Origin of the sequence: Arthrobacter sp. NPDC058130, assembly GCF_042884475.1 — a bacterium.
Taxonomy (GTDB): Bacteria; Actinomycetota; Actinomycetes; order Actinomycetales; family Micrococcaceae; genus Arthrobacter.
Window position 1 is genome coordinate 55609 of the sequence record NZ_JBHVTV010000007.1, and the last position, 115343, is coordinate 170951.

Annotated in this window: 90 protein-coding genes, 2 tRNA genes and 1 pseudogene (2 of these 93 only partly in view); 36 read left to right on the top strand and 57 right to left on the bottom strand. The window is 67.6% G+C overall.

Annotated features, from left to right (window positions below; all coding sequences use genetic code 11):
* Positions 1-1155: the 3' portion of a DUF2142 domain-containing protein gene (locus tag ACFVTM_RS13395; protein WP_390203961.1), read on the top strand. The gene continues 438 nt to the left of window position 1, outside the view; 1155 of the gene's 1593 nt are visible here — the last part of the coding sequence; its start codon lies off the left edge, out of view; it ends in the stop codon at positions 1153-1155.
* On the opposite strand, the gene ACFVTM_RS13400 is transcribed toward ACFVTM_RS13395, so the two are convergent.
* Complete coding sequence (locus ACFVTM_RS13400; RefSeq protein ID WP_390203962.1) at positions 1152-1628, bottom strand: GtrA family protein; 477 nt, start codon at positions 1626-1628, stop codon at positions 1152-1154. The two genes, ACFVTM_RS13395 and ACFVTM_RS13400, sit on opposite strands and share 4 nt — an antisense overlap.
* A gap of 265 nt (positions 1629-1893) precedes the next feature.
* On the opposite strand from ACFVTM_RS13400, the gene ACFVTM_RS13405 reads away from it, so the two are divergent.
* Complete coding sequence (locus ACFVTM_RS13405; RefSeq protein WP_390203963.1) at positions 1894-2898, top strand: substrate-binding domain-containing protein; 1005 nt, start codon at positions 1894-1896, stop codon at positions 2896-2898.
* Positions 2895-4568 (top strand): DUF2142 domain-containing protein, encoded by a 1674-nt coding sequence (locus ACFVTM_RS13410; protein WP_390203964.1) that lies wholly within the window; start codon positions 2895-2897, stop codon positions 4566-4568. Before ACFVTM_RS13405 ends, ACFVTM_RS13410 begins: the two co-directional genes overlap by 4 nt.
* Positions 4569-4671: 103 nt before the next feature.
* On the opposite strand, the gene ACFVTM_RS13415 is transcribed toward ACFVTM_RS13410, so the two are convergent.
* Together ACFVTM_RS13415 and rfbB are read right to left on the bottom strand one after the other, a co-directional pair.
* The gene (locus tag ACFVTM_RS13415) at positions 4672-6096 is read right to left on the bottom strand and encodes a sugar nucleotide-binding protein (RefSeq protein ID WP_390203965.1); all 1425 of its coding nucleotides are present in this window, start codon (positions 6094-6096) and stop codon (positions 4672-4674) included.
* Between the two features lie 3 nt (positions 6097-6099).
* Positions 6100-7098: a dTDP-glucose 4,6-dehydratase gene (gene rfbB / locus ACFVTM_RS13420; protein WP_390203966.1), complete on the bottom strand. Its 999-nt coding sequence runs from the start codon at positions 7096-7098 to the stop codon at positions 6100-6102.
* Between the two features lie 151 nt (positions 7099-7249).
* Between rfbB and ACFVTM_RS13425 the strand changes: the two genes are divergently transcribed.
* The gene (locus ACFVTM_RS13425; protein WP_390203967.1) at positions 7250-9055 is read left to right on the top strand and encodes a GH25 family lysozyme; all 1806 of its coding nucleotides are present in this window, start codon (positions 7250-7252) and stop codon (positions 9053-9055) included.
* Between the two features lie 9 nt (positions 9056-9064).
* Here ACFVTM_RS13425 and ACFVTM_RS13430 read toward each other — a convergent pair whose 3' ends face one another.
* Positions 9065-9817: a glycosyltransferase gene (locus tag ACFVTM_RS13430; RefSeq protein WP_390203968.1), complete on the bottom strand. Its 753-nt coding sequence runs from the start codon at positions 9815-9817 to the stop codon at positions 9065-9067.
* 87 nt (positions 9818-9904) lie between these two features.
* Between ACFVTM_RS13430 and ACFVTM_RS13435 the strand changes: the two genes are divergently transcribed.
* From ACFVTM_RS13435 to ACFVTM_RS13465, 7 genes are all read left to right on the top strand, one after another.
* Positions 9905-11140 carry a polysaccharide biosynthesis protein gene (locus ACFVTM_RS13435; protein WP_390203969.1) on the top strand — a complete coding sequence of 412 codons (1236 nt, stop codon included), beginning with the start codon at positions 9905-9907 and terminating at the stop codon, positions 11138-11140.
* Entirely contained in the window at positions 11127-12068 is a 942-nt protein-coding gene (locus ACFVTM_RS13440; protein WP_390203970.1) for a glycosyltransferase, read from the top strand. The genes ACFVTM_RS13435 and ACFVTM_RS13440 overlap by 14 nt, the downstream gene beginning before the upstream one ends.
* A gap of 78 nt (positions 12069-12146) precedes the next feature.
* Positions 12147-12896: a glycosyltransferase family 2 protein gene (locus ACFVTM_RS13445; protein WP_390203971.1), complete on the top strand. Its 750-nt coding sequence runs from the start codon at positions 12147-12149 to the stop codon at positions 12894-12896.
* A gap of 2 nt (positions 12897-12898) precedes the next feature.
* The gene (locus tag ACFVTM_RS13450; protein ID WP_390203972.1) at positions 12899-13390 is read left to right on the top strand and encodes a DUF2304 domain-containing protein; all 492 of its coding nucleotides are present in this window, start codon (positions 12899-12901) and stop codon (positions 13388-13390) included.
* Between the two features lies 1 nt (position 13391).
* Positions 13392-14279 carry a glycosyltransferase family 2 protein gene (locus ACFVTM_RS13455; protein WP_390203973.1) on the top strand — a complete coding sequence of 296 codons (888 nt, stop codon included), beginning with the start codon at positions 13392-13394 and terminating at the stop codon, positions 14277-14279.
* 24 nt (positions 14280-14303) lie between these two features.
* Entirely contained in the window at positions 14304-15398 is a 1095-nt protein-coding gene (locus ACFVTM_RS13460) for an NAD-dependent epimerase/dehydratase family protein (protein WP_390203974.1), read from the top strand.
* Between the two features lie 17 nt (positions 15399-15415).
* Positions 15416-16309 (top strand): glycosyltransferase, encoded by an 894-nt coding sequence (locus ACFVTM_RS13465; protein WP_390203975.1) that lies wholly within the window; start codon positions 15416-15418, stop codon positions 16307-16309.
* Between the two features lie 74 nt (positions 16310-16383).
* Here ACFVTM_RS13465 and ACFVTM_RS13470 read toward each other — a convergent pair whose 3' ends face one another.
* Complete coding sequence (locus ACFVTM_RS13470) at positions 16384-17388, bottom strand: acyltransferase family protein (RefSeq protein ID WP_390203976.1); 1005 nt, start codon at positions 17386-17388, stop codon at positions 16384-16386.
* A 249-nt stretch (positions 17389-17637) separates the two neighbouring features.
* Here ACFVTM_RS13470 and rfbA point away from each other — a divergent pair, with 249 nt between their 5' ends.
* A complete protein-coding gene (gene rfbA / locus ACFVTM_RS13475) occupies positions 17638-18507 on the top strand; it encodes a glucose-1-phosphate thymidylyltransferase RfbA (RefSeq protein WP_390203977.1) in 870 nt (289 codons plus the stop codon).
* Between the two features lie 78 nt (positions 18508-18585).
* Complete coding sequence (locus tag ACFVTM_RS13480) at positions 18586-20625, top strand: DUF6541 family protein (protein ID WP_390203978.1); 2040 nt, start codon at positions 18586-18588, stop codon at positions 20623-20625.
* On the opposite strand, the gene ACFVTM_RS13485 is transcribed toward ACFVTM_RS13480, so the two are convergent.
* The 6 genes from ACFVTM_RS13485 to glf form a co-directional block, all read right to left on the bottom strand.
* A complete protein-coding gene (locus ACFVTM_RS13485) occupies positions 20622-21347 on the bottom strand; it encodes a hypothetical protein (protein WP_390203979.1) in 726 nt (241 codons plus the stop codon). The two genes, ACFVTM_RS13480 and ACFVTM_RS13485, sit on opposite strands and share 4 nt — an antisense overlap.
* Positions 21331-23145 (bottom strand): L,D-transpeptidase family protein, encoded by a 1815-nt coding sequence (locus ACFVTM_RS13490; RefSeq protein WP_390203980.1) that lies wholly within the window; start codon positions 23143-23145, stop codon positions 21331-21333. Before ACFVTM_RS13490 ends, ACFVTM_RS13485 begins: the two co-directional genes overlap by 17 nt.
* A 227-nt stretch (positions 23146-23372) precedes the next feature.
* The gene (locus ACFVTM_RS13495) at positions 23373-24125 is read right to left on the bottom strand and encodes an ABC transporter ATP-binding protein (protein ID WP_390203981.1); all 753 of its coding nucleotides are present in this window, start codon (positions 24123-24125) and stop codon (positions 23373-23375) included.
* Between the two features lies 1 nt (position 24126).
* Positions 24127-24996, bottom strand: a complete 870-nt coding sequence (locus ACFVTM_RS13500) for an ABC transporter permease (RefSeq protein ID WP_390203982.1) — start codon at positions 24994-24996, stop codon at positions 24127-24129.
* A complete protein-coding gene (locus ACFVTM_RS13505; protein WP_390203983.1) occupies positions 24997-26988 on the bottom strand; it encodes a glycosyltransferase in 1992 nt (663 codons plus the stop codon).
* Positions 26985-28172: a UDP-galactopyranose mutase gene (glf, locus tag ACFVTM_RS13510; protein ID WP_390203984.1), complete on the bottom strand. Its 1188-nt coding sequence runs from the start codon at positions 28170-28172 to the stop codon at positions 26985-26987. Before glf ends, ACFVTM_RS13505 begins: the two co-directional genes overlap by 4 nt.
* Before the next feature lie 202 nt (positions 28173-28374).
* Between glf and ACFVTM_RS13515 the strand changes: the two genes are divergently transcribed.
* Positions 28375-32505: an FtsK/SpoIIIE domain-containing protein gene (locus ACFVTM_RS13515; RefSeq protein ID WP_390203985.1), complete on the top strand. Its 4131-nt coding sequence runs from the start codon at positions 28375-28377 to the stop codon at positions 32503-32505.
* Here the strand turns inward: ACFVTM_RS13515 and ACFVTM_RS13520 are convergent.
* Positions 32459-33031: a hypothetical protein gene (locus ACFVTM_RS13520; protein WP_390203986.1), complete on the bottom strand. Its 573-nt coding sequence runs from the start codon at positions 33029-33031 to the stop codon at positions 32459-32461. The genes ACFVTM_RS13515 and ACFVTM_RS13520 overlap by 47 nt on opposite strands.
* A 239-nt stretch (positions 33032-33270) precedes the next feature.
* Between ACFVTM_RS13520 and ACFVTM_RS13525 the strand changes: the two genes are divergently transcribed.
* Entirely contained in the window at positions 33271-33519 is a 249-nt protein-coding gene (locus ACFVTM_RS13525; RefSeq protein WP_003804966.1) for a WhiB family transcriptional regulator, read from the top strand.
* A 200-nt stretch (positions 33520-33719) separates the two neighbouring features.
* Here the strand turns inward: ACFVTM_RS13525 and ACFVTM_RS13530 are convergent, their stop codons facing one another.
* From ACFVTM_RS13530 to ACFVTM_RS13545, 4 genes are read right to left on the bottom strand one after another with little or no spacing between them, the layout of a single operon-like run.
* Positions 33720-35189, bottom strand: a complete 1470-nt coding sequence (locus ACFVTM_RS13530) for a sensor histidine kinase (RefSeq protein WP_390203987.1) — start codon at positions 35187-35189, stop codon at positions 33720-33722.
* A 35-nt stretch (positions 35190-35224) separates the two neighbouring features.
* Positions 35225-40099, bottom strand: a complete 4875-nt coding sequence (locus ACFVTM_RS13535) for an NAD-glutamate dehydrogenase (protein ID WP_390203988.1) — start codon at positions 40097-40099, stop codon at positions 35225-35227.
* A gap of 57 nt (positions 40100-40156) precedes the next feature.
* Positions 40157-41494 (bottom strand): CpaE family protein, encoded by a 1338-nt coding sequence (locus tag ACFVTM_RS13540; protein WP_390203989.1) that lies wholly within the window; start codon positions 41492-41494, stop codon positions 40157-40159.
* Positions 41491-42135, bottom strand: a complete 645-nt coding sequence (locus tag ACFVTM_RS13545; RefSeq protein WP_390203990.1) for a hypothetical protein — start codon at positions 42133-42135, stop codon at positions 41491-41493. Before ACFVTM_RS13545 ends, ACFVTM_RS13540 begins: the two co-directional genes overlap by 4 nt.
* Positions 42136-42287: 152 nt before the next feature.
* Between ACFVTM_RS13545 and ACFVTM_RS13550 the strand changes: the two genes are divergently transcribed.
* Positions 42288-42509 (top strand): helix-turn-helix domain-containing protein, encoded by a 222-nt coding sequence (locus ACFVTM_RS13550; RefSeq protein WP_018775212.1) that lies wholly within the window; start codon positions 42288-42290, stop codon positions 42507-42509.
* 60 nt (positions 42510-42569) lie between these two features.
* On the opposite strand, the gene ACFVTM_RS13555 is transcribed toward ACFVTM_RS13550, so the two are convergent.
* Positions 42570-43139, bottom strand: a complete 570-nt coding sequence (locus ACFVTM_RS13555) for a hypothetical protein (protein WP_390203991.1) — start codon at positions 43137-43139, stop codon at positions 42570-42572.
* Between the two features lie 232 nt (positions 43140-43371).
* Between ACFVTM_RS13555 and ACFVTM_RS13560 the strand changes: the two genes are divergently transcribed.
* Entirely contained in the window at positions 43372-44196 is an 825-nt protein-coding gene (locus ACFVTM_RS13560) for a LysM peptidoglycan-binding domain-containing protein (protein ID WP_390203992.1), read from the top strand.
* Here the strand turns inward: ACFVTM_RS13560 and ACFVTM_RS13565 are convergent.
* A complete protein-coding gene (locus ACFVTM_RS13565) occupies positions 44193-44354 on the bottom strand; it encodes a hypothetical protein (RefSeq protein ID WP_390203993.1) in 162 nt (53 codons plus the stop codon). The two genes, ACFVTM_RS13560 and ACFVTM_RS13565, sit on opposite strands and share 4 nt — an antisense overlap.
* 51 nt (positions 44355-44405) lie before the next feature.
* Between ACFVTM_RS13565 and ACFVTM_RS13570 the strand changes: the two genes are divergently transcribed.
* Positions 44406-44888: an Rv3235 family protein gene (locus ACFVTM_RS13570; RefSeq protein ID WP_390203994.1), complete on the top strand. Its 483-nt coding sequence runs from the start codon at positions 44406-44408 to the stop codon at positions 44886-44888.
* A gap of 183 nt (positions 44889-45071) precedes the next feature.
* On the opposite strand, the gene secA is transcribed toward ACFVTM_RS13570, so the two are convergent.
* The 7 genes from secA to mtrA all read right to left on the bottom strand — a co-directional run bounded on the left by secA (position 45072) and on the right by mtrA (position 55553).
* Complete coding sequence (gene secA, locus ACFVTM_RS13575; RefSeq protein WP_390203995.1) at positions 45072-47810, bottom strand: preprotein translocase subunit SecA; 2739 nt, start codon at positions 47808-47810, stop codon at positions 45072-45074.
* Positions 47811-47894: 84 nt separating this feature from the next.
* Entirely contained in the window at positions 47895-49127 is a 1233-nt protein-coding gene (locus ACFVTM_RS13580; protein WP_390203996.1) for a winged helix-turn-helix domain-containing protein, read from the bottom strand.
* 32 nt (positions 49128-49159) lie between these two features.
* A complete protein-coding gene (gene hpf / locus ACFVTM_RS13585) occupies positions 49160-49885 on the bottom strand; it encodes a ribosome hibernation-promoting factor, HPF/YfiA family (RefSeq protein ID WP_390203997.1) in 726 nt (241 codons plus the stop codon).
* A gap of 170 nt (positions 49886-50055) precedes the next feature.
* Positions 50056-51078, bottom strand: a complete 1023-nt coding sequence (locus ACFVTM_RS13590; RefSeq protein ID WP_390203998.1) for a ComF family protein — start codon at positions 51076-51078, stop codon at positions 50056-50058.
* Positions 51079-51152: 74 nt separating this feature from the next.
* On the bottom strand, positions 51153-52871 hold the full coding sequence (locus ACFVTM_RS13595; RefSeq protein ID WP_390203999.1) for an LpqB family beta-propeller domain-containing protein: 1719 nt from the start codon (positions 52869-52871) through the stop codon (positions 51153-51155).
* On the bottom strand, positions 52868-54826 hold the full coding sequence (gene mtrB / locus ACFVTM_RS13600) for an MtrAB system histidine kinase MtrB (protein WP_390204000.1): 1959 nt from the start codon (positions 54824-54826) through the stop codon (positions 52868-52870). The genes ACFVTM_RS13595 and mtrB overlap by 4 nt, the downstream gene beginning before the upstream one ends.
* Before the next feature lie 52 nt (positions 54827-54878).
* The gene (gene mtrA, locus ACFVTM_RS13605) at positions 54879-55553 is read right to left on the bottom strand and encodes an MtrAB system response regulator MtrA (protein WP_026538469.1); all 675 of its coding nucleotides are present in this window, start codon (positions 55551-55553) and stop codon (positions 54879-54881) included.
* Between the two features lie 181 nt (positions 55554-55734).
* On the opposite strand from mtrA, the gene ACFVTM_RS13610 reads away from it, so the two are divergent.
* Positions 55735-56442 (top strand): DUF4166 domain-containing protein, encoded by a 708-nt coding sequence (locus ACFVTM_RS13610; protein ID WP_390204001.1) that lies wholly within the window; start codon positions 55735-55737, stop codon positions 56440-56442.
* A 55-nt stretch (positions 56443-56497) separates the two neighbouring features.
* Here ACFVTM_RS13610 and ACFVTM_RS13615 read toward each other — a convergent pair whose 3' ends face one another.
* From ACFVTM_RS13615 to mnmA, 7 genes are all read right to left on the bottom strand, one after another.
* Complete coding sequence (locus ACFVTM_RS13615) at positions 56498-57541, bottom strand: hypothetical protein (RefSeq protein WP_390204002.1); 1044 nt, start codon at positions 57539-57541, stop codon at positions 56498-56500.
* 2 nt (positions 57542-57543) lie between these two features.
* The gene (locus tag ACFVTM_RS13620) at positions 57544-57960 is read right to left on the bottom strand and encodes a chorismate mutase (protein WP_390204003.1); all 417 of its coding nucleotides are present in this window, start codon (positions 57958-57960) and stop codon (positions 57544-57546) included.
* A gap of 140 nt (positions 57961-58100) precedes the next feature.
* Positions 58101-59801 (bottom strand): ABC transporter ATP-binding protein, encoded by a 1701-nt coding sequence (locus tag ACFVTM_RS13625; protein ID WP_390204004.1) that lies wholly within the window; start codon positions 59799-59801, stop codon positions 58101-58103.
* On the bottom strand, positions 59798-60811 hold the full coding sequence (locus ACFVTM_RS13630; RefSeq protein WP_390204005.1) for an ABC transporter permease: 1014 nt from the start codon (positions 60809-60811) through the stop codon (positions 59798-59800). The genes ACFVTM_RS13625 and ACFVTM_RS13630 overlap by 4 nt, the downstream gene beginning before the upstream one ends.
* Before the next feature lie 2 nt (positions 60812-60813).
* A complete protein-coding gene (locus ACFVTM_RS13635) occupies positions 60814-61905 on the bottom strand; it encodes an ABC transporter permease (RefSeq protein ID WP_390204006.1) in 1092 nt (363 codons plus the stop codon).
* Between the two features lie 133 nt (positions 61906-62038).
* The gene (locus ACFVTM_RS13640) at positions 62039-63667 is read right to left on the bottom strand and encodes an ABC transporter substrate-binding protein (protein WP_390204007.1); all 1629 of its coding nucleotides are present in this window, start codon (positions 63665-63667) and stop codon (positions 62039-62041) included.
* 274 nt (positions 63668-63941) lie between these two features.
* Positions 63942-65054: a tRNA 2-thiouridine(34) synthase MnmA gene (mnmA, locus tag ACFVTM_RS13645; protein WP_390204008.1), complete on the bottom strand. Its 1113-nt coding sequence runs from the start codon at positions 65052-65054 to the stop codon at positions 63942-63944.
* Positions 65055-65336: 282 nt separating this feature from the next.
* On the opposite strand from mnmA, the gene ACFVTM_RS13650 reads away from it, so the two are divergent.
* Positions 65337-66599 (top strand): NAD(P)/FAD-dependent oxidoreductase, encoded by a 1263-nt coding sequence (locus ACFVTM_RS13650; RefSeq protein ID WP_390204009.1) that lies wholly within the window; start codon positions 65337-65339, stop codon positions 66597-66599.
* Positions 66600-66607: 8 nt separating this feature from the next.
* Here ACFVTM_RS13650 and ACFVTM_RS13655 read toward each other — a convergent pair whose 3' ends face one another.
* Positions 66608-67849, bottom strand: a complete 1242-nt coding sequence (locus ACFVTM_RS13655; RefSeq protein WP_390204010.1) for a cysteine desulfurase family protein — start codon at positions 67847-67849, stop codon at positions 66608-66610.
* Positions 67850-67979: 130 nt separating this feature from the next.
* Between ACFVTM_RS13655 and ACFVTM_RS13660 the strand changes: the two genes are divergently transcribed.
* Positions 67980-68900 carry a DMT family transporter gene (locus ACFVTM_RS13660; protein ID WP_390204011.1) on the top strand — a complete coding sequence of 307 codons (921 nt, stop codon included), beginning with the start codon at positions 67980-67982 and terminating at the stop codon, positions 68898-68900.
* Here ACFVTM_RS13660 and ACFVTM_RS13665 read toward each other — a convergent pair.
* On the bottom strand, positions 68842-69624 hold the full coding sequence (locus ACFVTM_RS13665) for a helix-turn-helix transcriptional regulator (RefSeq protein ID WP_390204012.1): 783 nt from the start codon (positions 69622-69624) through the stop codon (positions 68842-68844). The genes ACFVTM_RS13660 and ACFVTM_RS13665 overlap by 59 nt on opposite strands.
* Before the next feature lie 91 nt (positions 69625-69715).
* On the opposite strand from ACFVTM_RS13665, the gene ACFVTM_RS13670 reads away from it, so the two are divergent.
* The gene (locus ACFVTM_RS13670) at positions 69716-70129 is read left to right on the top strand and encodes a hypothetical protein (RefSeq protein WP_390204013.1); all 414 of its coding nucleotides are present in this window, start codon (positions 69716-69718) and stop codon (positions 70127-70129) included.
* Positions 70130-70172: 43 nt separating this feature from the next.
* On the opposite strand, the gene ACFVTM_RS13675 is transcribed toward ACFVTM_RS13670, so the two are convergent.
* Positions 70173-70556 (bottom strand): hypothetical protein, encoded by a 384-nt coding sequence (locus ACFVTM_RS13675; protein WP_390204085.1) that lies wholly within the window; start codon positions 70554-70556, stop codon positions 70173-70175.
* On the opposite strand from ACFVTM_RS13675, the gene ACFVTM_RS13680 reads away from it, so the two are divergent.
* Complete coding sequence (locus tag ACFVTM_RS13680) at positions 70555-70695, top strand: hypothetical protein (protein ID WP_390204099.1); 141 nt, start codon at positions 70555-70557, stop codon at positions 70693-70695. The genes ACFVTM_RS13675 and ACFVTM_RS13680 overlap by 2 nt on opposite strands.
* On the opposite strand, the pseudogene ACFVTM_RS13685 reads toward ACFVTM_RS13680, so the two are convergent.
* Positions 70630-70821, bottom strand: a pseudogene (locus ACFVTM_RS13685) (diacylglycerol kinase); the annotation flags it as partial. The gene ACFVTM_RS13680 and the pseudogene ACFVTM_RS13685 overlap by 66 nt on opposite strands.
* A gap of 141 nt (positions 70822-70962) precedes the next feature.
* On the opposite strand from ACFVTM_RS13685, the gene ACFVTM_RS13690 reads away from it, so the two are divergent.
* From ACFVTM_RS13690 to ACFVTM_RS13705, 4 genes are all read left to right on the top strand, one after another.
* On the top strand, positions 70963-71937 hold the full coding sequence (locus ACFVTM_RS13690) for a J domain-containing protein (protein WP_390204086.1): 975 nt from the start codon (positions 70963-70965) through the stop codon (positions 71935-71937).
* A 24-nt stretch (positions 71938-71961) separates the two neighbouring features.
* Entirely contained in the window at positions 71962-72429 is a 468-nt protein-coding gene (locus ACFVTM_RS13695) for a tRNA (cytidine(34)-2'-O)-methyltransferase (protein ID WP_390204014.1), read from the top strand.
* Positions 72430-72772: 343 nt separating this feature from the next.
* Positions 72773-73378 (top strand): ECF RNA polymerase sigma factor SigK, encoded by a 606-nt coding sequence (gene sigK / locus ACFVTM_RS13700; RefSeq protein ID WP_390204015.1) that lies wholly within the window; start codon positions 72773-72775, stop codon positions 73376-73378.
* 10 nt (positions 73379-73388) lie between these two features.
* The gene (locus tag ACFVTM_RS13705) at positions 73389-74273 is read left to right on the top strand and encodes an anti-sigma factor domain-containing protein (RefSeq protein ID WP_390204016.1); all 885 of its coding nucleotides are present in this window, start codon (positions 73389-73391) and stop codon (positions 74271-74273) included.
* 201 nt (positions 74274-74474) lie between these two features.
* Here the strand turns inward: ACFVTM_RS13705 and ACFVTM_RS13710 are convergent, their stop codons facing one another.
* From ACFVTM_RS13710 to ACFVTM_RS13735, 6 genes are all read right to left on the bottom strand, one after another.
* A complete protein-coding gene (locus ACFVTM_RS13710; RefSeq protein ID WP_390204087.1) occupies positions 74475-75878 on the bottom strand; it encodes a gluconate:H+ symporter in 1404 nt (467 codons plus the stop codon).
* A 44-nt stretch (positions 75879-75922) separates the two neighbouring features.
* Complete coding sequence (locus ACFVTM_RS13715; protein ID WP_390204017.1) at positions 75923-76453, bottom strand: gluconokinase; 531 nt, start codon at positions 76451-76453, stop codon at positions 75923-75925.
* Positions 76454-76528: 75 nt separating this feature from the next.
* Positions 76529-77308: a PIG-L deacetylase family protein gene (locus ACFVTM_RS13720; protein ID WP_390204018.1), complete on the bottom strand. Its 780-nt coding sequence runs from the start codon at positions 77306-77308 to the stop codon at positions 76529-76531.
* 4 nt (positions 77309-77312) lie between these two features.
* A complete protein-coding gene (locus tag ACFVTM_RS13725) occupies positions 77313-78266 on the bottom strand; it encodes an electron transfer flavoprotein subunit alpha/FixB family protein (RefSeq protein WP_390204019.1) in 954 nt (317 codons plus the stop codon).
* A 15-nt stretch (positions 78267-78281) separates the two neighbouring features.
* Positions 78282-79082, bottom strand: a complete 801-nt coding sequence (locus tag ACFVTM_RS13730; protein WP_390204020.1) for an electron transfer flavoprotein subunit beta/FixA family protein — start codon at positions 79080-79082, stop codon at positions 78282-78284.
* 315 nt (positions 79083-79397) lie between these two features.
* A complete protein-coding gene (locus tag ACFVTM_RS13735; RefSeq protein ID WP_390204021.1) occupies positions 79398-81200 on the bottom strand; it encodes a trypsin-like peptidase domain-containing protein in 1803 nt (600 codons plus the stop codon).
* A gap of 296 nt (positions 81201-81496) precedes the next feature.
* Here ACFVTM_RS13735 and ACFVTM_RS13740 point away from each other — a divergent pair, with 296 nt between their 5' ends.
* From ACFVTM_RS13740 to ACFVTM_RS13750, 3 genes are all read left to right on the top strand, one after another.
* Complete coding sequence (locus tag ACFVTM_RS13740; RefSeq protein WP_390204022.1) at positions 81497-83545, top strand: TPM domain-containing protein; 2049 nt, start codon at positions 81497-81499, stop codon at positions 83543-83545.
* A gap of 168 nt (positions 83546-83713) precedes the next feature.
* On the top strand, positions 83714-84502 hold the full coding sequence (locus tag ACFVTM_RS13745; RefSeq protein ID WP_390204023.1) for a PspA/IM30 family protein: 789 nt from the start codon (positions 83714-83716) through the stop codon (positions 84500-84502).
* Positions 84503-84691: 189 nt separating this feature from the next.
* Positions 84692-86116: a cryptochrome/photolyase family protein gene (locus ACFVTM_RS13750; protein WP_390204024.1), complete on the top strand. Its 1425-nt coding sequence runs from the start codon at positions 84692-84694 to the stop codon at positions 86114-86116.
* 170 nt (positions 86117-86286) lie between these two features.
* Here ACFVTM_RS13750 and ACFVTM_RS13755 read toward each other — a convergent pair.
* From ACFVTM_RS13755 to ACFVTM_RS13770, 4 genes are all read right to left on the bottom strand, one after another.
* A tRNA-Met gene (locus ACFVTM_RS13755) sits at positions 86287-86363 on the bottom strand.
* A gap of 371 nt (positions 86364-86734) precedes the next feature.
* Positions 86735-86808 (bottom strand) — tRNA-Met (locus ACFVTM_RS13760).
* Positions 86809-87044: 236 nt separating this feature from the next.
* The gene (locus tag ACFVTM_RS13765; RefSeq protein ID WP_390204025.1) at positions 87045-90044 is read right to left on the bottom strand and encodes a UPF0182 family protein; all 3000 of its coding nucleotides are present in this window, start codon (positions 90042-90044) and stop codon (positions 87045-87047) included.
* Positions 90045-90257: 213 nt separating this feature from the next.
* A complete protein-coding gene (locus ACFVTM_RS13770) occupies positions 90258-91286 on the bottom strand; it encodes a PDZ domain-containing protein (protein ID WP_390204088.1) in 1029 nt (342 codons plus the stop codon).
* Between the two features lie 423 nt (positions 91287-91709).
* Here ACFVTM_RS13770 and ACFVTM_RS13775 point away from each other — a divergent pair, with 423 nt between their 5' ends.
* Positions 91710-93170, top strand: a complete 1461-nt coding sequence (locus ACFVTM_RS13775) for a zinc-dependent metalloprotease (RefSeq protein WP_390204026.1) — start codon at positions 91710-91712, stop codon at positions 93168-93170.
* A gap of 21 nt (positions 93171-93191) precedes the next feature.
* Here ACFVTM_RS13775 and ACFVTM_RS13780 read toward each other — a convergent pair whose 3' ends face one another.
* The 3 genes from ACFVTM_RS13780 to nudC form a co-directional block, all read right to left on the bottom strand.
* Positions 93192-93857, bottom strand: a complete 666-nt coding sequence (locus ACFVTM_RS13780) for a M48 family metallopeptidase (RefSeq protein WP_390204089.1) — start codon at positions 93855-93857, stop codon at positions 93192-93194.
* Positions 93858-93886: 29 nt separating this feature from the next.
* Positions 93887-95989, bottom strand: coding sequence for an ATP-dependent DNA helicase UvrD2 (locus ACFVTM_RS13785; protein ID WP_390204090.1), 2103 nt, complete (start codon positions 95987-95989; stop codon positions 93887-93889).
* 168 nt (positions 95990-96157) lie between these two features.
* The gene (gene nudC / locus ACFVTM_RS13790; protein WP_390204027.1) at positions 96158-97258 is read right to left on the bottom strand and encodes an NAD(+) diphosphatase; all 1101 of its coding nucleotides are present in this window, start codon (positions 97256-97258) and stop codon (positions 96158-96160) included.
* A gap of 186 nt (positions 97259-97444) precedes the next feature.
* Here nudC and ACFVTM_RS13795 point away from each other — a divergent pair, with 186 nt between their 5' ends.
* Positions 97445-98980 (top strand): phosphotransferase, encoded by a 1536-nt coding sequence (locus ACFVTM_RS13795; protein ID WP_390204028.1) that lies wholly within the window; start codon positions 97445-97447, stop codon positions 98978-98980.
* Here the strand turns inward: ACFVTM_RS13795 and ACFVTM_RS13800 are convergent.
* From ACFVTM_RS13800 to ACFVTM_RS13810, 3 genes are all read right to left on the bottom strand, one after another.
* Positions 98977-102465 (bottom strand): ATP-dependent helicase, encoded by a 3489-nt coding sequence (locus ACFVTM_RS13800; protein ID WP_390204091.1) that lies wholly within the window; start codon positions 102463-102465, stop codon positions 98977-98979. The genes ACFVTM_RS13795 and ACFVTM_RS13800 overlap by 4 nt on opposite strands.
* Positions 102466-102599: 134 nt before the next feature.
* Positions 102600-105962, bottom strand: a complete 3363-nt coding sequence (locus ACFVTM_RS13805) for an ATP-dependent helicase (protein ID WP_390204092.1) — start codon at positions 105960-105962, stop codon at positions 102600-102602.
* Positions 105963-106000: 38 nt separating this feature from the next.
* Positions 106001-106417, bottom strand: coding sequence for an MGMT family protein (locus ACFVTM_RS13810; protein WP_390204029.1), 417 nt, complete (start codon positions 106415-106417; stop codon positions 106001-106003).
* 96 nt (positions 106418-106513) lie between these two features.
* Between ACFVTM_RS13810 and ACFVTM_RS13815 the strand changes: the two genes are divergently transcribed.
* The 4 genes from ACFVTM_RS13815 to ACFVTM_RS13830 all read left to right on the top strand — a co-directional run bounded on the left by ACFVTM_RS13815 (position 106514) and on the right by ACFVTM_RS13830 (position 110106).
* Positions 106514-107224, top strand: coding sequence for a 3'-5' exonuclease (locus tag ACFVTM_RS13815; protein WP_390204030.1), 711 nt, complete (start codon positions 106514-106516; stop codon positions 107222-107224).
* A 444-nt stretch (positions 107225-107668) separates the two neighbouring features.
* A complete protein-coding gene (locus ACFVTM_RS13820; RefSeq protein WP_390204093.1) occupies positions 107669-108604 on the top strand; it encodes an ABC transporter substrate-binding protein in 936 nt (311 codons plus the stop codon).
* 3 nt (positions 108605-108607) lie between these two features.
* Positions 108608-109372, top strand: a complete 765-nt coding sequence (locus ACFVTM_RS13825; protein WP_390204031.1) for an amino acid ABC transporter permease — start codon at positions 108608-108610, stop codon at positions 109370-109372.
* Complete coding sequence (locus tag ACFVTM_RS13830) at positions 109369-110106, top strand: amino acid ABC transporter ATP-binding protein (RefSeq protein ID WP_390204032.1); 738 nt, start codon at positions 109369-109371, stop codon at positions 110104-110106. Before ACFVTM_RS13825 ends, ACFVTM_RS13830 begins: the two co-directional genes overlap by 4 nt.
* A 141-nt stretch (positions 110107-110247) precedes the next feature.
* Here ACFVTM_RS13830 and hemL read toward each other — a convergent pair whose 3' ends face one another.
* The 5 genes from hemL to hemC all read right to left on the bottom strand — a co-directional run.
* Entirely contained in the window at positions 110248-111579 is a 1332-nt protein-coding gene (hemL, locus tag ACFVTM_RS13835; RefSeq protein WP_390204033.1) for a glutamate-1-semialdehyde 2,1-aminomutase, read from the bottom strand.
* A 46-nt stretch (positions 111580-111625) separates the two neighbouring features.
* The gene (locus tag ACFVTM_RS13840; RefSeq protein WP_390204034.1) at positions 111626-112747 is read right to left on the bottom strand and encodes an LLM class flavin-dependent oxidoreductase; all 1122 of its coding nucleotides are present in this window, start codon (positions 112745-112747) and stop codon (positions 111626-111628) included.
* A complete protein-coding gene (gene hemB / locus ACFVTM_RS13845) occupies positions 112744-113727 on the bottom strand; it encodes a porphobilinogen synthase (protein ID WP_390204035.1) in 984 nt (327 codons plus the stop codon). The genes ACFVTM_RS13840 and hemB overlap by 4 nt, the downstream gene beginning before the upstream one ends.
* Positions 113724-114620 carry a uroporphyrinogen-III synthase gene (locus tag ACFVTM_RS13850; protein ID WP_390204036.1) on the bottom strand — a complete coding sequence of 299 codons (897 nt, stop codon included), beginning with the start codon at positions 114618-114620 and terminating at the stop codon, positions 113724-113726. Before ACFVTM_RS13850 ends, hemB begins: the two co-directional genes overlap by 4 nt.
* Positions 114621-114684: 64 nt before the next feature.
* A protein-coding gene (gene hemC, locus ACFVTM_RS13855) for a hydroxymethylbilane synthase (RefSeq protein WP_390204037.1) crosses the window boundary here: on the bottom strand, positions 114685-115343 show its 3' portion. The gene runs 340 nt beyond the window's last position; only the last 659 of its 999 coding nucleotides appear in the window; the start codon falls outside the window, past its right edge — the gene reads right to left on this strand; it ends in the stop codon at positions 114685-114687.

Sequence of the window (115343 nt, forward strand, 5' to 3'; positions counted from 1 at the left end):
TCCAGGATCCTGAGCGGCGAGCCGGCCATCTATGCCATGCGGATCCTCAGCGGCCTGCTGTGCTCCCTGTTCCTGGCCGCCATGCTCTTCGCAACCACGCAGTTCGCCAACCGGCGCTGGCCCGTCGTGGCGGCCGGGATCGCCGTCACCCCCATGGTTCTCTACCTCTGCGGGTCGATAAACCCGAACGCCCTGGAGATCGTCACCACCTCGGCGGTGTTCGTCAACCTGTGCCTGGTCCTTGAAAATGTGCGGGACTTGTCCCGGGTCCGGTTCAATATCGTTGTGGTGGGGGTCTCCGCCGCCGTCCTCGCCAACACGCGGGCCTTGTCACTGCTGTGGCTCGCGCTGGCGGTCATCGCCGCCCTGCTCACGGTCCCGGCACGGGATCTGCTGCTGCTGGTGAAGGACAAGCTCGTCCTGGCCATGACGGCCCTGATCGCCGTCGCAGCAGCCTGCGGCCTGCTGTGGCTCAAGTCATCCAACACCCTCGCCAGCCTGTTGGGCACACCGAGCGCCGTCACCCCCGAGCAGGCCTTCGGCACCATGCTCGAGAGGACGTTCGACATCGCGGCCTCCTACGTGGCCCAGCTGGGATGGCTGGACACCAACGGGCCTACCGGAGTGTTCTATTGGTGGGCCTGCCTCACCGGTGCACTCATGGTCACAGCAGTGTCCGTCAAAGCATGGCGGCCCCGGCTGGGATTCATCGTGCTGTTCGCCGCCACGATCCTGATCCCGCCGATCCTCCAGGCGCAGGTCGTCTCGGAGCTTGGCTACATCTGGCAGGGCCGGTACCTACTGCCCGTGGTGGTCCCGATGCTGCTGGCCGCGGGACTGGCCCTGCGCTCCCACCCGTTCCCGGACACGGTCTTCGCAAAACGGATCGCGGCCTGGACGATCGGGCTCACCGCCGCCGCGCATACGGCGGTGTTCGCCAACGCCCTGCGCAGGTACGGTGTCGGAACGTTCAGCGAGGCCAACTGGGGCGACATGTTCGGGGCAACCAAGTGGGAGCCCCCGCTGGGCTGGCTCCCACTGACTATTGTCTATCTGGGCGTGACCGCGCTGGCGGGATTCCTGCTCTACCGCCAACTGTCCGCTAGCCAGGCCCGGATCGAGGAACCGTTGAAAGCCGAAGCAAGCCTGCGCTAGTGGCGGTTGTGGGCGCCGCCGGCGGGAGTCGCCGAGGCGTCCAGGTCCACCGTGTCGCCATCGTTCGCCGGGGCTGCCTTGAAGATCCAGTGCTTGTAGAGCAGGAAGTTCCACGCCGTGGTGGCGACGGTCGCGATCACCTTGCCGAGCGCATAGGACTGGCCGGAAACCGCGATGAGGTTGACGATCACGTCGGTGGCCACGACGTTGAACACCACGAGGGCGCCGTACTTGAGGAAGCTGACGTGTGCCCGGGCCCCGGACTGGAAGGTGAAATTCTTCTGTACGAAGAAATTGAAGACCAGGCTGGTGAGGAAGGCGATCGGGGTGGCGATCCACAGGTCGACGCCGCCCACCTCGTGGAGGAGGGCAAGGAGTCCGAGGTCGATGGCGAAGGAAAGGCCACCCACCACCAGGAACTTAACCAGGAAGCCGTCGCGCACAAATGTCCTGATGCGGTGAGCAATGCTCACAGTTCTTTCCCCATTGTTCGAACATACCGCCTGTAATCGCTAACGTGTCCGGGCATCGTATTTAGCGGGGACATCCGGCAAGTCTAGTCCAGCACCGCCGCCCTGTGGACTGCCCGGCCGCGTGATCTGATAACCCTCGACACAGCGGGACCGGTTAGGGTAAGAGGGAAGGGTTCCGGAGGCATTCCGGGACAGGAAGGGAAATTCTTTGCGCAATCGGTCCACTGGCGGAGCTCTCGCCTGCATTCTGCTGTTGGGAATCGGAGTGACCAGTTGCTCCAGCGGCGCGCCCGTCAGCGAAGTCCGGGGATCCCTCACTGCGATCGGCACACCCGTGCAGAAGGACCCGATCGGTGCCTGGAGCAACGCCTGGAGCAAGGAACTCACCGCCACGTCGCTGAACTATTCGCCGGACGGATCCAACGTGGGGCTGACCGCCCTGGCAACGCGCCAGGCCTACTTCGCGGCCCTTGACGGCCCCCTCACCCCCGAGCAGCAGAACCAGACGAAGGACGTCTGCGGCCCGGAGGGCGCCTTTTCCGTCCCAGTTTCCGTGACCTCGATCGGCGTCGCCCTCAACAACCCCAGCCTGCGGAACGTCAGGCTTTCCCGCGAAGTCCTGGCCGGGATCTTCTCCGGCTCCATCAAGCGCTGGGACGCACCCGAAATCGCGGACATCAATCCGGGGACGTCCCTCCCGTCCGATGACATCGTGCCCATCACGGCCACGGAACCGAGCGTCGAAACCGAGGCGGCCACTAGATACCTCAGCGCCGACGCCGCATGGACCTCGGGAGTTTCCGCCACCTGGCCCAAGGCCGAGAACGCCGTCACGGTCAAGAAGCACTCCGACCTCGCAGACAAGGTCGACAAGACTGCCGGCGGCATTGCCTTCATGGACCTCGGCGCGATCGGCAGCCGCTTTGAAACCGCGCTGCTCTCCTTCGGCGGCGGCTACGTCCGCATGTCCAAGGACTCGGCCACTGTGGCCGCCCAGGAAGGCAGCACCCGGAAACTGCCCACCGGGGTGGAATTCACGCTGCCCGAGACCAGCGACCAGGGCTACGCCCTCGGCGTCGTCAGCTACCAGGCGTTCTGCACTGAGTATTCAAACCACCAGCTGAGCACCCTCGTGAAGTCCTGGGGGGACTATGTCCTCAGCCCCGACGGCCAGGTCACCTCAACATACTTCGCCAACGTGACCTCCCCCAGCGAAGAGGCCGTGCGGGAATCCAAGAGACTGATTGACACGATCGGGGACGCACAGTGATCCACGCAACCGAGGCGGAACGTCCCTCCCCGACAGGCTCCGCCGCGGACACCCAGCCTGGCCGAAGGGCGCGGCGGTTCGCGCTCTCCCAGACCACCCGCGGCGGCATGGGCTTCTTCCTCCCCGTCTTCGGCCTGCTCTCGATCCTCATCACCCTCTGGATCCTGGCCACCCCGCTCATGGCCTACCCGGACGAACCCTCGCACACCATCAAGGCGGCCGCAGTGGCCCGGGGCCAGTTCTTCCCCGGTCCCGGCGAATCCTATGGCCACGGCGTCCACGTGCAGGTTCCGTCCTACATCGCCAACGTGCAGTCGCAGATGTGCTTCCCCTTCCAGGTGACGAAACCGGCAGGCTGCGCCCCGGCCATCCCCATGGATGACAACGACCTCACGATTGGCGTGACATCGGCCGGGCTCTACAACCCCTTCTACTACTGGCTTGTCGGGCTGCCCAGCCTCTTCATGTCCGGCGCACCGGCGATCTTCGCCATGCGGATCGTCAGCGGCCTGCTGTCCGCGGCCTTCTACGCCGCCGGCTTCACCGCGCTGTCGCGCATGCGGCACCCGAAGTGGCCGCTGATCGCCGCCACGATTGCGACGACGCCGATGGTCCTGTTCCTTGCCAGCGGCATCAATCCCAATTCCCTGGAAATCGCGGCCTCCATGGCCGCCTTCTGCGGGCTGGTGTCCGTGCTGGAGAATTCCCGGCACCTTGAGCGGGCCCGCCCGGGCATCCTGACCGTCGGCATCGCGGCCGCGACGCTCGCCAACACCCGCAATGTGTCCCTGCTGTGGCTGCTCTGCGGCGCAATCGTTGCCTGCCTCTTCTTCCGCCGCGCGGACCTCGCCGCCATCTTCAAGAACCGGGTGGTGCTGGCCGTGACGGCGCTGACCACCGTGGGAATCGTCCTGGGCATAGCGTGGAACTTTCTGATGTTCAGGGCGCCGGCCTCCGCCGGCGAGGCCCCGGCCGGTATCTCGAACGTCAACGGCGAGGTGCGGCCCTACAACGCGTTCCTGACCATGATGGACAAGTCCTTTGACTTTGCCGGCCAGTACATCGGCGTCGCGGGGTGGCTGGATGCGCCGGTTCCGCAGGCCGTCCACATGTTCTGGAACATGCTGTTGTTCGGCCTCATCCTCACGGTCTTGCTGGTCCGGCCCTACCGGCTGCAGGCGGCGTTCTGGGTCGCGGTCGGGTTGCTGGCGGTGGTCCCTGCCGTGGTGCAGGCTGCCCTCATCAACACCGCCGGCTTCATCTGGCAGGGCCGGTACAGCCTGCCGCTGTTCACCATCGCGATCATCTCGGCCGGCCTCGCCATGCGGTTCCGCCCGTTCGGACGGCGCCCGCAAAGCCGGACCATCGCCCGGATCCTGCTGCTGGCCGGCTGCATCGCGCACACCTACGCCTTCGTGAACGTGCTCCGCCGGTACGTCGTGGGGCTGCAGGAGACGGCCAACTGGCAGACGATGTTCACCGTGCCCGGCTGGCAGCCGCCGCTGACCTGGGAGGTCCTCACCCTGGCTTTCGCGGCCGCAGTACTGTTCTGCGCGTCCAAACTCTTCAGCTATCTTTTCCCCGGCCATGCGTTGCTGCCCAAACGGGCATTGCGGTTCAGGACGAAGCGTTCAGCCAAGCGTCCCGTGGCCGCAACGGAAGCCGGCTGAGCCGCGCCACCTGAGCAAAGCCGGCCGGCCGGAACTCCCGGAGCACCAAAAAGACCCGTTCACGCGAAGTGAACGGGTCTTTTTCTCAATCCTGGGTGCTTCCTCAGTGCTGGGAAACCGTGGCCCCCATGTACTGCTTCAGCCGTTCGGAGGACAGCGGCGGAACGAACCCGGTGGCCTTGATCTTCTCCAGCTCGAGGGCGCTGTTCAACGGGCGCGGCGAGACGGCCTTGCCCTTGAAGTACTCCTCCGTGCTGACACCGGTCACGGCGTCCCGCGACTTGCCGGCGAGCTCGTAGACGTCCGCGGCGATGTCCGCCCAGGACTGCTGCCCGCCGTCGTTGCTGAGGTTGTAGACGCCGTACGCGGCGCCCGACTCCAGCAGGTGCGCGATGCCGGCAGCGATGTCTTCGGTGAAGCTCAGCCGCCCGATCTGGTCGTCCACCACCGAGGGTTCAATGCCGCGCTCCGCCAGCGAGGCCATGGTGCGGACAAAGTTGTTTCCCTCGCCGATCACCCAGCTGGTGCGCACGATGTAGTGCCGGGGCACCACGCTGACGACGGCGTCGCCCGCGGCTTTGGTCTGGCCGTAGACGCCCAGCGGCGCGACGGGCTCCGATTCGTCGTGCGTGGCGCGCGTGCCGTCGAAGACATAGTCCGAGGACACATGCACCAGCGTGAGGTCGTGCTCGACGGCGGTGCGGGCCAGCCGGGACACGGCGGTGACGTTGACCGCCCAGGCGGCGGCGCGGCCTTCGGCGGACTCGGCGGCATCCACGGCGGTGTAGGCCGCGGCGTTGATGATGGCGGAGTAGTTCTTCCATTTCCGCCCGGCGAAGGCGTCCTCGCTGCCGAGGTCAAACTCGTCCCGGCCGGCAAACTCAACGGACGCGTCGCCGTCGTACTGCTTGCGCAGGGCTTTGCCGAGCTGGCCGTTGGCACCGACCACCAGGACCTTCTTCGGCGGCATCGGGGTGACATCCGCCAGGCGCGGGTGGGCCTTGTCCTTGTCCGAGAGCTCGGCTTCCTCCAGCGGCACCGGCCAGCTGATGGCCGCGGTCTCGTCGGCGAGGTTCAGGAACGTGTACTGGCCCTGGGCGTCGGCGGACCAGTGGTCGTTGACGAGGTAGGTGTAGGCGGTGTTGTCCTCCAGCGTCTGGAAGGCGTTCCCCACCCCGCGGGGAATGAAGATGGCCTGGCTGGGATCCATCTCGGCGGTGAACACGGCGCCGAACGTCGGGCCCTCGCGCAGATCCACCCAGGCGCCGAAAATCCGGCCGGTGGCCACAGAAATGAACTTGTCCCACGGCTCGGCGTGGATGCCGCGGGTGGTGCCGGCCGACTCGTTGAACGAGATGTTGTTCTGCACAGGACGGAAGTCCGGCAGGCCCAGGGCCACCATCTTTTCGCGCTGCCAGTTCTCCTTGAACCAGCCCCGGTTGTCACCGTGGACCGGAAGATCGTAGAGGACGACGCCGGGAATCGGGGTTTCGTGTGCTGTGAGCTTCTTCGAGAACTCGATCGACATTATCTACTGGCCCTGTTCCTTGTACTTGGCTTCCGTCGCGGCCTTCTGCGGCCGCCACCAGTCCTCGTTGTTCCGGTACCAGGCGATGGTGTCCTCGATGCCGGCCTCGAAGTTGGAGAACTGCGGCTCCCAGCCGAGTTCGTCGCGGAGCTTGGCGGAGTCGATCGCGTACCGCATGTCGTGGCCGGGACGGTCCACCACGTGGTCGTACGCGTCCGGGGCCTGGCCCATGTGCTTGAGGATCAGTTCGACGACGTCCTTGTTGTTCTTCTCGCCGTCGGCGCCGATCAGGTAGGTCTCCCCGATCCGGCCCTTGGCGATGATCGCCAGGACAGCGGACGAGTGGTCGTTGGCGTGGATCCAGTCGCGGACGTTCTCGCCCTTGCCGTACAGCTTGGGACGGATGCCGTCGATCACGTTGGTGATCTGGCGCGGGATGAACTTCTCCACGTGCTGGTACGGGCCGTAGTTGTTCGAGCAGTTGCTGATGGTCGCCTGCAGGCCGAAGGACCGCACCCAGGCGCGGACCAGCAGATCCGAGCCCGCCTTGGTGGAGGAGTACGGGCTGGAGGGGTTGTACGGCGTGCTCTCGGTGAACCGCTCCGGGTCGTCGAGCTCGAGGTCGCCGTAGACCTCATCGGTGGAGATGTGGTGGAAGCGCTTGTTGTGCTTCCGCGCGGCCTCGATCAGCGTGTACGTTCCGATGATGTTGGTGTCCAGGAACGGGCGGGGATCGTGCAGGGAGTTGTCGTTGTGGGATTCGGCCGCGTAGTGCACCACGACATCGGTCGCGGCAACCAGGCTCTCAACCACGGCGGCGTCGCAGATATCGCCTTGCACCAGCGTAAAGCGGTCTGCAGGGAGGCCCGCCAGTGATTCCACATTGCCCGCGTAGGTGAGCTTGTCGAGGACCGTGACGTGATGGTCTGTGGTCTCCAGTACGTAGTGGACAAAATTGGAACCGATGAATCCGGCGCCGCCGGTGACGAGGAGTTTCTGCATTAGGCCAGCTTACCGGCTGCCAAAATTCGGCCCTCGCCGGGACTGACACACCAATCGCAACATTGGCCACAGTGGTATCACTGGAGGCAATTGGTTACTCTTTACGCACATGCGGGGGTGATCTTGGCCTCTGTCCAGACCCTCCGGAGTAATGGTGAAGACAATCAAAATCCACAAACTACGGACCGCGGCGGCACTCTGCCTTCCCTTCGCGCTGGCGCTGGCCTGGGCTAATCCTGCTGCTGCGGCACCGGCGCCCAGCCCCTCGCCCGCGGCCAGCACAACGGCGCCTGCGCCCGCCGGAACGGCCCCCACCGCCGCCAAACCGACCGCGACGGCGACCGCCAGCGCCGCGGCAACGGCACCGGCCAGCACCCCTGCCCGCGCCTCTGCCCCTGTCACGGCCCCGGCCAGCTCCTCTGCCCCGGCGTCCCCGACTGCCAGGGTGCAGGCGGCGCCCACGGCGGAGTCGGCGCCGGAACAGGGCCAGGCCCGCATGGGCCGTGCAGGCCTCAACCCGGCGTCGGCCTCGGCCGCCATGGCCAGGACGCAGCAGGTCCCCGTCACCCAGGCCACGGAGCCCTGGGTGGGCGAGCAGCCCTCCTTCACCCGCGGGCAGCCGCTGGGCCTGGACGTCAGCTCCTGGCAGGGCAGCGTCAACTGGTCTTCCGTCAAGGGCAACGGCGCCCGCTTCGCCTACGTCAAGGCCACGGAGGGAACCACCTACCGCAACAGCGAGTTCGGGAATCAGTACACCGGAGCAAGCTCTGTCGGCCTGCTCCGCGGCGCCTACCACTTCGGCCGGCCGGATGTTTCCGACGGCGCCGCCCAGGCCCGGTTCTTCGTCAACAACGGTGGCGGCTGGTCCGCCGACGGCATCACGATGCCCCCGGTCCTGGACATCGAGGACAACCCCTACGCCGGCCTCAACCGCTGCTACGGGGCCTCGCCGGGGCAGCTGGCCACCTGGGTCCGGGACTTCACCCAGACCGTGTACCGCATGACCAACAAGCAGGCCATGATCTACACCAGCTACTACTTCTGGCGCGACTGCCTCGGCAACACCAGCGAATTCAGCCAGGTGAACCCGCTGTGGCTGGCCTCCTACTACACCAACGCGCCGGCCGTTCCCGGCGGATGGCCCACGTACACGGCCTGGCAGTATGCCAACGCCTACGCGGACGCGTCCCAGACCACCAGGGCCACGTTCCCCGGCGACCAGAACGTCTTCAACGGCTCGATGGACCAGCTGCGGAAATTCGCCTCCACGCCTGACACGTACCCGATCGGCCTCATCCCGGGCGCCACCTTGCTGAGCGGCAAATGGGCAGGCGACGGCAAGTCCTACACCGGCTGGTTCAAGGACGGATTCTGGTGCCTGCAGATGCCCTCGGCGCCGCGGCGCTGCTTCAGCTACGGCAGCCCCGGCGACAAACCCGTCGTCGGCGACTGGAACGGGGACGGCCGGGCCGGGATCGGGGTCTTCCGCAACGGCATGTGGTGGCTCGTGGACGACATCAACACCCGGGCCATCACGAAGGTCGTCGGCTTCGGCGTCGGATCAGACACGCCCATCGTGGGCGACTGGAGCGGCTCCGGCCGGGACGGGATCGGCATCTGGCGCAACTCCAGCTTCCAGGTCAGCTACAACGTCAACAACCCGGTGGTCAACGAGTACACCGGCTTCGGCATTCCCTCGGATACGCCGATCATCGGCGACTGGAACGGGGACGGAAAAACCAGCATCGGGGTGTGGCGCAACGGTGAGTGGTGGCTCAGCAACCGCATCAAGTCCCCGGTGGTGTCCAACTTCATCGCCTTCGGGGTCGGCTCCGACCGTCCCATCACCGGCGACTGGAACGGGGACAAGCTGACCACGGTAGGCATTGTGCGTGGCAACAGCTGGCAGCTGACCAACAGCCTGACCAAGCGGACAGTGGACATCTCCTACTTCTAGGAACGCTTGCTAGGCCCGCCGGAGCCTCCGGCGGGCCTCGACCATGAGGCGCAGGAGTACCACCCGGGCGGCCAGAATCACGCTCAGGGAACGCCAGCCGCGCGGAGTGGCGTTGCTCTCATGCAGCCTCCGCAGCAAAGTCGAGGCGTCAAGGTGGCGGATCGAGCCGGCGGTGTTGCCCAGGATCGCCAGCCACAGGTCGTGGGACTCGTGCAGGTAGGCAGGCACGGGGACGAAGCTGCCGATCACTTCGCGGCGGAAGGCCATCCCGCAGCCGTAGTAGGCGCGGTAGCCCACCAGGATGCCCCAGAGATTGGCGCGGTGGCGGCCGCTGTCGGCGGCGCGGAGCCGCGGAATCCGGGGACGTTCACCGCCGCCGAGCACATCGAAGTTACTGGCGACGACGGCGTGGTTCCCCAGCGCGTCCAGCATGGCGTCCAGCCGCCCGTCGATCCAGATGTCGTCTTGGTCCGCCAGGAAAATTGCGGCTCCGCGGCTGGCCCGCACGGCCTGCTCGAAGGAACGGACGTACCCCTGGTTGGTGGCGGCCTCGATCAGGCGGATCCGGGGATCGGTGGCCTCCCGGATCGTCGCCACGGTGTCATCCTTGGAGGCGTCGTCGACGATCACGATCTCGTCGTCGGGGCCCAACTGGGCCAGGATCGAGGCGAGCTGCTCCGCTACGAACTCCGCGCCATTGTACGTGGCCATGCAGATGCTGGCGCGGAGCGGAACGTCGGGCAACCGGTTCTGATCGTTCATCTGCACCATCCTAGGGGACCGCGGGCAGCGCCCCGGCATCCCGTAGGATCGAAGGACGATGTCTCAGAAACAAGGATCCCGGCTCGAATGAGAACCATACTGTTGCGACTTTCAGGGTTCACCGTTCTGCCCCTGCTGTCCTTGATAACCCCGCTGCTGCTGATCCCGGTCATCTCCGGGTTCGTCGGCGGCGAAGGAATCTCCAGTGTCATCTCCGGACAGGCGATCGGCACGTTCGCCGCCACGGTGCTGATGTGGGGCTGGAACGTGGACGGACCAGTCGCCGTCGCCAGGGCATCCACCAATGCCGAGCGGGCCAGCGTTTACCTGCGCAGCATCCGGACCCGGCTGTTGCTCCTCGTCCTCACACTGCCAGCAGCCGCCGTCGTCGCCGCGTTCGTGGCCGTACCCGCATTCCGCTGGGAAGCCGTGGCGATGGCCTGGGCGGTCGCCATCGCGGGGATGTCGCCGTCGTGGTTCTGCATCGGCCTGGGCCAGCCACGGCTGCTGGCCGTCTACGACACCGTCCCGCGCTTCGTCGCCACCGCCCTGGCCGTTCCGGTCCTGCTGATCACCCACCAGCTGTGGTACTACACGGCCCTGATCGCAGCCACTGCCCTGGCCTCGCTCATCGTCTTTCACCGGACCTACTCCCCCGGAGGCAACTGGTGGCCGCGCGATCTCCGCGGCGCCGTCCGCGAACTGGGAGGGCAGGGCCGCACGGCGGGCATCAGCCTCGCGGGCAATGCCTACGCCTCCACGCCCACCCCGATTGCGACCGCCACCACCGCACCGGCGGCATCGGGCGCCCTGGCAACGGCAGACACGCTGTACCGCTTCGGCCTGTTCACGGTGGTGGCCCTCGGCAATGCCTTCCAGGGCTGGACCCTGGAGCGCGAAGCGTCCGGGCGCAAGCGGCGCCACCTGGCAGCCATCTGGTCCCATATCGGGCTGGGCGTGATCGGCGCGGCGGTCCTGACGGCCGCCGGACCGTTTGTCAGCAGCCTCCTTTTCGCCGGGCAGGCCCAGGCAACTACCGAGTTGTGCCTCTACTATGGGCTCGCCTTCCTCTTCCTGAGCGCCAGCACGCCGTTCATCCGCAACCTGCTCATCCCGGCCGGCCACCAGAGCCTGGTGCTGCGCTGGACGCTGATTTCGGCCGTGTTCGGGGTAGCGGTCATGATCTTTGCCGGGTCAAGGGGGAACGCCCCGGGCATCGCGCTGGGCATGGCCCTCAGCGAAGCCATCCTGTTCGTGACCCTGCTGATCCCGGGGTCGAAAGTGCTCGCCAAAGAAAGTATGGACGCCGTTGCCGCCAAATAATCCGACGCCGAATGATCCAGCCCCAACCGTCGTCGCCGTCGTCGCCGCCTACCGGCCCGATCCATCGCTGACCGACACGGTGCGTGCCCTCCAGCAGCAGGTGCAGCACGTCGTCGTGGTTGATGACGGATCCCCCGCCGGCTCCGAATCCGTGCTGGCCGGCCTCGCGGAGGCCGGCGCACTGGTGGTCCGGCAGCCGAAGAATTCCGGGATCGCTGCCGCGCTTAACGCCGGAGTGGCCCAGGCCCGGGACCGCTGGAACCCGGACTTCTTCCTCACCCTGGACCAGGACTCCCGTCCCACCGGCGAATACGTCCGGCGGGGCCTCGCCACGTACGTGCAAGCCACCGCGGCGGGCGTCGGCGTCGGGTTCGTGACGGCCGCGTCGTACAGCGGACACCCCATCCCCGTGCTGCACGCCGACGGCCCGTTCGTTCACGCCTTCGATCCGATGCAGTCCGGATTCCTCATCCCGCGCTCCACCGTGGACCGGCTCGGCCCCTTTGAGGAGGACCTGTTCATCGACGGCGTGGACTCCGAATTCACCATGCGCACACGCGCCGCAGGGCTCGCCGTGCTCGTGGGCGAGGGCTGTGACATCGCCCATGACCTCGGACAGCGCGAACCCGGCCGGCTCTTCGGCCGCCCGCTGAAGGTCCTGGGCCGGGAAATTTCCTACAATTACCACTCCCCGAGCCGGGTCTACTACATCTGCCGGAACGGAACCCTGCTAACCCTGCGCTACCTGCGCAAATATCCGGGCTGGGTGCTGCGGCGCCTCGTGGAGGAGCTGAAGGCGCACGTCCTGCGCTTTGCCTTCAGCCCCGGCCGCAGCAAGCTCCTGCGCGCCGCCGCCGCCGGGTTCGCGGACGCGGTCCGGGGCTCGACCGGGCGCATTCCGGCCGAGCTGGAGCGGCGCCTGAGCTGACCTGCGGGGGCGCCCGACGCCGCCCGGGCGGCCCACGCCAGCAAGGAACCTGAACGCAATTGATATAGTTTGGACGATATGGAAGCCCTACCCTCCCCGCGCGTCTTGGTGATCATGCCTGCCTGGAATGAAGGCGACGTAGTCGGCAGCACCGTGCGGGAAGTCCTCCACACGAATGCCCGCTACGACGTCCTGGTCGTCAATGACGGCTCCACGGACTCGACGGCGGACGCGGCAGCAGCAGCCGGCGCAACCGTCCTGAACCTGCCGTTCAACCTCGGCGTCGGCGGCGCCATGCGGGCCGGCTTCAAGTACGCCCAGCGCCTCGGCTACGCCCAGGTCATCCAGGTGGACTCGGACGGCCAGCATGACCCCCGGAACATCGACGAGGTCCTCGCGGGCCTCCAGCACGCGGACATCTCGATCGGCGCCCGCTTCGCCGACCGCGGCGAATACAAGGTCACCGGTCCCCGGAAATGGGCCATGCAGCTGCTGGCGAAGGTCATTTCCGGCCTCGCCAAGACGCGCCTGACGGACGTCACCAGCGGCTTCCGGGCCGCCAACGAGCGCGCCGTCGCCCAGTACCTCGACCACTACCCCGCCGAATACCTGGGCGACACGATCGACTCCCTCGTCGTGGCCATCCGCTCGGGCTGCACGGTCACGCAGGTGCCCGTGGAGATGCGGGCACGCCAGGGCGGCAAGCCAAGCCACAACCCGGTCAAGGCCGCCATCTACCTCGGAAGGTCCGTGTTCGCCCTGCTCTTCGCCCTCACCCGGAAACCCACACGACTGGCCGTCCGGGCCGCTGAACCCGCAGGAGCCTAGGAATGGGAAATATCGCCGCCTTTTTGCTGGCGCTTGCCATCGTTGCCCTGGTCATCGAGATGCTCCGGCGCAAGAAGCTCCGGGAAAAGTACGCCGTCCTTTGGCTGATCGTCGGCGTCGCCACCCTGGTCCTCGCCGCCTTCCCCCGGCTGTTGAACATCGTCGCCGAATACGTCGGCGTCCAGATCCCTTCCAACCTGCTGTTCGCCATGAGCATCCTCATGCTGCTGGGCGTTTGCCTGCACCTGTCATGGGAAATCTCCGTCGTGGAGGACGAAACCAGGACCCTGGCTGAGGAAGTCGCCATCCTGCGCACCCAGCTCGAGTCCCTCGAACAGCACCGCCACCTGACGAGCCTGGACTCGGCCCGCCCTGAACCGCACGCGACTCCCCGGCCTGATCCCCTCCCGAATCCCCATGCGGGAGCGGCCGCGCCGGCCGCCCCAGCCGGCACGCACACCACCGACCGTCCCGCCGAAAGCTCGGAAGCCTAAAATGCCCCTCGATATTTTCATTCCCTACTGGGGCGACCCCGATTTCATGAAGGAAACCGTCCGCAGTGTCCTGTCCCAGGACAACGGCGACTGGCTCCTGACCGTGGTTGACGACGCCTACCCCGGCACGGAGATCGCCGAGTACATGGCCGGAATCCAGGACGAGCGGGTCCGCTACATCCGCAAGGACGTCAACGCCGGCATCACGGAGAACTACCGCACCTGCGTGGGGATGGCCAGCCAGGAAATCATGGTCATCCTCGGCTGCGACGACGTCCTGTTGCCGAACTACGTCGACGTCATCCTGGCCGCCCACCAGCGGTTCCCCGACGCGGCAATCATCCAGCCGGGCGTGCAGGTCATCGACGAACAAAGCCAGGTGGTGGCCACGCTCGCGGACTCCGTCAAGCAGAAGCTGGTCCGGCCCCGGGGCCGCGGCAAGCAGCTGATCGCCGGCGAGGCCATCGCCAGCAACCTCATGCACGGCGACTGGCTCTACTGGCCCTCGCTGGCGTTCCGGACCGACAAGATCCGCGAAGTGGACTTCCGCGACGGGTTCCCCATCATCCAGGACCTCGCCCTCATCATGGACATGATCTACAAGGGCGACCAGCTCCTGATCGAGCCCACGGTGTGCTTCCAGTACCGCCGGCACTCCAACAGCGCCTCCTCGACCAAGCTCGTGGACGGCTCACGGTTCGCCGGCGAACGCGAGTACTTCGCCCTCTCCGCGGAACAGGCCGACGCGCTGGGCTGGAACCGGGCCAGGCGCGCCGCCCAGCTCAGGCTCACGTCCCGCGCCCACGCGCTCTCCCTGCTTCCGCAGGCCGTCCTGGACCGTAACTCCACAGCCGTCAGCGCCCTCGTGCGCCACTCCTTCGGCAAGTAAACGCCCCGCTACGAAAGGTCCGCTGTGACTTCTTCCGAAACCTCCGCACGCCCCGGCGGAACCGTCCTTGTCACCGGCGGCGCCGGTTTCATCGGCTGCGCCATTTCCGCCTCCCTCGCGGACGCCTTCGATTCGCTGGTGGTCGTGGACAGCCTCCACCCGCAGATCCATGCCACGGGCGAACGTCCGGCAGAGCTCGACGCGCGGGCCGAACTGATCGTGGCCGACGTCGCCGAAGCCGGGACCTGGGACAAGGTTCTGGCCGTGCACACCCCCGATGTCGTCATCCACCTGGCCGCCGAGACCGGCACGGGCCAGTCGCTGGAAGAATCCACCCGGCACACGCACGTCAACGTGGTGGGCACATCCCAGCTCCTGGACGGGCTCAACCGCCACGGCAAGCTCCCGCGCAGGATCGTCCTGTCCTCCAGCCGCGCCGTCTACGGCGAGGGCGCCTGGAGCGACGCCGACGGCAAGGCTTTCTACCCGGGCCAGCGCACCAGCACCACCCTGGACCAGGCCCAGTGGGACTTCCCCGGCGCCACGCCGCTGCCCATGAAGGCCTCCGAGACGTTCCCGGCCCCCGTGAGCGTCTATGGTGCCACGAAGCTGGCCCAGGAACACGTCCTGCAGGCCTGGGCCAAGTCCTACGGCGTCGAAACCGTCATCCTGCGGCTGCAGAACGTCTACGGTCCCGGCCAGTCGCTGATCAACCCGTACACCGGCATCATGAGCCTGTTCTGCCGCATGGCGATGGGCGGCAAGTCCATCCCGCTGTACGAGGACGGCGAAGTGCGCCGCGACTTCATCCTGATCGACGACGTCGCCTCCGCGATTGTCGCCGGCGCGCTCTCCCCCACGGTCCAGGGCGAGCCCATGGACATCGGATCCGGCGAATTCCAGACCATCGGCACCGCGGCGCAGCTCATCGCAAAGCACTACAACGCCCCCGAACCGCACGTCACCGGCCAGTACCGGCAGGGCGACGTCCGGCACGCATGGGCGGACATCACGGCGGCCAAGGACGTGCTCGGGTGGACCCCGCAGTACAACCTGGCCCAGGGCATCGACCGGCTCGCCAACTGGATCGACGCCCAGCCCGACGTCCAGCCTGCCTGACCCGGACGGACACCCCAGTGCCCCAGACCGCCGCCGTCGTCTCGCTGTTTAACCCCGACGACGCCGTGCTGGCCAACGCCGCCGCGCTGCTCGCCCAGGTGGACGCCGTGGTGGTGGTCGACGACGGCAGCCCAGAGGACCCCGCGCGGATCCTGGCCGGGCTGGAGTCCATGGGCTGCACACCGGTGCGGCTCACGGAGAACTCCGGCATCGCCGCCGCACTCAACGCCGGAATCACCGCTGCCCTCGCGGCGGACACGAAGCCCGACTACATCCTGACCATGGACCAGGATTCGCTCCTGGACGCCGGGTACGTCGACGCGCTTCTCGCCGCCGCGGCGGCCGCCGGGAAAGCCGGCGTCCCCGTCGGCATGGTCGCGCCGGCGTCGGTCCGGGGCCTGCCGGTGCGCCGCGGCCCGGTCCTCAACGGCATCCAGCTTGGCGGCGAGCCCATCCAGTCAGGACTGCTGGTGCCCGTACCGGTGCTGGAACGGCTGGGCCTTTTCCAGGGCACGCTGTTCATCGACGGTGTGGACAGCGAGTTCTTCCTCCGTTGCGAGGCCGACGGACTGCGCACCGTGCTGGCGCCGAACGCCGCGCTCAACCACGCCCTGGGCAGCCCGGCCGCGGCCAACGTCTTTGGCCGGGACGTGTCCGTCGCGGGCCGGCCGGTTAAGGTCAGGACGGCCGCCGACTGGCGCTACTACTACCTCTTCAGGAACCGGATCCTGCTCGCCCGCCAGTACGGCCGGCGCTTTCCGATGTGGACGCTCAAGGGCCTGCTGGCCGACTACCGCCACCTGGCGATCGTCACGCTGCTGGCCCCCGGCCGCGGCATCCGGTTGGCAAACGCCCTCCGCGGAGTTGCCGACGGCGTGCGCGGCGTCTCGGGACCGCGCGCCCGCCGCTAGCGCTGGGGGATTTCGGGCAGGCATTTGGGGCAGGCGCCGAGTGCCGGTCAGCCGAGGCGGGCGCCGAGTGCCGGTCAGCCGGCGTTCTTGGCCCGCCGCATTACCGGGCGCTCAATAAGGAACCAGCTTGCCGCCGCCAGCGGGATCGTGCACAGCGTGGCCGCCACGGTGAACCACAACACGCCCCAGTGGTACGCCCCGAACACGGCCAGCATCTGCTGGACGGGGAACGCGTAGATGTAGGCGCCGTAGGAAATGTCGTGGCGGGCCACAATGGCAGGCTGGGGAAGCCAGGTGGAGATCCAGAGCAAGCCGTAGGCGATGAACGGGGCGGCGAGCTGGCCGCCGAAGCCGTCCACGAAGAAAATCGACAGGCCGGCCAGCACGATCGAGGCCGGCCCGGCCACCCTGTGGATGCCGATCTTGCTGCTGAGCACCTGCACCACGGCGCCGCCGAGGAAGTACGGGACCAGGCGTGCTGCAAGTTCAAAGTCCAGATTCGACTGGAAGTAGGGCTTCAGGACGCCGATGTTGGCCCAGAGGACCACGCTGGCGATGAACGCGGCGATGATGGGCCACGGGGTCTTGCGGACCAACGGGATGAACCCCATCATGGCGACCAGCAGGTAGCACATGAACTCGAAATAGAGGGTCCACAGTGAACCATTCCATGCTCCCGGATAGGGCACACCGGCCGGGGTGCCGGCAATGTCATAGCTGACAATCCGCAGGGACAGGTTCGCGAAGATGGAATTCAACGGTGTGGTGGCCGTCTGCAGGAAGCCGTGCAGCGAGCCGTGCTGGATCACATAGGCGATCGGGGCGAAGACGAACGCCATGAAGACCAGGCAGACGATGAAGGCCGGGAAGATGCGCGCGACGCGGTGGACCAGGTACCGGCCGATCCCGCTGCCAAACCGGCTGGCGGTGATGAGGTAGCCGCTGATGCCAAAGAATCCGGCCACAGCCCAGCCACCGAGGTTTTCACCGCGGAACCCCCAGCCGTTGCCGGCGCCGACGACGTGCCAGCTATGCGCCAGCAGGACCGAAAACGCCAGAATCAGCCTGATGAGGTTCAAGCTGTTCTTCCTCGGGTCCAGCCGGCTCCCCACTGCCGGAGCCGGCTTTGCGTTGGGTGTCAGTACAGCTGCGCTCAAATCCCGGTATCCTTCGTCACGTAGTCCAGACCGTTACGTAGTCCAGACCCGTAATTCTACCTTGCGCGGTCCCCCGCGCCCCCGGCCGCGGCCGCCCGGCGCCCCCGCCGGGCGCACCTGAACCGGCGCCGGGTTTGCTGTGACCGGCTAAGGTACGGGAGGATTGGGCCCATGCGTGGAATAATCCTGGCCGGCGGTACCGGCTCCCGGCTGCACCCGATCACCCTTGGCATCAGCAAGCAGTTGGTCCCGGTCTATGACAAGCCGATGATCTACTACCCCTTGTCCACGCTGATCCTTGCCGGCATCCGGGACATCCTCATCATCACCACGCCCCACGACGCAGAGCAGTTCCAGCGGCTCCTGGGCGACGGGTCCAAGTTCGGCGTCAACCTGACCTACGTCCAGCAGCCCTCGCCGGACGGCCTGGCCCAGGCGTTCGTGCTCGGTGCCGAGCACATCGGGAACGAGACCGTGGCTCTGGTCCTCGGTGACAACATCTTCTACGGCCAGGGCATGGGCACGCAGCTGCGGCGGCACGCCGACATCGACGGCGGTGCCGTGTTCGGCTACTGGGTCCGGGACCCCAAGGCGTACGGCGTCGTGGAATTCGACGACGACGGCAAGGCCCTCTCGCTGGAAGAAAAGCCCGCGAAGCCGCGCAGCCACTACGCGGTGCCGGGCCTGTACTTCTATGACAACGACGTCATCGACATCGCCAAGAACCTCAAGCCCTCGGCCCGCGGCGAGCTGGAGATTACCGACGTCAACCGGACTTACCTGGAACGCGGCAAGCTGCAGGTGGAGATCCTCCCCCGCGGTACTGCCTGGCTGGACACCGGAACCTTCGATGACCTCAGTGACGCCTCAAACTTCATCCGCACGGTCGAAAACCGCCAGGGCCTGAAAATCGGCGCCCCGGAGGAAATTTCCTGGCGGCTGGGCTTCCTGACCGACGACGAACTTCGCCAGCGTGCGGAACCCCTGGTCAAGAGCGGCTACGGAGCCTATCTGCTGGGACTGCTGGACCAGACCATCTGACGTGCCCGCCTGTCCTGACGTGCCCGCCTGCGGCGGGCCGCTACTTCCCGGTGCCCGCATCACTCCCGGACTGAACCGTTGAACTGGTTCCAGACGCTGCCGTACGTGCTCGAGGCGATTCTGTTCCTCCTGCTGCCTGGTGGCCTGGTGACGGCCAGCCTCGGCCTGAGGGGACTCTCCGCGGCTGCCCTGGCCGGCCCGGTCACGATTTCCATTGCGGCAGTCCTGGCGGTGTTCCTGCCGTTCGCATCCATCCCGTGGACCGCCGCTGCCGTCCTGGCCGGCGGAATCCTGCTCTCGGCGGTGATCGCCGGTATCCGGCTCCCCGGAATCCGGCGCGCGGGCTGCAGCCTGCGGCAGGCCTTCATCCCGTGGCGCACCGAGGCCTCCCTGCCGCCGGCGAGCCGCACCCGGAACGGGGCCTGGGTCGCGGCGGCGTTCGCCGCGGGGGCGGCGATGATCCTGGTGGAACTCGCATTGGCCTTTGGTTCCCCGGAGAACTTCTCCCAGACCTTCGACAACGTGTTCCACCTCAACGGTGTGCGGTACGTCCTGGATACGGGCAGCGCCTCCTCGCTGACGATGTCCAAGATGACCAGCGGCGATGCGGCACCCTACTTCTACCCGGCCGCCTGGCACGGGCTGGCGGCGGCCCTCATCCAGCTGACGGGCCTGCCCCTTACGGTGGCCGTGAACGTCCTGAACATGGCCGTGGCGGCGGTGGTGTGGCCGCTGGGCTGCATGATGCTGACACGCACTGTGGCGGGCAGCCGGCCCGTTGCCGTGGGCGCCGCAGCGGTCCTGGCCGCACTGTTCGCACCGTTCCCGATCCTGCTGCTGGACTTCGGCGTGCTGTATCCGAATTTCCTGGCCATCAGCATGCTGCCGGCCGTCCTTGCCAGCATTGCCCTGCTGTTCCGGGTGGCGCGCCAGCTGGAATGGCCGCCGGCGCCCCGGTTCACGCTGCCGCTGCTGATCCTCCCGGGACTGGCTTTGGCCCACCCGAACGGTTTCATGTCGCTCATGGCCCTCTCGGTTCCGATCATCCTGCAGGCCTACGCACGGCTTGCCGGCAACCGGGAATACCGGTCCCGGCACCGGACCCTGTGGATCCTTGCCACCCTCGGCATCGGCGTCGGGGCCGTGGCCCTGTATGCGCTGTGGACCATGATCCGGCCGCCGGAAGATGCTGCGTTCTGGGAGCCGCTGCAGACGCCCCGCGGTGCCGTCTGGGATGTCCTGGTGAACGGCGCCATTGACCGCCCCGCCGCGATCGGCGTCAGCGTGCTCATGCTGATCGGCCTTTTCCTGTGCTGGCGGCGCGGCGGCAGGACGTGGATGATCGCAGGCTTTGTCATCATCGCCGTGCTGTATGTCATTGTTTCCGGCACCATGAAGGGCGATCTGCGCAGCGCCCTGACGGGGATCTGGTACAACGACAGCAACAGGCTCGCGGCTCTCCTGCCGCTGACCGCCTTGCCGTTTGCCGCCGTCGGCGTCGATTCCGTTGCCTTCTGGCTCCGCCGCCGGCTTGACCGTCGGGCACAGTCCCGATCAGCCGGGACGGCGCTGACCCCCAAGGATAAAGCCAGCGCCGGCCGCCGCAGCAGGGTTGCCTACGCGGTCATCTGCAGCGTTCTTGCCCTGGTGGTCGCCGCGTCCCAGATCCCCTCGATGAGGACCGCGATCGGCTCGGCGCGGAAGAACTACCTTGAGACAGAGCATTCGCTGCTCATCACAACGGACGAACAGAAGATCATCGACAAGCTGGACGAGATTGTTCCCGCGGACGCCGCCATCGCGGTGAACCCGTGGACGGGCGGGGCCCTGGCCTATGCCATCGCCCACCGGGAGACCACGGCCAAGCACATCCTGACGGCCAACACGGCCGACGTCGAGACCCTCAACCGGGACCTCCGCAACGCCGACAGTGATCCGGCCGTCTGCGCCGCGCTGAAAGCGACCGGTGTCCGTTACGTCCTGGACTTTGGACCCAACGAAGTCCACTTCGGCGACCACCCCTTCCCGGGACTGGAGGACCTGAACAATTCGCTGGCCGTCCGGCTGGTGCTGGCCGAGGGCGGCGCCCGGCTGTACGAAGTGACGGCCTGCCGCTAGCTGAGCCCTGCCACCTCGGCCAGCTTGCCTTTCAGGGCCTCCGGCTCGGCCGCGTCCGCCGGGAGGGCAAGCGTCACCCGGACCACGGACAAACCGTCCACCATCTCCAGGACGTATTCCGTGGCCCCGGTCAGGCGGTTGACCGAATACCACGCCTTGGCGCCGACGCCCGGGACCGGCTCCGGCGTCATCATCAGCCGGGGCAGTTTGAGGCTGTCCAGCCCCGCCTGGTCCGGGACTGTGGTCCTGGAAACGATAAGGGCATTCCCCAAGTCGGCGGCCTGCCCGGCACCGACCGGGGCCAGGGCGAACGTGCACACGAGTTCCTCCACGCCGTCCTTCGTGGAGGCCTGAACATCGGCCGGCTGAACGCTGGCGGCCACCGCTCCCAGTACCCGGCGGATGTCCGCCGGTGCCGGCTTCGCGCAGTCGGCGCCCGGCGCCGGCACCACGGTCCGGCCGTCGTGCGTCAACGGTTCGTTGCCGGGGGCGACGCCGGAGGTCGCGGTTGGGGTGGGGGCCGACGGCTCCGGCGTCGTAACCGCAGCTGACGGCGCAGGACCGGGTGCAGGGGCGGCGGTGCAGGCGCCCAGGGCCAGGCTTGCCGCGAGGGCGAGCAGGCCGGTGTACCGCGCCGGGCGCCGGCGGCCCGGGGCGACGCCCGGCCGGGAGGAAGCTGTCCTGGCTGGACTCATGCTGGCTGGACTAGTTGAAGATGTCATTCGCAACCCCCATGACAAACCGGTCGCCGGGATGGGCCGTCCGCAGGTACTGCAGGAGGTCGCCGTCGTTGAGCGAAATGCATCCCCAGGTGGGGAGATTGTTGCCGTGGAGGAAAATCGCGAATCCCGCATTCATGGTGATGGGCGCATCTGGTGGCCGGTTGTAGTTGATGACGACGCCCTGGCGGTAGTCGTGGGACGGCCGCGTTGCGAAGTACCACATGTTCTCGTCCGGGAAGACGTCCGAGCTCGACTCGAAGTATTTATTGTAGTTCCCGTTGAGCCGGCCGCCCCAGCGCGAATAGGGATTGAGGGTCCGGTACGGCAGCGCTGTCCCGGGGTTGCCCAGGCCGAAGGCTTGGGTGACGGTGAAGGATCCGGTCGGGGAGAACATCTGCCAGGTGGGTCCCGTGGCGACGCCGGGCGCGGCGAAGCCGGACTCGCCGGCGTGGCCCAGCGCGCCCCACTCCTTGGCATAGCTTCCGTCCTGCTGGCGCACGCAGGTGATGAAGGTGATGCGGGTGGACCCGTAGTCGTCGGCGATCGCGAAGGACACGCGGGAGGCGCCGGCGGTTCGGTACTTCACGGCCCCGGAATTGATGGCCGGGCAGTACGCGGCCGAGGTCAGCCGGTAGCGGACTCCGGCTCCCGGGATCCATTGGAGCCGGCCGTACTGGAAGGACTGGCTGCAGTACCCGCTCCGGTCGCAGGCCTCGGCCGTGACGGGATACCCGAGGGCACCGTCCTGGGCCCTGCGGGCCGTGTAGAACTGTCCGAGCCCGCCCCAGACCGCCTGGGTGCCGGCGCCGGCCGCGTAGTAGATGCGTCCGCGTTGGAAGGTCTGGGAGCAGCCTCCGCCGCGCAGCCCGCATTTTTCCTTGCCCGTGGGGTAGCCCAGGTAGCCGCGGCCGCCGCCGAGGGCAAGATAGCGGGCATTGATGGCGCCCCACACCGGGAAGGTGCCGGCGCCGGGGGCGAAGTACACGGTGCCGCGCTGGAAGCGCTGCGTGCAGGCCCCGCCGGCCAGCCCGCACGTCTCGCCCCCTAGCGGGTAGCCGAGGTATCCCTTGAGGCCGCCGAGGGATTCGTAGGTGGCGTTGATGGCGCCCCAGACAGGGTACGTTCCCTTCCCTGAGACGCTGTACAGGCTGCCGTGTTGGAACGCCTGCTGGCACACCTTAGGTGTTCCCCCGCACGCCGCGTCGCCGAGCGGGTAGGCCAGCTGGCCTGTGGCGCCGCCGGCGTTGAGCCAGGCATTTTCGATGCCCGCGGACAGCAGGTGGGCGCCGGTGGCTTTGCTCCAGACAATGGTTCCGTGGGCGAAGGCCTGCTGGCAGCCGCCGCCCGCCAGCCCGCACTTCTGCCCGGACGTGGCCGCTCCGACGGGCCCCGCAGAGCCGCCGAGTCGGTCGTATTCGACGCCGATGGCACCGGGGACGCGGATGGCCGCCTCGGCGGCCGCCTTCGCGGCGGCCGGGGTCGGTGCCGGGGTCTTTGCCGTTGGTCCGGCTGCCGGCGTCGCGCCGGGCGTCGTCGTCGCCGCGCCAGTCGGTTGGGGCGACGGCGGCGGTGTTGGCGTTTGCGTTGGCTTCAATACGGCCGGGCGGGTCGGCGCCACGGTGGCTGCCGCCGTCGGCGAGGCTGTGGAAGGTGCCGCGGGCGCGGCTGTGCCGGCCGCGGGTGGCGCTCCCGGCTGGCCTGTTGCCTGCGGGGACGGGGAGCTATCGGCAGAGGCTCCCTGGGCGAGGCTTGCCGCCACAATTCCGGTTGCGGCAGCGACAGCCGCGGCCCTGGTCATTGTCCGCAGCCGGTCAGCCCACGAGGGCCTCCGACGCCTGTCCCGCCGCTCGCTGGACCCCACAGCTGTCATTTTTTGCTCCCCGCGTCCCCCGGTACGGGGCTGAGCCCCCGTACCGGGCCCATCCTAGCGGATGCCCGATTCGGGAGCTGGCCGGGCACGCCGCTGCACAGTTCAGCTACACAGTGCGGCTGCACTGTGCTGCCACCCTGTGCGGCTACCAGCCGCTAGAGGGCGAGGGACCTGCGCCGGAGCTCGTTGACGACGTCGTGCACTTCGCCGTCCATGACAATTTCACCGTGTTCCAGCAGCACGCCGCGCTCACACACGGTGGCCACCAGATCCAGGTCATGGCTCACGACAAACAGGGTTTTCCCCATTTCCGAGAGTTCCTTGATCTTCGCGATGCATTTGCGCTGGAAGGGCTCGTCGCCCACCGCGAGGATCTCGTCGATCAGGAAGACTTCCGGGTCCGTGTGCACGGCGATGGAAAACGCCAGCCGCAGGTACATGCCGGAGGAATAGAACTTCACCTCGGTGTCGATGAACTCGCCGATCTCGGAGAATTCCACGATCGAATCGAACTTCTCGTCGATCTGCTTCTCGGTCATGCCGAGGATGGCGCCATTGAGGTAGACGTTGTCCCGGCCGCTGAGGTCATGGTGGAACCCTGCGCCGACTTCGATCAGCCCGGCGACACGGCCGCGCGTGCGCACGGTGCCGCCGTCGGGCTGCAGGACCCCGGAGATGAGTTTCAGGAGCGTCGATTTTCCGGAACCGTTGAGCCCCATGAGCGCAACCGTCTCGCCCTGCTTGACCTCAAGCGAGACATCTTTGAGGGCAAGGAACTTCTTGGAGAGGTCGCCCTTGCGGCCCTTCACGAGCCAGACGAGGGCTTCCTTCAGTGAACGGGTGTGGCGGAGCACGAACTGTTTCCGGATGTCGGTGCAGATGATGGCCACGTGGCCGTGCGCGGTCATGTCAGAGCTCCTGTGCGAAGTGGACGGCAAGCCGGCGGAACGTCCACTGCCCGAGGAACAGCACAGCCAGCGTGATCAGCAGGGCGACGGGCAGCCAGAGTGTCAGCATGCCCGGAGGCGAGGCGTCGTTGACCATCTGGTCCGCCTTGAGCGTCGGTTCCCAGAAGGCCCAGTGGAAGACCTCGACGGCGACCGTCATCGGGTTCAGCTGGTAGATCCAGAACCAATCGCCCATCACCTTTTGGACCATCGACCAGAGGTAGAGGACCGGGGAGGCCCACGTGACCACCATGACGATCATGTCCACGATGTTTTCGGAGTCCCGGAAATAGACGTTGACGGCGCCGAAGAGCAGGCCGAGGCCCGTTCCGAGGACGGCCACCATCACGAAGATCAGGACCACTACGGCGAGCTGCAGCAGTGAGGGAGCCCACCCCACTATCAGGCATGCGCCGACCAGCACCAGCAGCTGGGGCAGGAAGTGCGCCGCCGAGACCCACACGGTGGCCACCGGGAAGAGTTCCCGGGGCAGGTAGATCTTTCGGATCAGGTCGCGGTTGTCCACGATCGACCGGGTGGCGTTGGACAGCGATTCGGTGAAGAAGTTCACCAGGACTATGCCGGAGAACAGGTAGATCGCATAGTTCGGCGTCCCCCGCTGGAGGTTGAGGAAAATGCCCAGCGCCACGAAGTAGATCAGGAACTGCACGAGCGGCTTCACGTAGGACCACAGCAGGCCCAGCACCGAGCCGCGGTAGCGCACCTTGATTTCCTTGCGCACCAGCAGCTTCAGCAGGAAGCGGTCGCCGTAGACGTCCAGCAGCCCAAGCCCGGTTCCGGGCTTGATCAGCTGGTCGGTTTGACCTGCCATCTAGCTGCCGTCCTCGGAATTCGCCTCGAACGTCTTCTTCCACGCGTCGATCGAGCTGATCTCGGTCACCGCGCGGCGGTACTGCTCGGCAAGGCTGTCCCATTCCCGGAACAGCTTCGCGTGCAGCAAGGTCGCTTCGGTCAGCATGCCCTTCAGCTTCTTCGGGTCGCGCTGGTACCACGAGGCACCGGTGCCCTCCGCGTTGGAGACCACGACGCTGTCATAGTGCGCCACCCGGTACCACCGGTTGTCCCGGTGGGCCAGGTAGCCCTGGGGCCGTTCTGCGCTTTCCGGTCCCGGCGCCTTGATCAGCTGGCGCGCAACAGTCTTGATGCCCCACGGGATGAGCTGCTTCTTGCTGGGCAGCCCCACAACGGTTCCGCCCATCGGTCCGCGGCCGATCTTGGGCGCCGGGAAGTCGTCGACGTCTTCCTTCAGCTGGGCATCCGGGTACTGCGCCTTCAGGGCGTTGATTTCCGGCAGCTTGGTTCCGAGCGCCTTGTGGAGGTCGTCGGGGCCCTTCAGGAGGTCGCGCAGCGCGTCGATGCGGCCGTGCTCGGTGAAGTACTGCATCGAGACGAGGTGCTTGACGTCGGACTGGAAGGATTCGCGCAGCACACGGCCGCCCTTGGGGTACGGGCTGTGGATCAGCGTGGTGATCAGCCGGTTGCGCGCGTGGAAGTAGGCCTGCCAGCCGACGAGGTCATCCTTGTCGATCCATGACACGTGCCAGACGGCGGCACCGGGCATCGAGACCGTGGCAAAGCCGGCTTCCCGGGCGCGCAGCCCGTATTCGGCGTCGTCCCATTTGATGAACAGCGGCAGCGACAGCCCGATTTCCTGGATCACCTTGGTGGGGATCAGGCACATCCACCAGCCGTTGTAGTCCACGTCCACGCGGCGGTGCAGCCACGGCGTCTGGCGCAGGTTCGCAACGCTGAAATCGTGCCGTGTTTCCATGTCGGCATGGGGCAGGGCCGGGACGATCCGGTAGGGGTCCACGACCTCGCCGAAGGTGTGCAGGACGCTGCGGTTGTAGAGGTCGAACATGTGGCCGCCGACGATCGTCGGCTTGCGGCAGTGGTCGGCGAAGGTCAGGAGCCGCACGATGCTTTCAGGTTCGACGACGATGTCGTCGTCGAGCAGCAGGGCGTAGTCACTGCCGTTTTCGACGGCCTCGAACATGCCGCGCGCGAAGCCGCCGGAGCCGCCCAGGTTCGCCTGGTTGATGACCCGCAGCTTGCCGCCGAGGGCGTCCCGGACTTCGGCGAAGCCTTCCTGGTCCTCGACCTTTTGCGTGCCCTGGTCCACGATCAGGATTTCCTTGACGTTTTCGAGGACGTCCGGGTTCTCCGCGAGGATGCGGGCGTTGTTCAGGCAGAAGTCGGGCTTGTTCATGGTGGTGATCTCGAGGGTCACCTGGCCCTTGGTCGCGGGACCGCCTGTGGCCTCCCACGCACCGTTCTTCAGGACCAGGTCGCCGGTGCTGGCGGCCAGGTCAAACCAGTACCAGCCGCCGTCGCCGAAGGGCTTGAGCGAGAGCTCGAACGTGGAGGTGGCCTCGCCGTCGACGTGCTTGCCGTCGACGCGCTGGACCGATCCGCGGGCATTCGACTTGTAGACCGTGACCGTGCCCGGACCGCTGGTCTCGACGACCAGGCGGATGTCCCGCACCGAGGTCCACCGGCGCCAGTAGCTGGCCGGGAAGGCGTTGAAATAGGTGCCGAAGGAGAGCTGCTCGCCCGAGCGCACCCGCATGGAGTGCCGGCCCAGGAGGTCCTCGAAATGCGCAACCCGGGTCTCGGAGCTGAACATCTGCAGCTTGTCCTCGAGCAGCTTCGGGGTGCGGGCGAACTCGTCGTTCTCCCGGAGCCGGATGCCGCTGGCGGTGCCGGCGTCAGCGTAGAGGGGTACTGTGTCGGTCTGGTCCGTCGATGGCAGGATGACCCGCTGAATCGGGTTCCAGCCGGTTGTCGCTTCAGCGGCGCTCATGCGTCCACTCCTCCGCTTTCAATCGTGGCGCCGGCCTCGAAATGCGGCCGGATCTTGTTCTCGAACATGGTCAGGGCAGAGCCGATGGCCATGTGCATGTCCAGGTATTTGTACGTGCCGAGGCGTCCGCCGAAGAGGACGTCCTTTTCGGCTGCCGCGAGGTCCCGGTACTTGAGCAGGCGGTCCCGGTCCGCGGCGGTATTGATCGGGTAATAGGGCTCGTCGCCCTTCTCGGCCGCGCGGGAGAACTCGCGCATGATGACGGTTTTTTCCGTCTGGTAGTCGCGTTCCGGGTGGAAGTGGCGCGGCTCGATGATGCGCGTGAACGGCACGTCGTCGTCGTTGTAGTTGATCACGGAGGTGCCCTGGAAATCGCCGACGTCGAGGACTTCCTCCTCGAAGTCGATCGTGCGCCAGGAAAGGTCACCTTCGGCGTAGTCGAAGTAGCGGTCGACGGGTCCGGTGTATACCACCGGGATGTTGCCGACCACCTTGTCCTTGCTGTATTCGTGCGACTCGTCGAAGAAGTCCGTGTTCAGCCGGACCTCGATGTTCGGGTGCTCGGCCATCTTTTCGATCCAGGCCGTGTAGCCGTTGGTCGGCAGGCCCTCGTACTTGTCGTTGAAGTACCGGTTGTCGTAGTTGTACCGGACGGGAAGGCGGGAAATGATGCCCGCGGGCAGGTCCTTGGGATCCGTCTGCCACTGCTTGCCGGTGTAGTGCTTGATGAACGCCTCGTAGAGCGGCCGTCCGATGAGCTGGATGCCCTTGTCGTTCAGGTTCTGCGGATCGGTGCCCGCCAGTTCGCCGGCCTGCTCCTTGATCAGTTCCTGCGCCTGGCCGGGAGTGAGGTTGGCCCGGAAGAACTGGTTGATCGTGGCCAGGTTGATGGGCAGGGAGTAGACCTCGCCCTTGTGCACGCCGTACACCTTGTGGACGTAGTTCGTAAACGTCGTGAAGCGGTTCACGTACTCCCACACGCGGTCATTGGACGTGTGGAAAAGGTGCGCGCCGTAGCGGTGCACCTCGATGCCGGTCTGCTCTTCCTTTTCGCTGTAGGCATTGCCGCCGATGTGGTGGCGGCGGTCGATGACGACTACCTTCAAGCCCAGCTCTGTGGCGGCCTGTTCTGCGATTGTCAGGCCAAAGAAGCCCGACCCTACGATGACGAGGTCAGCGGTCACAAACTCTCCTGATTCGAATGCGGGCAGCCCAATGTTGCGCATTGTCTGCTGAACTAGCCTACCCGAGGCTCCCTTGCAGTCGGCGCCCGGCCCTTGCCGCACGGCTGCCCACCGTTTATCCACATGGCGCAATTTCCGGGCGCAGCCGGGCCCGGGCATCCCTAACGTGGAACCGGGCTGCCACGGCGGAAAGGATGCCCGGATGATCTTCCACTGCACTCTCGCACAGTGCACCTTTTCGTCAGGTTCGACGCTGGACGGGCAGCTCGTTGAACTGGCCGTCGAGGTTCCCGACCGCTGCCCGGGCACGGACCTGGAGGCCGCCATCGCACGGCGCTACGGGACCGGCGGGCTGTCCGTTCGGGGAGCGCCGGTCGCCGCCATGAGCGTTGGCGTGCCTCCCCTGGTCCAGGGTGCCGTATTGGTTGAAGGCGCTGAAGTATTCCGCTCCGGGCAGGCCCAGCCGCGGACTGCCACGTTGCTGCTCACGGTGGACAGCGGGCCCGGCGCTGGCACGCTTGTTGCCCTGCATCGGGGGCGGTTCCGGATCGGACGCCGCGGCACCGAGATCGTGATCCCGGATGCCGCACTCTCGCGGGAGCACGCCCGCCTGGACGTGTCAGACTCGGACGTCACGATCGTGGACCTCGGGAGTGCGAACGGAACCAGCGTCGACGGCCGGAAAGTCCGGACCGCACCGGTGAGTACGGCGTCCTCGATCCGGTGCGGCGACTCCACGATTTCGCTCCGTCTCGGGCCGCCGGCTGTGCCCCACGCTGCCGGGGACTCCGTGACGGCGCTCGCGGGCTCCAGCGTTTCCGCCCCGCTGGTTGTCCGCGCCGCGGCTGCCCCCACTCACTGGGCCGGCATGGTCCTGGCCGCGGCGCTGCCGCTCGCGGCCGGCGTCGGCCTGGCACTTTTCACCGGCATGTGGATGTTCCTGGCTTTCACCGCTGTGTCAGCCGTCTCCGTCCTTGTCCCATTCCTGTCAGGGCGCCGCCAGCGCAGTGAACTCAGCGCCGCCGTGGCGGAGGCCGCGCTGCAGGACAGGGAACGGCGCCGGGCGGCCGCTCCTTCCGCGGCGGACCTGGCTATCGCGTGCGGGGCGGGGTTAACCGCGGCGAGCCGCTCAGCCGAAGGGCAGTCACCGGGCATCTGCCTGCGGCTCGGGCTGGCGGATCAGGCGGCGAATATCCGGCTGGAGCCAGCGGATGCCAGGTTCTGCCCACCGCCGCTCGGCCAGGTGCCCCTGACGTTGGACCCGGCGCCGGCGGTGGTGACCATCCACGGCCCTGGACCTGCCGTGGCGGGGCTGGTGCGCTCGTTCATCATGCAACTGGCCGCCTATCCCCTCGGCGGCAGCACCCGTCTGCTCCTACATGGCCCTGTGGATACTCTGCCGTTGTCCGCGCGTTTCCTGCCCGGCGTCACGTTGTCCGGGAACGACGCCACCACTGCTGCGCTGTTGGCCGCAGGCACCGGGGATCCGGACGGTCCCGGCAGTCCGGATGCTCCGAGCGGTCCGGGCGGTCCGGGCGGGGGATTCGACGGCGCAGTCCTCTTCCTTTGGGACACTCCCGGGCCGCCAGGGACAGCGGCGAGCGCAGCGGCGGCCGGTGCCGGGCCGGCGCTCCGGTCCCTTGCCGCAGCACACGGGTGGAGGGTGATCGAGTGCTCGCCGGAGCAGCGTCCCGGAAAACACGTTGGAATTGTCCTCGGCAGGCCCAGCGTCCTCATGACAGCCGGGGCACCGCCCATGGACTTCATTCCGGATCTGGTCCCTGCCGTGGCCTTTGACCGCTTCTGCCGGGGCTTCAGTGCCACACCGCGGACCACGGCGGCTCCCCCGCCGGCCATCCCGGAACGGCCCTCCCTGGCTGACGTCCTTCCCCTTGGAGCACAGGAAGTCTCCCGGCGCTGGTCCCGGAGCGGCTCGGACGCCGGACTGGGTGCGCCCGTCGGCGCGGGGATCCTCGGGGCCTTGCGGATCGATCTGAAGGCGGACGGTCCGCACTTCCTGGTCGCAGGGACCACCGGTTCAGGGAAATCCGAGTTCTTGCGGACTCTGGCCGCCGGCCTCGCGGCCAGCCATCCACCGGACCGCGTCAACCTTCTCTTCGTCGATTTCAAGGGCGGCTCGGGCCTGGGCCCCCTGGCAGGGCTACCGCACTGCGTCGGCATGCTGACGGATCTGGGCGCTGCGGAAGTGGAGCGGACGCTCGTTTCGTTGCGGGCCGAGGTCAGGCGAAGGGAGGAGCTTCTCGCCCAGGCGTTTGCCCCGGACCTCGCGGCGTACGAGTCGTCGCAGGCGGCCGGACCGCCCGTCCCCTATCTGGTCATCTTCATAGACGAGTTCAGGATCCTGGTCGATGAAGTACCCGGGGCCCTCTCCGAGCTTATGAGGATTGCCGCCATCGGCCGATCGCTGGGGATCCATCTCATCATGGCCACCCAGCGCCCGCAGGGAGCACTGAACGCCGACATCAGGGCAAATGTCACCTCCTGCATCGCCCTCCGGGTCCAGTCCGGTCCCGAATCCTTCGACGTCATGGGCTCCGGGCTCGCGGCCGCCATCCCCATCGCACGTCCCGGGCGGGCGTTCCTGATCCGCGGCGCCCAGGCCCCGGAGGAGTTCCAGACGGCCACATTGACGCCCGGGACCGCCGGGCGGGCGAACAGTGCGGTCACTGTTCGCACGGTCACGGAGCACGTGACGCGGCCGCACGTCGTCGCCGGGCTTGGTGCCGGGCTTCGCGCTGGCGTCTCCCCCGGCCGCGAAGATCCCGATGGCGGCCCGGGCCTGACCCCGGGGCAGGGGGCGGCGCCGTTCATCGGCACCGTTGTGCGCCTGTGGCAGGATCTGGGCGGGCGGCGACCCGGCCGGCCGGTGGCAGATCCCCTGCCGGCGCAGCTGCCACATCCGGGTTACGTGCCCGCAGACCTGAAAACCGTCAGGTTCGGGCGCGTGGACCTGCCGGAACTCCAGCGCGTCACGGAACTGGACTGGAGTCCTGCCGGGCACGGTCATCTGGGCCTTGTCGAGGCTGACGCAGGCGCTGCCGACCCCGCCGTGGCCCTCGCTGTAGAACAGCTCCTGAACCGCGTGGTGGAGTCGCACCTCTACATCCTCGACGCCGCCGGTGCCTTCAGCGCCGCCCCGGCGGCGCCCCGGATCGGTGCGGCGGCCGGCCTGCACGAAGTGCGGCGTGCCGCCAGGGTACTGCGGAGGGTTGCCGGCGAAGTCACGTCACGGCTGAGTGCGCCCGCGGCCCGGCCACGGCCCGAACTCGTCTTGGTGCTCAGTGGCTGGGGCGCCTGGGTTTCGGCTTTCCGTTCCGGGCCGCTGGCGTGGGCCGAAGACCTCGTTCAGGACATCGTGCGGGACGGTTCCAGGGCAGGGATCACGGTCATCGCCTCCGGTGGGCGCGAGCTCGTGACCGCCAGGTTTTTCGCTGGCCTGCCAAACCGGATGTATTTTCCTGCGGGGTCCACCGAAGAGGGCCGCCTTGCCTGGCCGCGGCTCCCGGCGCTGGAGCCGGTCTCCGGCCGCGTAGCTGTGTTCGGTGCCTTCGTGCCGAGCCCTCTGGCGAGCGGCCACGCGGCCCAGCTGTTTGAACCAGCAGTCACCGGCGGGCTGTACCCCACGGGTGGACCCGTCGCGATGAGGCCTTTCCGGGTGGACTCCCTGCCTGCGTTGGTGACTGTGGACGAGGTGCTGGCCCAACGTGGCAACCCCGGGCTTGGCCAGCCGGCAGCAGGACTGCTCCTCGGGGTCGGCGGGGACGAACTTCGGCCGCAGGCAGTTCGGTTCCCGGGCGGCGGCGTCCTCGCGGTCCTCGGCGGCCCCGGCTCCGGGAAGAGCAGCCTGCTGGCTGCGCTCCCGGGAATGAACCCCGACTGCACCTGGCTCGCGCCGCAGCCGGGCACCGATCCCGGCCAGTACTGGTCCGAGGTCCACTCCAGCGCGCTCGCGGGCACTCTGGACCGCGGAGCAATAGCCCTCGCGGACGACGCTGACCTGCTTACGCATGCAGCCAATAGCGCCCTGGCGGCCCTGAACAGTCTTGGGTGGAGAGTGGTCCTCGCTGCGGGATCCGGCCCGGCCGTCGGGCAACAGGTGCTCCTCGCTGCCGTCGCGCGCAGCCAGGGACGCGGGGTCCTGATTTGCCCGCGGGGGCTCATGGATGGGGAGCCCTTTGGGGTCCGGTTCGACGCGGAGGAAAATCCTCCGCCGGGACGCGCCGTCGTCATTTCCGACGGCCGGGCGACGCCGGTCCAGTTGGCCACTACAGAGCGGGCGGGGCTCCGGCTCCCCGTGAGGCGAAGGCTATGACCCGCTTGTCGAACAGGAGCACAATTGCGGTCACCGCCGGGATCAACATGGCCAGTCCGGCCAGCGGAAAGCCACCGGTCAGGGTCGGAAAGCCAATGGTCAACACGAAGAGCTGGGCCACCAAGGCACCGGCCCGCGGCCAACGGAACCCGCGGAGCAGGAAGCGTGCCACGGCAAAGAGCCATACGGAGAACGCCAGAAGCAGGCACAGCGTGAAGACGGCACCCCAGAAGGAGAGGACAGGTGCGCCGGTCAGCAGCTGGGTTCCGTACCAGCCTCCCGCCACGAGCAGCGCCGTGGCCTCCAGCGCGACGATGACCGCGATGACAATAATTCCCCTTGGCCGCACAGAGTCTCCGGCAGCCGCTCCGACCGGCTCGTCCGCCGGGCTCCGGGGCGAACTCTCGCCGGGACGCTGCCCGCCGCTTTCCTCGGCATTGCCCCGGGGGTCATCACGGGGGTTTCCGCCGGCATTTTTGTCGGCATTTTCACGGGGGTCTTCAGGGTTCACAGGGGGCCTTGACACACTGGCACACTACCGGACATAGTCGTCTAGATGTGAGGACGCCGCCACTGAATGTGATGCATCGCTCACGGTCTCGAGGCATCTTGACCTCTATTACCCCTTGTTTACACAGCGTTAACATGACACGCTTAATCCAGATGACCGAGGGGGCCCCAATGGGCCCTTTTCTTATGAAGCCTCTAGTGAATAATTTCACAAAGGCATTTAACGAGTTCCCAGGAATGGAGTGACTGATCAGCATGGATTGGCGTAATCGCGCAGCCTGCCTTGACAAGGACCCGGAGCTGTTCTTCCCCGTAGGAAACACCGGCCCCGCCCTCCTGCAGATCGAGGAAGCGAAAAGCGTTTGCCGGCGCTGCCCCGTCGTTGACACCTGCCTGCAATGGGCTCTGGAGTCCGGCCAGGACGCCGGAGTCTGGGGCGGCATGAGCGAGGACGAGCGCCGCGCCCTGAAGCGCCGCGCGGCCCGGGCACGGCGAGCTTCCTGATCCCGCTGCCGGAATGCCGGCAGCAACGCACCACCCGCAGCAATGGCCGCGGACCCACGGGTCCGCGGCCATTGCCCGTTTGAGCCGCTGACCGCCGGCCGGCGGTACTACCCCGTCGGCCGGCGGGAGCTTCAGACAGTGACGTGAAACCCGTCAATTCGGGGCACCTGCACTGCGCGGAATGTCAGCGTGGCGGATTGTCAGCGTGCCGTAAGGCTCAGGACAATCTGGACAGCGGTTCCCCCGCCGTCCCTGGCCTGCCAGTGGATCGTGCCGCCAAGCTCACTCGTGACCAGTGTGCGCACGATCTGCAGGCCAAGGCCCTCGGTGTAGGGTGTGCCCGGCAGCCCGACGCCGTCATCCTCCACCCTCACGGTGAGAAGTTCGTCGCCGTCCTCGGTTTCGGAGCGGTCGGCAATCAGCCAGACGGTACCGGTCCGTCCCTCTAGCCCGTGCTCGACGGCGTTCGTGACCAGTTCGTTGATGACGAGGGCCAACGGGGTGGCGAAGTCGCTCGGCAGGTCCCCGAAGAGTCCCGAACGCTGGGTTTTGACCTGCTGGGAGGGCGAGGCGACCTCGGCCGAGAGCCGGAACTGGCGGCCGATCAGCTCGTCGAAATCAACACTCTGGGTCAGGCCCTGCGAAAGCGTCTCATGCACGAGGGCAATGGTCGCCACCCGCCGCATCGCCTGCTCGAGCCCCTGCTTGGCCTCGTCGCTGACCATGCGCCGCGACTGCATCCGTAACAGGGCTGCGACGGTCTGCAGGTTGTTTTTCACGCGGTGATGGATCTCGCGGATGGTGGCGTCCTTGGTGACCAGTTCCATCTCCCGGCGACGCAGCTCCGAGACGTCCCGGCACAGGACCAGGGCGCCGAACCGCTGCTGCTCGTCGCGCAACGGGATGGCCCGCAGCGAAAGGCTGACGCCGCGTGACTCGATTTCGCTGCGCCAGGGCATGCGGCCCGTAACGACGAGCGGCAGAGTCTCATCGACCAAGCGCCGGTCCTTCAGGAGCCCGGCGGTGACCTCGGCGAGGGACCGGCCCTCGAGGGACTCGCCGTCGCCGAGGCGGCGGAACGCGGACACCCCGTTGGGGCTGGCGTACTGCACGATCCCCTCGGCGTCGAGCCTGATCAGGCCGTCACCGACGCGCGGGGCGCCGCGGCGCGAGCCCGTGGGCGACGCGAAGTCCGGCCACAGCCCCAACGTTCCCATGCGCAGCAGATCGTAGGCGCATTGGCGGTAGGTGAGCTCAAGGCGGGAAGGCATCCGCGAGCTGGAGAGGTCCATGTGGGAAGTCACGACGGCCAGGGTGCGGCCGTTGCGGACCATCGGGACCGCCTCCACCCGCAGGGCCATGTCGCTGCTCCAGTTGGTCTCGTTGGAGCGCTCGATCGCGCGGCTCTCCCACGCCTTGTCGACCAGTGGCTGCAGGTCCGACCTGATCCCCTCCCCCACGAAGTCGGCGTGGAACACCGTGTGCGTGGTGGAGGGGCGGACGTGGGCGAGCGCCACATAGCCGAACTCAGGATGCGGGAACCACAGGGCGAGGTCCGCGAACGCGAGGTCGGCGACCATCTGCCAGTCGCCGACCAGGAGGTGCAGCCACTCGGCGTCCCCCGGCCCAAAATCAGCATGCTCCCTGATAGGGTCCGTAAAGATTGCCACAGCACCTCCATTTGCGACGCCGGGGACGGCAGCCCCTAGCGTCGAACGATTGACCTCAAGAGCCTCAATGCTACCGACAGCGAGGCCATGTCATCGGCCTCGAGGGCATTGACCTCGTCAAACATTGACTTCGCCCGGGTGAGCTGTTCCACGTTCTGGCTCTCCCAGGCGGCCAGCCGTTCTTCCGCGGGAGTCCCGGCCGGTGTGCTCTCCAGGACCGCCATCGTCATGTCCGAGACAGTGGAGTAGAGGTCATCGCGCAGGGCTGCACGGGCCAATGCCTGCCAGCGGTCCGCCCTCGGCAGCTTGGTGATGCGTTCGAGGAGGGAATCTGCGTGGAAGCGGTTGAACACCGTGTAGTACACGTGGGCAATGTCGGCCACGGATTCCGAGCTGACATGGACGATCTTGGCGATATCCAGGAGCACGAAGCTCTCGAACAGCTCGGCCCAGCGGTGCGCCAGGTCCTCGGGAAGGTCCCAGCTGCGTGCCTTCTCCAGCCATTCGGCCACACGGGCGCGGTCGTCGCCGCGGAGGTAGTCCAGCAGCCGGGCCCGCATGGGATCCATTAGCGGCTTGAATTCGGCCACGATATCGGCGATGGGACGGGATGTGGAGCCCTGGCCCAGGAGCCAACGGACGGCGCGGTCCAACAGCCGCCGGATGTCCAGGTGGACAGTGCTCCAGTGTTCGGTCGGGAACGACGCCGGCAGTTCGTTGAGTTCCTTGACCATGATGTCCAGCTCGTAGACCTCGCGGAGGGCCACGAACGCCTTGGCTACGGCAGCTTCCGTGGCCGAGGTTTCCTCAATGGTGCGGAATGCGAAGGTGATGCCGCCGAGGTTGATCATGTCGTTGGCAACCACGGTCGCGATGATTTCGCGGCGCAGCGGGTGGGTGTCCAGTTCGGCGTCGAACCTCTCCCGCAGCTGCTTCGGGAAGTAGGCCCGCAGCGTCGTGCGGAACCACGGGTCATCGGCGAGATCGCTGTCGCGCAGCGCGCTGGCAAGTTCGATCTTGGCGTAGGCGGCCAGGACCGAAAGTTCCGGGGACGTCAGCCCCTGGCCCTGTTCCAGGCGCTCCTGCAACGTGGCCGTGGTGGGCAGCGCCTCGAGGTCGCGCTTGAGGTCGGCCGACTTTTCCAGCCAGTCCATGAGCCGTTCGTAGCTGGGGCTCCATTCGGAGACCCGCATGCGGTCGTTGAGCAGGAGGATGTTCTGGTCGATGTTGTCCTCGAGCACCAGCCGGCCGACCTCGTCGGTCATGGAGGCCAGGAAGTCCGCACGTTCGGCGGGGTCAAGCTTGCCCGCCGCGACCATCCGGTCCACGAAGATCTTGATGTTGACCTCGTGGTCCGAGCAGTCCACACCGGCCGAGTTGTCGATCGCATCGGTGTTGAGGATGACGCCCTGCAGCGCGGCCTCGATGCGTCCGCGCTGGGTCATCCCCAGGTTTCCGCCTTCACCGACCACCTTGACCCGCAGTTCGCGGCCGTCGACGCGGATGGAGTCGTTGGCCTTGTCGCCGACTTCGGCATTCGTTTCGGTGCTGGCTTTGACGTAGGTGCCGATGCCGCCGTTGTAGAGCAGGTCCGCTGGCGCGAGGAGGATGGCGCGCAGGAGTTCCGGCGGGCTCAGCTCCGTGGTGCCCTCCGGGAGGCCCAGGGCGGCGCGGACCTGCGCCGACACGGGGATTGACTTGGCCTGCCGGGCAAAGACGCCGCCGCCTTCGCTGATGAGCGACTTGTTGTAGTCGTCCCAGGATGACCGGGGCAGTTCGAAGAGCCGCTGGCGCTCCGCGTAGGACGTTGTCTCGTCCGGCGTGGGGTCGAGGAAGATATGCCGGTGGTCGAAGGCTGCCAGCAGACGGATGTGCTTTGAGAGCAGCATGCCGTTGCCGAACACGTCACCGGACATGTCGCCGACGCCGACAACCGTGAACGGTTCGGACTGCGTGTCGAGGTCCAGCTCGCTGAAGTGGCGCTTGACCGACTCCCAGGCCCCGCGGGCGGTGATGCCCATGGCCTTGTGGTCGTAGCCCACCGAGCCGCCGGAGGCGAAAGCGTCGCCGAGCCAGAAGCCGTACTCCGCGGCGAGGCCGTTGGCGATGTCGGAGAAGGACGCCGTGCCCTTGTCGGCTGCGACCACGAGGTAGGAATCGTCGTCGTCGTGGCGCACGACGTCGGCTGGCGGCACCAGCGTTTCGCCTTCCGGCGTCGTGATGAGGTTGTCCGTGATGTCCAGCAGGCCGCTGATGAAGGTCTTGTAGCTTTCAATGCCTTCGGCCATCCAGGCGCTCCGGTCAACGGCCGGATCCGGCAGCTGCTTCGCGTAGAAGCCGCCCTTCGCGCCGGTGGGGACGATCACGGCGTTTTTGACAGTCTGTGCCTTGACCAGGCCGAGGATTTCGGTGCGGAAGTCCTCGCGCCGGTCGGACCAGCGCAGCCCGCCGCGGGCCACCTTGCCGAAGCGCAGGTGGACACCCTCGACCCGGGGAGCGTAGACCCAGATCTCGAACATGGGCCGCGGGAACGGCAGGCCCTCGATGCGGGACGGGTCCAGTTTGAAGCTGAGGTGGGCCTTGTTCTGGTAGTAGTTCGTCCGGAGCGTGGCCTCGATTAGGTTCTTGAACGTACGCAGCACCCGGTCGGCGTCGAGGGTCGCGACCTTCTCGATCGCGTCATCCAGTCCGGCGAGGACCTCGATCTCCTTGAGCAGGCGATCGGAGTCGCTGAGCGCCGGGTCAAAGCGTGCCGCGAACAGGGCGCTGAGTCCCCGCGTGACATCCGGGTTCGCCAGCAGGGTGTCGGCCAGGAAACCAAAGGAGTTGGTGTTGCCCATTTGCCGCATGTACTTGGCGTAGGCCCGCAGCACCACCACCTGGCGCCAGTGCATGCCCTCCCGCAGCACCAGCCGGTCGAAGCTGTCCGACTCCACGGCGCCGGTCACGGCGGCGCCGAAGGACTCGGCCAGCAGCTGGCCCGTGGCCGTGGGGTCCACACCGGCGGGGTACTTGAGGCCGAGGTCGTAGAGGAAGAAGTCCCGGTGATCCGCGGTCTCGATCTCGAACGGGCGTTCGTCCAGCACCTCAAGGCCGAGGTTATGGAAGTAGGGCAGGATCTGGCTCAGGCTCTTTGGCTCCAGCATGTAGAGCTTGACGCGTGCGTCCTCTTCCAGCGTGGCTCCGGCGCCTTCGGGCAGATACACGTGGACGCCGGGCTGTTCCTTGACGGCCTCCGCGGCACGTTCGGCCGCGGCACCGTACTTTTCGAAGCGGTCGATGTCCTGGAGCGCGTCCTCGATCTCGTAGTCCACGCGGTAGCTGGGCGGGAACGCCTCTGCCCAGACAGTGGCCAGTTCCTTGGAACCGTCCTCCCTGACACCGGCACCCCCGCTCCCAGCGCGGGCGCGCAGGACCTCGGAAATGCCTTCGCCCCAGGAGCGGGCGGCCCGGACCAGGCGCTTCTCCAGCTCATCGCTGTTGACGTGGCTGACGTCGGCGTCCTTCGGCAGCCGGATCCGGAAGAAGAGGCGGGCCAGCGCGGATTCGGTCATCCGCGCTTCGTAGTCGATGGACACGGCGTTGAACGTCTCCCGCAGTTCCTGCTCAATGCGCAGGCGGACGTTGGTGGTGTAGCGGTCGCGCGGCAGGTAGACGACGGCGGACATGAACCGGCCGTAGATGTCGGGCCGCAGGAAGAGCCTGGTCCGGCGGCGTTCCTGAAGCCGCTGGATGCCTGTTGCGATGGCGGCGAGGTCCGGGATTTCGATCTGGAAGAGCTCGTCGCGGGGATAGGTCTCCAAAATGCCCAGCAGGTCCTTGCCCGAGTGCGAATCCGGCGGGAAGCCGGCGTCGTGCAATACAGCGGCGACTTTTTCCCGGACTACGGGGATATCCCGCACGGATCCGGCGTAGGCGGTCGTGGCGAAGAGGCCGATGAAGCGCTGCTCCCCGTTGACGTTTCCGGCGGCGTCGAAGCTCTTGACGCCGATGTAGTCCAGGTAGGCCGGGCGGTGCACGGTGGAGCGCGAGTTTGCCTTGGTGATGACGAGGGCGCGCTTCTCGCGTGCCTTCTTCCTGCCGGCCTCGGTGAGGTGCTGGATTTGGCGGGTGTCCGCGCCGGCGCGGAGCAGGCCCAGGCCGCTTTCCTCGCGCAGTTCCAGCACGTCCTCGCCGGATTCGTTCACGAGGTCGTATTCGCGGTAGCCGAGGAAGGTGAAGTTTCCGTCATCGAGCCAGCGGAGCAGGTCCTGGGCCTGGCGCAGCTCGGCAATCTGTGCCCGGTTGGCCAGCCGGTCCAGGTCCGCGGAGATTTCAAGGGCCTTGGTGCGCATCTTCGGCCAGTCTTCGACGGCGGCGCGGACGTCGCCGAGCACCCGGGAGATCCCCTTCACCAGTTCCGCGCGCTTGTCCTCGCCGACGAGGTCGATTTCGACGGCGATCCAGGACTCCATGTGCGAGGCGTTGTCGCCTTCGGCGATCAGGTGGGAGAGGTTCGGCATGGCCGCGGTGTCACCGCTGGAGATGCCCAGGTGGGAGGGGACGCGCGCGACCTTGACCAGTTCGCCGGTCTCGCGGTTGCGCGTCACCACGAACAGCGGGTGGAGCACGAGGTGGATGGGGGCGTTCTGGCGGACCAGTTCGGCGTTGACGGAGTCCACGAGGAAAGGCATGTCATCGGTGACGATGTAGAGGACGCTGCAATCGGCCTCGTCACGGATGGCAATGTTCGCGACACCGGGCAGCCGCGTCGCCGCAATCTGGCGGTGTGTTTCGGACCTGGCCGTCAGGACTTCCTCGGGATATGCCCGGAAGTCCTCCTCCGCGAGGTGCTCGTAGTAATCCCCGAGGTAGCTTTTGCCACCACTGATCGAAACGGGCTGATCCTCCACGCTGGACCCAGACGACATCGAAACGCCTCCATAAAAGAAGTTCACAGCCGCCTCTTTGCGGCTCTTATGATGACCCTAACCGTTTGTCCGGCGCCGTGCTGTGGAAGAAAAGACAAAGGATTTCTTGTTTCGCTGTTCAGGTGCACAAACCAATTTGGCGATCGCCTGCCGCAGCTCGGATTCGGGGGCGGATTCGAGCAAAAGGGCCCCCGAAAGCAGCGCGGCATCGCTCGCCGCGGGGTCAGACGGCAGGAACGCCGACAGGGACACCGCCGGGCCGTAGCGCTCCCACGCCGCCCTGAGTTGACGCTCCGGCGACCGCCCCACGGCTGCGGCCCTGACTTTGTTCAGAATCACCTGGGGTGATGCCTGCGGGACGGCTGTCTGAAGCTCGGCCAGGCCGCGGACCAGCCTCGGCACTCCGATGGAGTCGGCCGCTCCGACGGCAAAGACCGTATCGGCCAGTTCCAGGCTCCTCAAGGTCGCGGCGTTGCGCCGCGGCGCGCCCACGTCGAAGCCCAGCTCGTCATCGGCTTCGAGGCAGAAGCCGGTGTCCACCACAACGACATCCACGATCTCCCGTGCCCGCTCCAGGACCAGGGTGAGCGCCGCGGCACGCAGTTCGGTCCAGCGGTCCGCCCGCGTGATCCCGGTGAGCACACGGAACGTTCCGGCTTTGGTCGCCACCGTAGTGGCGATCCTGAGCAGGGCCTCGGCGTCGAGCAGCCCCTGGTCTGCCAGCCGGCACGCCTGCGCCAGTCCGGCAGCCTCGTCGAGCAGTCCCAAAAGGGCGGCCACGCTGGCGCCGTAACTGTCGGCGTCGACCAGCAGCACGGATTGTCCTTCCGCGGCCAGCTCACCGGCGATGTTGGCGGCCACCAGGGTCCGGCCCGGCGCGCCGGCCGGGCCCCAGACCGCGATGATCCGGCCCACCGCGGCAGCGCTTCGGGTGCCTGCGGCGTGCGCACCGGATGGCCGCGGCACCTGTGCGGCAGCAGTGGCTGCGCCGGAGGAGGCAGAGGAGGCGACGTCCGCCGCAGCCGGCTCCGGCCGGCGTCCGGCGCCACTGAGCTGCGCCACCGCTGAAGAAATCCGCGCCGCCAGGGCTGCGGCATCAACGGCGAGGGCTTCTGCAGCCACGCCGATGGTCCGCAGCCGGGCCGTTTCCTCCGGATTGTCGGTCAGGGCGATGACCACGACGCCGACGGCGGACAGCCGGTCCACCAGCGAGGCCGTCAGCTCTTCGCTTCCCGTCGCGACGACGGCGGCGCGGGCCAACCCGCTCTGGCAGGCGGCCAGCAGTTCCGCCAGCTCGCCGCACCGCCGGACAACGGAGACGGGTCCGTGCAGCCGCTCCAAACCGCCGACCAGATCGTCGCGGGAATCCCCCACAGTCACCACGGGAATACTCATCGCGCGGCACCGCCGGGATTCCAGACGACCGCGATTTTTGCTTTGTTGGCCTGGGCTCCCAGCAACTTCGGCATCTGGGCGTCCGGGACGAGCACCATCACCACCGTGGACCGGGAGGACCCCAAGGCAGTGCTGCCCGCGGTGACCTGGGCAATTTCGGCGCCGGACAGGAGCAGTGTGGGCTCGGCGAAGCCGTTGCGGGTATCCGGCAACGCCACCCAGACGTCCACGCGGGAGCCTGCCACGGCCTGGGCGGGGAGATTTTCCTCAACGGTGACGGCGACGGGTTTGCGGTCCAGCCCATCGAGCCGGCCGACGCTTTCGCGCGGGAGCAGCTGGTCCTTGCCGATCCTCTGCACAGCCACGAGCCCGGCATCCAGGCCGGACTCCGGTGTCAGGTAGTACTGTTCCACCTCGCCGAGCCGTACTTTGACCCGGTGCAGCTTCTCGGGGGTCAGCGTCTCGCCGACGGCGATCGGCTCGCGGGCCGCATACGCTTCGGTGGTCTGGTCTGCGGCACCGACCAGCGAGACCACGCCGACCACGGATGCCAGGACCAGCAGGATTCCGACGAGGAGCCGGGGGTCCTTCCAGGACGGCCTCTTCAAACGGGCCCCTTCGGCCGCCGCGCTTCCACTCATGCGTCCGCTCCCCCTGTCGTCGCCGTCCGTTCCCGGGATGCCGGACACCCCTATTGTTACGCCCTGGCGGTCCGGGCGGAAGATCCAGGGCCAAACAGACCCAAACTGTGGATAACGGCACCAAGAGGCATCAACGGTGGCAAAATGGACTCATGCCACGATTCCTGACTCTCGCAGATGTTGCCGAGCAGCTCCAGATCAATTCTCCGGCCGCCTATGCGCTGGTTCGCAGCGGCGAGCTCAAGGCGATCCAGGTGGGCGGGCGCGGCCAGTGGCGCGTCGAGGAGAAGATGCTCGAGCAGTACATCCAGGAACGCTACGCCGAGGCCAGCCGCATGATCGAAGAGGCCAAGGCGAAGTCTGCCGGGAGCTGAGCCCGCGGCCCTGGCTACCTGCGGGCGCTAACCGCCCGCCGCCCCGGCTACCTGCGGGCGCTAACCGCCCGCCGCCCCGGCAGACCTGATGCCCGCCAGGGCGCCAAAGGGAATGCTCACGACTTGCCGGGCATTTGCCGGACCGCGGCCCTGGCTGTCGCGGGGCACGGCCAGGTCCAGGAAATCCCGGCCAACCGTTTCAATGACGCCGTGAAGCGTCGCCTCCGCCCGCCCCCGCGCGACAAAAATTGTTACCCGTGCCCGGTTCCTGGCGAGCCCGCGGAGGGCGTTGCCCAAACCGAGCCGCCGGCGGACGGCCGACGGCTCGGTGACCGCCACCCGTGAAAGACCCACATACTGCGCGGCCGCAGCATAGGGAATGAGCACCTGATGCTGGGGCTCATCAAGAACCAGGGCCTCGCTGCCTGCATGGCTGAGCTCCCCCTCGAACGCCGTCCCTGAAGACACGTGCACCCGGATCCTCAGCCCGAGGGACCCGCGGAGCCGGTCCGCGAGCTCCACCCCCGCCGAGTCCACCAGGGCGCGCTCGGCAATTTCTGCCTCAAAATCCAGCTGCTGGCGCGCGGCCAGCTGTGCCTCCATGTCGTCAAACAAGGCGTCCCACCGCATGGCGCCAGCGTAAGCGCGCCCACCGCACCGGTCAATCCGCGGGTGAATCCACCGGGCAATCCACCGGTACCGGGGAGTCCACAGCCGGCCGGCAATCCACAGGGCGCGGACTGCATCTAGACAAACGCCCCTTTACAGGATCAGACTTCCTTCAATGGCAATAAAGGCCATCAAGAAGCATCAAATAACCTCAAATGGCATCAAACAGTTGAAATGAACGGAGGCAACAGCCATGGACCGTACAGCGGGACCGCATCCCCAGCCCCAACCCAATCCCCGGCCCGGGGCCGTGAGCCTGCCCTGGGCCCGGCAAGCGCTTCGCGCCGACGCGGCCATGGCCGCCGTCATCCTGTTGCTGGGGATCTTCCTCGCGGGCATGGGAAGGTTCCTCGTCCAGCGCTGGCAGTCGTCTTCGGCGCGCCAGCAATCGCTTTCCTTCGAGGACCAGCTCGGGATCGCGGCGAATACCGCCGGGCTGATCGTCATCACCTGGTGGGTGATGTCCCTCGCCATCGCCGTCGCCGCGGCAATGCTTGACCGTCTTGGCAGGACCCGCGCCGCGGCCGCCACAGGCCGGTTCAGTCCGGCGTTCATGCGTCGGTTGGTTCTCGCCGCCGTCGGGCTGCAACTGCTTACGGCCCCGCTGGCCACCGCGGCCACTGCGCCCGACGGGCCCGGTACAGGGCTGGCCGCGCAGGCAGCGGTGACGGCATCGTGGACACCGGCACCCAGGCAGGCCCCGGCGCCGGAGCCGCAGGTCCCCGCCGTCACTGCCGGGGTGGACCCGCGATGGAAGCCACTGAGTCCGGTCGTGGATCCCGGCCCGCTGGCCGCACGCCCCGTGCGCGCGCAGGACATTCCCGCCCGCAGGGAGGTCACGGTGCGGTCCGGTGATTCGCTGTGGAGCATCGCTGCGGCGGCCCTGGGTCCTCTGGCTACCGACGCCGACATCGCCAGGGATTGGCCCCGGCTGTATGCGGGCAACCGCGAAGCGATCGGACCCAACCCGCACCTGCTGCGGCCCGGACAGGTCCTCACCCTCCCGCCAGGAGGCTAGGGACCTGCCGCACCGCAACCGGGCCGGCCGAAGGTCCATCCAGCACGGGCACGCCGCACCAGCATCAGCATCCGCATCCGCATCAGCATCAGCATCAGCATCAGCACAAACATCAGCACGAACATCAGCACGAACATCAGCACCCGCAGGAGCATCACCGTTGGAAGCATCGCCCCCATCAGCCATCTGGCATCAGCAAAGGAACCGTCATGAACGCAGTCACCGGAATCCGCCCAGCCGCGGCTACCCCAGCCCCGCATGCCCCCGCCCTCCGGGTTGTGTCCGGCACGGCACCACCGGCCGTGCAGACCGCAGCCGCCCCGCCGCCCCTGCGCGTCGTTGACGAAGCCCGCGACATTTGTGCGATTTCGCGCAGCACCGTACAGGCGGCCATCGAAGTGCTGGCCGGCACCCGGCCCGCCCAGCAGCTCTCCCGCCGCCTGGACCCGCGCTGCCTGGCGGCCCTGCAACACCGCGCCGCGCTGACCCGCAGGATCGCCTCCGGCAGCTCGCCAACAGCGGGCCGGCTGCACCGCAACCCGTCCGTCCGGACCGTCCGGGCCTGCCGGGTTTCTGATGACGTTTACGAGGCCAGCGCCGTGGTGGTCGAGGAATCACGGGTCCGCGCGGTCGCGCTGCGGCTGGAGCGCGGCACGGCTGCCTGGCGCGTCACGGTGCTGGAAATCGGCTGAACGGCCGGGCCACAGGCAGAAGCAGGCAGCATCAGGCAGAAGCGGCAGGAACCTGCCGGTACCGGACATGCCTGTCGGGGACCACAGCCGGCAGGCACCGGGCCGGGCCGGAGGGAAAGGAGGCGGAGAAATACGGGAGGACCGGAGCAGTTGCTCCGGTCCTCCCGTACGTTGGCGTCGCGCCTAGCGCCGTTTCTTCTTCGCCGTGCGGCGGCCAATGTCCTGCGCCGCGGCCTTGGCCGGGTTTCCCGATCGCCCGGAGCTCTTCGCCTCGATCCGGGTCTGGGCGGCACCGTCCTCGCCGGGGGCGGTGTACTGCAGCTGCGCTGGCTTCTCCGGGGCTTCGAGCCCGGCTGCATGGATCTGCGGCTCGTGATGTTCGGTGTGCTGGCCTTCGGCGTCCGCCACTACAACGTCCTCGGCCGGTGTCACCTCGACGTCGAGGTTGAACAGGAAGCCGACGCTCTCCTCGCGGATGGCCTCCATCATGGCCTGGAACATGATGAAGCCCTCGCGCTGGTACTCCACCAGCGGATCGCGCTGGGCCATGGCGCGCAGCCCGATGCCCTCCTTGAGGTAGTCCATCTCGTAGAGGTGTTCCTGCCACTTCCGTCCGATGACGGACAGCACCACCCGGCGCTCCAGTTCGCGCATGCTCTCCGAGCCAATCGCCTGCTCCCTGGCCTGGTAGACCAGGCGGGCATCGGAAAGGATCTCTTCCCGGAGGAAGTCAACCGTGACGCGGGACTTGCCGCCGGCCTCGTCAATGACGTCGCGCGGCGTGAAGCTCACCGGGTACAGGGTCTTGAGATTGGACCACAGCAGGTTAAAGTCCCAGTCATCGCCGGTACCCTCGGCCGTGGCCGCGTCGATGAACGCGTTGATGGTGTCTTCCAGGAAGTACTGGACCTTCTCGTGGAGGTCATCGCCCTCCAGGATGCGGCGCCGGTCACCGTAGATGGCCTCGCGCTGGCGGTTCAGGACGTCGTCGTACTTCAGCACGTTCTTGCGCTGCTCGGCGTTGCGGCCTTCCACCTGGCCCTGGGCCGAGGCGATGGCACGCGAAACGAGCTTGGATTCGAGTGCGACGTCGTCCGGCACCGAGCTGTTCATGAGCCGTTCGGCCGCGCCGGAGTTGAACAGGCGCATCAGGTCATCGGTCAGCGAGAGATAGAACCGGGACTCGCCCGGGTCGCCCTGGCGTCCGGAACGGCCGCGGAGCTGGTTGTCGATGCGGCGGGACTCGTGCCGTTCGGTACCCAGCACGTAGAGCCCGCCCAGGTTCAGGACTTCCTCGTGCTCGTCCTTGACGGCCTGCTTGGCAGACTCGAACGCCTCGGGCCATGCGGCCTCGTATTCCTCGGAGTTTTCCTCCGGGTCCAGGCCCCGCTTGGCCAGTTCGGCGACGGCGGTGAACTCCGCGTTGCCGCCGAGCATGATGTCGGTACCGCGGCCGGCCATGTTGGTCGCGACGGTGACGGCGCCCTTGCGGCCAGCCTGGGCCACAATGGACGCTTCCCGCGCGTGGTTCTTGGCGTTCAGGACCTCGTGCCGGACGCCTTCCTTGGCCAGCAGCCGGGAGAGGTATTCGCTCTTCTCGACGCTGGTAGTGCCGACGAGGACCGGCTGGCCCTTTTCGTGGCGTTCGGCGATGTCCTGGACTACGGCGTCGAACTTGACCGTCTCGTTCTTGTAGACGAGGTCGGCCTGGTCGGCGCGCTGCATGTCGCGGTTGGTGGGGATCGCCACGACGCCGAGCTTGTAGGTGCTCATGAACTCGGCGGCCTCGGTCTCGGCTGTGCCGGTCATGCCCGCGAGCTTGTCGTACATGCGGAAGTAGTTCTGCAGTGTGACGGTGGCGAGGGTCTGGTTCTCGGCCTTGATCTCGACGCCTTCCTTGGCTTCGATGGCCTGGTGCATGCCCTCGTTGTAGCGTCGGCCGGCGAGGATGCGGCCTGTGTGCTCATCGACGATCAGCACCTCGCCGTCGAGGATGACGTAGTCCTTGTCCCGCTTGAACAGCTCCTTGGCCTTGATGGCGTTGTTCAGGAAGCCGATCAGCGGGGTGTTGGCGGACTCGTAGAGGTTGTGGATGCCGAGGTAGTCCTCGACCTTTTCAATGCCGGCCTCGAGGACGCCGACTGTGCGCTTCTTCTCATCGACTTCGTAGTCGGTCTCTGCCTGCAGGCGGGTGACGACCTTGGCGAATTCGCTGTACCAGCGGTTCGTGTCGCCCTGGGCGGGGCCGGAGATGATGAGCGGGGTGCGGGCCTCGTCGATGAGGATCGAGTCCACTTCGTCGACGATGGCGAAATGGTGGCCGCGCTGGACGAGTTCCGAACTGTCCCACGCCATGTTGTCGCGCAGGTAGTCGAAGCCGAATTCGTTGTTGGTGCCGTAGGTGATGTCCGCGGCATACTGCTCGCGGCGCAGTGCGGGGTCCTGGTTGGAGAGGATGCAGCCGCTGGTCAGGCCGAGGAAGCGGTAGACGCGGCCCATGAGGTCGGACTGGTATTCGGCGAGGTAGTCGTTCACGGTGACAACGTGGACACCCTTGCCGGTGAGGGCATTGAGGTAGGCCGGAGCAGTGGCCACCAGGGTTTTGCCTTCACCGGTCTTCATCTCGGCGATGTTGCCTAAGTGCAGGGCGGCGCCGCCCATGAGCTGGACGTCGAAGTGGCGCATGCCGAGGGTACGGGAGGAGGCTTCGCGTACCGCCGCGAACGCCTCGGGCAGCAGATCGTCGAGCTTTTCGCCGGCCTGGTGCCGTGCGCGCAGACGGTCCGTCTCTTCACGGAGCTCAGCATCCGTGAAGGTTTGGAAGGAGCTCTCCAGGGCATTAATGGAATCGGCATAGTTCCGCAGTTGCCGCAGGGTTTTTTTGTCACCCGTGCGGAGAAGTTTTTCGATAAGTGATGCCACGTGAAATTGCTCCCAGTCTCAAGCTGCCGAATTCTGGCGTGTTCAGTCTACGGGAGAGACGCAGGGCCGGTGGCGCCTGTTCCCTCACAGCGGATACTGCTGTTTACCGGGCGCCACGGCTTCGGCGAGCGCCGGCGCAAGGTCCCCTGCTGGCGAGACAACAACCCCGTCCAGTCCGAGCCACTCTGCCATGAGCTGCAGTTCCGCGGCCAGTTCGACGGCGGTGTCCGCCGGCGCGCCGGCCTCGGCGTGGGCGGTCCTGACCAGGAGCCGGCCGCCGGCCCGATCCGCCTTGAGGTCCACCCGCGCGACGATCCCGTCGCGGAGCAGGAACGGCAGGACGTAGTAGCCGAACTTCCGCTTCGGTTCCGGAGTGTAGATCTCGATCCGGTAGTGGAACCCGAACAGCTCCTCGAGCCGCCGGCGCTCGAACACCAGGGAGTCGAACGGGCTCAGGAGCGCCCGCCCGGTGGCTGAACGCGGGAGTTTAGCCTCCGCGTGACGGTACAGCGGCCGGTCCCAGCCGGCCACCTCCACCGGCTGCAGCCGGCCGCTGTCCACAAGGTTCGCAACTGCCACGGCGGCGGCTTTCTGCGGCGTCCGGAAATAGTCCGCGAAACACCGCACGGTCCCAATACCGTGGGCCTGGGCGGCGGCGTCGATCAGCCGGTCCATCGCCGCTGCCGCGTCCAGTTCGGGCACCTGCGTTACGCCCAGCCCGGGCAGCACCCTGGCGGTGAGCATATACCGCCGCTCGAAGGATTCGGTCCGCGAGGATGCGGAGACAAGGCCCTCTTCGAACAGATGTTCCAGCACCCTCTTGACCACATTCCAGTTCCAGCCCCAGTTGTCCTGCTGCCGGTCCTCCACGTGGCCGAGCCTGGCTGTCAGTTCGCCCGCTGTCATGGGTTTCCCGGCCGCCAGGGCTTCCAGCACCCGGGCCGCCACGCCGTTGCGCAGTTCCGGGTCCATGGTGTGTGCGCCCACCCATTTGCGGTTCTGCCACTGCACGAGGTCGTGGAAGTGGTCCGGGCGGATGAAGCACGCTTCGTGGGCCCAGTACTCGATCATCCGGCGGGGGTGGGTCCCCGCCATCCGCTGCAGGATGGCGCGGTCGTAGTTGCCGAGCCGCGAGAAGAATGGCAGGAAGTGGCTGCGGGACACCACATTGACGGAGTCGATCTGGACCAAGTGCAGCCGGGCAAAGGTACGGCCCACCGCCCGTGCGCTCACGGTTCCGGCGGGCCGTACCTTGTCCAATCCTTGGGCTGCCAATGCGATCCGCCGTGCCTGTGACAGGCTCAGCGATGCTTGCACGTTAGTCCCTTCGTCGGCTGTTCTGCCCCAGCTTATGCACTGGCGGGCTCATCCTCTGAACGGTAGGCCAGGATTTTCTCTTCCAGAGTCGAATGTCCGGGCTCGCACGTCTGGTCCAAGGAGATGACCCCGTATGTCCAGCCATCGCGACGGTAGACCACCGACGGCGCCTTGGTTTCCTTGTCCACGAAGAGATAAAAGTCGTGACCCACAAGTTCCATGTTGTCCACCGCGTCATCGAGGGTGATCTGGGCCGCGGGGAACACCTTCCGGCGGATCAGCACGGGCGAATCGCCGGCCGGAATATCGTTCTCGACATCGTACGGCGACTTCTCCGCCGCCGGTGCTTGGCTCTCCTGCTGGTGCGCCGCCTCCACGTACAGAGGTTCGCTGGGGCTGGCCGGTTCGAGGGCTGCTGTCGCCTCGGTCACGGACTTCGGGGTGTGCCGTCCGTGGTGGACCTTTCTGCGGTCCCTGGCCCTGCGCAGGCGTTCAAGAAGCTTGTTGTATGCGAGGTCGAACGCGGCGAACTTGTCCGCGGCACTCGCTTCTGCGCGGATAACCGGGCCGCGCCCCAGGACTGTCAACTCAACCGTGAGCGATTCGGCGGTCTGGCGGGCTTTGGTCTCTTTGGTGACCTTCGCGTCTACCCTCTGGACCTTGTCTCCCAACGACGCGATCTTGGAAATCTTGTCGTCGGCATATTCGCGGAATCGGTCTGAGACCGTCAAGTTGCGTCCGCTGATCATGAACTCCATGGTGCCCTCCAAATGACTTCGGTGACACGACGGCGGTACTTCCCGGGGCCGATCTGACTGACAGTCGAGCCCCTTTCCGAGCCGCTATCGACAGGTACATCTGTTCTTGGTACCCATCATCGACGTTAGTTCATAGACACCTGTTATTCATCCTTTTACGGTTTATTTTTTTACGTCCCGCCGTTCGCCCCTGCGCCGTGGGGCCTGGCGGCGCCGACGTCGGAAAACGCCGGCGCGCGTGTCGCGGCCAGCACCACCGCGCCGCTGACAGTGGCCCCTGCGGCCCGGAGTGCGCGGGCCGCCTCCGCCAGGGTTGCGCCGGTGGTCAGCACGTCATCGACGATGATGCAGGGACGTCCCGCGACCCGCGGCGACCACGGCCCGGCCCTGGCCCGCATGGACCCCCGGACGCGCCGGGCACGGGCGCCGCGGTCCAGTCCCTTCTGTCCGCCGGGCAGGTAGCGCTCCCCGTTCCGGCCGGCCCGCAACAGTTCGAGCGGCGTCCGGCTCCCCGCGGGCGGTACCGTTTTTCGCAGGGCGTCGGCGACGGTGAAGCGCGGGATTTCGTCTCCGCGGACGAGCCGGCGGAGCAGGAGATGGACGGGGCTGAAACCCCGTTTGCGGAATGCGGCGGCGCTCGTGGGCACGGGGACGAGGACGAGCCCCTGTGCCTTCCCGGCAGCGGCCTGAAGGGCCCGCGCCAGGCCCCGGGCCAGCTCGCCGGCCAGCCGCTGCTGTCCATGGCTTTTGAAGGACAACAGGCACTGGGCCAGCTCTGCCCGGTAGGCACCGGCCGCAACCACGGGCAGCAGCACCGAGCCGTCCATGTCCATCAGGGCCGGAGCCTGGGCTTCTGCCCGGAAAGGCATCAGCGTCAGCAGGCGGAGCTGCCGGGAGCATGCGACGCAGAGCGCCGAGTCCTCCGCGCCGCAACAGACGCAGTCCACGGGAATGGCCAGGGCGAGCAACTCTGCCGCTGCCTCGGCCGTCCGGTCGCACAGCCTCGCCAGCGGCCGCTCGTAGCTGCCGCGGTGCCGGGCCGCGGTGGTTGCGGCCGGGGCGAGGTCCGGATCCGCGGCCGGCCGGCCGTGACCGGTCTGCTGGCCTGTGCACTGGCCTGTGCACTGGCCTGTGCACTGGTCTGCGCACTGGTCTGTGCACTGGTCTGACTGCGGGCCTGTGTGGCTGCTCATCCTCCCACCCTGGACCGGGGACGCCGTCGGTGGCAGCGCCGCGGGCCGCTATGTGGACAACGCCCGCACCCTGCTCAGCCGGGGAAGGACGGGTCGATCGGGCCCTTGAGCTGCGGTGACCAGCCGTTGCCCAGCCGCTGGAAGATCCCTTCCGCTGACTGGCCGTAGATCTCGGATGTGCCGTTGCCTGCGCTGAGCGCGGTGAGCCCCGGCCACGGCGCCAGCTGCTGCGGCTGTGCGGAGGTCAGGGACAACAGCTCGGGGGTGACGGCATCGCTGGCGGAGGCCTTCATGACCGCGACCGTGGTGTCATCCACCCAGACTCCCTGGTCCGGGTCCCGGGGGGTGAGGAGCGTCAGGGGCACGGTCAGGTCCCTCGGCGTGCCGTCCGCGTTCCGGATGATCCCGGTGATCTGGACTTTACTCTTCCCGTTCTGCTCCGAAATAACCAGTGCGCGCGTGCCGTCCCGGGAGACCCGGAACTCCTTCACGGTCCGGCCGGCAAGCCAACCCGGCGTCAGGGTCACGGTGGGCACGCTGGCGCTCTCCGGCACGCCGGCGGGCCGGTAGGCCACCACCTCGGTGGCGCCTGCGGCCCCCGGCCCGGCGGTCCAGACCCAGTCGTACCGGCCGAAGGACGGCCGGGACAGGGTAGCCCGCGTGGTCAGTGCCCTGGCAGGCTGGCCCGGAACAATCGAATACAGCGTGGTGCGAGCCGCGTTGAGGAACGCGGCGGCCTGCGACTCGATCGACTCCGCAGGTGCCCGCGGTGACAGGGCTGCGACGGACTGGATGTCCGGCAGCGGTGAGATCCGGTTGTTCTCGTACCGGACCAGGTCGTTGTTGCTGACGGCGATCTGGTAGGCGGGGATGCTTTCGTCCCGGACGGGAGGCAGGACGGTGCCGTTGTCCTCGACGCGCACCAGGTCCTGGTTGGCCCGGAGCTCGACATTGATGACATCCGGCTGGCTGCGGAACGTCAGGGCCAGCTGCGTCTGCATCCGCAGCCGGTCCTCGTTGGAGGCCTCGACAAGGTCCTTGGCAGTGAGATCGACCTGGGCCGCACCGGAGACCACGGGCACGGACTCGCGCGCCAGCTTGATGCCGGACGGGAACGCACTGACGACGGCGCCCTTCAGGTACGGGGCAGGTCCGCCCAGCAGGGCACTCGTCATGGCCTTGACGGTCTTCTTGCGGATGAACCACCGGACATCGGGCACGGCGTACGTGAACGTGGGGTCGTAGAAATAAATCGGGTACGCACCGTAGATGACCTTGAAGGTCTCTTCCGGGATGGCGGTGCCGTCCGGGAGATCGGAGATCCGCCACTCGCCGTCCACCTGGGTCAGCGTGACCGGAATGCTCTCGGTGGTGCCTTCGGGCAGCTGCGTGGCCACGCCGTCGGCGTCCACCGAATAGGCGAGGTCGAGCCGGTAGTTGAAGACGTTTTCGACGCCGGTGGCCACCACTGTGGCCTTCCGGAAGACGAGCGCCCGCTGGTCCGGCTTCCAGGTCACCGACGACCCCTGGGTCAGGTACTGCCGGGCCACGGCGTAGTCGTCCTCGTAGCCGCTGCCGGCCAGGTAGAAGTCTTCGATGACAGCCTCGGGTCCCGCGCCGGGACGCGGCGCGGACGGGAAGAAGACCGGCGCGTTGGGGTTTCCCGCGCTCTCGTCCGTACTCTTGCCCACCGGCCCGGAGCGCGGAATCTGGGCGCACGAGGTCAGCAGGAGCAGGAGCACAGCAAGCAGCGCAGCCCCCACCCGGGTGAATTTGCGCGAAACACCGCTCATGCCTTGCCCTCCGTCCCGGTTCCCCGGGGGACGGCCGGGCCGCCGTCCGGGTTTGCCCCGCCGGCTTCGGTCTCCGGAGTCCCGTCCTGCGCTTCCGCGGTTCTCGGCGCGTCCAGCAGCACGACGGTCCGCTGGGTGCCTGCCTCCGGGAGCCCGACGTTCACCGGTTCGAGCTGAAGCGGGGACTTGGTGATCGGCTCGTCACGGCGCAACGGAAGGGTCAGCCGGAAGTTCGAGCCGTGGCCCTTGCTCCCCCACGCCTGCAGCCAGCCATCGTGGAGCTTCGTGTCTTCGGCCGCGATGGACAGTCCCAGGCCGCTGCCGCCTGTGGTGCGGGCCCGGGCGGGATCGGCGCGCCAGAAGCGGTCGAAGACGCGGGCAGCTTCAGCCGATGTCATGCCGATGCCGTGATCCCGCACGGCCACGGCCGCTGAAGTGCCATTGGCGGCCACGGAGACATTTACCGGCCGGCCCTCGCCGTGCTCGAGGGCGTTCAGGATGAGGTTGCGCAGGATCCGGTCGATTCTGCGGTCGTCCATGTCGACGATGATGCTGCCGGCCGGGGCGTTGAGGGTCACGGCGGAGCCGTATTCGGCGGCGACAGGCGCCACTCCGTCAATGACGTGCGCGACGAGCTGCACAAGGTCCGTGGGTTCGGCGTCGAGGGTGGCCGCGCCCGCGTCAAAGCGGGAAATTTCCAGGAGGTCCGCCAGGAGCGACTGGAAACGCTCAACCTGGTTGTAGAGCAGCTCCGCGGACCGCTTGTTGATGGGGTCGAATTCCTCGCGGGCGTCATAGAGGACTTCCGCGGCCATGCGCACGGTGGTGAGCGGCGTGCGGAGTTCGTGGGACACATCGGAGACGAACCGCTGCTGCATCTGCGAGAGCGTGGCCAGCTGCGTGATTTGTTCCTGGAGGCTTGCCGCCATGTGGTTGAACGAGGCACCAAGCCGGGCGACCTCGTCCTCGCCCTTGACCACCATACGTTCCTGCAACTGCCCGGCGGCGAGCTTCTCGGAGACGACGGCGGCGTGGCTGACCGGGCTGACCACGTTGCGGGTGACATACCAAGCGACGCCGCCGATCATCAGCACCAGCAGGGCACCGCCGGCCAGCAGGACATTCTGGATCTCGTCCAGCGTCTTCTGCGCCGTGTTGAGGTCGTAGATGAGGTAAAGCTCATAGACGGTGCCGTTGAAGGTCACTTTGTTGCCTACGGCGATGCCGGGCCGGTCTTCGGTCCCCACGGGGAACTGCGTGGAGGCCCAGTACTGGTCTTTGCCGGAGTCCTGCACGGCCTTGCGCAGGTCCGGGGGGATAACGCCGATGGTGAGCTGGTCGGAGGCCCGGGATTCGACCCAGCGGTTGCGCGGCTTGGTCTGCTCCGGCATTGCCTCGAACACGTAGCGCCGCTGGATCACGGACCCGCGGCCCTCGACGGCGTTCAGGGTGTCGTAGACCAGCGTGATGACGCTGGACTGGTCGGTGACCTGGGCGCCGTCGAACGTGTCCTGGACCTGCTTGACGTTGTAGCGGGTCTCCGATTCGGCCTGGGCGAGCCGTTCCTGGAACAGGTTGTTGGCGATCTGGTTGGACAGGTACGCGCCCACGACCGCGAACGAGCCGATGGCCAGCAGGAGCGTGGTGAGGACGGTCCGGAACTGCAGCGAACGCCGCCACTTCTTCTGCACCGACCGGAGCAGGTACAGGATGCCGGGCCAGAGGCGCCGCCCGCCGGTCCTGACCAGACGTGCGACCCGGACCCCAACGATCCTCGCGCGTTTGGCCCACAGCCGGGTCCGGAAGGCGAGTCTTCGCCAAAGGCCCGGTCCGCCGCCTGTAGGCGGCGTCACGGGCCCGACGGCGGGCAGTGCGGACGACTCTGCGGGCGACGTCGGTGCGCGCTCGACGTCGGGCAGGGCGGGCGGGTCTGCCGGCACCGTGTCCGGCGTCATCTCCGGCGACTCCGCCGTCGCTATGCTCTGCGGGACACGGCGGTCCGCAGGCTCAGGAACCTGCTTTGTAGCCGACACCACGGACCGTCAATACAACTTCGGGGGCTTCAGGATCACGTTCGATCTTGGACCTCAGCCGCTGGACATGGACATTGACCAGCCGGGTGTCGGCGGCGTGCCGGTAGCCCCAGACCTGTTCCAGGAGCAGCTCACGCGTAAACACTTGCCAGGGCTTGCGGGCCAAGGCAACAAGGAGGTCGAATTCAAGCGGCGTCAGGGAGATCCGGTCGTTGCCGCGGCTGACCAGGTGGCCGGCGACGTCGATCGTGACGTCGGCGATCCGCAGCGTTTCCGGGGCCTTCTGGTCGCCCGGACGGAGCCGGGCCCGGACACGGGCGACGAGCTCGGCGGGTTTGAAGGGCTTGGGCACGTAGTCATCGGCCCCGGACTCCAGGCCGCGGACCACATCCGAGGTGTCCGCCTTGGCGGTCAGCATCACGATCGGGACGTCAGACTCGGCACGGACCTGGCGGCAGACTTCAATGCCGTCCATGCCCGGAAGCATCAGGTCGAGCAGGACGAGGTCCGGTTTGGAGGAGCGGAACACGTCCAGCGCCTGTGCTCCGTCGGCGCAGAAGACGGGCTCGAAGCCGTCGTTGCGCAGCACAATACCGATCATCTCGGCGAGCGCCTCGTCATCGTCCACTACCAGAATGCGTGCCTTCATAGTTATATATTCCCCCATTGAATTGGCTTTGTCGTATCGGGCGGCCCACCGGCATGGCGCAGGCGCGCGTGCCGTGGCGGCCCGGACCGTGCTGCTGCCCCGGAAAGTTGTGACAATTGCCGCGTTGTCCTGCATGCTGTGGGAAGGCCCCGTACACCGGCCCGGACCGCAGGAGGAACCCGTGAGCACCCCCATCTACAGGCGCGCCCTGGGCACTGACTTTGCCCGACTGCAGCCGGAACTCCAAGAATACTTCGCCTTGGCGCCGGGGTCCGGCCACTACGGCGTCGGCGAGGGGGTCTTCGACGTCGTCGGCTGCCGGCAGGCCTGGCTGCGGCCGCTGCTGCGGCTCACCGCCGGCGAGCAGGCCTTCTTCCCCGAGTACGGCGAAGGCGTTCGGTTCCGGATCGAGAACCACGCCCATCTGGACCCGTTCGGCCGGTCAAGCCTGACGGCCCGGCGCGAGATCTTCTTCCCAGGAACCACCCGGCTGTTCCATGACACCACCAGCCTTGACGAATCCGGGGGCCGGCCCCGGCTCGTGGACTACGTGGGCCGGTTCCGGCGGCTCACCACCGACCTCAATCTCAGCGTCACGCCCGAGGGCCGGCTCCGCGGTGTGTCCGAGGCATCCCGGCTGTTCCTGGGTCCACTGCGGATTCCGCTGCCGGCGGCGCTCGACGCCAAGGCCTATGCCGAGCAGTGGTGGGAACCGCACGACGGCGGACGCCACCGGATCCAGGTCAAGGTGATCCAGCCTCAGCTGGGCCTGGTCCTGGTGTACGCCGGCCACTTCGACTACCGGCTGGAACCCTACCCCGGCGGTGTTGCGACGCCCGGCTACCTGCCCGCGCATGCCCGTCCGGAGGGCTGGGAGAGCAGGGTCTGATCCCCCCGGCCGGCGGCGGCAGCAGCCCCGGCGGCGGCAGCCCCGACGGCGGCGGTCAGCCGAGGGCGAGCTGGTTGAGGCCGTCCGCCACCTGCGTCAGCCGGGTCAGGACCGCCTTGGCCGTGGCCGGTGTGTGCAGCGCCAGACCCTCCGACGGCGTGACTCGCAGCGACCCCAGCGCGGATGCGGGAAGTCCCAGCTGCCGCCACGGCCGCCACACGTTCTCCACGGCCTCGCCCACCCGTGGCAGCGCCGCGAAGGGATCGGCCACCTCCAGCGCGCCGGCCCAGAGCCGCTTGCCGGCCTCCACCGCGCCGGCGAGCTGCTCCCACTGGCGCGAGGTCAATGCCCGGAGCGGCACGGCGATGCCGTCCGCGCCCGCCGCCAGGATCCGCTCGAACGGCGCCTCGACTTCGGAGACGGCCACGACGGTTTCGACGGCGCCCGCGGCCCGGAGCGCGTCAATGACGAGCTGCCAGGACTCGGTGACTTCGCGGCCCGGCACGGAACGCAGGGTCCGGTATCCGCTGGCGGTGGGAATGGTGCCGGCCAGCACGGAGGCAATTTCCGGTTCGTCGACCTGGACCACGATCCGGGCGCCGGGGGCGGCCTCGGCCACCCGCTTGAGGTAACTTTCCACGCCCGCTGCGAGCGAGGCCGCGATGTCCCGGCGGGCGCCGTAGTCGATCAGGGCCCGTTCGCCGTTGTGCAGGTGCAGCCCGGCGGCCAGGCTGAGCGGCCCGCGCAGCTGGATCTTGATGTCCTCCGACGGCGCTTCCTCGACCCCGATCACGTCCGCCAGGATGTTGATGTCAGTGGACAGGGCTGATTTGGCCCGCTGCAGGTCCTTGCCGGGACGGTCCACCAACCGCCAGCCGTGTGGCTGGACGTCGATGGCGAGTTCCACGAGCAGGGAGGCGGTCCGGCCCAGGGCGTCGGAGCCGACGCCGCGGTCGGGAAGTTCGGCAAGGAAAGGCAGGTGGGGGCTGCCCAGTTCACCGCGGATGGTGCGGGCGGCCTCGGCCGGGTCCTCGCCGGGCCAGGGGCCAAGACCGGTCGCGGTCACCTGGCCGGGAGCGGGCAGGGCTGTTCCGGCCATGGTCAGGCGTCTGCGGTACGGGCCGCGTCCGCGGCGCCGGAGGACTGGGCGGCTTGGTGGTCTTCGGCGATGGCCTCGTGGTGGCGGATGACCTCCCCGATGATGAAGTTCAGGAATTTCTCCGCGAAGGCCGGGTCCAGGTGGGCCTCGGCGGCGAGGTGCCGCAGCCGGGCGATCTGCGCCGTTTCCCGGCCGGGGTCCCCGGCGGGAAGTTGGTGTGCGGCCTTGAGGAAGCCGACCTTCTGGGTGGCTTTGAACCGCTCGGCCAGGAGGAAGACGAGGGTGGCATCGATGTTGTCGATGCTGGAGCGGATCGACAACAGCTCCGCCATCACCGCGGGGTCCACGGAACCGGCCAGGGAACTTGCCGCCGGGTCGTAGGAATCGGTTTCGGGAAGATTGAGGTTCTGCTCGGTCATTGATCCAGTCTAGGGGCACGGCGGCTAATGCCTTCCGCTGTTAAGCACCGTTGCAGGGGCCCGGCCGGATGCCCAAAAGGGACATGCCCGCCGTTCATTGTGAACGGCGGGCATGTCCTGCACACCAAGGGACAGTGTGCCTAGCTGTGAAGCACGGCCCGGAACGCCTCGCGGCGCCTGGCCTGCTCATCGGGATCCGGAACGGGCAAGGATGCGATGAGTTTCTTCGTGTAGTCGTGCTGCGGGTTGCCCATCACCTGGTTGCCCAGGCCCTGCTCCACCATCTTGCCCTTGTAGAGCACGCCGACCCAGTGGGAGAGCATGTCCACCACGGCGAGGTCGTGGCTGATGAACAGCGCCGCGAAGCCGAACTCCTGCTGGATCTCCTTGAACAGCTCCAGCACCACGGCCTGCACGGACACGTCCAGGGCCGAGGTCGGCTCATCGGCGATGAGCAGCTTCGGGTTCAGGATGAGCGCCCGGGCAAGCGAAGCGCGCTGGCGCTGCCCGCCGGAGAGTTCGTGCGGGAAACGGTCAGCGTACGACGCCGGCAGCTGCACAGACTCGAGCAGCTCGCCGACGCGCTTGCGCGCCTCGGCCGGGGTCGGGTTGGAGTGGATGATGAGCGGTTCCGCCACACAGTCGCCGATGGTCAACTGGGGGTTGAACGAGGCCGCAGGGTCCTGGAACACGAAGCCGATCTCCTTGCGGAGCGGCTTGAAGGTGCGCTCCTTGAAGTTCAGCATTTCGTAGCCCAGCACGTTCAGGCTGCCGCCCGTGGTCCGGTTGAGGCCGGCGATAGCCCGGCCAATGGTGGTCTTGCCGGAACCCGACTCCCCTACCAGGCCGAAGACTTCGCCTTCGGACACTGTGAAGCTGACGCCGTCGACGGCCTTGAAGGCCGGACTGCCCAGCCGTCCCGGGTACTCGATGGTCAGGTTCTTTGCTTCGACCAGAACTTTGCCGCCCTGGTGGGCGCGCTCCACCATGCCAACGGAAGCGGAGTTGCGGCCCAGGTGCGGGACGGCGGCGAGGAGTTTCTTGGTGTAGTCCTCCTTGGGCTGGGCGAACAGCACCCGAGAGGGCGCCTCCTCCACGACGTCACCCTGGTACATGACCACCACGCGGTCGGCGAGGTCCGCGACCACGCCCATATTGTGCGTGATCAGCACGATGGATGTGCCGTAGTTGTCGCGCAGGTCCCGGAGCAGTTCAAGTATCTCCGCCTGGACGGTGACGTCCAGGGCGGTGGTCGGCTCGTCCGCCACGATGAGCCCGGGGTTCAGGGCAAGCGCGGCGGCAATGACGACGCGCTGCTTCTGTCCGCCCGAAAACTGGTGTGGGTAGTAGTTGACCCGCGTGTCCGGGTCCGGGATGCCCACTTTGCGGAGCGCTTCGATGGCCCGCGCCTTGGCGTCCTTGGCCGAGACCTTGCCGCCGCCGGTGCCGGCGTGCGCGCGGATGCCTTCGGCAATCTGCCAGCCCACCGTAAAGACCGGGTTAAGGGCGGTGGATGGTTCCTGGAACACCATGGCCACGTCACGGCCCCGGATCTCCCGCAGCTTGGCCTCGCTGACGCTGATGACGTTGTTGCCGTTGATCAGGACTGCGCCCTGGCTGGTCGCCGTTTCCGGCAGCAGGCCCAGGATGGTCTTGGCTGTCACGGTCTTGCCGGATCCCGATTCGCCGACAATGGCGACAACCTCGCCCGGGTTGACCTCGAGGCTGACGTCTTTGACGGCGTAGACATCCCCGGCGTCGGTGGCGAACGTGACTTTAAGGCTGTCGATGTCCAGGACGGGGCCGGCGTCGTTGCCGTGCTTGTCGATATTTGTGGTCATAGGACTCTCGATTCTGCTTCAAGGGCGGCCTGGGCACCGGCGGAGGAATCGGGTCCGCCCTTGCCTGCCACAGCCTTCTTGCGGCCCCGCAGTCGGGGATCGTTGAGGTCGTTGATGCTCTCACCGACGAGGGTCAGCCCAAGGACGGTCAGGACGATCGCTGTACCGGGGTAGACGCCTGTCCACCAGATGCCCGAGGAGGCGTCGGCAATGGCCTTGTTGAGGTCGAAGCCCCACTCTGCGGCGGAGGTCGGTTCGATGCCGAAGCCCAGGAAGCCCAGCCCCGCCAGCGTCAGGATCGCTTCGGAAGCATTCAGCGTGAAAATCAGCGGCAGCGTGCGGGTTGCGTTCTTGAAGATGTGGCGGCCCATGATGCGGGTGCTTGAAGCACCCACCACCTTGGCTGATTCGACGTAAGGCTCCGCCTTCAGACGGATGGTCTCTGCACGGATCACGCGGAAGTACTGCGGGACGAAGACCACGGAGATGGAGATGGAGCAGGCAACGATGCCGCCCCAGAAACTGGACTGGCCGTGGCTGATGACAATGGACATCACGATGGCCAGCAGGAGCGACGGGAAAGCGTAGATCGCATCGGCGATCACCACCAGCATCCGGTCCAGCCAGCCGCCGAAGTAGCCGCTGAGGAGGCCTAGGGCAACGCCCAGGAAGATCGACATGGCCACGGCGACGATGATGACCACCGCGGCCGTCTGGGCACCCCAGATCACCCGGGAAAAGACGTCATAGCCGCCCACCGTGGTGCCCCAGATGTGGGCCGGGCTGGGGGGCTGCTGGGTCGGGAAGGGACCGGCGGCGTCGCTGAGCTGGGCAAAGCCGTAGGGCGCGATCCACGGCGCAAACACGGCCGTCAGCAGGAAGCCGACAGTGAGCACCAGGCCGGTGACGAGCATGCCGCGCTGCAGCCCGACGCTCGTCCGGAAATGCGAAACCACCGGCAGCCGGTAGAAGAAGGGCTGCTTGCGCCCGCTTACTTTGGTTGCGTTCATGGCTAGTACCTCACTCGCGGGTCGATCAGGGCGGCGGCGACGTCCACGATGAAGTTCGTGACGGCAACAATGACCGCCAGCAGTACAACGATGCCCTGGACGGCGACGAAGTCACGGGCGTTCAGGTACTGCACCAGCTGGTAGCCGAGGCCCTTCCACTCAAACGTGGACTCCGTAAGGACGGCGCCGCCCAGCAGGAGGGCAATCTGCAGACCCATGACTGTGATGATCGGAATCAGGGCAGGCTTGTAGGCATGCTTGGTCACGAGCCGGAAGTTGCTGACACCGCGGGACCTTCCGGCCTCAACATAGTCCTTGCCCAGCGTGCCGATGACGTTGGTCCGGACCAGCCGCAGGAAGACCCCTGCCGTCAGCAGCCCGAGGGTTACTGCCGGGAGGACTGAATGGGACGCGACGTCGCCGAACGCAGCCATGTTGCCGCTGCGCAGCGCATCCAGCCAGTAGATCCCGGTCGGTGCGGCCAGGCTTCCCATGGCCAGTTCCGTTCTGGTGGAGGCCCGGCCTGCCACGGGGAACCAGCCGAGCCCCACGGAGAACGTCAGCTTCATCAGCAGGCCGGCGAAGAACACCGGGGTGGCGTAGCAGAGGATGGCGAAGAACCGCAGGAAGGCGTCGGGCGCCTTGTCGCGCTTGTAGGCGGCGATGAGCCCGAGCGGGATGCCGACCAGCAGCGCCACGATGAGGGCGTTGATGGCCAGTTCCAGCGTTGCCACGCCAAACGTGACGACCATTTCGACCACAGGGCGGCGGTCGGTGATGGTGGTGCCGAAGTTGCCGGTCGCCAACTGGCCAACGTATTCAAAGTACTGCACGAAGATCGGACGGTCGTAGCCGGCTTCGTGGATGCGCTGGGCAAGCGCCTCCGGCGGAAGCCTGCCGCCCTGGGCGGCGGTGATGGGGTCGCCGATGACCCGCATCAGGAAAAAGACCAAAGTCACCAGGATGAAAATGGTCGGAATGATCAGGAAGAACCGGACCAGGATGTACGTCCCCAAGCCCCCACCCGAGGATTTTTTCTTGGACGGAAGGAGTCCGTCGGCGTCGTTAAGCGGCGCCTCTGTCAATGTTGTCATTGGTACCTAAAATTGTGCTTTCGCGGCCATGGGCCGGCCGCGTGAACCGCAAGGTGCGGCAATGACCAGCAAAGGCGGGGCGCCTCGAGGGCGCCCCGCCTCGCAGGCTGGTCAGGACAGCAGGGTTGCAGCCCTACTTGGAAACAGTTCCCAAACGGAACTTGAAGGAGGCATCGAGGGTGGTATCGACACCCTTGACGCCGCTGCCGGAAATGGCAATCTGCGCGCCCTGGAGCAACGGAAGCGTGGAGATGTCCTTGGCGAGGGCATTCTGCGCATCCTTGATCGTGGCCTCGCGCTCAGTCTTGTCGGCGGTCGTGAGCTGCTTGCTGATCAGGTCGTTGACCGTAGGGTTGTTGTAGTGGTTCTTCAGGAAGCCGCCCTCCGGGAAGAACGGCGTCAGGTAGTTGTCGGCGTCGCTGAAGTCCGGGAACCAGCCGAACTGGAACAGGGGGTATTCGTCAGCCCGGCTGGCCTTGCTGTACGTGACCCATTCCGTGGACTGCAGGTTGACCTTGAACAGACCGGACTTCTCCAGTTGGTCCTTGATCATGGCGTACTCATCGCCGGAGGACTTGCCGTAGTGGTCCGGGTTGTACTGCAGGTTCATCGACACAGGCGTCGTCACGCCGGCGTCGGCCAGGACCTTCTTGGCCTTGTCCAGGCTGGGCTTGCCGGCGTCGCCGTATGCGTCCTTGAACGATTCGTTGGCGCCGAGGAAGCCGTTGGGAACGTTGGAGTACAGGGGCAGGTAGGTGCCCTTGTAGACCTGGTCAGCGATGGCCTGGCGGTCAACGAGGTTGGCGATGGCCTGGCGGACGGCGGTGGCCTTGGCCGGATCGGCCTCCGGCGTCTTCGCACCGAAGGGCATGGTGTCAAAGTTGAACGTGATGTAGCGGATTTCGCCGCCGGGACCCACGTTGACCTTGACCTTGGAGTCCTTCTTCAGGTCATCGACGTCGGTGGCGCTGAGGCTGCGGTTTGCGACGTCGATGTTGCCCTGCTGGATGTCCAGCTTCATGTTGGTGGGATCGGCGTAGTACTTGATCGTGGCGGCGTCGTTGGCCGGCTTGCCGAGGACTCCCTGGTAGTCAGGGTTCGCCTTGAAGCTGATCAACTCGTTCTTCTTGTACGTGTCGATGACGTACTGGCCGTAGAAGGCCTTGGCTTTGACGATCGAGTCGTCGTCAAGCAGTTTGTCGGCCGGGAAGACTTCATCGTCCACGATCGGCGCGGCGGGGCTGCTGAGGATCTGCGCGAAGGTCTGGTCGTTGGCCAGCTTCAGTTTGAAGACGACAGTGTTGGCATCGGGAGCGGTGACGCTTTCGATGTTGGTCAGCAGGCTGGCGGGACCGGCGGGATCGTTGATCTTGGTCTGCCGGTCGAAGGAGAACTTGACGTCCTTGGAGTCGAGCGTGTGGCCGTTGGCCCACTTCAGTCCCGGCTTGAGCTTGACCGTGTACTCGGTCGGCGAGGTGAAGGACGCCGACTCTGCCAGGTCCGGAACGGGCTCGGCGCTGCCCGGCTTGGAGTTGAGCAGGAAGGAGTAGATCTGGTTCATCACCATGAACGAACCGTTATCGTACGAGCCCGCCGGGTCCAAGGCGGTGACCTTGTCCGTGGTGCCGTAGGCGATCGGACCGCTTGCTGCGGCTGATGACCCGCCAGCGCCCCCGGTCGGCCCAGTGCAGGCCGTCAGTGCAAAGGCGGAAACCCCGGCCAGCGCGATAACGCTCTGCCAGGCCTTTTTGTTCATTGCCATCTGTGAACTTTCTGTTCGATGCGTTCTAGCGCAGCCCGAAGCGAAATGAGTGACTCGCCGGGCGGCACGCTTGTTGGTTCCTAGATTCAACCAGACAACCATTCGGTGAATCGTTGAATTTTGTGAGTTGAGACACAAAATTTACACGATTCGAAGGTTTCTCTCATTTTCTTCAGGATTCCGCCCGGATCTTCGGTCTACAGACGACGAAGGGCCCCGCCATGCGGCGGGACCCTTCGCGGATTCGTTGTGCGGGATTCGGTGTTGCGGGCGCCTAGAGCGCGGCCCGCTGCAGCGAGCGAGCGGCATCGATCGTGGCCTGGCCCAGCACGCGGCTGCCCTGGTAGAGCACCACAGTCTGGCCCGGGGCCACGCCGCGCAGCGGCTCGGCGAGGGTGACCACGAGCTCGTCACCGGCCATGTGCGCGCGGGCGGGAACCGGGTCGCCGTGGGCACGGACCTGGGCGTAGCAGTCGAACTCCGCGCAGGTGGCGACCTCGGCGATGGGCAGCCCCGCCCAGGACACTTTGATGCCGCGGATCTCGTCGATGGCGAGCAGCGCCTCCGGGCCCACCACCACCTTGTTTTCCTTGGGCCGGATCTCGAGCACGAACCGCGGCTTGCCGTCCGCGGCCGGCGTGCCTAGCTTGAGCCCACGGCGCTGGCCCACGGTGAACGCGTTGGCGCCCGGGTGCTCGCCGACCTTCGCGCCGGACTCGTCCACGATGTCACCGGTGGTCATGTCGATCTTCTCGGCAAGCCAGCCTGCGGTGTCGCCGTCGGGGATGAAGCAGATGTCGTGGCTGTCCGGCTTGTTGGCCACAGAGAGCCCGCGGCGCTCCGCTTCTGCGCGGACCTCGGCCTTGGACGGCGTTTCCGCGAGCGGAAACATGGAGTGCTTGAGCTGCTCGTGGGTGAGCACGCCCAGCACGTAGCTCTGGTCCTTGGCCCAGTCGGCGGCGCGGTGCAGCTCGGGATTTCCGTCGGCGTCGGTGATGACCTTGGCGTAGTGGCCGGTACACACGGCGTCGAAGCCCAGCGCGATCGCCTTTTCCAGCAGCGCGGCGAACTTGATGCGCTCGTTGCAGCGCATGCACGGGTTGGGGGTGCGCCCGGCGGCGTATTCATCGATGAAGTCCTGGACCACATCTTCCTTGAAGCGTTCCGAGAAGTCCCACACGTAGTACGGGATCCCGAGGATGTCGCAGGCGCGCCAGGCGTCACGGGAGTCCTCGATCGTGCAGCAGCCGCGGCTGCCGGTCCGCAGGGTGCCCGGCATCCTGGACAGCGCGAGGTGGACGCCGACGACGTCGTGCCCCGCCTCGACGGCGCGGGCGGCGGCAACGGCGGAATCAACGCCGCCGCTCATGGCTGCAAGAACTCGCATGCTGACTTTCTTTAGGGTTCAGGGGGTCGCAGGTACGTCGCAGCTACCGGGCCGCTGACCGCTGCAGTCACTGACTGCTGCGCCAATTTCACTGATGGGTCCGCGGAGATAACACAATGCCTGCCACGCCATTCTATCGCCACGCCGAATCCTCTCCCAAAAGCCTTGACGGCACAGCTTCCCGCTTCTAGCGTCAGAGCAAGTAGTTTTAGAACAGAAGCGGTTTTAGAAACAGAAGCAGTCTTAAAAACTGAAGCGCGCAGAAGCGGAATCGAGCAGACCATGGCCATTGACGACATCGTGATCGTGGGCGGCGGCCTCGCGGGCGCCACCGCCGCCAAGACGCTGCGCACCGAGGGCTTCTCGGGGCGCATCGCCGTGCTCGCCGCCGAATCCCACACGCCATACCTGCGGCCGCCGCTGTCCAAGGAGTACCTGCTGGGCAAGGCCGGCGAGGACGCCCTCCCGGTGGTACCTGAGGACTGGTACGCGGAGAACGACGTCGACCTCCAGCTCGGCGTCCGGGTCACGGATCTGGACCCGGCCGGCCGGACCGTGGTTCTGGCCGACGGCCGGCGGCTGGAGTACGCCTCCCTGCTGCTCGCCACGGGAGCACGTCCGAGGGCCATCACCCTGCCCGGCAGCCAGTCCGGCAGCTTGTCCGGCAGCGGGCTCGACGGCGTCAGCACGTTCCGGACGGTGGAGGACAGCCGCCGCCTGCGCGGGCGCCTCGCCGATGGCGGCCTGAATGTGGTCATGGTCGGGTCCGGATGGATCGGGATGGAACTCGCCGCGGCCGCCAGCAGCTACGGCAACACCGTCACCCTGCTGGGGCTGGAAGAGGTGCCGCTGGCCGCGGCGATCGGCCCCGAACTGGGCGGCTTCTTCCGCTCCCTGCACGAGGCCAACGGCGTCCGGTTCCTGCTGCCGGCCTCGGCCGCGGAAATCACGGGCACGTCCGGACGGGTCACCGGAGTCCGGACCGACACCGGCGAGGTCCTCCCGGCGGACCTTGTGGTCATCGCGGTGGGCGTGGTGCCCGAAGTGGGGCTTGCCGAGGCGGCCGGCATCGGAATCCGCAACGGCATCATCACCGACGCCTCGTTGCGGACCTCGGCGCCCGGAATCTTCGCCGCCGGCGACGTCGCCAACGCCCTGCACCCGTTCACCGGCGAGCACCACCGCAGCGAGCACTGGTCCAATGCCCTCAACGGCGGCAAAGTCGCCGGCCGGGCCATGCTTGGCCTGGATGCCGCACTGGAAACCATTCCGTACTTCTACACAGACCAGTACGAGGTCAGCATGGAGTACTCAGGCTTCCCGTCGCTCGTTGCCGGGGCACCGGTCATCCGCGGCTCGCTGGCGGACCGGCAGTTCCTGGCCTTCTGGCAGCGCGAGGGCCGGGTGGTCGCCGGGATGAACGTCAACTGGCCCCGCACCGCCAAGCCGCAAAAGGCGATCAAGGCACTCATCAGCGCCCGCACAGCCGTCAGCCCGGAACTGCTCGCGGACTCCTCGACCCCGCTGGAGCAGCTCCTGGATTAGCTCCTGGATCAGCTCCTGGCGGACGCCTGCCGCGCAGATTCACGGGCGACGGTTCCCGCGGTCTGGATGCTGGATTCATGACCAGCCATGCCTGCCTGGCGGGCCCGCGCATAGGCGCCCGGCAGCGCGGCAAGCAGGGCATCGACGTCGGCGCCGGTCGAGGAATGCCCGAGGCTAAAACGCTGGGCACCCCTTGCCGTGTCCTCATCCAGGCCCATGGCCAGCAGCACGTGGGAGGGCCTCGGAACACCCGCAGTGCAGGCGGAGCCGGTGGAGGATTCGACGCCGGCAAGGTCCAGCAGGAACAGCAGCGAGTCTCCCTCGCAGCCGGGGAAGGTGAAATGCGCGTTGCCAGGCAGCCGTCCGGGGCCCGGGGCGCCCCGCAGCACTGCCTCGGGCACGGCCTCGAGGGCGCCCACGATCAGGCGGTCCCGAAGGTCCGCGATCCTGGCGGCCTCCTCGGGGAGCTTCGCCGTGACGGCCTCGGCGGCTGCAGCAAACGCGGCGATCGACGCCGTGTCCAGGGTCCCGGAGCGGACGTCACGTTCCTGCCCGCCGCCGTGCTGGACGGGGGTCAGCTTGACGGTGCGGCCCAGGATGAGCGCGCCGACGCCGACCGGTCCGCCGATCTTGTGCCCTGAGACGGACATGGCGTCGAGGCCAACCGCGCGGAAGTCCACGGGCACCGATCCGAACGCCTGGACGGCGTCGGAGTGGACGGGCACGCCGGCGGCGTGTGCCAGCTCCACGGCCCGGGCGATCGGCTGGATGGTGCCGACCTCGTTGTTGGCCCACATAACGGTCACCAGCGCGATCGTTTCCGGGTCGCGGGACAGCTCGGCCTCAAGCACGGCGAGGTCCACGACGCCCGCGGCGTCCACCGGGAGCCAGCAAACCTCGGCGCCCTCATGCCGTTCGAGCCATTCGACGGTGTCCAGCACCGCGTGGTGCTCGACGGCGGAACACAGGATGCGCGTGCGCGCAGGGTCCTCGGCGCGGCGGGCCCAGTACAGGCCCTTGACCGCAAGGTTGTCCGCCTCGGTCCCGCCCGAGGTGAAGATGACTTCCGAGGGGTGTGCGCCCGCGGCCGCCGCCAGAACTTCCCTGGCGTCCTCCACGGAGCGCCGGGCACGGCGGCCCGATCCGTGCAGCGAGGACGGGTTGCCGGTCCGGGCCAACTCGCGCGTCAGCGCAGCCAGCGCCTCCGGGGCGAGGGTGGTGGTGGCGGCATGGTCGAGGTATACAGGCACAGGCCAATTCTACCTGCGGGCCCTGCAGGCGCCGTTGCCGTGCCCCTGCGGCGGCGTTGGGCGGAGGCGCCGGGCGGGGGGCGGCGGGAAGGCCGCACGGGAGGGCACCGGGCTGGTGTAGATTCAGGCGGTGAAAGCGTCCCTTTATCTGGTGTTGGCCACCTTGTTCTGGTCCGGCAATTTCGTCGTCGGACAGGCCGCGGCCGCCTCAATGATGCCCCTGGAGCTCACCTTCTGGCGCTGGACCCTGGCCGCCGTGCCGCTGCTGCTCCTGGCCCACTTTGTCGAGAAGCCGGACTGGCGCGCGGTACTGCGCCGCTGGCCCGCGCTCCTCCTGCTGAGCGTCCTGGGCATGATCGGCTACACGCTGCTGCTCTACGGCGCGCTCGGGTACACGTCCGCGATGAACGCGTCCCTCATTACGGCCGCGAACCCGGCCCTGATCGTGGTGATGGCGGTTGTCCTGCTGGGTGAGCGGACCACACGACTGGGCTGGCTCGGCATCTGCCTTGGCCTGCTGGGTGTGCTGCTCGTGCTGACCCGGGGTGACCTGGCACGAGTGTTCAGCCTCTCCATCAACACCGGCGAGCTCATGATGACCGGTGCGATCCTCGTCTGGGGCTTTTACACAATCATTGGCCGCCGCCTGGATGCGCCGGCCATCTCGGCCACCGCCGTGCAGGTGGTGATTGCCGTCATGATACTGGCGCCCTTCGCCGTCGCCCTGAACGTCCGGTTCCCCGACACCGCGGCCGAAGGCTGGTCCCTGGCGTACATCGCCCTGTTCCCCTCCCTGGGTTCCTATCTCCTCTGGAACCTGGCGCTGAAGACCACGCCGCCGGGAACGGCGGGAAACTACCTCAACTTGATGGTTGTCTTCACGGCCATCATTACCGTGATGTTGGGGACGCCGCTCAGCCTCGTCCAGATCGCCGGCGGCCTCATGGTGGTCGCCGGGGTCCTGCTGACCGGAACCAGGGGCAAGCCATCTGTCACGATGGAAGAATCCGGGCACAGCACTGCCCGGGCTGTGCGCTCCCCTGCTCCCTGAGATCCTCGATTGCCAGCGCCTCCACCCGTCCCGGGTCGATCCCCAGGGCTGCAGAGGCCCCGCCGAGGAAGGCCCCGTTCATGGCGCAGACCACGTCCGCGTGGCCGGCGGCGAGGCGGTGGAACGGGCAGTTCAACAGCACCAGTCCCCCGGCGCCGTCGCCTGCCGGGCAGTAGCCCTGCCCGGCCAGGAAGTCGGCGAATGGGGTGGCGCCGCCATGGCCGACGGCAGTTTCCGGCGCCACTGCGCCTCGGGTGGCAGGGGCGGCATCCACCGGTTCGCGCCCGGTTGCCCGCGTTGCCTCTTCACCCGCCGAGTGCCCCTTGGCGCGGGCGGCCCGCAGCAGGGCTTCCCGCGCAGACCCGCCGTCGCTGCTTGCAGCCTCGATGGCCGAAACCAGCAATTCCGCGGCGAGGTCATAGTGGCGGTCCGGGACGGAGGCCGCCACCTCGTCCACGGCGGCCCGGTACAGCTTGGCGGGCCGGCCGGAACCGGGGCCCTCGCGCCCTCCGAGCTTGCGGAACTCCACGGCCAGCAGCCCGTCTTTCACCAGCCGGTCCAGATGGAACGAGGCCGTGCTCCGTGCCAGGCCCACAGCCTTGGCGGCGTCGTCCCGGCCGACGGCGCCTGCCGCTGAGGTGACGAAGTCGAACAGCCTCCTGCGGGTCTCGTCGCCCAGGGACGCGACGGCCGCAAGCCGGTGGTTCCACGGAAGTTTGGTCATGAACCAAGAATATCTCTAAAAACAAGAATCATTGCTTAATCCTCCGGCAGCGTTCTAAAATCGAGATATCAATTTTTAGAAGGAGCCTGCCATGAAAGCTTCCCCAGTCCTCACCACTTCGGCCCAGCAGCTCAAGGCGGACCCGCACCGCCAGGCCTTCCTGTTGCTGCGGACCGTCTTCACGGTGGCGCCGATCCTGTTCGGCCTGGACAAGTTCACGAACCTGCTGACCGACTGGACCATGTATCTGGCCCCTGTGGCGACATCGGTGGTCCCGCTTCCGGCCCAGACCATCATGTACATCGTTGGCGTGGTGGAAATCCTCGCCGGCGTGATGGTGGCGGTGCGTCCGCGCTTCGGGTCGGCGCTCGTGGCCGTCTGGCTGCTGGGCATCATCATCAACCTGATCGTCCTCGGCAGCTTCTACGACGTCGCCCTGCGTGACTTCGGGCTGCTCGTGGGCGCCCTGGCCCTGAACAGGCTGTCCCCGCGCAGGTCCGCGTAGGCAGCTGCGGCGGGCCTCTGCGCCGGGCAGCCGGGCCCGGCCGCTACGCCAAAATACCGACGGCGCGCGGAACGACCTCGATGGTCATCGGGAGCGCCCCGATCCGCTCGCCGTCGGCGTAGGCCACGATGTTGCCGGCCGAGAGTTCCACCGTTCGGACCCGGCGAATATGCACGGCGGGGTGGCCCACGTGCTTGCCGGAAAAGACCTTGGGGAACACGGCCAGCAGCCCGGCCCGGGACAACCGGCTGACAATGAACAGGTCCAGGTGGCCGTCATCAAGGGCCGTGTCCGGAGCGATCTTCATCCCGCCACCGATCGACTGGCCGTTGGCGACGGAAATCAGCATCGCCGCCTGCCGCCACCGCTCGCCGTCGGCCGTAACTGTGTAGTCGATGGCCCGGAACGAGGCCAGCTCGCGAAGCATGGCGAGCTGGTACCGGATTTTGCCCCGCACCGGCGAGCGCGTTGAGCCCGAGGTGGACCATGCCGTCGCCGCCCACCACCACCACCAGGGCGTCCCCACCCGATTCCAGCGCTCCCTCGACCGCCTGCGCCAGGGCTGAATAGAGGTCCGCGCACAGCAGCAGGACATCGGCCCCGGCCATCCGGAAGTGCGCTGCCGCTTCCTTCCCGGCATGCCGCGCCCGGCCAAAGGATGCGCTCGGGTTGACAGCGGAGGCGATCATCATGCGCGCAATTATGCCAGCGGCCGGGAACCATCCCGGTGAGTGCGCTCGTTATTCCTCCAGCCGGTTAAACTGGGCACGCCGGGCGCCCGCGAACGGTCCGGCGTCCCCAACGCCGGCACCACCGATGAAAAGGATCTCTGTTTGACGCAGGGCAGCAGCTCGCATTACCAGGTCCTCGGGATCCCCGTGACGGCGACGGAGAAGGACATCAAAGTGGCGTACCGCAAGGCCGCCCGGCTCGCCCACCCGGATCACGGCGGCGATCCTGCTGCCTTCCGGCGCGTCACGCTCGCCTACGAGACGCTTATCGATTCAAAGCGCCGGGCGGACTATGACCGTTCCTATGGCAGCGCATATTCGCCTCCCGCCGGCGACGAGGGCGCCCACTTCGACGCCCCGGCCGCGGGCAGCCGGGCCTCGGCCAACGTGCGCCGCCCGAACACGCCGCGGAATACGGCGGCGGACCCGCCCGTCTATGTTCCCCCGTTCGAGCAGTTTGACGCGGGGACCGCGGTGCCGCTGATTCCCGCCGGCGTGGCGCGGCAGCAGGTCCACGGCATGCCCCGAAAGCGCGGGATCTTCGGGGCCGAAGCGCGCATCCAGCGCGAGATGCGCACCGTGCAGCTGATCAGCAGGCAGATATTGGACGCCATTCCGGCGGCACGCCTGGTCAACGGGCTGCAGTCCCCGGCGGACAACAGCCACATCGACCACGCCGTCCTTGCCGGGTACCGGCTCGCGATCATCGGGTCCATGCTGCTGCCGCCGGGCGCCTACGCGTGGAACGGCAGCACGCTGACCCACGGCGGACGATCCGTCGCCCCGCCCCAGCTGGCCCACGTGGTGCGCCGGATGCAGGACATTTTTCCCGAGCTCAATGTCACGGGCTGGATCGTCGTCCACAGCACGGACGGCAACCTGCACCAGCCCGTGATCGACCGGCACCGGCGTACCCCCGGGGGCCAGGGCGGCCGGTACGGGGAGGGTTCGGGGCTTGTCGAGGTGGTCAACGCCGCGGGACTGGCCCGCGGCCTCAAGCAGTTCCTCAGCTCGGGACCGGCCCCCAACACAGTCAACGTGCCCGTGCTGGCGCGGCTGCTGGGTGGAATGCACTAGCCGGCGGCTCGCTAGGATGGAAAGGTGTTCCGCATCCTCTTCCACACCCCCGAAATCCCTGGCAATACCGGAAACGCCATCAGGCTGGCAGCCATCACGGGCGCCGAACTGCATCTGGTGGAGCCCCTGGGCTTTGATTTTTCCGACGCCAAGCTGCGCCGGGCCGGCCTGGACTACCACGACCTCGCCGTCGTGACCGTCCATCCTGACATCGACGCGGCCTGGGCCGCGCTGCAGCCGGAGCGGGTCTTCGCCTTCACCTCCGACGGCGAAACGACGTACACCGACATCCGCTACCGCGCCGGCGACGTCCTCCTGTTTGGTCCCGAGTCCGTGGGCTTGCCCGAGGACATCAAGCACAGTCCGCGGGTGACGTCCCGGGTACGCCTGCCGATGCTCCCTGCGCTCCGCTCGCTGAACCTGGCCAACGCGGCGTCCATCGCTGTCTATGAGGCGTGGCGCCAGAACGGGTTCGCGGGCGCCAAGCTGTAGCGGTTCCGCCGCGAAGAGCCCGCAGGACCCGCGGCAGCCCGGGCCAGGAGTCGCGGCGAAAAGAATCCTTCAGGCCGGCCCATCCGGGTCCCCGGCTGCGCCGAATCACTTCTGAAGGCGGGCACAAGGAGCCGTCAACTCAACACGTTTTTGGGTACGCGTTTGTGGGGACAGGTTTTTTGGGGACAGAGCGGACGGGAGCGGGGAGAGGCGGGTGAGAACAGTACATCTGGAGAGAGCCCCGGCAGATAGGCGCCCTCCCCGGGAAACCGGAGCCGGCCCCTCGCCGCGTGACGCACGGCCTGGCTCGCGCCCACCGCTTGGCGCCTTATGCTTGGGGGTGATGGATACTCCGAATGCCCCGAACCCCGGGGCCGCCGCACCCGCGGGTACCTCAGCTGACATCAACGGCCGGCTCGGCAGCCTGCTGGAACTGATTGCCCGGGGCGACCAGGCAGCGTTCGCGGAATTTTACGGCCTCACTTCGAGGCGGGTATTCGGCATGGCACGCCGGGTCCTGATCGATACCGAGCTCAGTGAGGACACCACGCAGGAAGTCTTCCTGCAGGTCTGGCAGAACGCTGCCAAGTTCAATCCCGCGGCCGGCAGCCCGCTCGCCTGGCTCATGACGATCTCGCACCGCCGCGCCGTTGACAAGGTCCGCTCCTCGCAGTCCGCCACTGACCGCGAAGCCAAGTACGGCGCCAGCAGCCAGGAAATCGACCACGACTCCGTCTCGGACGAGGTCGGCAGCCGGCTCGAGGCCGAGGCCGTGGTCCGGTGCCTGGAGACCCTCACCGAGACGCAACAGGAGTCCGTGCGGCTGGCCTACTACGGCGGCCTCACTTACCGGGAAGTGGCCGAGCGGCTGAACGCCGCGGTTCCCACCGTCAAGTCCCGCATCCGCGATGGACTAATCCGACTGAAGACCTGCTTGGGGGTGAGCTGAATTGACCAACATGAATCCACATGACAACAGCCGCCTGCCCGGCGGCTTCACCGCAGAGATCGCCACCGATCTGGCTTCCGGCCGCCTTCTGGACCTTGCCGAGGTGTACGCCCTCAATGCTGTGGACGACGCCGAACGCGCCGCGATCGAGCAATTCCTTGCCGCCGCACCGGCAGCAGACCAGGATGCCTTCAACGAGCGCGTCCGGCAGGCCCGGGAGACCCTGGCCGCCAGCTTCACCGCCGAGGAAGAACCTCCGCCCGCGCTGCTGGACCGGATCATGTCATCCTTGCCGGCGCAGACGTCACTGCAGTCACCCGTCGTCGTACCGCTGCCCGGCACGGGACCAGGGACCGCGCCCGTGATGCCGCATCCGGTTGGCGACAGCTCCGCAGTGCCCGCCACCGACGAACTCGGTGCCGCCCGCAAGCGCAGGGAAGACCGCCGCCGCCCGCAGGGTATGCGGAACTGGCTCGTCGGCATCGCCGCTGCAGCGGTGATCGCCCTGGGCGGCGTAGGGGTGGGCGCGTACGTGGCCAACCAGAACGATCCATTGAACCAGGTGATGCAGGCCAGTGACGTCCGCCAGGCCACCGTTCAGGTCAGTGGAGGCGGCACGGCCACCGTGTCGATTTCCCCGTCCAGGGACGCCGCCGTCGTCAAAATGAACGGCGTCCCGGCTCCGCCGGCGGGCAAGGTCTACCAGATGTGGCTGATCCCCAAGGACGGCTCGGCACCGATTTCGCAGGGCCTCATGGACGCCAAGGCCCTGGCCAAGCCCGCGGTGGTCAAGGGCATCGGCTCCGCCGCCGCCCTGGGCATCACCGTGGAACCCGAAGGCGGATCCGCCTCGCCAACCCTGCCGACCGTCGCCGCAGCACCGCTGAACGCCTAACAGTCCAGCGGGATACCCGGACCGCAGTACACCGGGATCCCCGGTATGACAAAGCCGCCCGGGCCTTGGCTCCTTCCGTAGAAGGACTCAGGGCCCGGGCGGCTTTCTCGCGTTTGACGCAGCACACGCCTGGGCAGCACACGCCTGGGCAGCAAACACCTGCCCAGTTAAGTCACGTGCACAGCTAAATCACGCGCACAGCTAAATGACCAGCGAGAGCAGCATGAGCAGGCCGAAGCTCACCACGGAGATCAGCGTCTCCATGACGGACCAGGTCTTGAACGTCTGGCCCACGGTCAAGCCGAACAGCTCCTTGACCAGCCAGAAGCCGGCGTCGTTCACGTGCGAGAAGAACAGTGAACCGGCGCCGATGACCAGGGCCAGCAGGGCGGCGTGCGTCGGCGTCAGCGAGCTGGCCAGCGGCGCCACGATGCCGGCGGCCGTCACGGTCGCGACCGTGGCCGAGCCGGTTGCCAGGCGCAGGGCAACAGCCACGATGAAGCCAAGCACGAGGACGGACATGTTAGTCCCCTCGGCCCAGGCTTTCACGGAGTCTCCCACGCCGGCGCCAATGAGCGTCTGCTTGAAGCCGCCGCCCGCGCCGACGATCAGCAGGATCCCGGCGATCGGGCCGAGGCTGGCGCTGATCTTTTTCGTGATCAAGGCACCGTTGAGCCCCACGGCGTATCCAAAGGTCACCATCGCCAGCAGGACCGCCAGGGTCATGGCCACGAGCGGCTGGCCGACGAAGTCGAAGAACATCCGGATGGCCGGGGCCGTCTTGGGGTCGGGCCAGATGATGTCCACGACCGCCCTGAGGAGCATGAGCACCACGGGGAAGAGAATGGTCAGCAGCGTGACGAGGAAGCTCGGTGGCCGCTTGACACCCTCCAGGTCCGCGCCGTGCACGGTGTCGACGCCGCCGGCGACGGCGGGGGCGCCCACCGGCACCCACCGGGCTGCGAGGCGCGAGAACAGCGGGCCACAGATGATCACCGTGGGGATGGCAACCAGGATGCCGAGGGCCAGCGTGGTGCCCAGGTCAGCTTTGAGTGCGCTGATCGCGATCAGCGGTCCCGGGTGCGGGGGCACGAGGCCGTGCAGCACGGACAGGCCGGCCAGCGCCGGGATGGCGATGCGCATGAGCGGCATTTTCGAGCGCTGCGTGACCAGGACGATCACCGGCAGCAGCAGGACGAGCCCGATCTCGAAGAACATCGGCAGGCCGATGATGACCGCGACGAGGGTGATGGACCAGACCAGCTTGTTTCCGGTGGCCTTGGCCAGGAGGGTGTCGACCACCCGGTTGGCGCCGCCGGAGTCAGCAAGCAACTTGCCCAGCATCGCGCCGAGTGCGACCAGCAGGCCAACTTCCTTCAGGACGCCGCCCACACCGTCTTCGAAGTTGGCGATCACCTTCGCCGGTTCCACCCCAGCGGCGAGGCCGACGAACCCGGACCCGAGAATCAGGGCCAGGAAGGGGTGGAACTTGAATTTGGCGATCAGCACCACGAGCAGGGCGATGCCCAGACCCGCGATGATCAGTAGTTGGGTGTTGACGCCGGACCCGGCATCAACCGCAGCAGGCAGCTGCAGTGCTAACAGTGGTTTCACAAAGTTTCCTTGAATGGCTGCGGAACGCGGGAGGCTCAGGGCCTGGCGTCGGCAGCGTCGAGATTAAGTCGGGTGATGATTTCCTGGGCTTCGTCCGCGGGCGGTGCGGAGACACACAGGCTAATGAAGTTTTCGTCTTCAGTGGGCGCTTCGAGCGCCTCGAATTGGGACTCCAGCAGGCCCGGAGGCATGAAGTGGCCGTGGCGGGAGGCCAGGCGGTCAGAAATCTTGTCCCGTGATCCTTCGAGGAACACGAAGACCACCCCCTCCCCGCGCAGGACGTCCCGGTAGCGCTTCTTCAGCGCCGAACATGTCACGACGCCCGGGGTTCCGGCTTCGGTGTGGGCCCGGATCCAGCCGGCAATCCGTTCCAGCCAGGGCCACCGATCCTCGTCGGTCAGCGGCTGGCCCGCGTGCATTTTCGCCACGTTTGCTTCGGGGTGGAGGTCGTCGCCCTCGGCAAGGTCCCAGCCCAGCCTGCCGGCCAGGAGTCCGGCCACAGTCGATTTGCCGGATCCGGAGACGCCCATGATTACCACTACGGGGTGCTGCGCAGTCTTCGCCATCAAAGTCTGCCTTCCATAAAATAAATATGATTTAAACAGACTCCAGCATATGACACGGGTTACATCGCGGCAACATCAGAACCCCGCGATGGTGTCCCTCCCGTTCACCGTTACGACTTGGAAGGCCTCGGCGCTGCGTCCGGCGGGAAGTCCGGCGCGGGCCCCCGTGCCGAGCATGAGGCCGCGGACCGTGCGCTCCATGGCGTCGACGTCGGGGTGTTGGCTGACGTGGATGTGAATGGCGGCCAGCTTGCTGTCCACGTGCTCTGTGACGTCCACGAAGTGGTTTTCGCGCTCCTCCGGCCCGGCAAAGAGCCACAGCCAGGGCAGCTTGTAGGCGCCAAGTCCGGACTCGGCCAGTTCGGGGTACGCGAAGGGGTTTTCCAGCGCGGGGTACACGGCGCGGGTCACTGCCTCCCCCACGGCCAGGTGATCCGGGTGGCTCTTCTGGATCCGGTTCCAGTTCCGTTCCGGATGCATGGACACCACGACGTCGGGCTTCAGCTGCCGGATCAGGCGCACCACCTCGCGCATCACCTCATGCGAGGGTTCGAGGTAGCCGTCACGCTGGTGCAGGTAATGGATGTCGGTAACGCCGACCAGGGCCGCGGCGCGCTCCTGCTCCGCAATGCGCAGCCGCACGATTTCATCGCGCTGCTCCGGATCAAAGCCGCCGGCGTCGCCGTCGGTCATGATGCAGTAGCTGACCTGGACTCCGGCGGCCGTCCAGGCTGCCACGGTACCGGCGGCGCCGAAGTCGATGTCGTCAGGGTGGGCCGTGAAACAAAGCACCCGCTCGATCCGGGGGGTCTCCGGGTCGAACGGGCTCTGCGCCGGAACGGCGTTGGTGCTCATGCAGTCAGCCTCTGCGCTTCTTGATTTCCGCGGTGGCCTGCGGGAGGACCTGGAAGAGGTCGCCCACAATGCCGAAGTCCGCGATCTCGAAAACCGGCGATTCGGCGTCCTTGTTCACGGCGACGATCACCTTCGCGGTCTGCATGCCGGCCTTCTGCTGGATGGCGCCGGAAATGCCTGCGGAGATGTAGAGCTGCGGCGAGACAGTCTTGCCGGTCTGGCCGATCTGCGCGTCGTGACCGATCCAGCCGGCGTCCGTGGCGGCCCGCGAGGCGCCGATGGCCGCGCCCAGTGCGTCGGCCAGTTCCTCCAGCGGGCCGAAGTTCCCGTCCACGCCGCGGCCGCCAGCCACGACGATCCGCGCCTCGGCCAGGTCGGGGCGCCCGCTGGCAGGCTTTTCGCTGCGCGCCGTGACCCGGGCGGCGGCCGCGGTGGCGTCGGCCGGAACCTGGACAGTGATGCTTTCCGGCGCCGTGGCGGTGACCGCGGGCTCGGGCGTGACGCTGTTGGGCTTCACGGTCAGCACCGCAACGGGCGTCGTGGCCCTCGCCGTGGTGGTGTAGGACCCGGCAAGCACCGATTTGTGCGCTGTTCCGTCCGGGTCCACGGCCACGACGTCGGTGACGACGCCGGCGCCGAGCTTGATGCTGAGCCGGGCGGCGATTTCCTTGCCCTCGGCCGAATTCTCGGCCAGGACCACGTCTGCCCCGGCGGCGCCGACGGCCGCGGCCAGGAAGGATGCCTTCGGGCCCACGAGGTAGTCATCGAGGTCCGCCGCGGAGGGGACGTACAGCGCCTGGGCGCCGTAGGCCGCCAGGGCCGAGGCGGCGTCGTCGTGCAGTTCGCCGTTGACGGCGGCAACACTCTCGCCCAGGGAGCGGGCGATCGTGAGCAGTTCCAGGCTGGACTTCTTCAGCGCCTGGCCGGGGTTGTCGATGAAAACGAGTACTTTTGCCATGTTCGGATATTCCCCTTAGAGCAGCTTCTGGGCGGCCAGGAACTCGACCAGCTGGATGCCGGCGTCGCCTTCGTCGGTGATGATGGTGCCGGCCGTGCGCGGCGGACGGGCCTCTGCGGTCTCGACGGCGGTCCAGGAACCGGACGTGCCCACCTGGGCCGCGTCGACGCCGATGTCGGCCAGACTCAAGGTGGTGATGCTCTTCTTCTTTGCCGCCATGATGCCCTTGAAGTTCGGGTACCGGGGATCATTGATCTGGTCGGTGACGGACACGACGGCCGGCAGGTCAGCCTCAATGGTGTCCGCATGGGTGTCGCCGTCGCGGCGGGCGGTGAGCTTGCCGGCGTCGAGCTCCAGCGATGCGGCAAAGGTTACCTGCGGAAGCCCCAGCCGCTCAGCGAGCTGGGCAGGGACCAGCGAGGTCTCGCCGTCCGTGGAGGCCATGCCGGTGAGGATGAGGTCCGCCGGGGCGTCTGCGCCCAGGTGGCGGATCGCGGCGGCCAGTGCCAGCGACGTGGCGGCGGCATCGGAACCGGCGAGGGCCTCGTCGCTGAGGTGCACGCCTTCGGTGGCGCCGATCTGGAGGGATTTCTTGACCGCATTGACGGCCCCGGCCGGCCCCATGCTCAGGGCGATGACTTTGTTGCCGGCCGCTTCTCCGCCGCGGGCCTCGGTCAGCTGCAGCGCCGCTTCCAGGGCGTACTCATCCAGCTCGGACAGGATGCTTTCGGAGCGGTCCACGGTGTTGGCCTCACCACTGAGATGGCGGTCGAACTGCGCATCCGGAACGTGCTTGACCAGCACAATGATTTTCAAAGTTTCTTCCACTGTGTCTACAGCAGCCTTCCATGCGGGTGGTTAGCCGCCCCTGGCGGGGTCATGGCCACGGAACGCCCGGTAGCCGGGCTCTTCCTAGCTAACCATATAGCCGCCCGGCATCGCGGCCCGGGTTAACGCCTGTGTCAGCGCTCGTGCCCGGCGCTTCCTGCCTCCCGGCGCTCTCGGCGGAGGACCGGCACGCAGAAAGGCCGGGCGGCACCGATTCTCGTTCGGTGCCGCCCGGCCTTCCTGTTGCCGCCTACCGTGCTGTTACTGCCCTACTTTTACTGCTCTGGTTTTACTGTTCGGGTTCTACTGTTCGGGTGCAGTGCCGAGGGTAACGTCGAGGTCCTTCTGCTGGCCGCCCCGCAGGACCGTGACCTTGACCGTGGCGCCGGCCGGCTGTTCGCGCACTGCAGCGGTCAGCTGGTTGGGATCGCTGATGGTCAGGTTCTGGAACTTCGTCACGACGTCGCCCACCTTGACACCGGCCTTGTCAGCGGCCGAGCCGGACTCGACGGTCGCGACCTCCGCGCCCACCGAGAACCCGGAGGAGGACGAGCCTGCAGCCTTGGCCTTCACGCTCACGCCGAACTGCCCGTGGGAGGCTTTGCCGTTGCTGATGATCTCCTGGGCCACGCGCTTGGCGTTGTTGATCGGGATGCTGAAGCCCACGCCGATGTTGCCGCTGCTGCTGCCGGTGGCCGAGTCGCCGCCGGCGGACGCGATCGCGACGTTGACGCCGATGATTTCGCCCTTGGTGTTCACCAGTGCGCCGCCGGAGTTGCCCGGATTGATGGCCGCGTCCGTCTGGATGACGTTGATCGAGATGGATCCCTGGTCAGCGGTGCTCGGGGTCTGGCCGCCGCCCGGAGGCGCGAACTGGAAGCCCTGGTCCCCGCCCTGGGAGTTATCCGCACCGTCCTTCGGCGCGGCCGAGGACGCCACGCTGATGGTCCGGTTCAGGGTCGAAACGATGCCGTCTGTGACCGTGCCGGTGAGTCCCAGCGGCGATCCGATGGCGACGGCGGTGTCCCCGACGTTCAGCTTGGCCGAGTCACCCAGCGTTGCCGGGACCAGGCCCGAGGGGTTCTCAATCTTGATCACGGCGAGGTCGGAGAGCGGATCGGTGCCGACGACCTTCGCGGCGAAAACCTTGCCCTCGCTCGTCCGGACTTCCACGGTGGCGTTCGCGGCCTTGCCGTCGAGCGTGACGACGTGGGTGTTCGTGAGCACGTGGCCCTCGGCGTCGAGGATGATTCCGCTGCCGGTGCCGCCGTCGCTGCCGCTGGTTGCCTTGATGGTCACGACACTGGGGGAAGCCTTGAGGGCGGCCGCGGTAATGGCGTTGACGTCTTCCCGGTTGTTGACGATCACCGGTCCGGCCTGGGTGGTGCTGCTCGTGGCCGCCGTGGACGAACGGTCCGCCAGCAGGGCGTTGCTGCCGGCGACCACGCCGCCGCCGATCAGGCCGGCCGCCACGATGCTGGCCACGAGGGTCGGCACGCCGAAGGCTGCCTTGCGCTTGGGGGCGTGGGCCGGGTTGTTCGCAAAGCTCGAGCCGGAAGGATAGGACGGCCCTGACGGCGGCTGGCCACCGGAGTGGGCAACGTAGGGGGCAGGACCGTACTGGGACTGGCCATACTGCGGCTGGCCGTGCTGGGGCTGGGTGTACTGGGCCTGGGCGCTCTGGGCCTGTCCGTATTGGGACTGGCCGTAAGGCGGGTGGGTGGGCTGGGCGGGCTGGCCTTGCCCCGGGCCGGGCTGCGACGATCCGCCGTAAGGGCCTGCCTGCTGGGCCTGATTGTTCTGGGCCTGATTGTTCTGGGCCTGATTGTTCTGGGCCGGGGAGCCGAACTGCTGGGTGTCCGCGGCGGAGCGCTGGGGCTCGGAGGGCTGCTGCTGGTAGACCGGACGCGGCGCGCCGTCCTCCGCGCGGTCCAACCGAAGGGTCGGGTTCTCAGGCGCCGGGCTCACAGGCACCGGGTTTCCGGGCGCCGCCTCGGGTGCGCGAACGGCATGCGTCTGCTCCGGCGAGCCTTCCTGCGCTCCTGCCGGTTCCCGGTTCTGTGGTGTCGGCTCCGGTGACGCACCAGGCACTGGGTTCTCAGTCATGAGACTTCCTTTCATCCTCGTCTGCCTATAACTATGGACGCTCAGGCTGGCACTAGAGCGGACATTTGCTGGGAGGTTCCTGAACGGATAGTTTGCGGCCTTCGGACCTGTGTTTCCCAGTTTAGGCGCGTTTCGCTGGTGGCATATTCCCCTAGGTGGACTGCCATTTGGGTGCACCATAGAATCAAATGGAAATGCCACAGCGACCTGCGGCTTTACATCTGCGTGGGGGCGCTGCTGCTTTCTGTGACGGCTGGTTCGACCGAACCGGTCCCAGAAGTGCTGAAGGGTTGCACATGCGGTCTAAGTTGAATCGTTTCCTCGCCGTCATCGGCGTCGCTGGGTTGCTGGCGCTTCCCGCCGCTCCGGCCCTGGCCGAAGATCCGGTGACCATTCCGTCCGGGCAGAACATTGTGGACAGCGCCAACGTGCTCGGCGGCCGCAAGGCCGAGGTCCAGGACGCCATCCAGAAGCTCCTGAAGGACCACAAGTACAACCTCTATGTCATCACGGCGAAGACCTTTGAGAACCCTGCCGACCCCGCGGCGTGGGCCAAGGCCGTCGCCACGAATAAGGGCATGGGCAAGGCTGACGTCATCCTCACCATGTCCGACGACGGGAAGTACTACTTCTCCCCCAGCTCGGCCAGCGCCATCTACCCCAAGACGTCCAACATCACCCAGAACGCCATAGTTCCGAACCTGGCCGGCGGAAAGCGCGACTTCGCGCAGGCCGCCATTGATACTGCCGCTGCCGTGGGCGACGCGGCCGGCGGCGGCAGCGGCACAGTGCCCTCAGGCGCCGGTGCGGGCAGCGCCGTACTCGTAGGAGTCGGCGTCGTGGCCGCGGCCGGTGCGGGAACCTACCTGTACATCCGCAGCCGCCGGAAGAAAGCCGGCCAGGGGGCCGGGGCGTCCTACGGACCCCAGGGTGCTGAGCTGGATCCGCTGGCGGGCCTGACCGTAGCTGAGCTGCGCCGCAAGAGCGATTCGCTGCTGATCGAGGCCGATGACGCCATCAAGTCCAGCGAGCAGGAACTTGGATTCGCCCAGGCGCAATACGGTGACTCCGCGGTAGGCAACTTCACCAAGGCGCTGCAGGAGGCCAAGGGGCACATGACGGAATCGTTCAAGCTGCAGCAGCAGCTCGACGATCACATTCCCGACACCGAGGAGCAGCAACGGAGCTGGCTCGGCGAAATCATCCGCCGCTCCGAAGCCGCCCTGGCTTCCCTGCAGGAGCAAAAGGCGGACTTTGATTCCCTCCGGGAGCTGGAGAAAAACGCCCCGCAGGCCCTCGCCGCCGTCGGTGCCGGAGCCGCGGAAGCCGAGGCCAAGATTGCAAGCGCCGAACAGTCGCTGACGGACTTGCGCGCCAAGTACGCCGAGAGCGCCTTGGTCCAGGTTGCGGACAACATCAAGCAGGCCAAGGAACGCCTCGAATTCGTGCAGAATGCCTCAACCGCGGCGCAGGAAAAGCTCGCTGCCGGCGAGAACAGCCTGGCAGCGGTGGCTGTGCGTGCGGCCGAGGAGAGCCTGCACCAGACCAACGTGCTGATCGGGGCCATCACCAAGGTGGCCAGCAGCCTCGACGAGGCGCGCAGCGGCTTGGAATCCGCCGTCGTCGACACCGCCCAGGACCTGGCCCAGGCGAAGGCGATGCTCCAGTCCGGCGCCCATCCGGAGCTTTCCGGTCCGGTGGCGGCCGTGGAGGCCGCACTGGCGCAGGTGAAGGCCGAAATCCAGGGCGGCAAGATCGATCCCATCGCCACCCTGGAACGCGTCGAAACCGCGCACCAGACACTGGACCAGTCGCTTAGCGGCATCCGCGACCAGCAGGAACAGGCGCGCCGCGCCCAGGCTTCACTGCAGCAGAGCATCATGTCGGCCCAGGCCCAGATCAGCGCGACGTCGGACTACATCACCGCCCGCCGCGGCGGCGTGGGCACCGACGCCCGCACACGCCTGGCGGAAGCCCAGCGGAACCTGGACTATGCGCTGTCCATCTCCCGCACCGACCCGGTCACCGCGTTGCAGTACGCCCAGCAGGCCTACGCCCTGGCGGCCCAGGCCGCGCAGCTGGCCCAGTCCGATGTCGACCAGTTCGGCGGCTACGCCAACCAGGGCTACGGCCGTGGCGGGATGTTCGGCGGCAGCGGCGGAGGCGGCCTCGGCGGCGCGATCCTCGGCGGAATCCTCATCAACTCGATCCTCCACGGCGGAGGCGGCGGCGGCTGGGGTGGCGGCGGCGGCAGCTGGGGCGGCGACGATTCCGGCGGCGGCTGGGGCGGCGGCGACTTTGGCGGCGGCGGAGACTTCGGCGGCGGCGACTCCGGCAGTTTCTGACACGGTTGCCGGACCGGGGGACGGGAACCACCACACACCACGCGCCGGCCGCACAGGCCCGACAGCCAATAACCGGACAGCTCATAACCGGACAGCGAATAGAAGCGACACACACCATCTGATCACTGGAATTCAGTGAGACAACGGAGCAGGACGAAAGGTAACACCATGGTTAAGCAGTCCATTTTCGGCCGCATGGCGCAGCTGGCGAAGGCCAACATCAACTCGTTGCTGGACCAGGCCGAGGATCCGCAGAAAATGCTGGACCAGATGGTCCGTGACTACACGAACAACATCGCGGAGGCCGAGTCCGCCGTGGCCCAGACCATTGGCAACCTGCGCATGCTCCAGGACGACTACAACGAGGACGTCCGCAACGCCCACGACTGGGGCAACAAGGCCCTCGCCGCGTCGCGCAAGGCCGACGAATACCGTGCCAAGGGCGACACCGGTGACGCGGAGAAGTTCGACAACCTGGCCAAGGTTGCGCTGCAGCGCCAGATCGCCTCCGAGAACGAGGCAAAGGCCGCCGAGCCGAGCATCGCCTCCCAGTCCGAGGTGGTGGACAAGCTCAAGCAGGGCCTTGACCAGATGAAGGGCAAGCTCAACGAACTGACCAGCAAGCGCAATGAGCTCGTGGCCCGGTCCAAGACCGTGGCGGCACAGAGCCAGGTCCACGACGCCCTCAAGAGCATCAACATCATGGACCCCACGTCCGAGGTCGGCCGCTTCGAAGAGAAGATCCGCCGCGAGGAAGCCAAGGTCCGCGGCCAGCAGGAGCTTGCCGCCTCGAGCTTGGACGCGCAGTTCAATTCGCTGGAAGATCTGGGCGAGCAGACCGAGATCGAAGCCCGGCTGGCGGCGCTGAAGTCCGGCTCCTCCCCCGCGGCCATCGGCACGGGCGCCAGCAAGGCGTCCGACTCCACGGTGGACGAGGCCGACTTCGACAAGCTCTGACCGGCCGCTCCGGCAGCTCTTGCCGGAGGCGCCTTCAGGACGCATGCTGGACCGGGGCCGGTCTCCGGCGGGCGAGCCTGACAGTCCAGGTTCGCCCGCCGGAGACCGGCCTTTGCCGTGCCCTTTGTTGCGCAGTACCGGGCGCCGTACCGGCGGCCGTGCCGGCGGCCGCGCGTGTACCGTGGTTTCATGTCTTCGACCCTTCTCTGGCTCCGCGACGACCTCCGGTTGGACGACAATCCCGCTCTGGCGGAGGCCGCCGCCCTGGGCACACCCCTGACCGTCGTCTACGTCCGGGATGAGGAGTCGCCCGGCGTCCGGCCCCTGGGCGGGGCGGTCAAGTGGTGGCTCCACCACTCCCTGGCCGGGCTCGCCGCGGCGCTGGAGGCCAGGGGCTCGAGGCTCGTGCTCCGCCGCGGCCCCGCAGCGCAGATCATCAAGGATCTTGCCACGGAGACCTCTGCCGGCACGCTGCTGTGGAACCGCCGCTACGGCGAGCCCGAGCGCAGCATCGACGCCGGGCTGAAGAGCTGGGCCGCTGAGGAGGGCATCAAGGCCACGAGCTTCCAGGCCAATCTCATGTTTGAGCCGTGGACCGTCCGGACCGGCAGCGGTGGGCCCTACAAAGTCTTCACGCCGTTCTGGAAGGCCTGCCTGGCCGGCGCCGAGCCCCGGCTGCCGCTGGCCGCCCCGGACCGGCTGCCGACTCCTGCAGGCACCAGTGCCGGCGGTCTGCCGGCCAGCGACACGCTCGAGCGCTGGGGCCTGCTCCCCCGTGATCCCGACTGGAGCACGGGTCTGGCCGGCACCTGGACGCCCGGGGAAGCCGGCGCCCACGGCCGCCTCATGGATTTCGTGGATGGGCCGGCAACGGACTACGGCACCGGCCGCGACATCCCCGGCGTCGAAGGCACCAGCCGCCTATCCCCGCATCTGCGCTTTGGCGAAATCAGCCCCTTCCGGATCTGGCACACCCTGCGGGAAAGTTTTGCCTCGGGGGCGCCGGCCGACGTCGGGGTCTTCCGCTCCGAGCTTGGCTGGCGGGAATTCTGCTGGCAGCTGCTCTACGAGAACCCGGATCTGGCGACACGGAATTACCGGCCGGAGTTCGACCGCTTTCAGTGGCAGCCGCCGTCGGGAGACGAACTGGTGGCCTGGCAGCAGGGCCACACGGGATATCCGCTGGTCGATGCGGGCATGCGCCAGCTCTGGCAGACAGGTTGGATGCACAACCGCGTGCGCATGGCGGCCGCGTCTTTCCTGGTGAAAAACCTGCTGGCGGACTGGCGGCTGGGCGAGGCATGGTTCTGGGACACGCTGGTGGACGCCGACGCCGCGAGCAATCCGGCCAACTGGCAGTGGGTCGCGGGCTCGGGCCCCGATGCCTCGCCGTATTTCCGGATCTTCAATCCGGTCACGCAGAGCAAGAAGTTCGACGCCGCCGGCCGTTACCTCCGCGGATACATTCCCGAGCTGGCATCCCTGGATGACAAGGCCGTCCACGAGCCTTGGAAGGCCGCTGACGCCGCCACCGGCTACCCTGAACCCATCGTGGACCTTGCCGAGACCCGGGCACGTGCCCTGGGAACGTATCAGCGGCTCAAGGACGGCTGAGGGCCGGCACGCCCGGGGGTGCGCCGCTACACAGTTGGCCGCCCGCACAGCAGTCGCCTGCACTGTGGTCGCCTGCATTGTGGCCGGCCGGCAGAGTTGGCCGTCTCCAGACCCAACAGCGAAGGCCCGGATCATCAGATCCGGGCTTTCGCTTGTCCTGCTGTGGTTCCTGGTTGCGGGGACAGGATTTGAACCTGTGACCTCTGGGTTATGAGCCCAGCGAGCTACCGAACTGCTCCACCCCGCGTCGCTCGAACTACTCTACCCTAGTTTCGCAGCCGACCTGACCACGGCCCCATTCCTGACCCTGGTGGGCGCAATCGGGGATCTTCGCCCGCCGGCCGGGGCGCCTTTGGACACGAATCCGGCCGTTGGCCCCGCTGTCCGCGGCGCGTCCCGTGCCAAAGTGCCCCCGGACCGCATCCGCGGGCGAGACCAGGGGCTCGAACACGGGAGCTCAGAATCCCGGCAGGACGTCCCCCGGGTACGCCCGGGATTTAACCATGCTTGTCCCATAACCCCGAGTCGGCGAAGGACTGCACCCGACGCCACGCCTGCGGCGCTTAAAGCAAAAGGGTCCGGAACACTGTTTCCAGTGTTCCGGACCCTTTTCTCCAGTTGCGGGGACAGGATTTGAACCTGTGACCTCTGGGTTATGAGCCCAGCGAGCTACCGAACTGCTCCACCCCGCGTCGCAAGAACAACTCTACCTGCCGGTGAACTTGAGGCCAAATCGAGGTGACGTGATGTGTATCTCGCCGCCTGCGGGAGCCGCCGTCGCGGTCCAATTCAGCGCCTGGACAGACGGGACAAACGGGACAAACAAAGGCGGGCCCGTCGACGCCGCAGGCCGGGCCTGCCCTGTGGAGGGCAGGCCCGGCCTGAGGGGTCGACGGGCCCGGATACTGTCCGGGGCCGCCGCGCGGTGCTAGCTGCCCGCCGTCGCCGACGGACTGGGAGACGGCGCCGGCGTGGCCGTGCCCGCCGGTGCCGGGGTTTCCAGCTTCGCCTCGGCCTCGAGCGCCTTCTGCAGTGCCGCGGCCAGCTTCTTCTGCTGGTCGCCGTAAGTCGCGAAGTCACCCTTCGCGAGGGCGTCCTGGCCGGCCTTGATCGCGGCGTTGGCCTCGTCCAGGGCGGCCTTCAGTTCCGCCTTCGCGTCGGTGGTGCCAGGCGCTGCCGGCGTGCCCCCGGGTGTGGTGGGCGAGGCCGGCGTCTGTCCCTTGTTCGCCGAGTCCCCGGCCGTGGCCCCCGAATTTCCGCCGAACAACTGGTTGAGCGCCTCATCCAGCGTGGGCGCAAAACCGATCTTGTCGCCGAACGCCACGAGGACCCGCTGCAGCGTTGGGTAGGAAGTTTCACCCGTGGAGCGCAGATAGACGGGCTGGACGTATGCCATGCCGCCGCCCACCGGCAAAGTCAGGAGGTTGCCGTTGAGCACCGCAGAGGCACCCTGGCGCAGCAGGTTAAGGGCCTGCGAAACGGTGGGGTCGGAGTTGAACTTGTTCTGCGCCTGGCCGGGGCCGGGAACCTGGGTTTCCGGCGGGATTTGCAGGAGCCTGAGTTGTCCGTAGCTGTCCGCCTTGACGCCCTTCTGGTTGCCTGCATCAGAGTCCGCGGCCAGGAAGCCGTAGAGGACGTTGCGGGCATTGCCGTTGACCACCTGAGGGATGAACGACGAGGTCAGCTGGAACGCCGGCTTGTCCTGATCAGGCATCTTCAGTGACATGTAGTAGGGCGGCTGCTTGACGTCGTCCTTGACGGTGGGGTCGTTGGGAACAGACCAGGCGTCAATGTTGGTGTAGAAGCTGTCCGGATTGGTCACGTGGTAGCGGCCCAGGAGCTCGCGTTGGACCTTGAACAGGTCCTCCGGGTACCGCACGTGGCTCATCAGCGCACCGGACATCTCCGAATACGGCTTCAGCGACGTCGGGAAGATCTTCTGCCAGGACTTCAGTACCGGGTCCTGGTCGTCCCAGGCGTACAGCGTCACGGAGCCGTCATAGGCATCCACGGTTGCCTTGACCGAGTTGCGGATGTAGTTCACGGAGCTGTTCGGCAGGGCTACCGTCCGGTTCGCCGCGGTCTGCGAGTCGGCCGTGGCGGCTGAGAGCTGCTCCTGCTGGGAGTACGGGAAGTACGGGCTCGTGGTGTACCCGTCCACGATCCACTTGACCCTGCCGTCGACGACCGCGGGATAGGGGTTGCCGTCCACGGTCAGGTAGGGCGCTACCTTCTCGACGCGGTCCCGAGGGTTGCGGTCGTAAAGGATCTGGGACTCGGCGTTCACGCCGTCGGACAGCAGCAGGTCCGAGGACTGGAACTTGATCGCATAGAGGATCTTGTTGAAGAAGCTGCCCACGTTCGGGCCGCCGTTACCGGTGAAGGTGTACTGCGTTTCGCCGTCGCCTTCCTTGGCCGCGGGCCGGTCCTGTTCGCGGTGCGGGGCGCCGTCCGGTGCGCCCACGATCGAGTAGTCGGGTGAGTTCTGGCCGAAGTAGACGCGGGGCTGGTAGGTCGAATCGTTGCCGAGTGCACCGTTGGACGGGATGCCCGACTGCAGGAAGTCCGGTTTGCCGTCCACCGTGAACTTATTGCCCTTGGCCGCGACGACGCCATAGCCGTGGGTGTAGACCACGTGCCGGTTCAGCCAGGACTGCTGGTTCGTGGCCAGCCCGTCCGGGTTGAGCTCACGCACTGCGATGACGGTGTCCTGGACCTTGCCGTCGATCTCGTAGCGGTCCACGTTCAGGGCGCTGGGGAACTGGTAATAAGGCCGGTACTGCTCAAGCTGGGAGAACGCATCCGAGATCAGGTTCGGATCCAGCAGGCGGATATTTGCGGTGGTCTGCGCATCGGGAGCCAGCGCGCCGGTGGTGGCGGCGGTGGTGGCGTTGTACCGCTTTTCCTGGACCTTATCCAGGCCGTAGGCGGCACGGGTCATGGCGATGTTCCGCTTGATGAATTCGTTCTCCAGCGTCTGCTCCGAGGGCCGGACCTGGAATTGCTGGATGACCCAGGGGTAGACGCCGCCGGCCAGGATGGCCGTGATGATGAGCATGGCGGTGCCGATCACGGGAAGGCGCCACTTGCCGATCACCGCGGCGACGATGAACAGGACGGCGACGATCGCTGCGGCCACCGCCAGGATGGCCTTGGTCGGGATGACGGCGTTCACGTCCGTGTACAGCGCACCGGCCCAGCGTCCGCCGTTGTTCTGCACCGTGGAATAGCGGTCCAGCCAGAAGTTGACGCCCATCAGCAGCAGGAAGGCAGTGCCCGTGACGGCCAGGTGGATCTGCGCGGCACGGCTCGTGAAGATCCCGCGTTCCATAATCCGGATACTGCCGTAGAGGTAGTGGGTGAGGATGCCGGCAAGGCCCGCAACCACCGTGACGCTGATGAGGAACCCGGTGACAAAACCCAGGAACGGAAGGGTCATAAGGTAGAAGCTGATGTCCAGGCCGAACTGCGGATCGTTCTGGCCAAAGGGCTCCTGGTTCAGGAACAGCAGGACCTTTTGCCACTGGCTGGCGGCGGCGCTGCCGGCGAACAGGCCAAAGAGGATGGGAAGCCCAACCATCACCACGCGCCGGACGGGTTCGAGCTGGGCCTGGTAGCGGTTCAGGTTGTCCCGGATTTCCGAATCGGGGGCGTACACCGGCCGCGCATGGTAAGCAATCCGGATGGCGAAGAAGACTGCGGTGAACATGACGGCAAACCCTGCCAGGAAGATCACGATCCTGGCCAGGTTCTCGGTCAAGAACACTTCGAAGAAGCCCAGCTGCTGATACCAGAGGACATCCGTCCAAACGTTGGCGAAGAAGATGAATCCGACCACGATCAACGCCACGATGATCAGCGTCGGCGTCAGGGCGCCGCGTCGTGTCTGGGGTCTTCCGGGCGGGACAGTGCTGGCGGGACGGGACAAACTCGGTACCTCATAGCTGGTCGTACTGCTGGTTTTTAGTTGTTAGTCGCTGCTGCGGCTCAGTCCTGCGACTAAGTGCCGGTTGTGCCGGGTTGATGCATTCTAACGGCCGCCGCTGCCGTTCCGTCAGGGCCCTGCAGCAGGGTCCCGGCGGGACGGCGGCGGCCGTCATTAGTGCCACGACTGGGACCGGCGCTTAGTTCCGCGGCCAGTCTAGTTGCTGGTGCAGACCGGGAGGCCCGATATGTCGCTGCCTGACGCGGCCAGCTCAACCGCTTTGCGGGCCTCGGTGAGGTTCTCCACCCTGACCACCTGCAGGCCGTCAGGAATGTGGCCCACGACGTCGTCGCAGTTGGCCGCCGGGGCCAGGAACAGGGTGGCGCCGCCGGACCGTGCCCCCTGCATTTTCTGGGCGATCCCGCCGATGGGACCCACGGCACCGTCCGGGGTGATGGTTCCGGTCCCGGCGATGTGCTTGCCTCCGGTGAGGTCACCGGGGGTGACGGTGTCGATGATGCCAAGCGCGAACATCATGCCCGCGCTGGGTCCCCCGACCTTGTCGAGGGAGATCTTGACGTCAAAGGGGAACGTGAATTTGTACTGCAGCAGGACGCCGAGGATGTAGCGGCCCGCGCTGTTTTTGGCTGGAGTGATGGTGACGGGCACCTGTGCGCCGGCGCGTTCCGCGATGACTTTGACGGGTTTGCCGTTGCCGGCGGCCAGTTCCGCCTGGACGACGCCGAGCGCCGTGATGGGTTTGCCGTTGATGGAGACCAGGACGTCTCCTTCCTGCAGCAGCCCCTTCGAGGCGGAGTCGTCCGGGAGGCCGGCCACCTGCAGTTTTTGCCCGAAGGGAATATTGAGTTCCTTCATTGCCGAGGCGATCGCGTTCTCCTGGGAGGTCGTCATGGCGGTGGCGCTCTCCTGCTGGGACTGCTCCTTGGTGACGCCGGTCGGGAACAGGAGCTCCTGTGGGTAGACGGCCTTGGTTCCGTTGAGCCATGCCGAAAGCGCCTCGAAGACGCTGACGGGACCGTTCGGGCCGCCGTCGACATAGACGGTGGTCAGGTCAAGGCTGCCTTTGGCGGGAAACGTCTCATGGCCGGTAACGCTGATGACCGGTTTGCCGTTGTCCTGACCGATGGTGTTGAAGGTGGGTCCGGGAGATTCGACCACGTAGGGCACCGGCAGGCTCACCGCAGTGATGCCCAGGGCCACGGTCAGCAGCCCCGAGACCAGCATGGCCGATGACCGGTTGTTGCGCTTGTGCTCGTTGTTGCGCTTGTGCTCGTTGTTGCGCTTGTGCTCGTTGTTGCGCTTACGCTGGGCACGGGTGCCGCCCAGCCGCGCCCTCCTGCCCCGGACGGGGCCGGCCGCGGGGTCGCTGGCGGGCTGTTCACCTTGGGTGACTGTCATTGAACGACCTCTCCGTGCCGGCACGGGCGGCGGCCCCGACAAGCCTGACAGGACACCGCCACCACGCACCAGGGCCGCAGCCTAACGCAAGGCTGCCGCGTGCAAATATTCCAACTTCCAAGCCTACGCGCTTGGCACCCCGGACCGCTCTTTGCCTACAGCGAACGTGGCGCGGTTTCGGCAGACAGCCGCTCTTGCCGGGGGGTACCGTGAAGTTGAGAAGCAGCCACACCGACGATCGGCGGGATCATGACCTCCAACCCACTCAATCCGTCCAATGGCGACGAGGAACCCAAGGATCCCCTGGCCGAAATGCTCAAGAACCTGATGGGCGGCCAGGGCATGGGCAACATTGACCCCGCCGAGCTCGCCAAGGCCGCCGGCCTCCCGGACGATCCCAACCTCCTGGCCCAGATGTTCTCCCAGGTCCAGGCGATGATGAGCGCCCCCTCGGAAGGGCCCGTCAACTGGCAGCTGGCGCATGAGAACGCCCGGCGCGTGGCTGCCAGCGGATCCGATCCCTCGGTTACCGCCCAGCAGTCCCGGGAGGTCGACGAGGCCCTCCGGCTGGCCGAACTCTGGCTCGACCAGGTCACCGGCCTTCCGGCCACGGGGCTGATCGGCCGGGCGTGGTCCCGCGCCGAGTGGGTCGAGGAAACCCTCGGAACATGGAAGCGGCTGACCGAGCCCGTGGCCAACAGCATTGCCAATGCTCTCTCCGCCGCCATGACCGAGCAGATGCCCGAGGAAATGAAGTCCATGATGGGGGGCGCCTCCTCGATGATCCAGAACATGGGCGGTGCGATCTTCGGCATGCAGCTTGGCCAGGCGATCGGCGCGCTTTCGGCCGAAGTGGTCAGCTCGACCGATATCGGCGTGCCCCTGGCCGACCTTGAGATGGCGCTCCTGCCGGCCAACGTGGCGAAATTCGGTGAGGGCCTCAGCCTGCCGGAGAACGACATCCGGCTCTTCCTCGCCGTCCGTGAAGCCGCGCACGCCCGCCTTTTCGTCCAGGTCCCCTGGCTGCGCGGACACCTGCTCAGCGCAATCGAGGCCTACGCCCGCGGCATCCACATCGACACTTCCAAGATCGAAGAACTCGCCCGGGAGATCGATCCCAGCAACCCCGAGGGCATCCAGGAGGCGCTCTCCCAGGGTGTCTTCATGCCGCAACGCACGCCCGCCCAGGAGCAGGCCCTCGAAAAGTTGGAGACGGCCCTGGCACTGGTGGAGGGCTGGGTGGACGAACTGAGCTGGGGCGCCACCGAGAAGCTGCTGCCAAACGCCGCTGCGTTGCGCGAAACGGTCCGGCGGCGCCGTGCCACCGGTGGTCCCGCGGAGCACGCGTTCTCCTCGCTGGTGGGGCTCGAACTGCGGCCGCGCCGGCTCCGGGAGGCCGCCGCGCTCTGGGCCTCGCTCAAGAACGAACGCGGGGTAGAGGGCCGCGATGCCGTCTGGCAGCACCCTGACCTGCTGCCCACGGCGGAGGACCTGGACGATCCGCAGGGCTTCAGCGAACGCCGGAAACTTGCCGAGGCCAGTGACAGCGAAGTGGATGACGCCCTGCAGAAGCTGCTCAACGGAGGTTTTGACGAGCCCGCCGACGCCGATACAGGCGCCACCGGCGACGAGGCGAACGACGACGAGGACCGCCAAGACGGCGGTACAGAGAACGGCGGACCCGAAGCCGGCGGCAAGCCAAAGGCTTAGTGCCTGGGACTGGTTCGAACGCTAGTGGGCCCCGGCCGGGACTTCGGTTCCGTCCGGGGCTTCGCCATATCCGCCGCCGTTAACCTCACCGGGTGGCAGGCCGCGTGAGGTCGCAAACGAGACCCCCTCCAGGAAGGCCTTGGCGCGCTCCGTCTCCGGGTACGCCTCGAGAAGCCGCCAGAATGCGGCGTCGTGGCCCGCCACGAGGAGGTGGGCGAGTTCATGGAGCAGCACATAGTCGATCACCCACTGCGGCATGGGCTGCAGCTTCGCCGAGAGCCGGATGGTTCCTTCGGCCGGTGTCGCCGAGCCCCATCGAGAATTCTGGTTTGTGACCCAGCGGACCGAGGAGGGCACTGCCCGGCCGCCCAGGTACTTCGCTGAGAGGTCGGCGGCGTGGGAGGCAAGGTCGGCGTCACTGCGGGGGCGCCGCCTGCCGGTCCCGCGCGCGCCCCGGGCCCCCTGGAGCCGCAGCTTTTCGAGCATGCGGTGCACCCATTCCCGTTCCTGGGCCCTGCTGAAGGACGCGGGGATCGCGACCACGGCGGTGCCGTCCTCCCAGAACGCGGCGACGGTCCGGCGACGGCGGGCGGACCGGCGCACCACCACCGGGGCGCCGTCGGCAGTGGTCAGCGGCGTGGCTGCTGGAACGGCGCCGGAGCCCGGCGGCCCGGCGTGTCCGGACATTCCTGCACCGGGCATTCCTGCACCGGACATTACTGCACCGTGCTCTCGGCCAGGACCGTCAGGACGGCCTCGCCATACTTCTCCAGCTTGGACGGACCCACGCCGGCGAGTTTGGCCAGCTGTTCCAGGGAGTCGGGCCGCGCCTCGGCGATGGCGGTCAGTGTGGCATCGGTGAACACGACAAAAGCCGGGACGTCCGCCTCGAGGGCCACCTCTTTCCGCCACTGCCGCAGGGCGTCAAACGTCTGTTCCTCGTAGGTGGGCGGGCATTGGTTGCAGCGCCCCACCTTGCGCTCCGCACCGCTGGAGAGCATGCTGCCGCAGACCCGGCACGATGCCGGGACGGCCGCCTTCCGGCGCGGCGCCGCCCCCTTGCCCCGGAGCTGGGAGCTGGCCACGGAGTCGGGACGCAGGCCGTCCAGGAAGCGTGAGGGTTTGCGGTTTGCCCGGCCGCCCGGCGTCCGGGCGGTGGACCAGGACAGGGACAGGTGTTCGCGGGCGCGGGTGATGCCCACATACAGCAGTCTGCGTTCCTCGTCCACCGCCTCCGGACTGTCCGCGAATGAGATCGGCATGAGCCCTTCGCTGAGCCCCACGAGGAAGACGGCGTCCCATTCCAAGCCTTTGGCGGCGTGCAGCGATGCGAGGGTGACTCCCTGGACGGTCGGTGCATGCTGCGCCAGCGACCGTTCCTGGAGCTCGTTGACGAAGTCCGCGAGTGAGAATTGCGGGCCCCTGCTGATGACGAGTTCGTCGGCGAGCGCCACGAGGGCGGCCAGCGATTCCCAGCGCTCCCGGAGCGCGCCGCCGCTGTGCGGCGCCGCGTCCGTGTAGCCGAGGGAGGCGACGATGTCGCGGACAAGCTGCCCGAGCGGCTCGGGCGAGGCGGTTTCGGCGACCGCCCGGGTGGCGGCCCGGAGTTGCAGGATGGCGTCCCGGACCTCCTTCCGGGCGAAGAACCGCTCACCGCCGCGCAGCTGGTACCCGATCCCGGCCGAGGCCAGCGCCTGTTCGTAGGCTTCGGACTGCCCGTTAGTGCGGAAAAGTACGGCGACCTGGCTCGCCGGTGTTCCGGCGTCGAGGAGTTCCCGGATCCGGGCGGCGACTGTGGCGGCCTCCGCCTCGTCGTCCGAACATTCGGTGAACCGCGGCACCGGCCCCGCCGGGCGTTGCGCCACGAGCTGCAGTGGCGTGGCCCACGCGGCGTCCGCCGCCGGGCCTCCGCTGCGCCGGCCCGCGAGGAGGTCGTTGGCAAGCCTGACAACCTGGGGCGTGGAACGGTAGTCCCGGATCAGTTTGACGACGTGGGCCTCGGGATACATCCCTTTGAAGCCAAGCAGGTGCTTCGGGGAGGCGCCGGTGAAGGAGTAGATGGTCTGGCTGGCGTCGCCCACGACGCAGAGCTCGTCGCGTCCGCCCAGCCACAGCTCCAGGAGCCGCTGCTGCAACGGCGAGACGTCCTGGTACTCGTCCACCACGAAGTGCCGGTACTGCTCCCTGACGGTCGCCGCCACCTTCGGGTCTTCCTGCAGGATGCCGACGGTGATCAGCAGCACGTCCTCGAAGTCGATGACGTTGCGGTCGGTCTTGACGTCCTCATAGGACTGGAAGACCCGCGCCACAGCCGTCAGGTCGAAGCCGCCCGGGTTGCCGCGGCCCTGGGCGTTTTCCAGATAGTTCGCCGGGGTCAGCATGGACACCTTGGCCCACTCGATTTCGGAGGCGAGGTCGCGGATGGAGGCGCGGTCGGTGCTGAGCCGGAGCCGCCTCGCGGCCTCGGCAATCATCTGCGCCTTGTGGTCCAGCAGGTTGGGCAAGGCACCGCCGACCGCCTGCGGCCAGAAGAACTGCAGCTGGCGCAGCGCCGCGGCGTGAAAAGTCCGGGCCTGAACATTGCCGACCCCGAGGTCGCGGAGCCGGCTGCGCATCTCGGCGGCAGCCCGGGCCGTGAAAGTGACGGCCAGGAGCCGCTGCGGGCTGTACACCCCGGAGTGGACCCCGTAGGCGATCCGGTGCGTGATGGCGCGGGTCTTGCCGGTGCCGGCACCGGCAAGCACGCACATGGGCCCCTGCAGGGTGCTGGCGACCTCGCGCTGCTCGGCGTCGAGGCCGCCGAGAATCCGGTCCTCCAGCGAGCGGGAGTCCGGTTCGGGGGCGACGTCGGACGTGGCGCCGGGTACGACGTCGGACGTGGCGCCGTCGGACGGCTCACCGCCGGTAATGGTGCTGAAGTTCAGTTTCTCTGTGGTCACTTTGCTGCTCAGTCGGTAGTCGGTGTCCTGCGGTTGGGGCAGGCCGGGTCAGGCGCTGTCCGCGGCGTCCTCGATGACGCCGCCGTACCAGTGTTCAATGAGGGACCGGGCAATGGAGAGCCGGGTGGAAATGACGATCTCGCCGCTGAGGACGGCGGCCTGCAGTTCACTCCGGCTGAACCAGCGCGCCCTGGTGACCTCAACGCCGTCGGGCCGGGCCTCGGTGTCCTCCGTGGTGGCCGTGAATCCGAGCATCAGGGACGCCGGGAACGGCCAGGACTGCGATCCGAGGTACTGGGAAGCGGTCACGCGGACGCCCACTTCCTCTGCTATCTCGCGCTTTACCGCCTGCTCTAGCGACTCCCCCGGTTCCACGAAGCCGGCGAGGGTCGAATAGTTCTTGGCGTCAAGCGGTCCGCCCCCGCCGAGCAGCAGTCGTCCGTCGGAACCCACCACGGTCACGATGATGGCCGGATCCGTCCGGGGAAAGTGCTCGGAGTTATCCGCGGGGCAGCGTCGGACCCAGCCGCCGGCCTCCGGCTGCGTGGGCGTACCGCAGCGCGGGCAATGGGTGTGGGTGGCGTGCCAGTTTGCGATGGCGCTGGCTTCGATGAACAGCGCCGTGTCCGTGGCGTTCAAACGTGCGGCGACCTCCCGGAACCCCGCCCACTGGGCATCGCCGGGGATGCCCGCCACGTGGGCCTCGAACTCCTCGGCCCGGACTTCGAACTGGACCGGAAGGACGAAGAGGACGAGCTCGGTGCCGGCGTCGAGGTCCGAACCTTCAAGGGCCGACCCCAGGTAGATCACGTGCTCCGGGGCGTACGGGGTGTTCGCCAGGTGCCCGGAGAGTTCGGCCGCGTTCAGGAGTACCAGGCTGTTGCCGCTGACCAGGGCCTGGCGGCCGGAGAGCACCACGGCCTGCGCCGAGCCTGAGCCGACCAGCTCCGCCAGCATTCCGGGCTTCTGCCGGGCCGCGGATCCGCGGTCGATCAGGGCCGGGCGCACCGGCAGGACCGTCTCCATAAGGTGGTTTGCCGGCAGGAGCTGCACCGGCCGCGCCGCCAGCGACGCGCCTGCGGCGGCCGAGGATTCGGAGGGGGTTTGCTGTGATGCTTGTGATGATGCCGGTGACTCCGCAAGACTCATGTACCCACCGTACTGACTCGGGCAGACAATTGACATTTGCCGCCCACGCGGCCGCCGGCTCAAAGGCGTGCGCGGAATGTGCCCTTTGCCCCGTTTTTGGCCTTCATTTGCCCTCATTTGCCGCTGATCTCAAGACTCGCCGGAGTGCATCGCCGTCTTGGGCGCCGCTCAATCTACCGTGGAAGGGTGAGAAGGAAACCTATCGAGCTGGCAGCTGTAGCAACGGCGGCGGTACCCGGCCTGACCCCGACCGCCGTCAGCTCCGCGCCCGACGATCCGGCGGACTTCGACGCGGCCCTCCTGCTCGACTCCGAGGGCAAGCGTTGGCGCGTCCGCTCCCCCCGGCACGCCGAAGCCAGCGCCCGGCTGGAAACCGAATTCCTGGTCCTGCGGGCCTTTGCCCCGGGCATCCGCGCCGAGCTGCCGTTCCTCATGCCCACGGTGGCGGGAACGGTCCGGCAGGGCCAGCTCAGCACGTTTGTCTACTCCCATCTGGCCGGCGCCACCCGGTCCCTGGACGACCTCAGCAGCGGATCGCCCGGCGTGGCCCGCGAAATCGGGGCGGCGCTCGCGGCGATCCATGATTTGCCGCGGTCGATCGTGAGCAATGCCGATCTGCCCAGCTACACACCCAACGAATTCCGCCAGCGGCGCCTTAATGAACTGGATCAGGCCGCCACGACCGGAAAAATTCCGCCGCTGCTGCTGCGGCGCTGGGAACACGCCATGGAAGACGTCTCCCTCTGGCGTTTCAATCCCTGCGTTGTTCACGGCGACCTCCATGAGGACAACCTGCTGGTCGACGGTGACCGTGTGACCGCTGTGACGGGCTGGACCGACCTGCGGATCGGCGACCCGGCGGACGACATGGCCTGGCTGGTCGCCTCGAACGAACAGGACTTTGTCAACGCAGTCCTGGATCACTACACCTCAAGCCGGCGCGACGTGCCCGATGCCCACCTGCTGCGGCGGGCGGCATTGTCCGCCGAGTTCGCCCTGGCGCAGTACCTCGTCAAGGGGCTGGCCGCCGGCAACCAGGACATGATCGACGAGGCAGAGTCCATGCTCGCCGCACTGGCCGACGACGTGGCGGAACACGGCGGCCAGCCCATCAGCGTTGAGCCGCTCCCGCAGCCTGTCGCGGCCCCCGAACCCGGGACAGACCAAGCCGGTTCCGAAGCGCCGACGGCCGCTCCGGCAACTCCGGCAGCTCCGGGGGCTCCGATCGGTGGGACGCCGCCCGCCGTCAGTAAGGTCACGCTGCTGCCCATGGAGCCGGTCCCCGATACCGTTCCGGCAGCCGCCTCTCCGGGCATCAGTGCGATGCCCGCCGTGCACGTCACGCCCATCCCCCGTGAGGCGGGGGCTGACGCCCCGACGGCTGACGCGCCGGAGTCTGGCGCACCGGAGGTTGTCGGGCAGCCCATCGCCGGTGCCGACGCCGACGAACCAGGGGGCGCCGTTGCGGACGCACAGCCGGCCTCCGGGTCATCCGTCGACATCCCCGGTCCTGAGGCCGCTGACGCTTCCGATGGTTCCAAGTCCGCCGCCACGCAGCACGATGGGCCACAGGCCGGGGTCCAGGACTCCGGCGCCGGTCATGCTGAGGACAGCGAAGCGAAGGACAGCGCAGCCGGCGACATCGACGCCGAGGCCGCGGTTCCCGCCGCGGACGACACGTCAACGGCCGCCATCACGGTGGTCGACACCACGTCCCGCTAGGCGCCCGTCGCCGCCGTCGGCCTCCCCAGCGCCGCGGCCACGATTTCCTCCAGCTTTTCTGCTGATCCGAGGTCATGGGGACGGACCACCTGGTTGTCGGCCACGTAGTAGAACGCGGCCCGGACGTCCTCCAACGGGACCCCCTTGAGCCGGGCCCAGGCCAGGCGGTACACGGCGAGCTGGACTGCCTTCACCTTCAGCTGCGCCGCCGGGGGGCGGCGCCCGGTCTTCCAGTCCACGAGGTCCCACCCGCCGTCGGCGTCGCGGAACACGGCGTCGATCCTGCCCCGGACCACGACGTCGCCAATCCGGGTCTCGACGGGGACCTCGACATGGGCGGGGGCGCGGTGCGCCCATTCTGACTGGCGGAAGGTTTCCACCATGGAATCCAGGCCGTAGGCCGCATCGATGTGGTCGTCAGCGCCTGCCGCCTCGCCAAGGTCCAGCATGCCGGCGGCGCCGAAGTATTCCTCCACCCAGGCGTGAAAGGCCGTGCCCTTGCGGGCGGACATCCCCGGTTCGCGCGGGACCGGCCGGCGCAGGCCGGCCACGACGGAGCCTGCGTCATCTTCCAGGTCCACGAGAGTGGACGCCGAGATATGGCCGGGAAGATGCACGTCCTGGACCACCGAACGCCGGGACCGGCGTTCCAGCAACGTGGCTGCCTCCTTAGCCCACCCGGCCGCGGGACCGCGCAGAACGGGCCGGCGTCCGTCGTCCACCCCGGAATGCGCCCGGCCCGCGGCAGGGTGACCGTCCGGGTCGCGGTCCATGTCGTTGTCCGGGCCGGCGTCCATCGCCTGCAGGACCCGGGCCGCGGCGGATTCCATGGCAGCCCGCCGGCCCGGGACGAGGCGCAGCCGCTTCCCCGTCCGGGGGTCCTGCGGCCCTTCCAGGGGATCATAGGGCCACGCGGCGACTTCCAGTTCGGAGGTCAGCGGGCTTTCCGCCGGCAGCGCGTCCTCTCTGACGGACTGCGGATGGATTTCGGCTCCGCCGTCCGCGGTGAGGCCCTCGAGCTCGGCAAGAAAGGGCGACATCTCGGCCAAACCGGCCCGGGATCCCACCCAGGCGGCACTTGAAATCCACAGCACGTGTTTGGCACGGGTGTACGCCACGTAGGCCAAACGCCGCTCCTCGGCTTCACCGTGCGTCTGGACGGCGGATTTGAACTCCTTCTCGGCGTCGAGCCAGCCTTTCTGGTCCGGCTGGTCCAGGTCCCATTGCGGAAGGTCGGCGCGATCACCGCGCAACGGCCACGGCAAAGCCGCACTGCCGCTGCTCCACCGCGAGTCCCTGCTGCTGGGGAACGCTCCGGAGTTGAGCCCTGGAACGAACACGACATCCCATTCCAGGCCCTTGGAGGCGTGCACGGTCAGGAGCTGGACGGCCTCATGGTTCACCTCGGGCGCGGCGGCGTCGAGGCCGTTCTCCTCGGCCGCGGCGGCTTCCAGCCAGGCCAGGAACGCCAGGACGTCGACCCGCTGGGACGTGTGGAGGAACCCGGCGGCCGCGTCCTGGAAGGCGTCCAGGTTGCGGCGGGCCTGATGGATGCTGGTCCCGGGCCGCGCAGCAACTTCGATGTCCAGGAGCATGGCGCGTTCGACCTCGCCGAGCAGGGTGGTGAGGTCATCGCCCATGTAGCTGCGCAGCTGACGGAGCTCCTCCGACAGCCGTTGCAGCCGGTCCCGGGCCTCGGGGCTCAGCCTGCGGCCGTGCGCCGAAGTCCACCCGTCGCGGGGCAGCCAGTCCAGCGCCTCGACCAGGCTGGCGGCGTCCGTAATGTCGCCTTCAATCACGGCATCGTCGACTGTGTCCTCCCCGTCGCCGTCGCTGCTGCCGGGCCGGCCCCGACGGCGGGCGAGGTAACTGGACCAGTCCCGCAGGGCCATCAGGTCCGCCGGGCCGATCCGCCACCGCGCGCCGGCCAGCAGGCGCATGAGGGAGTCCGAGCGGCCGGGGTCGGCCAGGACCCGGAGCGTGGCGACAAGATCGATGATTTCGGGGGTGTCCAGCAGCCCGCCGAGCCCGACGATCTCATAGGGAATGCCCCGGAGTTCGAACTCCCGGCGAATGCACTCCATCTGTGCGCGGCGACGGCAGAGGACGGCCATGGCCGGCGGCGCAGGATCGGCTGCCGGCCGGGCGTCGAAGTCCGTCACCCGGAATTTCAGCACGTCACCGGCGATCGCCGCGGCCTCGGCCTCGTCCGTCGCGAACCGTCCCATCACCACCCTGCCCTGGACCGCGACCGGGCTGGGCTGCAGGGGCGGGACCTCGACGGCATCGGCGGTGTCCCTCGCGCCGGCGGCGCCGAGGTGCGCCGCGGCCTTGCTCAGCGGCGCCGAGATGAGGTTTGCCGTGGCAAGGATGTTGCGCCCGTTGCGCCACGCGGTGGTCAGGTACGAGGTCGGGGCCACGGCATAGCGCCCGGCAGCCACGGCCGGGCCGCTTCCCTGTTCCCGGCCGGCGCCGTGGCCGGTGCCGTCGCCGCTGACGCGGACCGGGAATTCGCGGACGAAGTGGAAGAGTTGTCCGGCGGACGCTCCGCGGAATCCGTAGATGGATTGGTTCGGGTCCCCCACCGCGGTGACGGCGTGGCCGTCGCCGAAGAGCCTGGAGAAGAGCACCAGCTGGGCGTGCGACGTGTCCTGGAACTCGTCGAGCAGCACAACCTTGTAGCGCTGGCGTTCCGTTTGGGCGGCGACCGGAATCTCGTTGGCCACCCGCGCTGCCAGGGCCACAAGGTCACCAAAGTCCAGGGCGCCGCGGGCGCGCTTCGCCTCGGTGTAGCGGCCCACCATGTCCGCGACGCTTGCCCGCGTGCGCAGCATCGCGCCGAGCTCTACGGCCGCCTGGGTGGGGTTTTTCTTGGCCTCCGCGACGTACGGGAGCGATTCAAAGGCGCCGATCCGTTCCATCAGCCAGGCACGGACCTGGGCCGGGTCCTGCAAGTGCTCCGCGCACTCTCCCGCCAGTTGGATCACGGCCTTGACGAGTGTGGATTTGGCGGACCGGAAGTGCTCGTAGTCGCCGTCGAAGGCTTCCACGACCTCACTGGCGAGCTGGAACGACTGGGCGCCGCCGAGCAGCACGACGTCGCGTTCGACGCCGAGGCGGAGGCCATAGTCGGACACGATGCCGCTCGCGTACGAGTGGTAGGTGGAGACCTTGGGTTCGAGCGCGTCCGTGCTCAGCAACCCGGCAGGGAAGACGGTGTTGCCGGTGTCGGCTGCCGCGATGCGCTGCAGCGATGCCAGCTTGGCCCGGATCCGCGAGGCTAGTTCACCGGCAGCCTTGCGGGTGAAGGTGACGCCGAGGACTTCCTCCGGCCGGACCCAGCCGTTGGCAACCAGCCAGACCACCCGGTCCGCCATGGTGGCGGTCTTCCCCGAGCCTGCCCCGGCGATCACGAGCCGCGGCGTGAGGGGCGAGGAAATGATCAGGGACTGTTCTGCGGTGGGGCTGTTGCTCTCCCCCAGCATCGCGGAAAGCTCCTCCGGGCTAAACCGCGGTTCAGGAAGCTGTTCGGGAAGAGGCCCGGCAACGTGCTCGGAACGGGGTGCGGTAATGGGGGCCGGATGCGGGTCCGCCAGGCCGGTCGCCGGCGCCTCGGGGGTCATTCAGTAACCTGCTTTCCCCGCACGCACAGCGGGCACACTTCCGGGAGCCGGCAGCCGTGGCCGCCGTGGCCTCCCTTGGACGGGTCATGGCGGGCCTGGAAAGTGCTGCCGGACATGACGCGGGCGGCGTCACCCACCATTTCCAGCGCCCAGTTCTCGTTCGGGTCCAGTGGCGCCTGGCTTTGGATGCCGGGACTCTTGGTTGTGGTCCCAAGCTGGGCCAGAACCGCCCCGCCGGGAAGCGGCGGGGGCCCGTCGTCGGGACCTGCAAAGCCGCCGGCCAGCACGGCGGCCTGGTAGGCGCCGAGCTGCGGGTGACGGTCCAGGTCCGACTTGCCCGGCTGGCGTTTGCCCGTCTTGAGGTCCACGATCACCAACCGGCCCTCGGCGTCGATCTCCAGCCGGTCGACCTGGCCCCGGAGCACGGCGGCCCGTGCCGGACCGATGCTCTCAGCGTCGCCGGTCTCGGCGCCGGCGGGTCCTGCGGGCACCGGGGAGGCGACCGCCTCCGCAGGGAGGTCCGGAAGCTTGACCTCAAAGTCCTGTTCGACGCCGATCAGGCTCCGGCCTTCGCTGCGCATCACGAGAACGTATTGGGCGAGTTTGCGGACCATGGACTCGGCGCGCTGGAAGTCCAGCTTGCCTTCCCAGTTGTCCTTCATTCCCAGCGTGGGCCAGCGGCGGACAAGTTCCGCGACGTATTCGCTTCCCGAAGCGTCCGGGAGGTCCTGCGCGATGGCATGCACCAGGGTTCCCAGGCTGCGGGCAAAATCCGTCGCGGCTTCTCCGCCGGCGGCCTGGACGAACCAGTCCAGCGGCGATTTCTGCACCGTTTCGACCTTCGACGGCGACACGAACACGGTACCGCCCGGGGGAACCACCGGCTCGTCCGAGGTCAATTCCGCCAGTCCCCACCAGCTCGCGGGGTGGGCGCCCGGAACCGTCGGCTGGGCGGTGGCCAGGACTCCGAGCACGGCCGCGGCCTCGGCCGATTCGGCAGCCTTGGGGTCGAGCTGGGCATATTGGCGCAGTTCCGCCACCAGGGCCCGGAGGGTCAGCGGACGCTCCACCGGGGTAAAGCCCCGACGGTCCTGACCGTGCCGCAGCGGCGCCACGTAGTCCAGGAAGGATGACGGCTGCTCATCCTCGGAGGACACGGCCGTGCAGATCAGCACCTCCCTTGCCCGGGATACCGCAGTGGAAAAGCTCCGGAGCTCGTCGTAGCGGATTTCGCGCAGCCTGCTGAGCGGATCCAGCCGCACGGCATAGTCCACGCCGTGCTCGACGGCGTCCGCGAACAAAGTGCTGCCGAGCAGCTCGCCGCGCAACCGGGTGTTGGGCCACACGCCTTCCTGGAGTCCCGGCACAATCACCACCGGCCACTCCCGGCCGGCGGCGCTGGCCGGGGTCATGAGCTCCACGGCATCTTCCAGCTGTGCCCGGGCGGCCAGGGTGTCCATGGGAAGTTCCTGGCTCAGCAGGTATTCAAGGAACTGCTCCGGGCCGGAACCGGGCAGTTGGTCGACGAAGCGTTCCGCCGTATGGAACAGCGCCATCATGGCATCGAGGTCACGGTCGGCACGGGCACCGGCCGATCCGCCGGCGAGGGCGGCCTCGGTCCAGCGGGCGGCGAGGCCGGTGGAATGCCAGAGCGCCCAGAGCACTGTCTCGGCGTTGCCCCCGGGGGCCTCGGCGGCGTCCCGCCCCGCCCGGATCATCCGGGCAATCCGGCGGGCCGAGTGCCCCTCGATGCCCAGCGTCGCCAGTCCCCCGGGCTCCAGCAGGGCCTCGACCAGGAGGGTGTCGCTGGTGCGTCCGCCGCCGCCCAGGAGTTCCTCGCGGCGCAGCGACTGCCGCAGCCTCCTCAGTTCAATCGTGGTGGCGCCGCCTATCCGTGAGGTCAACAAGGACACGGCTGATTCGGGCGTGAGCGCGGCGGGGTCCAGGGCCACCGCATAGGCATCCAGCAAGGGACGGACCGCGACCTCGTCCCGGACGGCGGATTCGGCTACCGGAATCCGGACCGGAATCCCCTGGCCGGCCAGGTACCGCTGCAGCTGGCTGAGCTGGCCGCCGTTGCGCACGATCACGGCAATATCCCCGAGTTCCCGGGCGTCGTTCAGCTGGGCTTCTAGGATCCGCTGCGCCACGTACCGCAGTTCGTGGACCGGGGACGGCAGCAGGTGGGCTTCGACCGCTCCGGCCCGGCTGTCAGTGGAGCTGTCGGCGCTGGGCGGGCCGTCCGGCGTCGGGACCGGTCCAGGTTGTTCGAGCCTGCGAGCGGACTGCCCGCCGGACCTGCGGGAGATGCGCCCGGCGACGGACAGCCAGGCCTCTGCCACGGCCGGGGCCTGCCGGTGCGCGGTCCACAGCGGACGTTCCAGGATGGCGCCGTCGGCCGCCAGGAGACGGGGAAGCTCGGCCACGAGATCGGGGCGCGCCCCGCGGAAGCCCTGGACCACGGTGTCCGGCGAGGCAGTGACGATGACGTCCTTGCCGGCGGCGATGTCTGCAAGCAATTCGAAGACGGCGGGGTTCGCCTCTTGGATGTCGTCCACAAGAATCAGCTGCAGGCGGTCCCGTTCGGCGGCGAGGAAATCCGGTGAGTCCTGGAAGATCTGGCGCGCGGCGGTGATGATGCCGGCGGGGTCGAAGGCCTCGGGCATGCGCAGGTCCAGGACGTCGCGGTACTCGGAGTACAGGGCGGCCGCCGGAATCCAGTCGGGCCGGTTGCACTGCCGGGCCAAGGCCACGAGGTCCTCGGCCGTCCGTCCGGACTCGATGATCCGGTCGAAGAGCTGACGCACTTCCTGCCGGAAGCCGCGGGTCCGGAGGGCGGCGTCGAGGTCCTCGGGCCACGGCAGTTCGAGGCCGGGCAGCGCATGCCCCTCGAGCAGTTCCTTGATGATCAGGTCCTGTTCAGGGCCGGAGAGCAGCTTCGGCTGCCGCGGAAGCGGGAGGAGGCCTTCTGCCTTGGCACGGCGGATCAGGTCGAAGGCATATGACGCCCAGGTCCGGGCCGGCGTGGTGCTCATGCTCCGGTCCAGGCGGGCGGTGAAGCGGTCACGGAGGGTATCCGCGGCGAGCCTTCCGGGAGCGAGGATGAGCATCCGCTCCGGGTCCAGGCCGTCCCGCCGGGTGCGGCGGACGGCGGCCTCCACGAGGACTGTCGACTTGCCGGTGCCGGGCGCGCCGGGCACCAGAACGGGGCCGGAGCCGGGCGGGACCTCGACGGCATCGAGCTGGTCCGGGGACAGCGCCGGGATTGCGCTGTGGTGCGTCCGGGGCGGCAGGAGGCGCAGTGCCGTGCCTGTTGGGCTTCCGGCCCCGGGAAGGGGCTGGGAGCCGGGCTGCTGCAGCTGGAACTCACGCACTTGGAACTCGGGGCTGGGGGTACTCACACAGTCATTTCATCATCGGGGACCGACAATCTATGCGACGCCCGCTCGAGGCGCTCGGCGATCGCATCGATCCGGTCGAAGTCGGCGTCGGTGGGCGCCCACCGGCCGGAGGCCAAGTCAACGCGCCAGCGTCCCTCGCCGGTCCGGAGAAAGTCCTGGTAGCTGCCCAGAAGCGGTGTCCCCTCCTGCAGATAGAGCGCCAGTGCCTCGTGCTCAAGGCCGGGCGGCGCGTCGCCGCTGGACTTCAGCACCCGCCACCAGGGCACGCTGCTTCCATGGTGGCTCATGACGGAACCTACCTGGCGCGGGCCGCCGGCACCGAGGAGTTCCGCGACGTCGCCGTAGGCCACCGCTGTGCCGGCCGGGATCAACGCCACGAGCTCCAGCACCGCCTCCACATACTCCGTCCGCATCGATCCAGCCTAGCCGCTGCAGCTCCGGTCCCGTGCCCTGAAGGCACGCCGACACGGCGGTCAAGAACTGTCGGAGGCAGCAGGTAGCGTTGAAGCATGAGCACTTGGAACAGTCTTCCCCGCGCAGCCTTCGACCTCGAAACGACGGGCCGTAATTCCCGCTCGGCGCGGATCGTCACCGCCTCCGTCACCGTCGTTGACTCCAGCGGCGACGTGATCAAGGAACACGAGTGGCTCGCCGATCCCGGCGTGGAGATTCCGACCGAGGCCAGCGACGTCCACGGGATCACTACCGAGCAGGCCCGCCGGGACGGCCGGCCCGCCGTCGAGGTGACGCGCGAACTCGCCGCTGTGCTGCAGGACCTGTTCGACACCGGCGTGCCCGTCATTGCATTCAACGCCAGCTACGACTTCACCGTGCTGGCTGCCGAGTCCGCACGCTACGGCGTCCCGCAGCTGAGCCGGTTCCCCGTCCTGGACCCTTACATCATGAACAAGCAGGTGGACCGGTACCGCAAGGGCAAGCGCACGCTCACCGCCCTGTGTGAGGAGTACGGCGTCAGCCTGGACAACGCCCACACCTCCGCCGCCGATGCCCTGGCAACCCTGCGCATGCTCGATGCCATGGCCGGAAAATTCCCCAAGCTCAGGATGCCGGCCAGTAACCTGCACCAGCTGCAGGTCGAATGGGCCTCGGCCCAGGCCGCTGATTTCCAGAGCTACCTGCGCAAGACGAAGCCGGCCGCCGTGATCGAAGGCGACTGGCCCGTCCTGCCTCCTGAGGACGCCAGCCGCGGCGACTTCTAGATTTCCGCGCCGGGGCTTCCGGGCGCCACGGGAAGCGGGTGCAGACGCGCTTCCCGCGCGTGCGGGCGCACTTCTTAAGGCGCACTTCTTAAAAGGAAACGTTTGCCGGCGAAAAAAGATGACTAACCCCGCATTGCACGCAATTCCAGCAATTGCGACCGAAGTCACACCGTTTGGGGCTTCCCGCCGCCGCGTGCTCCTGCGCCGATGATTCCGCGCCGCCCTGCCGCCACCACCCGGATCACCTCTGATCAAGCCGGATCCTGAAGATGCTTCGCAAAACCCCCGCCGGAGCCATGATTCATTCGGATTGAATGCGCGTCCATATCGGGTGACACAATTATATTTCGCGGTGTGCCTGCTCCACCCGGCGCCCAAGCCGGCTGCCTGGGGCCCAATGAGCCTCCCCCGAACCACTGAATTTCAGACGAAAGTGATTGCGTGATGAAAAGCAAAGCCTTGAAGTGGCTGACTACCGTTCCCGTGGCCGTCGCCTTAGCGGTTTCCCTTGCAGCGTGCGGCGGCGGGTCAGCGCAGACCACGGCGTCGCCGACGGATGCGCTCCAGGGCAGCGACCAGACCTCCCTGGACAAGTACACGACCAAGGACGTCACTCCCCTGGACAAGATCGACAAGTCCAAGCTGGGCCTGCTCAGCGAGGGAACCCTCACTGTCGGAACCCTGTCGGACGCCCCGCCTAACATCTACATCGACCAGTCCGGCAAGTTCACGGGTTACGACAACGAACTCCTGCGCGCCATTGCGGACAAGCTCGGCCTCAAGGTGGAGTTCAAGGCGACTGCCTTCTCGTCGCTGCTCGCCCAGGTCCAGAACAAGCAGTTCGATCTCGGTTCCTCCTCGATCTCCACCACTGACGCCCGCCGCAAGACCGTCGGCTTCACCAACGGTTACGATTTCGGTTACATGGCCGTCGTCGCCAAGAAGGACTCCACCATCAAGGGGTTCAAGGACCTGACCAAGGACACCCGCATCGCCGTGGTCCAGGGCACCGTCCAGGACGACTACGTCACCAACACACTCCAGATTGAGCCCGTGCGCTTCGAGGACTACAACACCGCCTACGCCAACGTGAAGAACGGCCAGGTCGACGCCTGGGTCGCACCGTCGCAGCAGGCCACCGGGCAGGTCAAGGAAGGCGACGGCACGGTCATCGCCGAGTCGGTTGTCAACACCCAGAACTTCACCGCCTACGCCGTGAACAAAGACAACCAGGCGCTCATTGACGCGCTGAACTCGGGCCTGGACGCCGTGATTGCTGACGGCACCTGGTCCAAGCTGACCAAGCAGTGGTACCCGGACCGTGAGACCCCGGCCACGTGGTCCCCGGGTTCCAAGGCTGTCACCGTTCCGAAGTCCTAGTCCATGGATGCACTCGATCAACTCGTAAACACCTTCTTTGACTGGGAGGCGATGGCGGCCGTCCTGCCGAAAATGATTACGGTCGGCCTGCCCAACACCTTGATCCTTGCGGGTTCCTCCGGCGTACTCGGGTGCATCCTGGGCATGGTCCTTGCCATCATGGGCACGTCCCGCGCGACGCCGCTGCGGTATCTCTCCCGCATCTACACGGATATCTTCCGCGGCGTCCCTGCGATCGTGATCATCCTCCTGATCGGTATCGGGCTCGGGCCCATCGTCCGGCAGCTGACCGGATCCACCAACCCGTTCCCGCTCGGCATCCTCGCCCTGACGCTCATGGCGGCGGCGTACATCGGCGAGATCTTCCGTTCAGGCATCCAGAGCGTGGAAAAGGGCCAGTTGGAGGCCTCCCGCGCACTGGGCTTCAGCTACAACTCATCCATGCGCCTCGTCGTGATTCCGCAGGGCGTCCGCCGGGTGCTCCCGGCCCTGGTCAACCAGTTCATCGCGCTGATCAAGGACTCCTCCCTGATCTACTTGCTCGGCCTGCTCGCCAGCCAGCGCGAGATCTTCCGCATTGGTAACGACGCCGCTGCCAACACCGGCAACCTCTCGCCGCTGATTGCCGCGGCGGCGCTGTATCTGGTGCTGACCGTTCCGCTCACGCATTTGGTCAACTACATCGACAACCGCCTGCGCACCGGCCGCCCGGAGAAACAGCAGCCGGACGATGCTGCGGCCCTGATCGGGAAGGGAGCACAGGCATGAGCGAATTCGCCTCCGGCTCGCTGACAGGCAAGAACCTGCACCTGTCCTTCGGCTCGAACCACGTCCTCCGCGGCATCGACCTCGACGTCCCGACGGGCACCACCGCCTCGGTCATCGGCCCCTCGGGCTCGGGCAAGTCCACGCTGTTGCGGGTCATGAACCGCCTGATCGAACCGGATCAGGGCGACATCCTGCTGGACGGCCGCTCGGTCCTGAAGGACAACCCGGACGAGCTGCGGCAGCGGATCGGCATGGTGTTCCAGCAGTTCAACCTGTTCCCGCACAAGACCGTGGTGGACAACGTTTCCCTTGCGCTGCGGAAGCTGCGCAAGCTGCCGGCCGAGCAGGCCCGGGCCGAGGCGCTCGAGCAGCTCGACCTGGTGGGACTCAAGCATAAGGCCGACGCGCGTCCCGCCAACCTCTCCGGTGGCCAGCAACAGCGCGTCGCCATTGCGCGCGCCCTGGCCATGAAGCCGGAAGTGATGTTCTTCGATGAGGCCACCTCGGCCCTCGACCCGGAGCTCGTCAAGGGTGTGCTGGCGCTGATGGCCGACCTCGCCAAGGGCGGCATGACCATGGTGGTGGTGACCCACGAGATGGGCTTCTCCCGCAACGTCTCGGACACCGTCACGTTCATGGACGGCGGTGTGGTGGTGGAATCCGGTCCGCCGGAACAGATCTTCACGAGCCCGCGGACCGAACGGCTCCAGGGGTTCCTCTCGGACGTTCTCTAGTCCGCCGGCTGCTCTGGCCGCGTAAACGACTAATGGCACCCGCCGCTGCGGGTGCCATTAGTCGTTTAAGGAGGCGGCCGTCAGAGGACGGCGCGGGAGTTCGACGCCGGGCCCGCACTCTGCGGGTCCGGCGCCGGCGGGCTACTGCTTCGCAGCTGCCGCCGCCTTCGCCGCGGCCGGCAGGGCGTCGAAGATCCGGTTCATCGCGGCGTCGTCGTGCGCGGCGGAGAGGAACCAGGCTTCGAAGACCGACGGCGGCAGGTAGACCCCGGAGTCCAGCATGGAGTGGAAGAACGGGGCGTAGCGGAACACGTCCTGGCCCTGGGCGTCGTCGTAGTTGTGGACGCCCCGGGCACCCGTGCCGAACGCCACGGAGAACAGGTTGCCCGCGCGCTGGATGGAGTGGTCCACGCCGGCGGCATCGAGCGCGGAAGACAGCGCCGCGGAAAGCTCCAGGGAGCGGGCGTCCACGAACGAATACACCTCGGGTGTGGCGTGGGTGAGGGTCGCGACGCCGGCGGCCATGGCCACCGGGTTACCGGACAGTGTTCCGGCTTGGTAGACCGGGCCCACGGGCGCGAGGTATTCCATGACATCGGCGCGTCCGCCGAGTGCCGCCGTCGGCATGCCGCCGCCGATCACTTTCCCGAACGTCAAAAGGTCCGGAGCCCACGGTTCGGCGGTGTCGGCGGCGCCTCCGGTCAGGCCCCAGTAGCCGGCGTAGCCGGTGCGGAAGCCGGTCAGGACCTCGTCAAGGATCAGCAGGGCGCCGTGCTCGCGGGTGATCCGGGAAAGGCCGGCGTTGAAGCCGTCACCGGGGGTGACCACGCCCATGTTGGCGGGAGCGGCCTCGGTGATGACGGCGGCAATGCTGTCACCGTGCTTGGCGAAGGCGGCTTCGACGGCGTCGAGGTCGTTGTAGGGCAGCACGAGGGTTTCGGCGGCGGTGGCGGCCGTGACGCCGGCCGAACCGGGCAGCGCGAGGGTCGCCAGGCCGGAGCCCGCGGCGGCGAGGAGGCCGTCGAGGTGGCCGTGGTAGCAGCCGGCGAACTTGATGACCAGGTTCCGGCCGGTGAAACCGCGGGCCAGCCGGATGGCGGTCATGGTGGCTTCGGTGCCGGTGGAGACCATCCGGACGCGTTCGGCGGCCGGGACGCGGTCCTTGACGATGGCGGCGAGATTCGCCTCGTCAGGCGTGGACGCCCCGAAGGACAGTCCGCGGTCGACGGCGGCGTGCACCGCGGCGAGGACCTCCGGGTGGGCGTGTCCCAGCAGCGCCGGGCCCCAGGAGCAGACGAGGTCGACGTAGTCCACACCGTCGGCGTCGGTCAGGTAGGCGCCCTTGGCGGACACCATGAACCGCGGCGTCCCGCCCACGGAGCCGAAGGCGCGCACCGGCGAGTTCACGCCGCCGGGCATCAGCTGGCGGGCGCGGTCAAAGAGTTCCTCGTTGCGAGGCATGCTGGAAGTCATGGTTCCTATTCTTTCAGTTCGCTGGCCGGCTCGGTTCCCAACGGCTTCAACTGGCGGGCGAGCCGGCAGACGGCGCGGCCAGCAGCGCGGCGACGCGGGGCGCCACTTCGGTGCCGAACAGTTCGATGGAGCGCATCATGGCCGCGTGCGGCAGGGTGCCGTTGCTGTATTTGAGGTCAAACCGGTCCACGCCCAGGTTCTTCTTGAGCAGGGCGATCTTCGCGGCCACGGTTTCCGGCGAGCCCACGTACAGGGCCCCCTCGGGGGTGCACATCGCGTCGAACTCGCCCCGGCTCGCCGGGCCCCAGCCGCGTTCGGCCCCGATCCGGTTCCGCTGCTCGAGCCAGTGCGGGAAGAACTCCTCCCGGGCTTCCTCATCCGTGGCGGCGACGTGGCCGGGTGAATGCGTGGCCATCTGCTGCATCGGGTGGCCGTACTTGGCCATCGCCTCACGGTACAGGTTGGCCAGGGGCGCGAAGGACCTGGGCTGGCCGCCGATGATCGCGAAGATGATCGGGTAGCCGTACTCGGCGCACCGCAGCACCGACTCGGGGGTGCCGCCGACGCCGATCCAAGCCGGCAGGAGGTGGTGTTCCAGCGGCGGATAGACGCTCAGTCCGCCGATGGCCGGCCGGGTGCGGCCCTCCCAATGGACCGGTTTCTGCGCCCGGACCTTGTCGAAGAGCTCAAGTTTTTCCTCGAAGAGGACCTCGTAGTCGGCCAGGTCGAGGCCGAACAGCGGGAAGGATTCGATGAACGAGCCGCGGCCCAGCATGACCTCGGCCCGGCCGTTGGAGATGGCATCCACCGTGGCGAAGCGCTGGAAGACCCGGATCGGGTCATCGGAGCTGAGCACCGTCACGGCGGAACCGAGCCGGATGTGCTTGGTGCGGGCGGCCGCGGCGGCCAGGAAGACTTCCGGGGCGGATACCGCGAAGTCGCGGCGGTGGTGCTCCCCCACGGCGAAGGCGTGCAGGCCGACCTCTTCGGCCAGTTCGGCCTGTTCCAGGAGCTGCCGCAGGACCTGGGCGTGCGGGACGGGATGGCCGTCCGGGAAGACGCCGACGTCGCCGAAGGTGTTCAGGCCGAGAAGGATGCGGTTCGGTCCCACCGGGGCCGTAGGTGTGGAAACGGGAGTGGAGACCTGGGGCTCGGGGGGCGTGCTCACCGGGATTCCTTCAGCCAGCCGGCAAGCTCGCTGGCCCAGTACGTAAGCACCATGTTGGCGCCGGCGCGCTTGATGCCCAGGACGGACTCGGTGATCGCGGCCCGGCGGTCGATCCAGCCGTTGGCGGCGGCGGCCTCGATCATCGAGTACTCGCCGGAAATCTGGTAGGCGGCCACGGGAACCGGGCTCATGGCGGCGACGTCGGCGAGGATGTCCAGGTAGCTCATGGCCGGCTTCACCATGACCATATCGGCGCCTTCGGCCAGGTCCAGGTCCACCTCGAGGATGGCTTCCCGGCGGTTGGCGGCGTCCATCTGGTACGTGCGGCGGTCTCCGGTCAGCTGCGAGTCCACGGCCTCGCGGAACGGGCCGTAGAACGCGGAGGCGTACTTCGCGGCGTAGGCCACAATGGCGGTGTTGGCGTGCCCGGCGTCCTCGAGGGCCTCCCGGATCACGGCGACCTGGCCGTCCATCATGCCGGAGGGGCCCAGGACGTGGGCGCCGGCCTCGGCCTGCGCGACCGCCATCTGGCCGTAGATCTCCAAGGTGGCATCGTTGTCGACATAGCCGTTGGCGTCGAGGACACCGCAGTGGCCGTGGTCGGTGAATTCGTCGAGGCACACGTCGCTCATGACCACGAGTTCGTCGCCGACCTCGGCCCGGACGTCGCGGATGGCTTTGTTCAGCACGCCGTCCGGGTCCAGGGAGGCGGTGCCGCGCGCATCCCGGACCGCGGGGACACCGAAGAGCATGATGCCGCCGACGCCCAGCTGGACGGCCTCGGCCGCGGCACGCTTGAGTGAATCGGTGGTGTGCTGCTGCACGCCGGGCATCGAGGCAATCGGGTTGGGCTCCGTCAGGCCCTCGCGGATGAAGGCCGGCAGGATGAGCTCCGAGGCCGAGAGCCGGTGTTCGGCCGTCAGCCGGCGCATGGCCGGGGTGGTGCGGAGCCGGCGTGGCCGGTGGGTGGGGAAGCTCATATGGTGTCCTTTGCTGAGGGCTCTGCGACTGACGGATGAGGTGAAGGGGGCTGGTGGTCAAGGGACCGGACGACGGCGGCGACCAGTCCCGACGCCGTCGGCTCCTGGGCGACCGCGGCGACGGCGAGTCCGAGGGACTGCGCCTCGGCCGCCGTCGACCGCCCGATGGCGACGAAGCGGCACGTGCCGAGCGGGGCGAGTTCCGCCTGGATGCGGCGGGCGGCGCTGGGTGAGGCGGCGACGACGGCGTGCAGCCGGCCGGCACCGATTTCGGCTTTCGCCTCGGCCGCAGTGAGCACGGGTGCGTCCTCCCCTGCTGCACTGCTTTCCGCCACGGCCACCGGGCAGGCGGGCAGGGCACGGCGCGGGTCGGCCGGATAATCGACGGTGTTGTAGGCGGTGACGGCCTGGACGGAGGCGCCGCGGGCTTCCAGGCCTTTGCGGAGCCGCGGGTCGGCGATGTCCGCCTGGGGCAGGAGCACGCTGCCCTGGTTCTCGGGCCAGATGTCGAGCAAACCGGTTCCGGATTGCTGACCCCTCGGTGCAAGGTCGACGCTGATGCCCCGGGATTCCAGGACCCGGCGGGTCGCCGGGCCGATCGTGGCCACGAGGAGGCTGCCGGGCAGCCAGCTGCTGAGCGAGGTGCCGCGTTCGGCGGCTTTCGCCTCGAGGGCCTGGACGGTGGTCACACTGCTGATCACGAGCCATGTGTAGGCCCCGGCGCCGAGGGCGTCGAAGGCGACGTCGAGGGAGTGCTGGTCGCTGGCCTGCTCGAAGTCGATCAGCGGCAGGAGCAGGGGCTCGGCCCCGACACCGCGCAGGGCCGTGACGAGCTCCCCCGCGCGGTCCGGGCTGCGGGCAACCAGCACGCGGGCGCCGTCCGGCACCCTCATGCCTGCTGCCCGCCCGTGTGGTTGCGGTCGCTGTGCCGTCCCATGAAATGGTGGAATCCGCGGTTCAGGAGGCGGCCAGGTCCGCGATGTCGGCAGCGCCGCGGGCCAGCAGAACTTCCGCCAGTTCGATCCCGAGCAGCGTCGCCCCGACCTCGGTGAGCCCGTCGGTGGCCTTCTTGTCGCGGACGATTGCCGTGCCGTCGACCGCGCAGACCACGGCTTCGAGGTACAGCATGCTGCCCTTCCGGTAGGCGTAGGCCCCGACGGGGGCGGCGCATCCGGCTTCGAGCCGGGCCAGCAATGCGCGTTCGGCCGTGACGGCGAGGCGGGTGTCCAGATCGTCGAGCGCCGCGAGGGCCTGCGCCAGCACCCCTTGGGAGCCTTCCGCGGAACCGGACCTGCGGGGCGCGTCGGCGGTGCGGCACTCGATCGCCAGGGCACCCTGCCCGGCGGCGGGCAGCATGAGGTCGGTTTCGAGGTACTCGCTGACGGCGGCGAGCCGGCCGATCCGGTGCAGTCCGGCGGCGGCGAGCACGACGGCGTCGAGGTCGCAGGATTTGCCGTCGACGACGGCGTCCGTCGTGTTGCCCGGCAGTCCGGGGACGCGCCCGAGCCGGGTGTCCACGTTGCCGCGGATGTCCCGGATGTCCAGATCCGGACGTGCGGCGCGAAGCTGGGCCGCGCGGCGGGGAGAGCCGGTGCCGACGCTCGCACCGTTTGGCA

What these genes read in the sequence shown, in the direction of transcription:
- ACFVTM_RS13415 (WP_390203965.1), bottom strand. Translation starts at nt 6,096, where the DNA reads ATGTCGATCGAGTTCTCGAAGAAGCTCACAGCACACGAAACCCCGATT.
- rfbB (WP_390203966.1), bottom strand. Translation starts at nt 7,098, where the DNA reads ATGCAGAAACTCCTCGTCACCGGCGGCGCCGGATTCATCGGTTCCAAT.
- ACFVTM_RS13425 (WP_390203967.1), top strand. Translation starts at nt 7,250, where the DNA reads ATGGTGAAGACAATCAAAATCCACAAACTACGGACCGCGGCGGCACTC.
- ACFVTM_RS13430 (WP_390203968.1), bottom strand. Translation starts at nt 9,817, where the DNA reads ATGAACGATCAGAACCGGTTGCCCGACGTTCCGCTCCGCGCCAGCATC.
- ACFVTM_RS13435 (WP_390203969.1), top strand. Translation starts at nt 9,905, where the DNA reads ATGAGAACCATACTGTTGCGACTTTCAGGGTTCACCGTTCTGCCCCTG.
- ACFVTM_RS13445 (WP_390203971.1), top strand. Translation starts at nt 12,147, where the DNA reads ATGGAAGCCCTACCCTCCCCGCGCGTCTTGGTGATCATGCCTGCCTGG.
- ACFVTM_RS13450 (WP_390203972.1), top strand. Translation starts at nt 12,899, where the DNA reads ATGGGAAATATCGCCGCCTTTTTGCTGGCGCTTGCCATCGTTGCCCTG.
- ACFVTM_RS13455 (WP_390203973.1), top strand. Translation starts at nt 13,392, where the DNA reads ATGCCCCTCGATATTTTCATTCCCTACTGGGGCGACCCCGATTTCATG.
- rfbA (WP_390203977.1), top strand. Translation starts at nt 17,638, where the DNA reads ATGCGTGGAATAATCCTGGCCGGCGGTACCGGCTCCCGGCTGCACCCG.
- ACFVTM_RS13485 (WP_390203979.1), bottom strand. Translation starts at nt 21,347, where the DNA reads ATGACATCTTCAACTAGTCCAGCCAGCATGAGTCCAGCCAGGACAGCT.
- ACFVTM_RS13490 (WP_390203980.1), bottom strand. Translation starts at nt 23,145, where the DNA reads ATGACCAGGGCCGCGGCTGTCGCTGCCGCAACCGGAATTGTGGCGGCA.
- ACFVTM_RS13495 (WP_390203981.1), bottom strand. Translation starts at nt 24,125, where the DNA reads ATGACCGCGCACGGCCACGTGGCCATCATCTGCACCGACATCCGGAAA.
- ACFVTM_RS13500 (WP_390203982.1), bottom strand. Translation starts at nt 24,996, where the DNA reads ATGGCAGGTCAAACCGACCAGCTGATCAAGCCCGGAACCGGGCTTGGG.
- ACFVTM_RS13505 (WP_390203983.1), bottom strand. Translation starts at nt 26,988, where the DNA reads ATGAGCGCCGCTGAAGCGACAACCGGCTGGAACCCGATTCAGCGGGTC.
- ACFVTM_RS13515 (WP_390203985.1), top strand. Translation starts at nt 28,375, where the DNA reads ATGATCTTCCACTGCACTCTCGCACAGTGCACCTTTTCGTCAGGTTCG.
- ACFVTM_RS13525 (WP_003804966.1), top strand. Translation starts at nt 33,271, where the DNA reads ATGGATTGGCGTAATCGCGCAGCCTGCCTTGACAAGGACCCGGAGCTG.
- ACFVTM_RS13535 (WP_390203988.1), bottom strand. Translation starts at nt 40,099, where the DNA reads ATGTCGTCTGGGTCCAGCGTGGAGGATCAGCCCGTTTCGATCAGTGGT.
- ACFVTM_RS13540 (WP_390203989.1), bottom strand. Translation starts at nt 41,494, where the DNA reads ATGAGTATTCCCGTGGTGACTGTGGGGGATTCCCGCGACGATCTGGTC.
- ACFVTM_RS13545 (WP_390203990.1), bottom strand. Translation starts at nt 42,135, where the DNA reads ATGAGTGGAAGCGCGGCGGCCGAAGGGGCCCGTTTGAAGAGGCCGTCC.
- ACFVTM_RS13550 (WP_018775212.1), top strand. Translation starts at nt 42,288, where the DNA reads ATGCCACGATTCCTGACTCTCGCAGATGTTGCCGAGCAGCTCCAGATC.
- ACFVTM_RS13555 (WP_390203991.1), bottom strand. Translation starts at nt 43,139, where the DNA reads ATGCGGTGGGACGCCTTGTTTGACGACATGGAGGCACAGCTGGCCGCG.
- ACFVTM_RS13560 (WP_390203992.1), top strand. Translation starts at nt 43,372, where the DNA reads ATGGACCGTACAGCGGGACCGCATCCCCAGCCCCAACCCAATCCCCGG.
- ACFVTM_RS13570 (WP_390203994.1), top strand. Translation starts at nt 44,406, where the DNA reads ATGAACGCAGTCACCGGAATCCGCCCAGCCGCGGCTACCCCAGCCCCG.
- hpf (WP_390203997.1), bottom strand. Translation starts at nt 49,885, where the DNA reads ATGGAGTTCATGATCAGCGGACGCAACTTGACGGTCTCAGACCGATTC.
- ACFVTM_RS13590 (WP_390203998.1), bottom strand. Translation starts at nt 51,078, where the DNA reads ATGAGCAGCCACACAGGCCCGCAGTCAGACCAGTGCACAGACCAGTGC.
- ACFVTM_RS13595 (WP_390203999.1), bottom strand. Translation starts at nt 52,871, where the DNA reads ATGAGCGGTGTTTCGCGCAAATTCACCCGGGTGGGGGCTGCGCTGCTT.
- mtrB (WP_390204000.1), bottom strand. Translation starts at nt 54,826, where the DNA reads ATGACGCCGGACACGGTGCCGGCAGACCCGCCCGCCCTGCCCGACGTC.
- mtrA (WP_026538469.1), bottom strand. Translation starts at nt 55,553, where the DNA reads ATGAAGGCACGCATTCTGGTAGTGGACGATGACGAGGCGCTCGCCGAG.
- ACFVTM_RS13615 (WP_390204002.1), bottom strand. Translation starts at nt 57,541, where the DNA reads ATGGCCGGAACAGCCCTGCCCGCTCCCGGCCAGGTGACCGCGACCGGT.
- ACFVTM_RS13620 (WP_390204003.1), bottom strand. Translation starts at nt 57,960, where the DNA reads ATGACCGAGCAGAACCTCAATCTTCCCGAAACCGATTCCTACGACCCG.
- ACFVTM_RS13625 (WP_390204004.1), bottom strand. Translation starts at nt 59,801, where the DNA reads ATGACCACAAATATCGACAAGCACGGCAACGACGCCGGCCCCGTCCTG.
- ACFVTM_RS13630 (WP_390204005.1), bottom strand. Translation starts at nt 60,811, where the DNA reads ATGAACGCAACCAAAGTAAGCGGGCGCAAGCAGCCCTTCTTCTACCGG.
- ACFVTM_RS13635 (WP_390204006.1), bottom strand. Translation starts at nt 61,905, where the DNA reads ATGACAACATTGACAGAGGCGCCGCTTAACGACGCCGACGGACTCCTT.
- ACFVTM_RS13640 (WP_390204007.1), bottom strand. Translation starts at nt 63,667, where the DNA reads ATGGCAATGAACAAAAAGGCCTGGCAGAGCGTTATCGCGCTGGCCGGG.
- mnmA (WP_390204008.1), bottom strand. Translation starts at nt 65,054, where the DNA reads ATGCGAGTTCTTGCAGCCATGAGCGGCGGCGTTGATTCCGCCGTTGCC.
- ACFVTM_RS13650 (WP_390204009.1), top strand. Translation starts at nt 65,337, where the DNA reads ATGGCCATTGACGACATCGTGATCGTGGGCGGCGGCCTCGCGGGCGCC.
- ACFVTM_RS13665 (WP_390204012.1), bottom strand. Translation starts at nt 69,624, where the DNA reads ATGACCAAACTTCCGTGGAACCACCGGCTTGCGGCCGTCGCGTCCCTG.
- ACFVTM_RS13670 (WP_390204013.1), top strand. Translation starts at nt 69,716, where the DNA reads ATGAAAGCTTCCCCAGTCCTCACCACTTCGGCCCAGCAGCTCAAGGCG.
- ACFVTM_RS13680 (WP_390204099.1), top strand. Translation starts at nt 70,555, where the DNA reads ATGGCGAGCTGGTACCGGATTTTGCCCCGCACCGGCGAGCGCGTTGAG.
- ACFVTM_RS13675 (WP_390204085.1), bottom strand. Translation starts at nt 70,556, where the DNA reads ATGCTTCGCGAGCTGGCCTCGTTCCGGGCCATCGACTACACAGTTACG.
- sigK (WP_390204015.1), top strand. Translation starts at nt 72,773, where the DNA reads ATGGATACTCCGAATGCCCCGAACCCCGGGGCCGCCGCACCCGCGGGT.
- ACFVTM_RS13705 (WP_390204016.1), top strand. Translation starts at nt 73,389, where the DNA reads ATGAATCCACATGACAACAGCCGCCTGCCCGGCGGCTTCACCGCAGAG.
- ACFVTM_RS13715 (WP_390204017.1), bottom strand. Translation starts at nt 76,453, where the DNA reads ATGGCGAAGACTGCGCAGCACCCCGTAGTGGTAATCATGGGCGTCTCC.
- ACFVTM_RS13720 (WP_390204018.1), bottom strand. Translation starts at nt 77,308, where the DNA reads ATGAGCACCAACGCCGTTCCGGCGCAGAGCCCGTTCGACCCGGAGACC.
- ACFVTM_RS13725 (WP_390204019.1), bottom strand. Translation starts at nt 78,266, where the DNA reads ATGGCAAAAGTACTCGTTTTCATCGACAACCCCGGCCAGGCGCTGAAG.
- ACFVTM_RS13735 (WP_390204021.1), bottom strand. Translation starts at nt 81,200, where the DNA reads ATGACTGAGAACCCAGTGCCTGGTGCGTCACCGGAGCCGACACCACAG.
- ACFVTM_RS13740 (WP_390204022.1), top strand. Translation starts at nt 81,497, where the DNA reads ATGCGGTCTAAGTTGAATCGTTTCCTCGCCGTCATCGGCGTCGCTGGG.
- ACFVTM_RS13745 (WP_390204023.1), top strand. Translation starts at nt 83,714, where the DNA reads ATGGTTAAGCAGTCCATTTTCGGCCGCATGGCGCAGCTGGCGAAGGCC.
- ACFVTM_RS13750 (WP_390204024.1), top strand. Translation starts at nt 84,692, where the DNA reads ATGTCTTCGACCCTTCTCTGGCTCCGCGACGACCTCCGGTTGGACGAC.
- ACFVTM_RS13770 (WP_390204088.1), bottom strand. Translation starts at nt 91,286, where the DNA reads ATGCTGGTCTCGGGGCTGCTGACCGTGGCCCTGGGCATCACTGCGGTG.
- ACFVTM_RS13775 (WP_390204026.1), top strand. Translation starts at nt 91,710, where the DNA reads ATGACCTCCAACCCACTCAATCCGTCCAATGGCGACGAGGAACCCAAG.
- ACFVTM_RS13780 (WP_390204089.1), bottom strand. Translation starts at nt 93,857, where the DNA reads ATGTCCGGACACGCCGGGCCGCCGGGCTCCGGCGCCGTTCCAGCAGCC.
- nudC (WP_390204027.1), bottom strand. Translation starts at nt 97,258, where the DNA reads ATGAGTCTTGCGGAGTCACCGGCATCATCACAAGCATCACAGCAAACC.
- ACFVTM_RS13800 (WP_390204091.1), bottom strand. Translation starts at nt 102,465, where the DNA reads ATGCTGGGGGAGAGCAACAGCCCCACCGCAGAACAGTCCCTGATCATT.
- ACFVTM_RS13810 (WP_390204029.1), bottom strand. Translation starts at nt 106,417, where the DNA reads ATGCGGACGGAGTATGTGGAGGCGGTGCTGGAGCTCGTGGCGTTGATC.
- ACFVTM_RS13815 (WP_390204030.1), top strand. Translation starts at nt 106,514, where the DNA reads ATGAGCACTTGGAACAGTCTTCCCCGCGCAGCCTTCGACCTCGAAACG.
- ACFVTM_RS13820 (WP_390204093.1), top strand. Translation starts at nt 107,669, where the DNA reads ATGAAAAGCAAAGCCTTGAAGTGGCTGACTACCGTTCCCGTGGCCGTC.
- ACFVTM_RS13825 (WP_390204031.1), top strand. Translation starts at nt 108,608, where the DNA reads ATGGATGCACTCGATCAACTCGTAAACACCTTCTTTGACTGGGAGGCG.
- ACFVTM_RS13830 (WP_390204032.1), top strand. Translation starts at nt 109,369, where the DNA reads ATGAGCGAATTCGCCTCCGGCTCGCTGACAGGCAAGAACCTGCACCTG.
- hemL (WP_390204033.1), bottom strand. Translation starts at nt 111,579, where the DNA reads ATGACTTCCAGCATGCCTCGCAACGAGGAACTCTTTGACCGCGCCCGC.
- hemB (WP_390204035.1), bottom strand. Translation starts at nt 113,727, where the DNA reads ATGAGCTTCCCCACCCACCGGCCACGCCGGCTCCGCACCACCCCGGCC.
- ACFVTM_RS13850 (WP_390204036.1), bottom strand. Translation starts at nt 114,620, where the DNA reads ATGAGGGTGCCGGACGGCGCCCGCGTGCTGGTTGCCCGCAGCCCGGAC.